The organism is Pseudomonas sp. ZS1P83, from assembly GCF_054897825.1.
Genome location: NZ_CM142706.1, coordinates 56,253 through 170,520, shown reverse-complemented (window position 1 = coordinate 170,520; position 114,268 = coordinate 56,253). Strand labels below are relative to the sequence as shown.

Here is a 114,268-nt window from a genome sequence, read left to right as displayed (position 1 = left end):
ACCCAGGCTCAGGATTACCTGAAATCGGCCACTACCGATCGTTGGGCCACGCTGCTGACTGAAAACGGCATCCCCGCCGAACAGACACCCGGTTATCAAACCATCATCGACATCGCGCCGATTGCCGCCCCCTCCAGCGCCGGCAAAGATCTGGAAGGTGTCTACGACTATTTCAAGGACTACCAGACCACCATGGTCAAGCAACTCAGCCAGAACGCCAGCGGTGCGGCATTGCCGATGGTCGCCTTCGGCGCGCCAGTGCGTAACTGGATCAAGCAGCAATACGGGCCGACCGTGAACGTGCTGGGCCTGGTCAGCATCAGTCCGAGCGACGGGGTGAAAGTGCCAGTACTGGGTTCCAACCACCCAAGCTACATTTGGTACGCCGCCGACCCGGCAAGCTATACCGGCAACGATGCCCAGGCCAAGGCCGACGCGGCTGGCCTTAAAGTCATGGGCCAGGATTTGAGTGCTGCGTGCTGGCAGGCCGCCATGGGCCGCCAGCCGGACAGTAACCCCGACGTTGAACTGAAAAGTTGCACCCAAACCTGGCAAGTGGCCCAGCCAGAAAAAACCTGCGAGCTCTTCTATACCTCGATCCGCAACCTGACGCCCCAACAAGCCGTGGCCAAGTGCGCGACGGCACCGATCAAATCTCAGCTCAAACAGCTGAAAGCCCCGGTACCCGCGACTGCGATCCCCGCCCCGCATCTGTAAAACGATGAACGGCGGGTCTACTGTCAGTTATGACAGTAGACCGGCTGTTTCATTTGCGAGAGGCTTGAGACGCACCCAAGTGTTGCAGAGCTGACAGGATCGTCAGCTGATAGAGGTCGCAGCACCCAGCCGGACAAGGATCGTTATGAAAACCCACGCCCTGCACGGGAGTCTTGCGCAACCACCCGATGGGATTTACCCATTTGCAGAGTTACCCGTTCGCCTGGGATTCCCCTCCAGGGCTGACTTCGAAATTATCGACAACGCCAACGGATCGGCGGCGGCCGTCGTAGCACTTCGGGACTTTCCACGCATCAGCCGAATTTGTCGGGCTTCGGGGCACCTGCTGCCCTATCGCTGTCGGCATACCCGGCAACTGGCCCTTGGCATCCATGTCTACGATCCGCGCTTCTGCGGGCTGCTGCGTCACTCCTGCGACCCTAACGTATTTCTCGACATGAGCGAGCTGTGGTTATGGGCGCTGAAGGACATCAAAAAAGGCGAACAGCTGACGATGGACTATGCCGCCACAGAAGACAAACTCCTGCGTCAGTTTGCCTGCCGGTGTGGATCGTTCGACTGCCGAGGCTGGATCACCGGCTACGATGAACCGCCGAACGCCGACGGCCAGTTGTTTTTGCAGCACTGGCGCCGGCGAACGCTCTGTTGAAGGGCGTTACAACGCCTCGACCGGACGCAAACGGTATTGCGGCGGCAGTTGCTCGAAACCACTGATGGTCGCGTTCAGGCTTTTCCAGCGACCGTCCTTGATGCCATAAATACAGCCGTGAATCGACAGGTTCTGTCCGCGGTGCCAAGCGTTTTGTACGATGCTGGTGTGCCCGACGTTGGCCACTTGCTGGATCACGTTGAGTTCGCAGAGACGATCGACCTGCTCTTCTTCGGTGGGCAACTTGGCGAGTTCTTCGCGTTTTTCATAATAGAGGTCGCGAATCGAGCGCAACCAGCCGTCGATCAGGCCTAGCTGACGGTCCTGCATTGAGGCGCGCACGCCGCCGCAGCCATAGTGGCCGGTAACGAGGATGTGTTTGACCTTGAGGACGTCGACCGCGTACTGAATCACCGACAGGCAGTTGAGGTCGGTGTGCAGCACCACGTTGGCCACGTTGCGGTGGACGAACAGGTCGCCGGGCAGCATGCCGACGATCTCGTTGGCCGGCACGCGGGCGTCGGAACAGCCAATCCACAGGTATTCCGGTGTCTGTTGGCGGGCCAGCTTGGAGAAGAAGTCCGGATCTTCCTGCTTGATCGCTTCGGCCCAGCGTTCGTTGTTATCAATCAGATCTTGTAATTCGTTCATGCTGTGAAGCCTCGATAATGATGCGCTGGTTTGACAGACAACCGTCCATCGGGGTCACGTGCGCGATGTATATTTACCGGTGTTGCGAGTCGTTGGAATTCTCGGCAGCCCCGTAGGTCCACCCTAGTAAGGCCCACAGTATGAGGAATTGCCATGACTGAATCACGACGTCCGTACGATGCGGTGCAACCCGAGCCCATCGATGACAACGAAGACCGCATGGGATCGATGCATGAGCTGGATTTCGACGAGGAAACACCCAGCGGCAAAATCGGCGACGAGCTACCGGAAACGGAGCGCGAGCGGCTGATGCCTCGGGATCGAGTGCGTGAAGCCGGCATGACCGGGGCCTCGACCGAGGACCATGAATCCACCGACGACGACATGAGCCCGGAAAATCTGATTCGTGAAGACGGCGCACGCGATGCTCATGAGGCCGGCGAAGGCGAACAGGCCGATTGGGATTTGAGCATTGTTGATGAAGACGACATTGGCGGTGGTAATGGGCTGGATGAGGCGGAAATGGCGCAGAACGATCCGATAGACGGTAATCGTTGATCTTCGGTCGTTGGTCGTTGGTCGTTGGTGCCTTACAGTACGCCTTCGCGGGCAAGCCTCGCTCCTACAAGGATCATATAAATCCCGTAGGAGCGAGGCTTGCCCGCGAAGCTTTTAAGGCTCAATCCACCAACGTGCAGGCCATGACCACGGCGTCTTCGCGACCACCAACGGCAGGATAGTAATCGCGCCGCCGACCAATTTCGTTAAACCCATAACGCTCATACAACTTAAACGCGCCACTATTGCTGTCTCGCACTTCCAGAAAACACTCCCGTGCCTTGGCGTCATAAGCCCGGGACATTAAATGCTCCAGTAACGTCAAGCCCAGGCCACGGCCCTGGTTTTCCGGTTTGACGGTGATGTTCAGCAGATGCGCCTCATCAAGAATGATCTGCACCACACCGTGACCGACCTGTTGCGAACCTTCGAACATCAACCAGATCTGGTACTTGCCCAGGCCATCGAGAAAAATTCCGCGGGTCCACGGGTGGCTATAGGCCGCGTATTCGATATTCAGTACAGCGTCCATGTCCGCCTCGATCATCGGGCGGAACGATACAGCGTCACTCATTCGATTCTTTCCAGCGCGCCATCAGCCGACGCATGGCTTGCCAGACATCAGCCTTACGCTGTGGCTCTTCCATTAATAATTCCAGACCCGGCAGGGCCCAGACCGAGCCCAGGCCTTCGACCTGGAGTTCACGGTTGAAGGATTCGGCGTTCGCTTCACCCGCGAAACGCACCGCCGGCAGACCAATCAGCCACACGCAGACGCATGGAGCGTCTTCCAGCCGGGCCGAGAGAAAACCTTGCACGAAGTCGCGAGCCGCTTCCGGGCCTTGATCCATGGTGCCACGAGCCAGCAACGGCCAGCGCACCGGCTCACCGACGATTTGCGGGCTGTCCGGCAGACCGGCGGCACGCAGCATGTCCTTGAGCAACAGATAGGCGGGGTCGCGAGTCTGGAACGATTCGCCTGTGGGTAACTCCACCAACAGCAGGCAGCGCCCGGCTCGCAGCAATTGCAGGGCAAAACGCGGCGGCGGCACGACCGGCGCCTTGACCGCAACCGGAACCGCCTCTTCTTCGACCTTGGCGTTCGTGCGCGTGCTGGCCAACGATGGCCGAGGCACTTCGATTTTCACCCGTTCGGCCGGTTTGACCACCGGTTCCACGGGCGCCTCAGCCACAGGAGCCGGCGCCACCGGGGCGACGACCAACGGCTCGGGCACCTCCAGCAGTTCGGGGCGCGAGGGCGCTGCAAAGGGCAATTCGGTGCGCGGCAGCCAGTTGACCACCTGCATGGCGGTCAAATAAGCGCGGCGACGGGACTCGATAAGCAAAGGTCGGCCACTTGTGGATAACTAAAGTGCGGTGATTCTACCGCCCTTCGCTCAAGATCGCCCACGCTTGATCGATAGAAAGCCGACTGTCCGTCCCGAGAGTGAATCGACACGCCTGCGATGCAGTACAATCGCGGCTTTTAATTGCCAACCAGCCGGCCATTCCGATGATCGAACCCAAGCGCGTTTTGCGCGCCCTCGCTGAACACTGGGCACTTCTGGAGCCACTGTGCGAGCACTTCGACCAAGGCACCTTGAGCCTCAACGAACTGCGCACGCAACTGGGCGCCCAGCAACTGGACAGTACGCCGCAGGACATCACCAGCCTGTTGGACGTGTGGATCCGCCTCGACATTTTGGTTCCCGTGGCGAAAAGCCCGAACCGTTTCGAGCTCAACGCGCAGATCCACGACTTCCTCGCTTACCTGCGCCGTGAGCACCGTCTGGGCCTGTGCCTGGAAATCGAAGCCTATTTGCGCCACCTCGAACGTCTGGCCGGTTACATTCAGGACGCCTTCGACATCCGTGACGGCCACGACCTGGCGCGCCAGTTGCGCCTGCTCGACATGCGCGTGCGCGACGTTTTGAAGAAACTTGCCAACGACGAACAGGCCCTGGTGGCCGTCGCCGAGCGGGCGAAGACCAGCGACCGGCAGATCCCGCTGCGTCAGCGTTACGCTGAAGTGCTCGCGACCTGGGACGAATACGTCGAGCCGATGATTCAGTTGGTGAACGCCGACGGCGCCTTCGAACAAGGCGTGCGCAAGGTCGAGAACGTCCTGCTGAAGATGCTCACCGAGCAACAGCGCCTCGGCCATCTGGTCGATGACGACATGCTGCTGCGTACCCACGCGCGCATCCTCGAAATGCAGACCAGCGCTCAACTGACCCTGCGTCACGCTCGCGAGCTGTTGTTGCCGCTGCGTGAAGAAGCCCGTCGGCACAACGCGGTGACCCGTGGCGCCGCGCTGGCCTTGTCGGCCATCCGCCGTAAAGGCATTGATGCCGTGCCGCAAGCCGCCATGCCGATGTTCTCCCGGCCGCAAAGCACCTTTCTCGGTAGCGCCAGCCAGGTCGAAGCCTACGTTTATGCGCTGGCCCGTTTCGAGCCAAAACCGGCGCGCTTCCCCAAGGCCCACAAGACGCAGAAAGGCGAAGCACCGCGCGCGCCACGCACGGTTCGGGAAATGCTCGAACGCTGCGAAGACGCCCTGCCGATGCCGGACCTGATGACCTGGTTGCTGGAGCAGGAGCCGGACGGCGCTACCGACGAATTGCTCTACTGGTTCTCGCGTTTGTCGCGGGAAAAACGCTTCAACCGCGAGCGTCTGGAACGCCGCGATTACCACACTCACGAGCACCAGGTCAGCCTGCGCTCCTTCGCCCTGCTCTCGGCCCGCGACAGCGCCGAGGATTCTGCGAGCACACCCTATGCAAGTACTCCCCATGCAACTTGATCTATCCGAACTGTCCCAGCTGGCGCCGATCTTTCGCGAACTGTTCAAGGGCTACCACGTCAGCCGCCGCGACCCGGAGCTGTACGCGCAACTGTCGAACTTCCAGGACCAGTACCGCACGCTGTTTAAGGCGTTGGGCTTTGAGCTGGTCTGTGACACCCGTGGTTTCTACTACTTCGTGCCGGACCTGGCCGCTGCGGCGGTGAACAAGACTGCTCAGCGTCTGGCGCTGTTCACCTTCATCCTCGTCGAGCACCTGGCTGATCAGGGCCGCGACCCAGTTGCCGTGCTGGATGGTGGCAGCCTCGGCCGCGATGAATTGCCATCGTTGCTGGAGAAATACCGCGACCTGTTCATCCAGGCCGAAGTGCAGACCGTCGAAGAACTCGAAGAAAAAATCATGCGACGCATGACTCAGCTCGGTTTCGCCGGCGAAGAAAACGGCATCTACCGTTTCCTGCCGCCGATGCACCGTTTCCTCGATGTCTGCCTCTCGGTTCAGCAGGACCGTGATCTGGCCGCCAGCCTGCACAGCGTGTTGCCATTGCCGGTGCCCGTGCTGATCGATGACGACAGCGACGAAAAACTGTTACAGACCGACGACCCGCTCGACCTGGCACCGTTTGAAGACGAAAGCGAAGAAGGCGCCATGGCCCGTGCCATTGCCGAAGAACAGGAGACCGACGCATGAGCAAGGAACGCTACGGCATTCGCCGCTTTGCCCTTTTGAACACCGCCGGTTACAGCCTCGGCCTGTTCCCGTTGGAAGAACCGTTGTCGGTTTACGGCGCCAACAACCTCGGTAAATCCGCCTCGATCAACGCCCTGCAGTTCCCGATCCTGGCGCGCATGTCGGACATGAGTTTCGGCAAATACAGCCTGGAACAATCCCGGCGTTTCTACTTCGCCTCGGACACCAGCTACATTCTGGTCGAAGTGTCCCTGCCCCACGGTCCGCACGTGATCGGTGTGGTCGGTCGCGGCCCGGGCGGTGGTTTCGGGCACCAGTTTTTTGCCTACGCCGGCAAGCTGGATTTGGCCCACTACCAGAAAAACGACACCTGCCTGCGTCAGAAAGAATTGTTCACCAACCTTGAGCGCGAAGGCCTGAAAGCCTACGAACTCAAACCTGATGAGCTGCGTCGTTTGTTGGTCGGAGGGCACACGTCGATACCGCTCGACTTGACCCTGATCCCGTTGCGCTCCACCAGCGAGCAGAGCCTGAAGACGTTCCGCGCACTGTTCATCAACCTGCTGCACATGCGCGAAATCACGGCGGCCAAGCTCAAGCAGCTGTTTCTCGATGCGTTCGAACACAGCCTGCGTTCCGGCAGCGTCGACTACATCGCCGCGTGCGAAGAAGCCTTCCGCGATGTCCGTCGCATGGAACAGGACTACAACTCGCTGGTCACTGCTGGCCCATTGGTCGAAGCCCTTGCGGCAGGCGTGACCCAGCGCAACATCCTGCGCGGCAAACTGCACCGTATTTCCCCGCTGCTCGATTCCCTGCTCGGCACCTGGTCGGACTACGCCAGTGCGCGCAAGGAAGAGCTGACGATTCAGGCCGAGCACTACCGCAACGAGCAGGACGCGCTGCAAAACGATCAGCGCGGTGGCACTCAGGAGCTGATGCGTCTGGAGCGGGAAATCACCGGCATCCAGCGCTGGCTCGGTGAGTTGTCGGTGCTCAAGCATCGCTTCGCCCTGGTCACTGACGTCAAAGTCCTGGAGCAGCAACTGCTCGCGGCCAAGGACGCGCACGATGAGCTAGCCGGTGCGTTGGCCCAGTCGCGGCAGTTCAGCGCTGAAGATCTGGAAGAGCGCTTGCGGGATCTGGAAAAACGCCTGAAGTCGGTCAAGCAGCAACTCGATCACGCCGACAACAACAGCTACGCCCGTCTGCGCGAGGAGTTCTCGCAACAGGACGTCGAGCGCCTGATGCGTCTGTTCAACAGTGCGCTGTTCAGTCTGCCGCTGGGCGAGCATGGCATCTCGCTGGACGAGGACGGTCAGTGGGTCAAATCCATGGAACTGATCCTCGACGGCTTCAAAGGTGAACGCTTTGAAGTACCCGGCCTGTCCATCGACCTGTCGCACATCGAGCCGCCGGCGCTGCAAGCCCTGGCAGACCGCGCGGCACTGCGCGATCAGAAAGAGCGTCTGGACAAAGAACTCAAGCAACTGAAAACCCAGCAAGCGGTTGCAGCCGATCGCGCCGCGAGCAAGACCCAGACGGAAGCGCTGTACCAGCAAGTGCTGGATGCGCAGAAAGCTTTGGAAGATTTCCGCCGCGCCCAAACCCTGAGTGCCGAGGAAGGCGACAAGCTGGAACAGCTGGCGCAGATGGAAGCAGCTCAGGACGAGTTGAAGCGTTCCAGCGACGCCTTCACCGAACGCGTCCAGCAACTGTCGGCCAAGCTGCAACTGGTCGGCCGGCAGATTGGCGACATGGAAGCCAAGCAACGCACCCTCGACGACGCCCTGCGCCGCCGTCAGTTGTTGCCAGCAGACCTGCCGTTCGGTACGCCGTTCATGGACCCGATCGACGACTCCATGGACAACCTGCTGCCGCTGCTCAATGACTATCAGGACAGCTGGCAAGGTTTGCAGCGCAGCGATGGTCAGATCGAGGCGCTGTACGCTCAGGTCCGCCTCAAGGGCGTGGCCAAGTTCGACAGCGAAGACGATATGGAGCGTCGCCTGCAACTGCTGATCAACGCGTATGCGCACCGTACCGACGAAGCCCTGACCCTTGGCAAGGCACGTCGTGCGGCCGTTACCGACATCGCTCGGACTCTGCGCAACATCCGCAGCGACTACGACAGCCTCGAGCATCAACTGGCGCTGTTCAACCGCGAAATCAACAAGCGTCAGGTCTCCAACCTGCAGAGCTTCCGCATCGTGCTGGCGCCGAACAAGGAAGCGCTCAAGCACATCGACCAGATCATCCACAGCGCCGGCCAGTACGAAGAAGGCGAAACCCTTTCGGTTTTCGACCTGAGCCAAAGCGCGGATCAGGACAACAAGAACGAAGAAGCCAAGGAATACCTGGCGCGGCTGGTGGCGGCGAACCACAACCAGCTCGGCCTCAAGGACTTGTTCGAACTGGCGTTCGAGATCACCAAGGTCAACGGATCGCCGGTGATTCATACCGACATCGATGGCGCCGCCTCCAACGGCACGACCATGACCATCAAGGCGCTGACCAACATGTACTTGTTGTTGCACTTGATGGATCGCGATCAGGCCGGTCGCGTGCGCCTGCCGTACTACCTCGACGAGGCGGCGGACATCGATGAAAAGAACCAGGCAGCGCTGTTGGAAACCAGCCTGCAACTGGGCTTCGTGCCGATCCTGGCGAGTGTGAAGCCGCAGGTCTGCGCCAGTGTCGCCATCGACCTGGAAGGCGGCAGCGGCCCGAACGGGATCTACATCGACGAGGCGGAATGGAAGTACATCCGTCGTCACGATGAAGTGAAGGCTGCCGTTAATGTTGAAGTGGACGAGCCTGAGCTGGATGCCGTCTGATTTGCGTTAATCAAAGGCAGTAAAAAGGCCGCGATCCAATGGATCGCGGCCTTTTTTATGCCTGCCGTTAGGGCTTAATTGCCGATCGAAATCTTCGGCGCCCAGTTCAGCCATTCGTCTTCAAACTTGTCGAACAGCGGGAACGTTTGCTCAGGTCGCGCCGGACTGCCCATGCGCTCACCGTCCGGCGTGGCGAAAGCGATGCCGCCCTGAATCAGCGTCTCCAGCGACTCGGTTCGCATCGTCGCGCCTTTGAACAAGCCGTAATCAAAGCCGAAACCACTGGAGTTCCAGAAACGCGTGCCGCTGCGCACCAACGGCGCGTACTTCGGCTCGATTAGGATATGCACCAACACTCGATCGGCGGTCTGGCCGAGTTCATAGCCCGTCACTTTGCCCACGGTGATTTCGCGATAGGTGACCGGCACACCGGTTTTCAGCGAACCACGGCGGGCAGCACTCAACACCAGACTCAAACCGGCTTCTTGTTTAGCGGTTTCCGGCGGATTGGCCAGGGCGACGAAGCTCTTCTGCGGGCCGAGGTTTTTCGCGGCCGGTTGCACTTCGATGTATTGACCAGTGACCAGCGTTTCGAGGTTGGACGTCTTGATCAGACCCAGTTCAGGCTTGACTACCCAGAACTGACTGCCAACCCGAGCGATACGCTCCGGCACTTCTGTGATTCGCGCGGTGAGCATCACCGATTGCAGGTCATCACTGAGGTCGACGTCTTCAATCTTGCCAACATCCAGGCCTTTGAATCTCACAGGTGTGCCGTTGCGTAAACCATCGGCGCGATCAACCTTGATCGTGACCACGGTGCCTTTCTGGTTGGCCTCGTCATGGTTGGCGAACAGACGAAAACGCGGAATCCGCTTCTGCAACGGCGCCTTGGCTTCCGGGGTTTCGAAGGCAATACCGCCGGCCATCAAGCTTTGCAGCGACTCACTTTTGACCTGAATCCCCCCCGTCAGTCCACCCGTCAGCGTGATGCCGCTGGCATTCCAGAACCGTGTCGAGGCGTTGACCAGACCTTCGTATTCCTTCTCGATGTGCACACCGATCACTAACTGTTTTTTGGTACGCGAGAACTGATAGCTCTGTACCGAACCGACCTTGACCTGTTTGTAGAGAATCGGACTGCCGACTTCCAGGGAACCCAGGTTCTCTGTGAACAGCACCATGTGCAGCCCTGGAGAACGCAGATCCAGCGGCGGCGCCTTGGGTCGTGCCACGAATTCACGTTGCGGCGCTGCGCCTTTGTCGCCGGGCCGAATGGCGATGTAGTTACCTTTGACCAGGGCTTCGAGGCCGGTGATCCCCGCAAGCGAGATCGACGGTTTGACCACCCAGAACTGAGTACCTTCGACCAGGTAATCTTCGGCTAACGGATCGAGGGTCAATTCCGCGGTAGCGGCAGACAGATCCGGATCGATCTTCAGCGCTTTCAGATTGCCGACCTGGATGCCTTTGTACATCACCGGTGTGCGACCGGCCTGTAAGCCTTCGAAATCACTGAGTTTGACCTTGACCCGAATCCCGGCAGCGGCCGCATCGAAATCTTCGTAGAGACGGAATGGCAGGCTCGGGTCAGTGGGCGGACTGTCCTTGCGGTTCTCCGGCGTGGCGAACGCGATGCCGCCGGCGACGATGCTGGCCAGGGACTCGCTGCGCACTTTCACACCCGACAGGTTGGCGTCGATGCTGATGCCGCTGGCGTTCCAGAAACGCGTGTGTTTGCGCACCAGTTTGGCGTAGGTGGGTTCGATAAAGACTTTGAGTTCGACGGTGCTTTGGTCTTCGGACAGCAGGTAGCTTTTGATCTGGCCGACTCTGATCTGCTTGTAGAATACCGGACTGCCGCGGTTCAACGAGCCGAGACGATCAGCCTTGATGGTCAGGTGCAGACCCGGCTTAGCATCCGACAGCGGCGGCTCTTCAGCCAGGGCTTTGAACTTTCGAGTCGGCTCACCCTCGCCCGGGCTTATCGCGACGTAGTTACCCGAGACCAGCGTCTCCAGGCCAGTGATGCCGGCCAGGGTCACGCTCGGCTTGACCAGCCAGAAACGCGTGCTAGTCCGCAGGTATTGCTCCACGTCCTTGTTCATCTCGACGGTGGCGATCACGCCTTTGGAGCTGCCTTCGTCATCAAGTTTGAGGGTCTTCACCTTACCCACCGACATGCCTTTGTAGACGACTTCGGTCTTATTGGCCTGAATGCCTTCACCACTTTCGAAACGCACCTGAATCTCGATGCCGGTCTCGTTATAGGCACGCCAGCCGAGCCAGCCGCCAATGATCAGGGCGATCAGGGGCAACACCCAAATAGCTGACCAGTTCGAGGCCGGTCGGGTTTTTGCTGTAGGCAAATCAGTCATGGTCGTCGTCCGACTCCGTGTTATCCCAAATCAGTCGGGGATCGAAAGTTACTGCGGCAAGCATCGTCAGAATCACCACACTGACGAAAGCGATGGCGCCAAGATTGGCTTCGACGCTGGCAAGCCGTCCGAAATTCACTACCGCCACCAGGATGGCGATCACAAAGATATCGAGCATCGACCAGCGGCCAATGAACTCAATAAAGCGATACATCCAAATGCGTTGGCGAGCCGACAGTGGCTGGCGGCGCTGCACGGAAAACAGAAGCAGTGCGATGCCCACCAATTTGAACGTTGGTACCAAAATACTGGCGATAAAAACCACAGCGGCGATGGGGATCATGCCGTGCTGAACCAGTTGGATCACACCGGACATGATGGTGCTGGGATCGCCCTGCCCCAGTGAGCTGACGGTCATGATCGGCAGCACGTTGGCCGGGATGTAGAGAACCGCGGCGGTGACCAGCAACGCCCAGGTACGCATCACACTGTTCGGACGACGGGCGTGAACCAGCGCACCGCAACGGGTGCAGACCTGCTCGTCGGTGTCGGCTTCCTGCTTGTTCAATTCGTGGCATTCGGCGCAAATAAGAATGCCTGCATCAATCGCCCGCATGGACATCCTCTCCTGATAAAGCCTGCCAGATCTGATGAGGCGACATCACAACCTCCAACCAGACCTGAACCAACAACAAACCGATAAAGCACGCCAGGCCAAGACCGACGGTAATTGCTGCCATATCTGCCAGTTTGACGATCGCTACCAGTACGCCCATAAGGTAGACCTCGAGCATCCCCCAATCGCGTAAATGGTGATAAATGCGGTAGAGCAACAGACCGTAACTGCGTCCGATATCAAAACGAATACTTAACAGTACTGCCAGTTGGCAGAGCAGTTTGAGCAGCGGGATTCCCATACTGCAGAGAAACACCACGACTGCTACACCCTGCATTCCGGTATCGAACAGGCCAACAACGCCGCTCCAGACAGTGTCATCCGATGACTGCCCGAGTAGATGGAGCTGCATGATGGGTAAAAAGTTCGCCGGGATATACAACAAAAGAGCGGCGAGAACCAAGGCGAGACTGCGCTGTACGACATTATGTCGATGGGCGTAGAGCTCGTAACCGCAGCGAGGACACAGCGCTTTCTCGCCATGGGCGAGCTCGGGCTTGCGCATCAGCAAGTCGCACTCATGACACGCTACCAAGTCGTCCAGCGGTAATTCTGACAGCCCAGGGGCGTCAACCGGATCTGGCATAAAGGCTCTGGCTCCGAAAAAGTTGGACCTATTCTAGTGTCATGGATCGAAAATAACTGTGCAAATTTGTGCTGTAACTGAAAGCCACTTTCCTGCGGACAAAACAAAACCCCTACCTGCATACGCAGATAGGGGTTTCGGAATTTAATCTTGACGATGACCTACTCTCACATGGGGAAACCCCACACTACCATCGGCGATGCATCGTTTCACTGCTGAGTTCGGGATGGGATCAGGTGGTTCCAATGCTCTATGGTCGTCAAGAAATTCGGGAGCCAGGTCGTGGGCCTTTGCAGGTTCACGCTCCAGCAAATGGGTAGGTGATAGATTTGTGTGTTGCCTTGCAAATTTTCGACTAGTGTCGTCTTCACACACCGCAATCTGGTGCTCTTTCGCTTTTCAGCTCAAAGCCTGCAAATTGCTTGGGTGTTATATGGTCAAGCCTCACGGGCAATTAGTATTGGTTAGCTCAACGCCTCACAGCGCTTACACACCCAACCTATCAACGTCGTAGTCTTCGACGGCCCTTCAGGGGACTCAAGGTCCCAGTGAGATCTCATCTTGAGGCTAGTTTCCCGCTTAGATGCTTTCAGCGGTTATCTATTCCGAACATAGCTACCCGGCAATGCCACTGGCGTGACAACCGGAACACCAGAGGTTCGTCCACTCCGGTCCTCTCGTACTAGGAGCAGCCCCTCTCAAATCTCAAACGTCCACGGCAGATAGGGACCGAACTGTCTCACGACGTTCTAAACCCAGCTCGCGTACCACTTTAAATGGCGAACAGCCATACCCTTGGGACCGGCTTCAGCCCCAGGATGTGATGAGCCGACATCGAGGTGCCAAACACCGCCGTCGATATGAACTCTTGGGCGGTATCAGCCTGTTATCCCCGGAGTACCTTTTATCCGTTGAGCGATGGCCCTTCCATACAGAACCACCGGATCACTAAGACCTACTTTCGTACCTGCTCGACGTGTCTGTCTCGCAGTCAAGCGCGCTTTTGCCTTTATACTCTACGACCGATTTCCGACCGGTCTGAGCGCACCTTCGTACTCCTCCGTTACTCTTTAGGAGGAGACCGCCCCAGTCAAACTACCCACCATACACTGTCCTCGATCCGGATAACGGACCTGAGTTAGAACCTCAAAGTTGCCAGGGTGGTATTTCAAGGTTGGCTCCACGCGAACTGGCGTCCACGCTTCAAAGCCTCCCACCTATCCTACACAAGCAAATTCAAAGTCCAGTGCAAAGCTATAGTAAAGGTTCACGGGGTCTTTCCGTCTAGCCGCGGATACACTGCATCTTCACAGCGATTTCAATTTCACTGAGTCTCGGGTGGAGACAGCGCCGCCATCGTTACGCCATTCGTGCAGGTCGGAACTTACCCGACAAGGAATTTCGCTACCTTAGGACCGTTATAGTTACGGCCGCCGTTTACCGGGGCTTCGATCAAGAGCTTCGCGTTAGCTAACCCCATCAATTAACCTTCCGGCACCGGGCAGGCGTCACACCCTATACGTCCACTTTCGTGTTTGCAGAGTGCTGTGTTTTTAATAAACAGTCGCAGCGGCCTGGTATCTTCGACCGGCATGGGCTTACGCAGTAAATGCTTCACCCTCACCGGCGCACCTTCTCCCGAAGTTACGGTGCCATTTTGCCTAGTTCCTTCACCCGAGTTCTCTCAAGCGCCTTGGTATTCTCTACCCAACCACCTGTGTCGGTTTGGGGTACGGTTCCTGGTTACCTGAAGCTTAGAAGCTTTTCTTGGAAGCATGGCATCAACCACTTCGTCACCCAAAGGGTAACTCGTCATCAGCTCTCGGCCTTAGACTCCCGGATTTACCTAAGAGTCCAGCCTACCACCTTAAACTTGGACAACCAACGCCAAGCTGGCCTAGCCTTCTCCGTCCCTCCATCGCAATAACCAGAAGTACAGGAATATTAACCTGTTTTCCATCGACTACGCTTTTCAGCCTCGCCTTAGGGACCGACTAACCCTGCGTCGATTAACGTTGCGCAGGAAACCTTGGTCTTTCGGCGTGGGTGTTTTTCACACCCATTGTCGTTACTCATGTCAGCATTCGCACTTCTGATACCTCCAGCAAGCTTCTCAACTCACCTTCACAGGCTTACAGAACGCTCCTCTACCGCATCACCTAAGTGATACCCGTAGCTTCGGTGTATGGTTTGAGCCCCGTTACATCTTCCGCGCAGGCCGACTCGACTAGTGAGCTATTACGCTTTCTTTAAAGGGTGGCTGCTTCTAAGCCAACCTCCTAGCTGTCTAAGCCTTCCCACATCGTTTCCCACTTAACCATAACTTTGGGACCTTAGCTGACGGTCTGGGTTGTTTCCCTTTTCACGACGGACGTTAGCACCCGCCGTGTGTCTCCCATGCTCGGCACTTGTAGGTATTCGGAGTTTGCATCGGTTTGGTAAGTCGGGATGACCCCCTAGCCGAAACAGTGCTCTACCCCCTACAGTGATACATGAGGCGCTACCTAAATAGCTTTCGAGGAGAACCAGCTATCTCCGAGCTTGATTAGCCTTTCACTCCGATCCACAGGTCATCCGCTAACTTTTCAACGGTAGTCGGTTCGGTCCTCCAGTTAGTGTTACCCAACCTTCAACCTGCCCATGGATAGATCGCCCGGTTTCGGGTCTATTCCCAGCGACTAGACGCCCTATTAAGACTCGCTTTCGCTACGCCTCCCCTATTCGGTTAAGCTCGCCACTGAAAATAAGTCGCTGACCCATTATACAAAAGGTACGCAGTCACCCAACAAAGTGGGCTCCCACTGCTTGTACGCATACGGTTTCAGGATCTATTTCACTCCCCTCTCCGGGGTTCTTTTCGCCTTTCCCTCACGGTACTAGTTCACTATCGGTCAGTCAGTAGTATTTAGCCTTGGAGGATGGTCCCCCCATATTCAGACAAAGTTTCTCGTGCTCCGTCCTACTCGATTTCATGACTAAGAGATTTTCGCGTACAGGGCTATCACCCACTATGGCCGTACTTTCCAGAACGTTCCGCTAATCTCAAAGCCACTTAAGGGCTAGTCCCCGTTCGCTCGCCACTACTAAGGGAATCTCGGTTGATTTCTTTTCCTCAGGGTACTTAGATGTTTCAGTTCCCCTGGTTCGCCTCTTAAGCCTATGTATTCAGCTTAAGATAACCATCTTATGATGGCTGGGTTCCCCCATTCAGACATCTCCGGATCAAAGTCTGTTTGCCGACTCCCCGAAGCTTTTCGCAGGCTACCACGTCTTTCATCGCCTCTGACTGCCAAGGCATCCACCGTATGCGCTTCTTCACTTGACCATATAACCCCAAGCAATCTGGTTATACTGTGAAGACGACATTCGCCGAAAATTCGCAATTTAACTCACAAATTTTACCTTAGCCTGATCCGTTACCAGTGAAAGTAACGTCCAGTCTATCTTTCTATCACATACCCAAATTTTTAAAGAACGATCTAATCAAAGACTAGAAATCAACATTCATCACCGTCTTGGTGGAATGCTCATTTCTAAGCTTTCAACAACAGAAGCAGTTAGTGGTGGAGCCAAACGGGATCGAACCGTTGACCTCCTGCGTGCAAGGCAGGCGCTCTCCCAGCTGAGCTATGGCCCCGTATTTCTACAGGCGTTTCCCACACAAAATTGGTGGGTCTGGGCAGATTCGAACTGCCGACCTCACCCTTATCAGGGGTGCGCTCTAACCAACTGAGCTACAGACCCAATTTCGGGCTGCTTCTTATCGTCTTCTTCAATGAATCAAGCAATTCGTGTGGGAACTTATGGAGCAGCTGATGTCGTCGATTAAGGAGGTGATCCAGCCGCAGGTTCCCCTACGGCTACCTTGTTACGACTTCACCCCAGTCATGAATCACACCGTGGTAACCGTCCTCCCGAAGGTTAGACTAGCTACTTCTGGTGCAACCCACTCCCATGGTGTGACGGGCGGTGTGTACAAGGCCCGGGAACGTATTCACCGCGACATTCTGATTCGCGATTACTAGCGATTCCGACTTCACGCAGTCGAGTTGCAGACTGCGATCCGGACTACGATCGGTTTTCTGGGATTAGCTCCACCTCGCGGCTTGGCAACCCTCTGTACCGACCATTGTAGCACGTGTGTAGCCCAGGCCGTAAGGGCCATGATGACTTGACGTCATCCCCACCTTCCTCCGGTTTGTCACCGGCAGTCTCCTTAGAGTGCCCACCTTAACGTGCTGGTAACTAAGGACAAGGGTTGCGCTCGTTACGGGACTTAACCCAACATCTCACGACACGAGCTGACGACAGCCATGCAGCACCTGTCTCAATGTTCCCGAAGGCACTCCGCTATCTCTAGCAGATTCATTGGATGTCAAGGCCTGGTAAGGTTCTTCGCGTTGCTTCGAATTAAACCACATGCTCCACCGCTTGTGCGGGCCCCCGTCAATTCATTTGAGTTTTAACCTTGCGGCCGTACTCCCCAGGCGGTCAACTTAATGCGTTAGCTGCGCCACTAAGAGCTCAAGGCTCCCAACGGCTAGTTGACATCGTTTACGGCGTGGACTACCAGGGTATCTAATCCTGTTTGCTCCCCACGCTTTCGCACCTCAGTGTCAGTATCAGTCCAGGTGGTCGCCTTCGCCACTGGTGTTCCTTCCTATATCTACGCATTTCACCGCTACACAGGAAATTCCACCACCCTCTACCATACTCTAGCTCGACAGTTTTGAATGCAGTTCCCAGGTTGAGCCCGGGGATTTCACATCCAACTTAACGAACCACCTACGCGCGCTTTACGCCCAGTAATTCCGATTAACGCTTGCACCCTCTGTATTACCGCGGCTGCTGGCACAGAGTTAGCCGGTGCTTATTCTGTCGGTAACGTCAAAACACTTACGTATTAGGTAAATGCCCTTCCTCCCAACTTAAAGTGCTTTACAATCCGAAGACCTTCTTCACACACGCGGCATGGCTGGATCAGGCTTTCGCCCATTGTCCAATATTCCCCACTGCTGCCTCCCGTAGGAGTCTGGACCGTGTCTCAGTTCCAGTGTGACTGATCATCCTCTCAGACCAGTTACGGATCGTCGCCTTGGTGAGCCATTACCTCACCAACTAGCTAATCCGACCTAGGCTCATCTGATAGCGCAAGGCCCGAAGGTCCCCTGCTTTCTCCCGTAGGACGTATGCGGTATTAGCGTCCGTTTCCGAGCGTTATCCCCCACTACCAGGCAGATTCCTAGGCATTACTCACCCGTCCGCCGCTCGCCACCAGGTACAAGTACCCGTGCTGCCGCTCGACTTGCATGTGTTAGGCCTGCCGCCAGCGTTCAATCTGAGCCATGATCAAACTCTTCAGTTCAAACATCTTTGGGTTTTTAAGAAACCCTAAACTTGGCTCAGCAATCGTTGGTTACATCTTTGATTTCTCGCGGAGTAACTTGTGATGCTGATAATCTTGTTGACTATCAGTCTGACTCCACAAGCACCCACACGAATTGCTTGATTCAGTTGTTAAAGAGCGGTTGGTTAAGATCTTTCGTCTCAACCGAGGCGCGCATTCTACAGCAGCCTCTGTTGCTGTCAAGCGGTTATTTTAAGAAGTTTTCAAAGTTTCCTCTGCAACTTCAACCACTTGCGCTTCCGATCTCTCGTTAGCGGGAGGCGAATTCTACAGCGTTACTCGCTGCTGTCAACACCTCTTTTACACCGCTTTCGACCGAGAAGATCGAACCGTTAAAAGAGCCAAACAACCCCACTCTTTCAACTTCTTCCGGGCTTCGATGACCTGAAACAACTCGCTGTCGAAAACTGCGTAACTCTTTGTTTACCAAGGAGTTTTCCGTTTCGACTGCGCCGGAAGTGGGGCGAATTATAGACTTCCAGAATCTGCCGTCAACACCTAATTACGCTTTTCTCGCAGAAGACGCCTTTTTAGCAATTAAACGGGGGATTCGGCGGGTTACAGGCGGTATCCGCAACACTAATAGCAATGCACCTATAGAGACATAAACCGCCCACTCCTTCAGATCGGCGCGAACAATCCACAACATGTGCAGTAAACCAAGCCCGAGAACCACGTAGGAAAGCCGATGCAATTTCTTCCAGCGAGAACCCAACCGCCGCTGACTATAGCGATTTGAGGTCACCGCCAACGCCAATAAACAGAGAAACCCCAGCGTCCCGACAATAATGTACGGCCGCTTACGCAACTCGACACCCAACTGCGACCAATCAAAGCCAAGGATGAATGCCGTATAACCACTCAAATGCAAAATCACATAAGCGAAGCACCACAACCCCAGTTGTCGGCGGACAGCATTCCACCCCGCCCAACCGGTAAGCTTCTGCAGAGGTGTCAGGCTTAAAGTAGTGAGCAGCAGGACAAGCGTCCCCAGCCCCAACCGGTCAACCAGCACCTTGCCCGGGTCAGGCCCAAGCACATCCTCCCAGGCCTGGTACAGCCAAAGCAGTGGCCACACCCCTGTCGCTATAAAGACGCCAATTCGCCAAAACGGAAATCGCATCAATAGTTCTTCCGTAAATCGAGCCCTGCGTATAGAGAGGCGACTTCATCCGAGTAGCCATTGAACATCTGCGTGTCCCGCACATTGGGCTTGAACAGCCCACTCGGCAAACGCCGCTCACGCGCCTGAGTCCAACGAGGATGGTCGACCGCAGGATTTACGTTCGCATAAAAACCATACTCATCCGAGGCAATGCTCTGCCAAGTGGTTTTCGGCTGCTCACTCACCAGACTGATCCGCACGATAGATTTAACGCTCTTGAAACCATACTTCCAAGGCACCACCAAACGCAGAGGCGCTCCGTTCTGATTAGGCAACTCGCGTCCATACATACCCACAGCAAGAATCGCCAACGGATTCATCGCCTCATCCAGACGCAGCCCTTCTACATAAGGCCAGTCGATCAAGGCAAAACCGGAACGCTGCCCGGGCATGCTCTTGGGATCCTCCAAGGTTTCGAAGCGTATGAATTTGGCTTTGGAAGTCGGCTCGACTTCCTTGAGTAACGCCGAGATGGGAAAACCGATCCATGGAATGACCATCGACCAAGCCTCTACACAGCGAAGACGGTAGATGCGTTCCTCCAACTGATAAGGTTTCATGAAGTCTTCCAATGCGTACCGCCCCGGCTTGCCTACCTCCCCGTCCACCACCACGCTCCAAGGCTCGGTTCTCAACGCGCCAGCATTGGCAGCGGGATCACCTTTATCGGTGCCGAACTCATAGAAATTGTTGTAATGGGTCGCGTCCTTGAATGGCGTAATCGATTCATCCTTGACGTTGACCGCGCCCCACTTAGTAGAAGGGAGTTTTTCGGCAAACCAGGAAGGTGCCTTGCCAGGCTCGACATCCGCATAGCGCACAGCATCACCAGCAGAGGCCCAACGCGGCAGGCTGCTCATGGCCAAACCGGCAACGGCGGCGCCAAGAACATTACGACGAGATAGATAGAAGGACTCAGGCGTGACGTCCGACTCATGGCAGTCAGACGCGTTGGAGACTTTGATCAGCATGGCAACTCCGCAGCATTGGAGGACAGATGCACCAATAGACTGCGGAGCATGAGGGAAATTACATCACTCGGCGCTTTTGTGCCGACGAAGACGCAACAGGTACTGCACCGGACCAGAAGCCGCATAGGCAAGGAAAACCAGCAGCAGAATGCGCGGCGGATCACTGAAAACCACGGCAAACACCAACACCACGGCGAGAATCGCCACGAAAGGTACGCGCCCTTTCAAATCCAGCTCTTTGAAGCTGTTGTACTTGATGTTGCTGACCATCAGCATGCCGGCAGCTGCGACCATCAGCGCAACCAGGAAGGACATCTTGGAACCCTGGATGCCGTAATCACTAAATGCCCAGACAATGCCTGCGACCACACCAGCAGCCGCCGGACTGGCCAGGCCGATGAAGTAGCGTTTGTCCGCGGTGCCGACCTGGGTATTGAAGCGCGCCAGGCGCAACGCCGCACCGGCGACATAAATGAAGGCGACCATCCAGCCGACCTTACCCATGTCGCCCAATGCCCAACCGAACGCCAACAATGCTGGCGCAACACCAAACGCAACCATATCCGACAGCGAGTCGTACTCGGCACCGAAGGCGCTCTGGGTATTGGTCATACGAGCAACGCGACCATCAAGGCCGTCGAGCACCATCGCGACAAAAATCGCAATCGCTGCAAAAGCAAAATACTTGCTCGCACCCATTGAATCACCAGCACTCAAGGCGCTCTGGGCGCTCATCGAGTTGATGATGGAGTAAAACCCTGCGAACAGATTCGCAGTGGTGAACAGATTCGGCAGAAGATAGATACCACGATGCCGGACTTTACGACCTTCAGCGTCATGCCCTTCCTCGATGTGTTCATCGATGGGCAGCAGACTTTCAGCGTCAGAAGCCTGGTTTGGCTCTTCGGGACGTTCGCTCATGGACATTACCTTGCAACGGGGTGGAAAGTTTGGACAGGTGTCTGGGACGACGGTTCGGCCGCAAACGATGCAGCTTTATACCAGAACCGGTCACCCAAACGAAAAAACGCGGCCTAGGCCGCGTTTTCCGTACAAGCGCGCGACTTAGTTTTTAGCTTTGTCGACGATCTTGTTGGCTCCGATCCACGGCATCATGGAGCGCAGTTGCTCACCGATGATTTCGATACCGTGAGCGGCGTTGTTACGACGCTTGGCGGTCATCGAAGGATAGCCGGTGGCGCCTTCGCTGATGAACATCTTGGCGTATTCGCCGTCCTGAATACGTTTCAGGGCGTTGCGCATGGCCTGACGGGATTCGGCGTTGATCACTTCCGGACCGGTCACGTATTCGCCATATTCAGCGTTGTTGGAGATCGAGTAGTTCATGTTGGCGATACCGCCTTCGTACATGAGGTCAACGATCAGTTTCAGTTCGTGCAGGCACTCGAAGTAGGCCATTTCTGGCGCGTAGCCAGCTTCAACCAGAGTTTCAAAACCGGCTTTAACCAGTTCAACGGTACCGCCGCACAGAACGGCTTGTTCGCCGAACAGGTCGGTTTCAGTCTCGTCCTTGAAGGTGGTTTCGATGATGCCGGTACGACCGCCACCAACGCCAGCGGCGTAGGACAGTGCAACGTTTTTGGCGTTGCCGGAAGCATCCTGATAGATAGCGATCAGATCAGGGATACCGCCGCCTTTGACGAACTCGGAACGCACGGTGTGGCCCGGAGCTTTCGGCGCGATCATGATCACATCGAGGTCAGCGCGCGGCACAACCTGGTTGTAGTGGATCGCGAAACCGTGCGAGAAGGCCAGGGTGGCGCCTTTCTTGATGTTCGGCTCGATTTCGTTCTGGTACAGAGCGGACTGGAACTCGTCCGGGGTCAGGATCATGACCAGGTCGGCAGCCGCAACAGCGGAAGCAACGTCGGTCACTTTCAGGCCGTGAGCTTCGGCTTTGGCAACAGTCGCCGAACCTTTACGCAGGCCAACGGTAACGTCAACGCCGGAGTCTTTCAGGTTGCACGCTTGAGCGTGGCCTTGGGAGCCGTAACCGATGATGGCAACTTTCTTGCCCTGGATGATCGACAGGTCGCAGTCTTTTTCGTAATAAACTTTCATGAATTTCCCCTATATATCCAGGCCGTTCAGGCCATTCGCTAATTTGGTTTAGATGCTGAGTACTTTGTCGCCGCGGGCAATACCGGTTACGCCGCTGCGGACGGTTTCCAGAATCGAGGCGGTGCCAATGGACTGAATGAAGCTGTCGAGCTTGTCGCTGGTACCGGTCAATTGAACGGTATACACGCTAGCGCTGACATCGACGATCTGCCCACGATAAATATCGGTCGTACGTTTGATCTCGGCGCGCTGGGCGCCGGTGGCCTTGACCTTGACCAGCATCAGTTCGCGCTCGATGTGAGCACTCTCCGACAGGTCGACCAATTTGACCACTTCGATCAGCTTGTTCAGGTTCTTGGTGATCTGCTCGATAACTTCATCATGGCCAACAGTGGTCAGCGTCAGACGCGACAGAGTCGGATCTTCGGTAGGTGCCACGGTCAGGCTTTCGATGTTGTAGTTGCGCTGCGAGAACAGGCCGACTACACGAGACAGAGCGCCCGGTTCGTTTTCCAGAAGCAAGGAAATAATGTGCCGCATGATTAAGTACGCTCCGTCTTGCTCAGCCACATATCGCGCATGGAGCCGTCTTTGATCTGCATCGGATAGACGTGCTCGCTGGTATCAACCGAAACATCGATGATCACCAGACGATCCTTCATGGCGAACGCTTCCTCCATCTTCGACTTCAAATCTTTCGAGTCGGTGATGCGCATGCCGACGTGACCATAGGCCTCCGCCAACTTGACGAAGTCAGGCAACGACTCCATGTAGGAATGCGAGTGACGGCTGCCATAGCTCATGTCTTGCCACTGGCGAACCATACCCAGAACACCGTTGTTCAGGATCACGATTTTCACCGGCAAGCCATATTGCAGACAGGTCGACAGCTCCTGAATGTTCATCTGGATGCTGCCCTCGCCCGTTACGCAGGCGACGTCGGCATCCGGGAAGCTCAACTTGATGCCCATGGCCGCCGGAAAACCGAAGCCCATGGTGCCCAAGCCGCCGGAGTTGATCCAGCGGTTCGGCTTGTTGAACGTGTAGTACTGCGCCGCGAACATTTGGTGCTGGCCCACGTCGGAGGCCACAAAAGCATCGCCCTTGGTCACTTCGCACAGGGTTTCGATCACGGTCTGCGGTTTGATGACGCTGCCGTCGCCCTTGTCGTAAGGGAACAGGCCGCGGTCACCGCGCCACTCATCAACCTGCTTCCACCAACTGGCCACGGACTCCTTGTTCGGGGTCTCGCCAATTTCCTTGAGGATCGCGACCATTTCGGTCAGGACACTTTCCACCGGGCCAACAATAGGAACGTCGGCCTTGATGGTCTTGGAGATCGAAGCCGGGTCGATGTCGATGTGAATGATCTTGGCGTTCGGGCAGAACTTCGCCGGGCCGTTGATCACGCGGTCATCGAAACGTGCACCGACTGCGAGGATCACGTCGGCATGGTGCATCGCCAGGTTGGCGGTGTAGCTGCCATGCATGCCGAGCATGCCGATGAACTGACGGTCGGTGCCAGGGTAGGCACCCAGACCCATCAGGGTATTGGTCACTGGCAGGTTGAGCATTTTCGCCAATTCGGTCAGCGGCGCGGAGCCACCACCGAGAATCACACCACCGCCTGCGTACATCACCGGGCGCTTGGCCGCCAGGAGCATTTCTGCAGCCTTGCGGATTTGCCCGGAGTGACCGCGAACGGCTGGGCTGTAGGAGCGCAGCTTGGCTTTTTTCGGGAAGATGTATTCGAACTTCTCGGCCGGGTTGGTCATGTCTTTCGGGATATCGACCACGACCGGACCAGGACGACCGGATTGCGCCAGGTAGAACGCTTTCTTCATGACTTCCGGGATTTCCGAGGCGTGCTTGATCATGAAGCTGTGCTTCACGATCGGCCGGGAGATACCGATCATATCGGTTTCCTGGAACGCATCGGTACCTACCATGCTGCTAGGCACCTGGCCGGAAATGATCACCATCGGAATGGAGTCCATGTAGGCCGTGGCAATACCGGTGATGGCGTTGGTTGCGCCCGGGCCGGAAGTGACCAGTACCACACCGGCTTTACCGGTGGCACGAGCGTAACCGTCAGCCATATGGGTCGCAGCCTGTTCGTGACGAACCAGGATGTGGGTTACTTCCGGTTCTTTGAACAGGGCATCGTAAACATGAAGTAGAGCACCGCCCGGGTACCCATAGATATATTTGACGCCTTCGTCACGCAAAAAGCGGACGAGCATCTCACCGCCAGATAAAAGCTCCACGTTGTTCACCTCTAAAGCGCCAGAATACCGCCCACATAAAAGAGGACGGGTCTTAATAGGTTTACTTCTCAGCAGAGCATGAGCGACGGTGGTCGCCGACTACGTCAGCACTGACTGAGCAAGTATTGGGATCGTCCCAAGTGTTGCGGGCCTTTCCCACCCAGCGCGAGGTAACGCGTTGCGGGTGTAACAGGTCGGCGCGGATGTGCGCCTCATGATCTGCTGAGCGGGCCTGCTTCTGGCAGTCCCTCTACAGCGGACTTTGGATTCTTCTGTTTCGTCCTCTCCAAGTCAAGTCGTCTATGTGCTTTATTGAACTAAGCACATGAGAAAGCAAGAAAAAACCGCTAAACAGCAACTGTGTTAGCTTCAATTGCGCAACCCATGACAAGGAAAAGGCATGCGAACGATCTTCTTCATGGTCACTCTGCTGATCAGCCCTTTATGCATGGCAGGCCAGATCTACAAATGGGTCGACGCTCAGGGCATTACCCACTTCGACGCCCAGCCGCCCCAAGGCCGGGAAGCCACCACTGTGGTCACGCCCTCCGCGCCTGCCAGCAACCAGGCCCCACCGCCACGCAGCGGTGCCATTGGCGATCAACAGGCCATCGACAAAAAAGTGAAAAAGCAGGTCGCCGAGCAGCAAGCCCAGTTGAAGGTATTCTGCGAACAGGCGCGAACGAACCTGGCTCAACTGCAGAACAATCCGCGAATACGGGAGGATGTCGACGGTGAGATGCGCCGTCTGACCGATCAGCAACGTCAGGAGCGCATCACCGAAGCACAGAAACAGATTGCGGGTAACTGCCAGTAGACACCTGTAGGAGTCAACGGGAGGCGGTAATCAGTAGATCAAACTCTTTGAGCAGCACCTGCAGCTGCCGATCCTTGCCCTGGACATTACGGGCGGCGAAGACCATTTCGGCCATTTCCTGAATTCCCGAAGCGTTTGGCAAGGGCAGATCCTGCTCGAGGATCACCTTCATCCGCGCAAGGAAGATCCATTGCAGCCACTGCTCGAAATCCAGCGTGTCGACCGAGAATGGCTCGACGCTGGAAAGCGCTTCAGCGGATGGCGAGACTTCGTCCCACCAACCCTGAACCCGCAGCTCACGCTCGATCAACAGCAACTGTTCGGCAATTTTCGGAAAGCGTGAATCCATCACAGCGAAACCTTGGCCTTCTGACGGGCCAATGCTGCGCCAGCGGAATCACCCTGTTTCTCACGCGCCTGAGCGATCAATTGCCACAGGCTGGCCTGAAGCGCCGGACGACCATTGGCGAAGGTCAGGCCACGACGAGCAAACTGTTCGGCTTGTGGTGCATCGCCTTGAGCCATGCGCACCTGAGCCAGACGATAAAGCACTTGTGGCTCGCGCGGTGCGACACGCTGGGCGCGCTCAAGACTGGAGGACGCACCGTTGAGATCACCGCTCGCCTGTTGCTGCTGAGCGGTAGTCAGCAAGGCCAGAACCGGGCCGTCCAATTGCTCGTCGGCAGACAAGCCACCGGAGTTCGCCGAAGGAATCCCGCTCGGCGTCGACGGCATGCTGTAGCTGCCCTGATTAACCGGTGCCGACTGGACCGGCGCGGTATCGATCGGCCCAGGGGTAATCGGCCCTGGCGTGATCGGTGAAGAGCTGATCGGTGCGGACGCCACTGCGCCGCCACCTGGCACCATCACGACGACGCCGGTATCACCTTGTGGAATTGCCTGAGTCTGGGCTTGCGCAGGACGTTTGGTCGTCGTCTGACGGAAACCGCCATTTGCCGACACTCGCTCACTGTTGGAGACAGCGCTGCCAGAATCCACAACTGGAATCGAACCGCGTTGTACGGAGGAGCAACCGCTGAGCAAAGCCACGGCGGTAACCGCTGGAATCAACCACTTGTTCACTTGAAACCCTCTTCGCTTAATTCATCCAGCCTTTGACCCAATCCATCACCGTTTCGCCGGAAACAGGGCTTTCGCCACCGCAAGCGGCACCGGGAGGCGGTTCGCTTCCGCGAATATACGGCATCTGCACGGCACCTGGGCAGTTGGCATCAGAGCCTTGTCCAGTGCGTGAATCAACCCAGGCCTGAACAATGTTATCTGGCTGCGGCATGTCCAGCGGCAACGGATCGGCCTTGCGCATGAAACTGGTCCAGACTTGCAATGCACCGGTGGCACCGGTGAAGGGTGTCTTGCCGTTGTCATCGCGACCCAGCCAGACCACTGCCAGCAGGTCCTGACTGAAACCGGCGAACCAGCTGTCCCGCGAATCGTTACTGGTGCCCGTCTTGCCGGCCAGCGTCAGGGTTTTCGGTAACACGTTGTAAACCGAACTGCCGGTGCCTTCACGCATGACCCGCTGCATGGCGCTCTGGATCAGGTAAATAGAGGCCGGATCGAAGCGCTGCTGAATCTGGAACGGATAACGCTTGAGCGGTTCGCCTTCAGCGGTCAATACGCTACGGATCCCGCGCATCGGCGTATTGAACCCACCGTTGGCCAACGTCTGATACATGGTCGCCACTTCGATCGGGGTCAGACCGCCAGCGCCCAGCAACATCGACGGAAACGCCGGGAATTCGCGACTCACACCGAGGCGCGCCAAGGTCTTGAGGACATTCGGTACGCCCACCGCCAACCCGAGACGCGCGGTCGACAGGTTGTAGGAATGCGCCAGGCCCTGATACAGAAATACGGTGCCATGGGATCGGCGATCGTAGTTCTGCGGCTTCCAGACTTGACCGTCCGCGCCTTTGACAGAGAAGGAGTCGTCCGACAGCCAACTGGTCAGGGTGTACTGGCTCGGTTTCTCCAGGGCTGTCAGATAAACCGCCGGCTTGATCAAGGAGCCGATCGGTCGTACAGCATCCAGCGCCCGGTTGAAGCCGGCAAAACCTGCCTGACGACTGCCAATCATGGCCTGGACTTCACCGGTTTCCGGGTTGGTCACGACCATGGCCGCTTCAACCTCATCGGAGCCCTTGCGACCGGCCAATCGTTTGAAGGTATCGTTGACCGACGCTTCGGCTTTCATCTGCAGGATCGGGTCGAAACTGGTAAAGATCCGCAGGCCTTCTTCGGTCAAGTCTTCGTCGCGATAGTCTTCGCGCAGCTGACGTTTAACCAGGTCGAGGAAACCCGGGAACGAGCTGTCGGCGAGCTTGCCGCGAGTCGTCACACCCAGTGGCATTTTCTTCGCAGCAGCGACCTGATCGGCGGTGGCAACACCTTGTTGCTCAAGTACATCGAGCACGAGATTGCGCCGTTCAAGCGCCCGTTCAGGGTTGCGACGAGGGTTGTAATAGGACGGCCCCTTGACCATGCCCACCAGCATCGCGACTTGATGCAGCTTCAGTTCAGACAACGGCTGCCCGAAGAAAAACTGGCTTGCCAAGCCGAATCCGTGCACCGCGCGCTGGCCATCCTGACCGACGAACACTTCATTGAGGTAAGCCTCAAGAATTTCTCGTTTGTCGTAATGCAGCTCAAGCAAAATCGCCATCATGGCTTCGGTGAGTTTACGGGTCAGGCTGCGTTCGCTGGTCAGGTAGAAGTTCTTGACCAACTGTTGTGTCAGCGTACTGCCGCCCTGGGTCATCTTGCCGCCAGAGGTGTTGACATAGATGGCTCGGGCGATCGACTTGGGCGACACGCCCCAGTGGCTGTAGAAATCCCGGTCTTCCACAGCGACCAGGGTTTCCAGCAGATACGGCGGGACCTGATCAATTTTGATCAAAATGCGATCTTCGAGATTTTTCGGGTAAATCCCGCCGATCAGTAGCGGTTCCAACCGCACCACAGAGAGCTTCGAACCGTTGGTCGCCGAAAGTTCGGCCACGTAGTCGCCTGAGAAGCGCACCCGTACGGGTTGCGCTTGTTCCAGGCCTTCATAGAACTGGAAGCCACGGGTATTCAAATCGACGGTATTGCCGCTGACCGCCGCCGCGCCGGGTCCATTGCTCACGCTTTCACGTCGGTAGCCCAAGGCGTCGAGCTCGGTGAGGAAGTCATCCTTGCTCAGCTTCTGGCCGGTAAACAGCTCAAGCGGGCGCGCATACACCTTCGCCGGGATGGTCCAGCGCTTGCCGGAGAACTTCTCCTGGACGATGGCGTCGAGGTAAACCGCGAACCCGGCGAGCACGACCAGGCCGACCAGACTGAGTTTAAGGGCCCAGCCCAGCCAGGGGCGCAGGCCCTTGGAAGGTGGTTTTTTTGGGGTGCGGGGGGATCGAGTACGAGTCATGGCGGCGGATTATACGCACTTTATTCATACTCAACAGGAGCCCTCCGAGGTTTGCGTCAGGCGGACTTGCAGCCATAATGGCGGCCGTGAATTTTCCCCAGACTCTGAAGGATCGCCTGTGAGCCAGTCCCTGATCGCCGCCCTGCAAAACCCGGCCCTCTACCCGCATCCCGTAGACGGGTTCCAGGTCATCGAAACCCATATCTCCTGGGTAATCCTCACCGGCCCTTTTGCCTATAAAGTGAAGAAACCCGTAAATTTCGGCTTCCTGGATTTCACCAGCCTCGATGCTCGCAAGCATTTTTGCGGGGAAGAGCTGCGTCTTAACCAGCGCCTGACCAACGATTTGTACCTCGAAGTGTTGCCAATCACCGGCAGCGCCGAAGCACCACAACTGGGCGGCGAGGGTCCGGTCGTCGATTACGCACTGAAAATGCGTCAATTCCCACAGAGCCAACTGCTCAGCACGCTGCAAGCCAACGGCGAATTGACCACTGCGCACATCGACGAGATGGCCGCACAGGTCGCCCAGTTCCACCTCACCGCACCGAAGGTCCCTGCCGAACACGAAGCCGGCACCCCGGACAGCGTGATGGCGCCGGTACGCCAGAACTTCGAACAGATCCGTCCGTTTCTAAGCGACAAGGCCGATCTGCTGCAACTCGACGCCCTGCAAGCCTGGGCCGAAAGCAGCTTCGAACGCCTCAAGCCACTCTTCGCCCAGCGCAAGGCCGAAGGTTTCATCCGCGAATGCCACGGTGACATCCATCTGGGCAACGCCACCGTGATCGACGGCAAGGTCGTGATCTTCGACTGCATCGAGTTCAACGAACCGTTCCGCTTCACCGACGTTTACGCGGACACCGGTTTCCTGGCGATGGACCTGGAAGACCGTGGTCTGAAAAGTCTGGCGCGTCGTTTTATCAGCCAATACCTGGAACTGACCGGCGATTACCAGGGCCTTGAGCTGCTGAACTTCTATAAAGCCTACCGCGCACTGGTTCGCGCCAAGGTCAGTCTGTTCAGCATGCCGGCCGAGGCCGACCCGGTGCAGCGAGCCACCACCCTGCGCCAGTACCGCAATTACGCCAACCTGGCGGAAAGCTACAGCACCATTCCTTCGCGCTTCATGTCCATCACCCACGGTGTTTCTGCCGTCGGCAAAAGCCACGTGGCCATGCGTCTAGTGGAAGCGTTGGGCGCTATTCGCCTGCGTTCCGATGTAGAGCGCAAACGTCTGTTCGGCGAGCAAACCGTACCCAACGACCCCCAAGCCGGCATCTATAGTGCAGACGCCAGCGCCGCCACTTACACCCGCCTGCATGAAATTGCCGCGGTGATCCTGCGTGCTGGTTTCCCGGTGGTGATCGATGCGACTTACCTCAAGCGCGACCAGCGTGACGGCGCAGCGAAAATAGCCGAAGCCACCGGCGCGCCATTCCTGATCCTCGATTGCAATGCGCCGCAAGCGGTTATCGAGAGCTGGCTGGCCCTGCGCCAGGCAGACAAAAAGGACCCGTCCGACGCCAACCTGACCGTTATCGAAACCCAGCAAGCCACTCGTGAGGCCTTGACGCCAGCAGAGATTCTCTGCAGCAAACGCGTTCAGACCAATGAAAGCGGAACCCTCGACACAGTCGTTGCACAGATTCGCCAGCGCCTGCCGGGTCTGTAAGAAACTATTTCAGCCGTGAAGCCTTCGCCGGCTTCACGGCCGCCAAATAGTGGCACTATACTGGCGTCATAAAACCAACAGGTGATGTGACATGAGCCAGCCGAAACTACTCGACACCCCGCTTTATGCGTTGCTGCACAAAGACGACATCACAGGTTTCAACAACGAGCGTCCCAAAGACGGACCTATCGACATGGTCGGTGGCGATTTCCGAGGTTTGGACCTGCGTGAATTGAACGCCGACGGTGTCGACTTTACCGATGCCTATTTCCGCTCCGCCGACTTGCGCGGCATCGACTTTCGCAACGCCTCCCTGGAAGGCGCGAGCCTCGCTCATGCACAGATCTCCGGCGCCTACTTCCCACCAGAGCTGAGTGCTGACGAAATCCTGATGTCGATGAATTTCGGTACACGCCTGCGATATCGCACCCGTTAAAAGCGACCTTGACTGCCACGTTCGGCGCCCCCGCTTTGCGCTGAACGCTGGGCATATTTTGCCTGGAGACCCGACTCCACCGCCCTCTCTTCCTACCGCATTCGCGGACGTTCACGCCGCCTGAGGACTTCATCTCTTAGAAGCTTTTGCGTCGAAACCGACCAAACAATCACGCTTTTCCTACTGATGGCTACACTCCTCAGAAGCTCGCCCACGCACTGTTCGGCCGTCGCAAGGAGGCTTGATGAATGATGAACTGCAGCACCTGAAGAATCTTGGCAAGACGTCGGCGCAGTGGCTGCACGCCGTGGGCATCCACAGCGCTTCGGATTTGCGTCGCCTGGGGGCGGTGGATGCTTATCGGGCCGTGCGCACGCGCGGATTTCGAGCATCCAAGGTGTTGTTGTATGCAATTGAAGGTGCCCTGATGGATGTGCACTGGAACGACATTCCCGCCGAGCGCAAGGAAGCCTTGAACAAACAGCTGGAGGCTATTTCGTCACGTCACAAGAACTGAACGGGCGCAGCAACCATGTACCTACTTGGGGAACAACCGGCTTACGCCGACGCGTTGATCAATCGACTGCAACATATTCCCGTCCGCCTGCTGGAAGGTTTGACGCCTTGCGGACCGCCCCTGGCGTTTTCAGCCGCCGATGATCTGGCGGCCCTATTACCCGGCGATCAACTGTTTGTGCTGGACAATGGCCTGCTGCATGGATGCATTGACGAGCGGGCACTGTTTTATCTGCACGAGGGAGATCTGATCGGCTTGCGTCAGGGCACGGAACTGCCGCGCTGCCGCTTTCGAAGCGACAGCCCTCTGGCATTGACGCCTTACCTGCGATCCGAGGTTTTTCAGCATATCTATGCTGACCCGGAGCGTTCGGAGCTGTTCCTTCAATACATGGCCGGTCAGTCCGCCCTGCTGTCCGACGCCGTCGCCCGCCTGAAACAACCCGAGTTTCGAAGCACCAATGGCTTTCAGCGCGTGGCCAGTGGCGAAGTGTTGATCCGTCAGGGCGATGAGGCGGATCACGTATTCGTCATCATTGATGGTCATGCCGAAGCCTTCGTCGACGGGCATAAAGTCGGTGATGTACCCAAGGACGAGATTTTCGGCGCCATGGCGGTGTTCACCGGCGAAAAGCGTAACGCCAGCGTGATCACCAGCGAACCCAGCACCATCATGCTGATCCCCAAGGACCAGTTTCTCAGTCTGACCCAAAGCAACCCGAAGATCGCCCACAGCCTGATCGAGAGCATGGCCCGACGTATCGACCTGCTGAACAAGCAGATCACTCAGCTGAGTTCGCTCAACCGCACAGGCTAAAACCCGTCATTCAAATAATTCAGAAATCAGCGATTGACTTGGTAATGAGAATCGCTATGATTACCACAACTGGTCGCGAGACTGGTCGATATTTGAAAAGCCCTTGGTTCGGACTCTCAGATATCTCCTCATCAGGCTAATCACGGTTATTTGACCCGGCGCTTGCCGGGTCTTTTTTTGCCTGGAGAAAAGTCGTTCGATCACTTGCCAAATTGCTTACGCATTTGCACGCAGTAATCCTGGGGCGGAGTGGCAGGCGTGTACCAGACGTAATCAGCCATGGCCGGGGTGACCTCGCTACCCTGCTCCGCCAGCATCAACACCGTAGGCGCCTGGGATTCTCCCAGATCAAGCACATGGATCGGCACGCCGACATCCTTGCGCGCATGGTAAGCGCCGGCAAACAACAGTGAAGGCGTAGGCGCCGCCAGCAGGCGCTCGGCCATCCGTCTGTCACGTTGCTGTTGGACCGCCAGCATCGCTGGCATCTGCGACTCAGGCAGCAGACCACAGTGGGAGTCGCTGATTTGCTCCAGCAACTCGTCCTTGACTGAAGCAGCGTTGGAGCGCGTTCCGCTCAATGTCGGAGGATTGGCGTAAACGGTACGGACTTCAAGCGTATCCAGATTGGCTGCCAGCAGCGGGTATGGCTGGGCCAGCGCGAAACGAACGACCGGCCCGTACACACTCCAGTCCCAGCCAGACTGCCAGGCCAATGCACCGGGCAAATCCGCCGGCGGCAAGGCGTGGCGAACGTCGTCGACGCGCCGCTGTTGATCCGGCGTGAGCATTTCCAGCAACAGACTGCCTTGAGCTCGCCGCTCACCCAGCGACTGCAATAACCACAATTGCAGTTGATGGTGATCGCGATTGTCATGCTGTTCACCCACGATCAGCCGCAAAGGCTTCTCCAACCGCGCAACCAGCTCCTGAGCCGTCAGGGTCTGACCGCTGCGCAAATCCCGAATCTCGCCGACCACCGGCGGCGGAGTCGAAACATGCTGGCAGGCACTCAGCATCAGCAAAGCCAGCATCAAAACCCCACGCATCTGTTCACCCCTATAAAAAGCTCAGCGGGCGATGATCAGCGGATGCCCACGCTCCGGGTGCTGCTGCACCAGCACTTCCAGCCCGAACACTGCCTTGAGTGGTTCCGGGCGCAACACCTGCTCCGGGACATCGAGCGCCACCGGGCGCCCACTTTCGAGCAGTAACAGGCGATCACAATAGCGCGCTGCCAGGTTCAAATCATGCAGGATCACCAGCACCGCCGCGCCGCGATTGGCGAGCTCGCGTACGGCTTGCAACGTGGTGTGCTGATGAAGCGGGTCGAGCATCGACGTCGGCTCATCGAGCAACAACGTTTGCCCTGCTTCGCCCGGCCAAAGCTGCGCCAGAACCCGAGCCAGATGCACCCGCTGACGTTCGCCACCGGACAAAGCCAGATAGCTACGGCCACTCAAATGCTCGGCATCGGCAGCCTGCAATGCGGCGGCGACGATCTCGTCATCGCGAACCCGACCGCTTTGATGGGGCAAGCGGCCCATGCCGACCACTTCTTCGACACGAAAGGCGAAGTCCAGAGTCGACACCTGCGGCAATACCGCCAAACGCTGCGCTCGCGCCGTCCCGGTCCAATCGCTCAACTCGCGCTCGTCGAGCCAAACGCTGCCGAGATCAGCCTTCAATTCACCGCACAAGGCGCCGAGCAAGGTGCTTTTACCGGCACCGTTAGGTCCCAGCACACCGAGGACTTCGCCCGGTTTGAGCTCAAGCGTGATGTCCCTCAGGACAATCTTTCGACCCCGACGGATTTGCAGATTTAGCGTTCGCAACATCAGGCACGTCCTCTGAGCAGCAAATACAGAAAGAACGGCGCACCGATAAATGCCGTGACGATCCCGATCGGCAATTCGGCCGGCGCCAGGGCCAGTCGCGCCACCAGATCGGCAAACAACAACAGACTGGCACCCGCCAAGACTGACGCTGGCAACAACACCCGATGATCGGGACCCGCCAGCAGCCGCACCAGATGCGGCACCACCAGACCGACAAACCCGATCATCCCCGCGGCTGCCACCGCTGCACCCACACCCAGCGCCGTACAGAACACCAGTTCACGCTTGAGCCTTTCGACGTCGATGCCCAAGTGACCGGCCTCCGACTCACCCAGCAACAACGCATTCAAGGCCTTGGCCCGGCGCGGCAGCCACAACGCCACGCCGGCACTGATCAACAGCAACGGCCAGAGCCGCGAATAGCTGGCGCCATTGAGGCTGCCCAGGTTCCAGAACGTCAGGGTGCGCAACGTCGCGTCATCCGCCAGATAGGTGAACAGCCCCACGGCGGAGCCGGCCAGCGCAGTCAACGCAATACCCGCCAGCAACATGGTTGCGACGTTGGTCTGCCCGTTGCGCCGACCCAGTCGATACACCAGCGCCGTCACGCCGAGCCCGCCGAGAAATGCGCACAGCGATAACAGATAAGGCCCGAAGGCTTCAGGCAGACCGCCGAACACAGAACCACCGACGATCGCAATGGCCGCGCCCAGTGCCGCCCCGCTGGAGACGCCGACCAGCCCCGGATCGGCCAGAGGATTACGAAACAACCCCTGCATCGCCACACCGGACAATGCCAACACCCCTCCCACGGCCAAACCCAACAAGGTTCGCGGCAAGCGAATCTGCCCGAGGATCAGCTCGGCCTGCTCCAGTCCGTCGGGCGCGATCGGCACCCCCACCAGCCGCAGGGCTGCACGCAAGGTGTCGAACAACGGCAGGCTCACCGGCCCAAGCGCCAACGACAGCCAGATGGCCAAGACACACAGCAGGATCAGACCAACGAATAAAGCGCGGGGTTTAACCAGGATGGTCATTGGCCGGCCGAACCGGGGTAGAAAGCGTCAGACAGTATTTTCAACGCCTCGGGTAACCGCGGCCCCAAGCCCCCCACCAACAAGGTCGGATCAAGCTCCATGACTCGCCCGTCCTTGGCCGCGCGGGTCGAGGACAGGATCGGGTTCTCCTTGAACAACGCCGCACGGGCCGCATCGCCGGTCAGTGCACGATCGGCAAACACCAGCACCTCGGGATCCAGACTGACCAGGGATTCGACAGAAAAGGGTTTGTAGCCGGTATGCGTGGCCAGATTGTGCCCACCGGCCTGTTGCAGCAACCAATCGGCAGCGGTGTCCTTGCCGGCGATGAGTGGTTTGCCGCCGGCATGGCCAAGCAACAAAAGCACGCCCGGCGATTGTTGTTTCAACTGTGCCCGAGTAACCCGGACCAGTTGCTGATCGAGTTGCTGTTGATACGTCTGAAACAATTGTGAGGCCTGATCTTCAGCCCCGAGCAACAAGCCCAGATGCTGCAAATTGCTCTGCAAGGTCGGCAGATCCGGCTGGGCCGAGAACAGTTCGATCTGCACACCCGCACTGCGAAGCTGCGAAAGCACCGGTGGGGGTCCCATTTCCTCGGTGCCGACCAGAATTTGCGGGCGTAAGCTCAAGATGCCCTCCGCCGACAATTGCCTCTGATACCCGATGCTCGGCAATGCCTTGAGCGATTCAGGATGCTGACTGGTGGTATCGACACCGACCAGTTTCGATTCTCCGCCCAGTGCACTGATCCACTCCGACAAAGCACCACCGGCACTGACCCAACGTTGAGGTAACTCGGCCGTTGCGGCGTGGTGGCTGACGAGGAGTCCGACACAGAGCGCAGCAACGCGGGTACTCAGGCGCATAAACGGCTTCCTTTAAAGGTTTTCTCGGGCATCGAGATGACAGGCCAAGTATCCTCGGCCTCTGGCACCTGAACCCGACAGGCAAGGCGGCCATTTGATAATTGTTTGCATTTGAACGTCAAGCTCGGACATATCCAGTCACGAGCCGCCGGACTTGAGGATAGACATGAAGTTTCTTTGTGCAGGCGCTGAGCTGGCCGATGCCAGTAGCCGCGGCTTCGACATCGACGGCCAGAAGCTCTTTGCCGTGCGCCGTGGCGGTCAGGTTTACGTCTACATCAATCGCTGCCCGCACCGTGGTGTCGGACTGGAATGGAAACCCGACCAGTTTCTCGACCCCAGCAATAGCTTGATCCAGTGCGCAACCCACGGCGCACTGTTTCTGATCGAAGACGGGGAATGCGTCGCCGGCCCTTGTGCCGGGCAGTCCCTGACCACCGTCGCCTGCCGCGAAGACAAGCAAGGGATCTGGATCGGCCTTTAGCCGTTCAGCAACACATCCAAACGCCGATCGACCACCATCTCTTCGTGGGTCAAGTGCACGCCATAGGCCAGCACCTCGACTCCACACGACACCGCCTCACGCAAGGCTGCGGCGTAGGCCGAATCGATTTCTTCTGCAGGACGTACGGCGTCGATGCCGGCGAGATTGACGCAATACAACTGCACCGCACGAATTCCGTCCCGAGCCAAATGCGCCAATTCGCGCAAATGCTTGGCCCCGCGCTGGGTCACTGCATCAGGAAACGCCGCCACCGAAGAACCATCGAAGCCCAGAGTGACGCTTTTAACTTCCACATAAGCCGGCCCGCTCGGGTAATCGAGACGGAAATCGATGCGGCTGCTTTCCTGACCGTAGGCCACTTCACGTTTCAGCTCGGTAAAGCCGTTCAGTTCAGTGATGACTCCTGCCCGCAGCGCTTCTTCGATCAGACCGTTGGCCCGCCCGGTGTTCACGCAAAACAAGCGTCCCTGCGGCGTTATGCCGATTTCCCAAGTGCCGGGCAACTTGCGCTTGGGATCGTTGGAACGGCTGAACCAGACTTGCCCGCCCTCCACCTGGCAATTGAGCATCGAGCCGGTGTTCGGGCAGTGAATGGTCAGCAACTCGCCGCTAACGGTTTCGATATCGGCAAGAAAACGCTTGTAACGACGAATCAAACGGCCTTCTTCGAGGGGAGGATGAAAGCGCATCAGCCTTGCCAGCTCTTCAAGCCGCGAGCAATCCTCTCGACCGCCTCCTGTAGGCGCGGAAGACTTTGGGTGTAGGCAAACCGCACGTGATGCCCGGCCTGATAACGGCCAAAGTCCAGACCGGGGGTAATCGCCACATGCTCGGTTTCGAGGAAATGCCGGCAGAACGCGAAGGCATCGCCGCCGAACTTGCTGATATCAGCGTACAAGTAGAACGCGCCCTCCGGCTCCACGGCGATACCAAAGCCGAGTTCACGCAAGGCCGGCAGCAGGAAGTCCCGGCGTCGACCAAATTCGGCGCGACGCTCTTCTAGAATGGCAATGGTCGCGGGTTCAAAGCACGCCAACGCGGCGTGCTGGGCCATGCTCGGGGCGCTGATGTAGAGGTTCTGGGCGAGTTTCTCCAGCTCACCGACCGCCGCTTCCGGCGCCACCAGCCAACCAAGGCGCCAGCCGGTCATGCCGAAATACTTGGAAAAACTATTGAGGACGAAGGCGCTGTCATCGACTTCCAGAACACTGGCGGCATCGGTGCCGTAAGTCAGGCCATGATAGATCTCGTCCACTACCAGATGACCGTGGCGCTCCTTGATCGCGGCAGACAAGCCCGCCAGCTCATCGCGAGTCAAAATTGTCCCGGTCGGGTTGGCTGGCGAAGCCACCAAGGCGCCGACGCTGTCGTGATCCCAATGGCGGGCCACCAGATCCGGCGTCAGCTGATAGCGCACGTCCGGCCCCACAGGGACAAGCTGCGCTGCGCCTTCGACCAACCGCAGAAAATGCCGGTTGCAGGGATAGCCTGGGTCCGCCAGCAGCCAGTGCTTGCCCGGGTCCACCAACAAAGCGCTGGCCAGCAGCAAAGCGCCAGAACCGCCAGGGGTGATGAGGATTCGCTGCGGGTCGATGCTCAAGCCATAACGCTGCTGATAAAAGCCTGAAATGGCCTCACGCAACTCGGGAATGCCCCGCGCGGCGGTGTAACGGGTCTTCCCCGCCGTCAGGGCGGCCTGGCCGGCCTGGATGATCGGCTCGGCGGTGGTGAAGTCCGGTTCGCCGATTTCCAGGTGGATCACGTCGTGGCCAGCCGCTTGCAGTTCATTGGCCCGCGCCAGCAGCGCCATGACATGGAAAGGTTCGATCGCACGACTGCGGGCACTGTAGGGCTGAGCCATTAGCCTTCCTTCAACGGGAAAAAAATTGATTCTACCCAAGCGCAGGAACGAGCGAGAACCTAAAGCGGTCAGACGCGTTATAACCCTGGCCACAAACGACCCGAGCGTGTGCCCCAGGTTTGACTAAAATCAATATTTGATCAGGTCTCCAGCACCGCCAGACAAGGCTTTGCAATCATTTGCAAGCACAGCGGGCCACTACCTCGACATCCGGGAGTAGCGCGGTCCGATTTGATCTGGTAAGTTCGCCCGCTTGCAGCCGCAGGGCCGGCAGGTGTCGGTGATGGAGCAATCCTGCGCAATGGATTACAAGAGTAGAGGCGGTCCATTTCATGCCCACCCAAGCAAAGCAGCAAAACCAGTCGATCAGCGGCTTCGAACCCTACCAGGCAGTAAAGGGCGAGGAGTACATGGGCAAGCCCATGCGCGCTCACTTCACCAAGATCCTGAATAAGTGGAAACAGGACTTGATGCAGGAAGTCGACCGCACGGTTGATCACATGAAAGACGAAGCGGCCAATTTCCCGGACCCGGCAGACCGTGCCAGCCAGGAAGAAGAATTCAGCCTCGAGCTGCGTGCCCGTGACCGCGAGCGCAAGTTGATCAAGAAAATCGACAAGACGCTGCAATTGATCGAAGACGAAGAATACGGCTGGTGCGAGTCCTGCGGCGTCGAAATTGGCGTCAAGCGACTGGAAGCCCGCCCTACCGCCGACATGTGCGTTGACTGCAAGACCCTGGCGGAAATCAAGGAAAAGCAAGTCGGCAAGTAATCTCGACTTGAACGAAAAACGGAGCGTGCGAACGCTCCGTTTTTGTTTTTGTGGGAGCGAGCCTGCTCGCGAAGGGGCCATCAGCTTCAATATTAATGTTGACTGACACACCGCTTTCGCGAGCAGGCTCGCTCCCACAGGTGACTTGCGCACGCCCGGACAACGTAAATTGCACTTATGACCGCCATCGCTTCCCCCACCTACATCGGGCGCTTCGCCCCCACGCCCAGTGGACATCTGCATTTCGGTTCGCTGGTCGCAGCGCTGGCCTCGTACCTCGACGCGCGCTCGGTGGGGGGCCGCTGGCTGATGCGCATGGAAGATCTCGATCCACCTCGGGAAGAACCTGGTGCTCAAGCGGCGATCCTTAAAGCCCTGGAAAGCTACGGTTTCGAGTGGGATGGCGAAATGGTCCGACAGAGTGACCGGCACGCTGCCTACGCCGAAGTCCTCAACCGCCTGTTCAATCACGGTCTGGCCTACGCGTGCACCTGTTCGCGCAAAACACTTGCGCCCTATCACGGGATTTATCCAGGACTGTGCCGCAATGCCGGCCACGGCACTGAAGATGCCGCGATTCGCCTGCGCGTCCCCGAGTTGGAATACCACTTCATCGATCGGGTGCAAGGCGAATACCGCCAACACCTGGGCAGGGACGTCGGCGATTTCGTGATCCGCCGCCGTGACGGGTTCTACGCCTATCAACTGGCGGTGGTGCTGGACGATGCCTGGCAAGGCATCACCGACATTGTTCGTGGCGCCGACCTGCTCGACTCCACACCGCGCCAGCTCTACCTGCAGGAACTACTCGGCCTGCCGCAACCGCGCTACTTGCATATCCCGCTGATTACCCAGCCCGATGGCAACAAACTCGGCAAGTCCTACCGTTCGCCGCCGTTGACCGAAGATGAGGCGACCCCCTTGTTGCTGCGTGCGTTGCGCGCGCTGGGACAGAACCCCGGTGCCGAGCTGGCTTACGCCACACCACGGGAAGTGCTGAACTGGGGCATTGCGCACTGGGATGCATTATTGATCCCGCGCACACTTAACCTGCCCGAAGCGCAACTTCAGTGATCACACTTGCAGTGGCGCGCCCATCCGTTACCATCGCCGCACGTTTTCGGGCACGCGCATAAAAAAGAGAGGCCGGGATGTACATCTATCGCTTGGTCCTGCTCCTGGTAGTGGGGATTTATCTGTTCTCCCCGGCCATCATGGATTGGTGGATCGACGCCACTGGCGCCTGGTATCGCCCTTATCTGCTCTGGCTGATTCTGATCGTCGTGACCTTCATCCTGCAGAGCCAAAAAGATGCCGATGAGCTTTAGCCTGACCCAGATGATCCTGATCAGCGCCGCGTACCTGGCGGTGCTGTTCGGCGTAGCCTGGGTCAGCGAACGGGGCATGATCCCCCGCGCGATTATTCGCCACCCGCTGACGTACACCCTGTCGCTGGGCGTTTACGCCAGTGCCTGGGCGTTTTACGGCACGGTGGGCCTGGCCTATCAATACGGCTACGGCTTTTTGTCCAGTTACCTCGGGGTGTCCGGTGCGTTCCTGCTGGCGCCGGTGCTTTTGTATCCGATCCTGAAAATCACCCGCACGTATCAGCTGTCGTCGCTGGCCGATCTGTTCGCCTTCCGCTTTCGCAGCACCTGGGCCGGTGCGCTGACCACGATCTTCATGCTGATTGGCGTGCTACCGCTGCTGGCCTTGCAAATTCAAGCGGTCGCCGACTCCATCGGCATTCTCACCCGCGAGCCGGTGCAACATCGCGTGGCGCTGAGCTTCTGCGCACTGATTACGCTGTTCACGATTTTCTTTGGCTCGCGCCACATCGCCACCCGCGAGAAACACGAAGGCCTGGTGTTCGCGATTGCTTTCGAGTCGGTGATCAAACTGATCGCCATTGGCAGCGTCGGCCTGTATGCCCTTTATGGCGTGTTCGACGGCCCGCAACAGCTGGAACTGTGGCTGCTGCAAAACCAGACCGCCCTCGCTGCCCTGCACACACCGTTGCAGGAAGGTCCATGGCGTACGTTGCTGCTGGTGTTCTTCGCCTCGGCGATCGTGATGCCGCACATGTACCACATGACGTTTACCGAAAACCTCAACCCGCGCTCGCTGGTCAGTGCGAGCTGGGGCTTGCCGCTGTTTCTGCTGCTGATGAGCCTGGCAGTACCGCTGATTCTCTGGGCCGGGCTGAAACTGGGCGCCACCACCAACCCGGAATACTTCACGCTGGGCATCGGCATCGCGGCCAACAGCAAGGCCCTTGCGCTATTGGCCTATATCGGCGGATTGTCGGCGGCCAGCGGGCTGATCATCGTCACCACCCTGGCGCTGTCCGGGATGGCCCTGAACCACTTGGTGCTGCCGCTCTATCAGCCGCCGGCCGAAGGCAACATCTATCGCTGGCTAAAGTGGACCCGTCGGGCGCTGATCGTTGCGATCATCATGGCCGGTTACGGTTTCTACCTGCTGCTGGGTGCGGAACAGGATCTGGCGAATCTGGGTATTGTCGCCTTCGTTGCCACCCTGCAATTCCTGCCGGGCGTGCTGTCGGTACTGTACTGGCCGACCGCCAACCGCCGTGGCTTTATCGCCGGTTTGCTCGCGGGGATTCTGGTATGGATGGTGACCATGCTGCTGCCACTGGTGGGCAATCTGCAGGGTTTCTACATTCCGCTGCTGAACATGATCTACGTACTGGACGACACCAGTTGGCACATGGCGGCGATCGCATCGCTGGCGGCTAACGTGCTGATGTTCACCCTGATCTCGCTGTTCACCAACGCCAGCAGCGAAGAGGCCAGCGCGGCGGAAGCCTGCGCCGTGGACAACGTGCGCCGGCCGCAACGCCGCGAACTGCACGCCGCCTCACCCCAGGAGTTCGCCACGCAGCTTGCAAAACCATTGGGTGCCAAGGCGGCACAGAAAGAAGTCGAACAAGCCCTGCGCGACCTCTATCTGCCTTTCGATGAGCGCCGACCTTACGCCTTGCGCCGATTGCGCGACCGTATCGAAGCCAACCTTTCCGGCCTGATGGGGCCGAGCGTGGCTCAGGACATGGTCGAGACATTCTTGCCTTATAAGGCCGGTGGCGAAAACTACGTCACCGAAGACATCCACTTCATCGAAAGTCGCCTCGAGGATTACCACTCGCGCCTGACCGGACTTGCCGCCGAACTCGATGCCCTGCGCCGCTATCACCGCCAGACTTTGCAGGAGTTGCCGATGGGCGTTTGCTCACTGGCCAAGGACCAAGAAATCCTCATGTGGAACAAAGCCATGGAGGAGCTGACCGGGATTGCCGCGCAGCGTGTGGTCGGTTCGCGCCTGAGCACCATCGCCGATCCGTGGAAAGAGCTGCTGCAAGGCTTCATCAATCTGCCGGACGAGCATTTGCACAAACAGCACCTGGCCCTCGACGGCCAGACCCGCTGGTTGAACCTGCACAAAGCGGCGATCGATGAACCGCTCGCACCGGGTAACAGCGGTTTGGTGTTGTTGGTAGAAGACCTGACCGAAACCCAGATGCTCGAAGACAAACTGGTGCACTCCGAGCGTTTGGCGAGTATCGGCCGACTGGCCGCCGGCGTGGCCCATGAAATCGGCAACCCGATCACCGGCATCGCCTGCCTGGCGCAGAACCTGCGCGAAGAGCGCGAAGAAGACAGCGAACTGAAGGAAATCAGCGGGCAGATCCTTGAGCAGACCAAACGCGTGTCGCGTATCGTTCAGTCGCTGATGAGCTTCGCCCACGCTGGCAGTCATCAGCACAGCGACGAGCCCGTCTGTCTGGCGGAAGTGGCCCAGGATGCGATAGGCCTGCTGGCCTTGAACCGACGTAATTTCGAAGTGCAGTTCTACAACCTGTGCGACCCCGATCACTGGGTCGAAGGCGACCCGCAGCGACTCGCACAAGTACTGATCAACCTGCTCTCAAACGCCCGCGATGCCTCGCCTCCCGGCAGTGCGGTACGCGTCAAAAGCGAAGCCGGCGAACACACGGTCGACTTGATCGTGGAAGACGAAGGCAGCGGTATTCCGAAGAACATCATGGATAGATTGTTCGAACCTTTCTTCACCACCAAGGATCCTGGCGAAGGCACCGGTCTGGGCCTTGCACTGGTCTATTCCATCGTTGAAGAGCATTATGGACAAATCACCATCGACAGCCCGGCTGATGTTCAAAGCCAACGCGGCACCCGTATCCGGGTGACCTTGCCGCGTCATGTCGAAGCGACGTCCGCTGTGAACTGAGACCGTCGAGAGTATCGAATCAATGCCGCACATTTTGATCGTCGAAGACGAAACAATTATCCGCTCCGCCTTGCGCCGCCTGCTGGAACGTAACCAGTACCAGGTCAGCGAAGCCGGTTCAGTGCAGGAAGCACAAGAACGCTTCACCATTCCCACGTTCGACCTGATCGTCAGCGACTTGCGCCTGCCTGGCGCGCCTGGCACCGAGTTGATCAAACTCGGCCAAGGCACTCCGGTGCTGATCATGACCAGCTACGCCAGCCTGCGTTCGGCAGTCGACTCGATGAAGATGGGCGCGGTGGATTACATCGCCAAGCCTTTCGATCACGACGAAATGCTCCAGGCCGTCGCGCGAATCCTGCGTGACCGGCAATCAGTGCAAGCCAGCGGTGAACCGGTCGTCGGCAAAGCCGGCAATGGCGCAGCCAAACCGGGTGCCAATAACAGCAACGGCGAAATCGGCATCATCGGCTCCTGCCCACCTATGCAGGATCTGTACAGCAAGATCCGCAAAGTCGCGCCAACCGACTCCAATGTCCTGATCCAGGGCGAATCCGGCACCGGTAAAGAACTGGTCGCGCGCGCCCTGCACAACCTTTCCAAACGCGCCAAGGCGCCGATGATTTCGGTGAACTGCGCGGCCATCCCGGAAAGCCTGATCGAGTCCGAGTTGTTCGGCCACGAAAAAGGCGCGTTCACTGGCGCCAGCGCCGGGCGTGCCGGCCTGGTGGAAGCGGCCGACGGCGGCACCTTGTTCCTCGACGAAATCGGCGAACTGCCACTTGAAGCCCAGGCCCGTCTGCTGCGCGTGCTGCAGGAAGGTGAAATTCGTCGTGTGGGTTCGGTGCAGTCACAGAAAGTCGATGTGCGCCTGATCGCCGCGACTCACCGGGACCTCAAAAGCCTGGCGAAGATCGGACAGTTCCGTGAAGACCTGTATTACCGCCTTCACGTGATTGCCCTGAAACTGCCGGCCCTGCGCGAACGCGGCGCGGACGTCAACGAGATTGCCACCGCATTCCTGGCTCGGCAGAGCGCAAGGGTCAACCGCACCGATCTGAAGTTCGCCCCGGATGCAGAGCAGGCGATTCGTCATTACTCCTGGCCGGGTAACGTGCGAGAGCTGGAAAACGCAGTAGAACGTGCGGTCATCCTGTGCGAGAGCCCGGAAATTTCCGCCGAGCTGCTGGGAATCGACATCGAACTGAGCGATCTGGAAGACGATGACTTCATCGGCCTGGCGCCCCAACAGGGCAACAACACCAGCAACACCAGCCACGAGCCGACCGAGGACCTGTCACTGGAAGACTACTTCCAGCACTTCGTTCTCGAGCATCAGGACCACATGACCGAAACCGAGTTGGCACGCAAACTCGGTGTCAGTCGCAAATGCCTGTGGGAACGCCGTCAGCGCCTGGGCATTCCGCGACGCAAGACCGGGGTGGCCAGCGAGAGCTGAACCTCGCCTGTCTGATGCGCGGGTAACACGTGACATTGTGGAAAAACTGTTACCTCAGATTTTTCACGTAACAGAAGCCGGGGCTTACGGTAACGAAGCCCCGGTTTTTTTTGGCCGCTGAAAATCTCATCAAGCGGCCTAACCCCTTGTTTTGCTAGGCCTCACAAAAGTTGGCACGCACCCTGCTATATGTTTGGTACAAGAACAATAACAAGCAATGCACAAAACAATAAAAATAAGACGAATCGACTCACGCACAATAAAAACAAGACGGCGAGAGGCGCAGCTAACTGATTCTTTTGGAGAGGCGTTGTATTTGGGGCTTGCCCCACGACCAGGCCGAGAACAATAAAAACTGTCACAAGACAGAGCCTGCACTGGTTGGATCGCAAGATCACCGCAACACAGCGACCAAAGCAATCCGTTTGCTCTTGGCTCCCGATTGGGAGGGCCATGAAGGAAAAACTTCATGGCGAGGGCACTCAACAAAAACAAGAAGCCCGAATCAAAAATAAAAATAGAGCACGCAACTACTTTCTTGGGGAGCTTCGGCTCCCCTTGTAGTTTCTGACGTTTAGACACGCCAATCGACATCCCCTTCAAGCGCTTGCGCAGCTTCCTACACCATCCCCCGACTAAATGCTAGAATCCCCGCCCATCATGCGGTCATTCTTCGTTTTGGCCGAACATTCCTTCAAACAGTGCATCCCATGCTGAAGAAGCTGTTCCAGTCATTCCGTTCTACCAAGCGTCATACGCAACACATTCGCAGTACGCCTGAAGTGCTCAACAGCGGCCAACATTCGCTGCAAAAGGCTCAATTCAGTCGCTACGCGGTGAACATCGTCGAACGCCTGCAGAACGCCGGTTACCAGGCATACCTGGTCGGCGGCTGCGTGCGTGACATGCTGCTCGGCATCACGCCAAAAGATTTCGACGTCGCCACCAGTGCCACGCCTGAACAGGTTCGGGCCGAATTCCGCAATGCGCGGATCATCGGTCGACGCTTCAAGCTGGTGCACATCCACTTTGGCCGCGAAATCATTGAAGTGGCGACCTTCCGCGCCAATCACCCGCAAAACGATGAAGAGGAAGACAGCAACCAGTCCTCGCGCAACGAGAGCGGGCGCATCCTGCGCGATAACGTCTACGGCACGCTGGAAGAAGACGCGCAACGCCGCGACTTCACCATCAACGCCTTGTATTACGATCCGGTCAGCGAGCGCATCCTCGACTACGCCAACGGCGTACACGACATCCGCAATCACCTGATCCGCCTGATCGGCGATCCACAGCAACGCTACCAGGAAGACCCGGTACGGATGCTGCGAGCCGTGCGCTTCGCCGCCAAGCTGAATTTCGGCATCGAAAAGCACAGCGCCGCACCAATCCGCGACTTGGCGCCGATGCTGCGCGAGATTCCGTCGGCCCGCCTGTTCGAAGAAGTGCTCAAGCTGTTCCTCTCCGGCCATGCCGCGGACACCTTTGAGATGCTGGTCGACCTGCAGTTGTTCGATCCGCTGTTCCCGGCCAGTGCCGAGGCGCTGGAATACAACCCGACGTACACCCACACGTTGATCAGCGAAGCGCTGATCAACACCGATCTGCGGATCAAACAGAATAAACCGGTGACCCCGGCATTCCTGTTTGCTGCCCTGCTCTGGCCTGCCCTTCCGGCTCGCGTGCTGCGCCTGCAAGAACGTGGCATGCCGCCGATTCCGGCCATGCAGGAAGCCGCTCATGAGCTGATCGCCGAACAGTGCCAACGCATAGCGATTCCGAAACGCTTCACCATGCCGATCCGCGAGATCTGGGACATGCAGGAGCGTCTGCCTCGCCGCAGCGGCAAGCGCGCCGACCTGTTGCTGGACAACCCGCGGTTCCGTGCCGGTTACGACTTCCTGCTGCTGCGCGAAAGCGCTGGTGAGCAGACCGATGGCTTGGGCGAATGGTGGACGGACTATCAGGACGCCAACGACAGCGAACGTCGCGACATGATCCGCGACCTCAGCGGCAAGGATGACGGCACCGGCGCTCCACGCAAACGTCGCCGCAGCGGTGGCGCCAAGCGCAAACGCACCGCAGGCGCACCGAGCACCACGGGCGAGTAATCCATGGAACGCATCTACATCGGCATGGGCAGCAATCTGGCTGACCCCGCCGAACAATTGCGCAGCGCCGTAGAGGCGCTGGCGCAGTTGCCGCAGACCGAACTGATCGGGGTTTCCGCGTTTTATCAGAGCGACTCGCTGCTGCCCGGCCAACCGCGTTACACCAACGCGGTCGCCGCCCTCGACAGCACGCTTGCGCCGCTGGACCTGCTGGACGCGCTGCAAACCATCGAGAACGAACAGGGCCGCGAGCGGGTTGAACGCTGGGGGCCGCGTACGCTGGATCTCGACATCGTGCTGTTCGGTAATCGGCTGATCGACGAACCTCGCCTCAAAGTGCCTCACTACCATATGCAGGAACGAGCTTTCGTTCTCTATCCACTGGCCGAACTGGCGCCTGCGGATTTGCGTTTGGCCGATGGTCGCAGCCTGAGTGATTTGCTCGCCGCCTGCCCGTTCGTCGGGCTGGAGCGCCTTGCGGCGTGTAGGAGCAAGGCTTGCCCGCGATAGGACCGCCTCGGTCTATCAGGTAAACCGCGCTGCCTGCATCGCGAGCAAGCTTTGCTCCTACAGGTGTCCATTCACCCGGTAACACCCCTGGCGTAACAACGCGGTAACACACGCAATTGACTTCCCGAGTTCTCCTCACGACTATAGGCGTCCCGCTGCCGCCAACACGGCGTTGAAGGGCGCAATCCAGGCCTTAAAAGCACGACGACAGACCGTGCGCCTGTATTTAACGAAGAATCACGCGCGTTACTCGCAGTAGTTTCCACAGCGCCTGAATGAGGAACTTTTCATGCCAGCCATCACCCTGACCACTCTGCAAGGTCTCAAGCAAAAAGGTGAAAAAATCACCATGCTGACCTGCTATGACGCGACCTTCGCCCACGCCTGCAATGAGGCGGGTGTCGAAGTGCTGCTGGTGGGCGACTCCCTTGGCATGGTTTTGCAAGGTCACGACAGCACCCTGCCAGTCACCACCGCAGAAATGGCTTACCACGTAGCGGCCGTCAAACGCGGCAACACCGACGCATTGATCCTCGCCGACCTGCCCTTCATGGCCTACGCCACCACCGAACAAGCCATGACCAACAGCGCCCTGTTGATGCAGGCCGGTGCGCACATGGTCAAAGTTGAAGGTGCGCTGTGGCTGGCGGAATCGATCCGCCTGCTGGCCGAACGCGGTATCCCGGTGTGCGCGCACATGGGGCTGACGCCACAATCGGTGAACATTCTGGGCGGTTACAAAGTCCAGGGTCGCAGCGAGAACCAGGCGCGGCAAATGCGTGCCGACGCCATCGCACTGGAGCAGGCCGGTGCATCCATGTTGCTGCTCGAGTGCGTACCGAGCGAACTGGCTCAGGAAATTACCCAGGCTGTGGGCATTCCGGTAATCGGCATCGGCGCCGGCAGTGGCACCGACGGCCAGGTATTGGTTCTGCATGACATGCTCGGCCTGTCAATCACTGGCCGTGTGCCGAAGTTCGTGAAGAATTTCATGGCCGGGCAACAAAACATTCAAGCGGCGATTGGCGCTTACGTCACTGAAGTCAAAGCGGCGACTTTTCCAGGTATCGAACACGGATTCTCTGCATGAACACCGTAAAAACCGTACGCGAATTGCGGGCCGCCGTGGCCCGTGCCCGTAGCGAAGGCAAGCGAATCGGCTTCGTGCCGACCATGGGTAACCTGCACAGCGGTCATGTCGCACTGATTACCAAAGCCACCCAACGGGTGGATTTCGTGGTCGCGAGCATTTTCGTCAACCCGCTGCAGTTCGGCGCCGGCGAAGACCTCGACAAGTACCCGCGCACCCTCGCGGCCGATCAGGAGAAACTGCTCCAAGCCGGTTGCCACTTGCTCTTCACGCCAACCGTTGAAGAAATGTACCCCGACGGCATGGTCGGCCAGACCCGCGTCAGTGTCCCGCAACTCTGCGAAGGCCTCTGCGGCGCCAGCCGTCCCGGCCATTTCGAAGGCGTGGCGACCGTGGTCACCAAGCTGTTCAACATGGTCCAGCCGGACCTGGCAATCTTCGGCCAGAAAGACTTTCAGCAACTGGCGGTGATCCGTGCCCTGGTGCATGACCTGAACATGCCGATCCAGATCATCGGCGAACCGACGGTACGTGCGGCCGATGGCCTGGCGCTGTCGTCGCGCAATGGTTTCCTCAGCGAAGAACAGCGGGCCGTTGCGCCGGCTGTGTATCGCGGTTTGAACCAGATTGCTGACGCGATCAAACAGGGTGAGCGGGATTTCCCGGCCTTGATCGGCGCGCAGATCAAGCAGCTTGAAGCAGCCGGTTTGCGTCCTGACTATCTGGAAATTCGTCATGCCCTGACGTTGCGTCCGGCCACCCCGGAGGATCGGGACCTGGTGATTCTGGCGGCGGCGTTCCTGGGTACTACGCGGTTGATCGATAACCTGCATTTGAACCTCGACGCCCCCGCATAAACCCCACAAATCCCCTGTAGATACTCTGTTCACGGTCAAGCTTTCGCGAGATGTTTTTCGCTAAAAAGCTTGGCCGTATTAAATCTTCTCCAGAACGCATGCTCTACATGGCGCCGGGCAATGAACTGAGCCACACCAGCAATGCCATTCCGGTTCAGGTCGCCTGATCCAGTCTTAGGCCATTCCTCTTCCATTTGTCGGACCGTTCCCTGCTCGATGTATAAAAAAGTACCGGGAACAGGTCAGACAAAGTCAAGACAGATCGCGGCGCGAGGTTTACTGTATTCGCCCTGCGTCATGAAATCGTGTCGACGCAGTTGACCGGACGCCCACCCACCGCGCTCCGGGATTTTTTGTGTTCAAAAGGCCGTTCAAGTAAAAAGGAAACCCGCAGCGATGGCGTATTACCGCACCCCTCACGACGTTACCGCTCTGCCCGCCTGGCAAGCGTTGAATGATCACCGCCAAGCCATGCAAGATTTCAGCATGCGCGAAGCCTTTAATGCTGATCCGCAGCGCTTCACCCAATTCACCCTCAGCAGCTGCGGCCTGTTTCTCGATTATTCGAAAAACCTGATCAACGCCGAGACCCGCGATCTGCTGGTGGGCCTGGCCAACGAAGTCGATCTCCAGGGCGCGATCAAAGCGCTGTTTGAAGGCGAAATCGTCAACGCCTCCGAAGGCCGCCCCGCCTTGCATACCGCGCTACGCCGTCCGGTTGGCGACAAGCTGTCGGTCAATGGCGTCAACGTGATGCCGGAAGTGCACAAGGTCCTGAACCAGATCACTGACCTCGTGGGCCGTATCCACGACGGTCTGTGGCGCGGTTACACCGAGAAACCGATCACTGACGTGGTGAACATTGGCATCGGTGGCTCGTTCCTCGGCCCGGAGCTGGTCTCTGAAGCACTGCTGTCCTACGCCCAGAAGGGCGTGCGCTGCCATTACCTGGCGAACATCGACGGCAGTGAGTTCCACGAACTGACCCTGAAACTGCGTGCCGAAACCACGCTGTTCATCGTTTCGTCGAAATCCTTCAACACCCTCGAAACCCTGAAGAATGCCCAGGCAGCACGCGCCTGGTACCTGGCTCAGGGTGGGTCGGAAGCCGAGCTGTATCGTCACTTCATCGCCGTCTCCAGCAACAATGCAGCGGCTGTGGCATTCGGGATCCGCGAAGAAAACATCTTCCCGATGTGGGACTGGGTTGGCGGCCGTTACTCGTTGTGGTCGGCCATCGGTTTGCCGATTGCCCTGGCCATCGGCATGTCGAACTTCAAGGAACTGCTGTCCGGTGCCTACACCATGGACCAGCACTTCCAGAGCACGCCTTTCGATCAGAACATGCCGGTGCTGCTGGCCTTGCTCGGCATCTGGTATGGCAACTTCTGGGGCGCGCAAAGCCACGCGATCCTGCCGTACGACCATTACCTGCGCAACATCACCAAGCACTTGCAACAGCTGGACATGGAATCCAACGGCAAGAGCGTGCGCCAGGACGGCACTCCGGTGTCCACCGACACGGGTCCCGTAATCTGGGGTGGCGTCGGCTGCAACGGTCAGCATGCGTATCACCAGTTGCTGCATCAGGGCACTCAACTGATCCCGGCCGACTTCATCGTGCCGATCGTCAGCTTCAACCCGGTGTCCGACCACCATCAGTGGCTGTACGCCAACTGCCTGTCCCAAAGCCAGGCGCTGATGCTGGGCAAGACCCTTGCCGAGGCCGAAACCGAGTTGCGCGACAAAGGCATGAGCGAAGAAGACGTGCAGAAACTTGCGCCACACAAGGTGATCCCGGGCAACCGTCCGAGCAATACGTTGGTGGTCGAACGCATCAGCCCGCGTCGTCTCGGCGCATTGGTGGCGATGTACGAACACAAAGTCTTCGTGCAAAGCGTGATCTGGGGCATCAACGCCTTCGACCAGTGGGGCGTGGAGTTGGGCAAAGAGCTGGGCAAAGGCGTCTACAACCGTCTGGTCGGCAGCGAAGAAACTCCGGCTGACGATGCTTCAACCCAAGGCCTGATCAACTACTTCCGCGGTCGTCACCGCGGCTAACGCCATCCCTGTAGGAGCGAACGGTGCGGCGATCCGACTTGCTCGCGAAGAACGATAACTCGGTGTACCTGATACACCGAGCCGCCTTCTTCGCGAGCAAGCTTCGCTCCTACAGGGTTGTGTTTGTTTTCGGGTATTGAACCCGCCTCCCACTCGGCGCATCTTTAGATCTTGTCGCAAAACAAGAATAAGGAACCGTCATGTTCGATATCAGCACGTTCCCCCAAGCCGATGCCGTCCGCCGGGCTGCACAATTAAGTCAAGACGACTACAAGCGCCTGTACCGCCAATCCATCGACCACCCCAGCACCTTCTGGGCGGAACAGGCCACACGCTTTCTCAACTGGAGTACGCCGTGGGATACCGTCCAGCGCTATAACCTGAAGACCGGTGAGGCGAGCTGGTTCGCTGGCGGAACGTTAAATGTCAGTTACAACTGCATTGACCGTCACCTGGAAAAGCGCGGCGATCAAATCGCGATCATCTGGGAAGGCGACGACCCTGCCGAATCCGCACAGATCACCTACAAAAAACTCCATCACAACGTCTGTCGCCTGGCCAACGTGCTCAAAAGCCGTGGCGTGAAGAAAGGTGACCGCGTGTGCATCTACATGCCGATGATCCCTGAAGCCGCCTACGCCATGCTCGCCTGCACGCGCATTGGCGCGGTGCATTCGGTGGTATTCGGTGGTTTCTCTCCGGACTCTGTACGTGACCGGATTCTCGATGCCGACTGCCGCACTGTGATTACCGCCGATGAAGGCGTGCGCGGCGGTAAATTCGTGCCGCTCAAGCAGAAAGTCGACAAGGCGCTGCAAAGTTGTCCGAACGTCAGCACCGTCATCGTGGTCGAGCGTACCCAGGGCGAAGTGGACTGGGTTGACGGCCGGGACATCTGGTATCACCAGGCGCTGCGCGACGTCAGCGACGATTGCCCGCCTGAGCCGATGGACGCCGAAGACCCGCTGTTTATCCTCTACACCTCCGGCAGCACCGGCAAACCCAAAGGCGTGTTGCACACCACCGGTGGCTACCTGCTGCAAGCGGCGATGACCTTCAAGTACGTGCTCGACTACCGCGATGGCGAAGTCTTCTGGTGCACCGCCGATGTCGGCTGGGTCACCGGCCACAGCTACATCGTCTACGGCCCGTTGGCCAACGGCGCGACCACGCTGATTTTCGAAGGCGTGCCGAGCTACCCGAGCAGTTCGCGCTTCTGGCAGGTGATCGACAAGCACCACGTCAACATCTTCTACACCGCCCCGACTGCCTTGCGTTCGCTGATGCGTGAAGGCCCCGAACCGTTGAAGGAAACCTCCCGCGCGAGCCTCAGATTACTCGGCAGCGTCGGTGAGCCGATCAACCCGGAAGCGTGGGATTGGTACTTCAATGCCGTCGGCGAACAGCGTTGTCCAATCGTCGATACCTGGTGGCAGACCGAAACCGGCGGCATCATGCTCAGCCCGCTGGTCAGCGCTCAACGGATCAAACCCGGTTGCGCCACGCAACCGATGTTCGGCGTGCAACCGGTGTTGCTGGATGAAACGGGCAAGGAGATAAAAGGCGCCGGCAGCGGCGTGCTGGCGATCAAATCCAGCTGGCCGGCGCAGATCCGCAGCGTCTACGGCGACCCGCAACGAATGGTCGACACCTACTTCAAGCCCTACCCCGGCTACTACTTCACCGGCGACGGCGCCCGGCGCGACGAGGACGGCGACTACTGGATCACCGGACGCATCGACGACGTAATCAACGTCTCCGGGCACCGCATCGGCACCGCGGAAGTGGAAAGCGCGCTGGTGCTGCACGACAGCATTGCCGAAGCCGCCGTGGTCGGTTACCCCCACGACGTCAAAGGCCAGGGCATCTACGCTTTCGTCACCCCCATGAACGGCACCGAACCCAACGACGAACTGAAGAAAGAATTGCTGGCCCACGTCAGCGAGGAAATCGGCAGCTTCGCCAAACCGGACCTGATCCAGTGGGCGCCGGCCTTGCCGAAAACCCGTTCGGGCAAGATCATGCGGCGCATTTTGCGCAAGATCGCCTGCAACGAACTGGACAGCCTGGGCGATACGTCGACACTGGCCGACCCGAGCGTGGTCCAGGAGTTGGTCGATAAACGCCTGAACCAATAAGCTCATGCTTTAAACTTCCCCGCGCGGCCCATAACGGCCGCGCCTCTTTTTCACCACTGAGTCGCCATGGAATTCATTCGAACCCGCATCGAAACCCAGATCATGAGCCTGACCGGCCTGTCCCTGGGCAAGCTCGACCTGGAAAACCCCAAGGGCGATCCCGGCCTGTTCGGGCCGGATTCGGTGAGCTGGCAAGTTCACGGCGACTTCAGCAGCATGCTGATCGGCGGCATCAGCGCCCTGATGCTGCAAGCCCTGCATCCACTGGCCCTGGCCGGGGTCTGGGACCATTCGAATTTTCGCGAGGACATGATTGGCCGACTGCGCCGCACCGGGCAGTTCATTTCCGGCACCACGTTCGGTTCGCGAAAGGACGCCGACTGGCTGATCGAGAAAGTCCGCACCATCCACCTGCAAGTGACCGGCACTGCACCGGATGGCCGGCCTTACGCCGCCAGCGATCCTGATCTACTGACCTGGGTGCACGTGGCCGAGGTGAGCAACTTCCTCGCTGCCCACCTGCGTTACCGCAATCCGAACCTGTCCTTGGCCGACCAGGACCGTTATTACGCGGAAATCGCGCTGGTCGCCGAACGGCTCGGCGCCCGTGACGTGCCGCGCTCACGGCAAGAAATGGCCGATTACCTTGAACGAATTCGCCCACAACTGCTGTGCGACGAGCGCAGTCGCGAAGTGTTGCGACTGCTGCTGAACGCCCCCTCCCCCAGTCGTTTGGCCAGGCCTTTCGGCGGTTTGATGATGCAGGCCGGGATCGACCTGCTGCCGGACTGGGCCAGTGACATGCTGGGTGTCCAACAGAGCCCGCTGCAACGCAAGCTGATCCGCGCCGGCGTCAACCGCAGCACGCCGATGCTGCGTTGGGCGGTGCGTAACGGCTCGGTGCACCGGGCCAGGCGTCGGATGGGGTTGCTGACCTGAAAAAACTTAAAAGCTTCGCGAGCAAGCCCGCTCCCACATTGGTTCTGTGCTGCACACAAAGTGTGTGATTAACACCGAACAAGTGTGGGAGCGGGCTTGCTCGCGAAGGCAGCACCTCGGTTTGGCGCCAAGCTGTTAAACTCCCGCGCCAAATTCCCTCTTGCAAGGCGCCCAGCATGTCTTCCTTGAATCAGGCGCTGCGCGCCGCCCTCGAACATCGCCAGGACCTGCTGGCCGAGTTGCATCAGCAAGGCACCGATTGCTATCGCCTGTTCCATGGCAGCCAGGAGGGCGCCGGCGGCCTGACGATCGACCGCTACGGCCCGCAATTGCTGGTGCAAAGCTTTCACCAGTCGCTGGAACGTGATGCGTTGCTGCATGTGCACGAAACCATCAATCAGCACCTGGGCCTCGAAACGCTGCTGGTCTACAACGATCGCTCCCGTGGCAACTCGCGCATCGACCGTGAAGACACCGTCTACCGCGCCGACGAGGCCGCCCTGCAAGACCTGATCGGCCACGAATGGGGGCTCAATTACCGGGTTCGCGGTCGCCATGCCGGCCAGGATCCGCTGCTGTTCCTCGACCTGCGCAACACGCGCGGCTGGGTCAAACAGCACAGTAAAAACAAAAGCGTGCTGAATCTGTTCGCCTACACCTGTGGCGTCGGCCTCAGTGCGGCGGCCGGTGGCGCGAGCGAGGTCTGCAACCTCGATTTCGCTGAGGGCAACCTGGCCGTCGGCCGCGAGAACGGTCTGCTCAATCCCCCGTTGCCGACCATGGAATTCATCCAGTCCGACTACTTCCCCGCCATCCGCCAATTGGCCGGCTTGCCCATCAGCCAGCGCCGCGGGCAGAAACTGCCAAGCTATCATCGTCTGGAACAGCGTCAGTACGACTTGGTGCTGCTGGATCCGCCAGCCTGGGCCAAGAGCGCTTTCGGCACCGTCGACTTGCTGCGTGACTATCAGAGCCTGTTGAAGCCGGCACTGCTGACCACCGCCGACAATGGCGTGCTGATCTGCTGCAACAACCTGGCAAAAGTCAGCATGGACGACTGGCGCGAACACGTTTTGCGCTGTGCAGAGAAAGCCGGGCGGCCGGTGCGTGAATGGACCGTAATGAAACCGGGCGGTGATTTCCCGTCGATGGACCAACAACCGCCGCTGAAAACGCTGATTCTGCAGCTCTGAGATTCGTCCGCAAAATCAGATAAATCCTATAAAGCATGATCACTTCGGAACCGGAAACGCGTGTCATACTCCAACGCACTCCGATTCAGACAGATGAAGCCGCACATGCCCAAAGGATTGATTCGCGCTATTGGCGCTCTGTTGACCGCTCTAGCCCTCTACAGCCTGCTGGGGTTTCTGATTGTACCGGGCATCGCGTTGCGGGTGGCCAACCAACAATTGGCCAGCTACGCGACGACGCCCGCCACGATTTCGCGAATCGAACTCAACCCGTTCAGCCTTGAAGTGACCGTGTGGGGCTTGATCATCGGCGATCCGGGCAAGGAGCAGGTCGGCTTCGAGCGGCTGTATGCCAATCTCCAGATCGATAGCCTCTGGACCAAGGCGCTGCACCTGTCCGATATTGAAATAGACAAACCCAAGACCGAAATCCTCTTCGGCAAGGACGGCAAACTCAATCTGCTCGGCCTGTTCAAAATACCCGCCAGCGAGCCGACCCCGGTCGACCCGAACGCCAAACCGTTCCCGCTACGCGTGGAGCGCATCAAACTGGCCGACGGCTATGTGCACTTCCAGGACGCGCGCCCTCGCGAGCCCATCGAGTTCCTCTACGACAAGCTCGATTTCGAGCTGAAGAACCTCAGCACCCTGCCAGAAGATAACGCCGACATGACCCTGGTGGCCGTCGGCCCTTCCGGTGGGCAGATCGACTGGACCGGTAATTTCAGCCTGATCCCGATCGCCTCCGAAGGTAAATTGAAAGTCACCGATGCCAACATGAAAGTCTGGTGGCCTTACGTGCGCGACTCGGTGCCGCTGGATCTGGAAAACGGCACCCTGAACCTGAGCACCGATTACAAGCTGAACCTGTCCAAAGCAACCGAACTGCTGCTGAGCAATGTCGCCGTCAGCATCGCCCCCTTCAACATCAAGGCTCCGGACGGTCGGCCGCTGGCGAAGCTTAAGCGGCTGGACATCAGTGAAACGACCGTAGACCTGGCCAAGCAGCAAGTGGTCATCGGCAAGATCCGCAGCCAAAAACTGGAAACCTGGGCCGCCCTCGAAGCCGACGGGCAACTCGATTGGCAGAAACTGTTCGCCAGCCAACCGTCCAAACCGGCCGCCAAAGCCAACGCCGAACCGGTCAGCACCCCGGCAGCTGCCGACTCACCAAAGCCTGAGCCGGCGCCGCCAAGCAAACCTTGGCAGGTGCTGCTCAAAGACGTGCAACTGCGTGATTACCAAGTGCATCTGGCCGACCGCAAGGCGCAACCCGCCGTGGCGCTGGACGTCGGCCCGCTGAACCTGGACCTGCAGAATTTCGACAGCCTCAATGGCTCGCCTTTTAACCTCAAGCTCGACACCGGTCTGGGCAAGCAAGGCAAAATCACGGCAGACGGCGTCGTCAATCTCGCCCCGGTCAGCGCCAAGTTAAACGTACAGACCAAGGACATCGACCTGCGCGTCGCCCAGTCCTACATCAACCCGTTCATTCGCCTGGAACTGCGCAGCGGCATGCTCGGCAGTGATCTGGCGGTCGATCTGAAAAGCACCGAGCCACTGGCGTTCAGCGTCACAGGCCGCGCCCAGGTCGATCAACTGCATACCCTCGACACCCTCAAAACCCGCGACTTCCTCAAGTGGCAGCAGTTGGTGCTCGAAGGCCTGAATTATCAACACGGCGACAGCCTGTCGATCAACAAGGTCACCCTGTTCCAGCCTTATGCGCGCTTCATGATCAATGATGATCGCACCACTAACGTCGATGACTTGCTGATCCCGCAACCGGCCGACCCAGGCGCCAAAACGGCTGCAGCCAAACCTGCGAGCAAGGAAAAGCCGCTGGGCATCCACATTGGCGGCATTGCCATCAATGACGGCTCGGCCAACTTCGCCGATTTCAGCCTGACCCCGAACTTCGCCACGGCCGTGCAGCAGCTCAACGGGCAGATCGGCACCATCGACAGCCGTCAGGCGAAACCGGCCAGCGTCGACATCAAAGGCAAGGTCGACCGCTATGCGCCAGTGACCATCAAGGGCTCGGTCAATCCGTTCGACCCGATGTCCAGCCTCGACATCGCCACCAGCTTCAAACGGGTGGAACTGACCACGCTGACGCCCTACTCCGGCAAGTTCGCCGGCTACCGCATCCGCAAGGGCCGACTCAATCTCGACCTGCATTACCTGATCACCAAGGGCCAGCTCAAGGCCGAAAACAAAGTGGTGGTCGAGCAGTTGCAACTGGGTGAGAGAGTCGACAGTCCAGACGCCGTGAGCCTGCCGCTGAAACTGGCGATTGCGTTGCTCAAGGACGTCGATGGCAAAATCTCCATCGAGCTGCCGGTGACCGGCGACCTGAACAACCCGCAGTTCAGCATCATGCCGATCGTCTGGCAGACCCTGCGCAATCTGATTGTCAAAGCCGCCGCGGCGCCGTTCAAAATGATTGGCGGGCTGGTCAGTGGTGGTGGTTCGGAGGATTTGGGCACTGTCTCGTTTGCGCCAGGTTCAAGCGACCTGAGCAAGGATGCCGAGGGTTCGTTGGTCAAACTGTCCCAGGCCCTCAAGGAACGTCCGGCCTTGCGCCTGGAAATCGAAGGCACGTCTGCCGCAAGCAGCGATGGCCCACCGATCGCCGAGCAACGTCTGGAACGGGAATACCAGTACAACTACTACAAAATGCTCCAGCGCCGCGGTGACAAAGTGCCGGCGCAGGCTTCGCTACTGCAAGTGCCGGACAACGAGAAAGGTTCGCTGCTGGAAGGGATCTACCGCACGCGCCTGAAGACGCAGCCGCCCGCCGAATGGAAGGACCTGGGCAAAGAAGAACGCACCGCGAAAATGCGTGAGGGCGTGATCAAGTTCTGGAGTTCCAGCGACGTTCTCTTACGCCAGCTGGGTCAGGAACGCGCCAGCAGCATCAAGGACTATCTGGTCGACAAGGGTCAGTTGGCCGATGACCGCGTGTACTTCATCGACGCTAACCTTGGCGAAGCGGAAGGTGACGGCCGGGTGGTTACGCCATTGCATCTGGATGCCGAGTGATGGGCGCGAAATGGCTGACGAGCCTGGTACTGGCAATGGCCGCCAGTCAGACCTCGGCAGCCGATACCCTGCGCTGCGGCAGTCAATTGGTCAGTGTCGGGGACAGGTCCAGTGAAGTGTTGCAGAAATGCGGTGACCCGGTCAGCCGTGATCTGTTGGGCTACAAGCGCAGCGCTAACCGACGGGAAGAGTTTCAAGTCGAGGAATGGACCTACGGACCCAACGGCGGGATGTATCAGTACCTGCGTTTTGAAGGTAATCGTTTGAAGCAGATCACCAGCAAGCGCGGTAACTGAGAATTAACCTTCACCTGCCAGCCGCTACAGAGATTTTTACCCATCCACAATAGAACAGGCCCCGACACGAATGCCGAGGCCTGTAATGGCCACATCCTTATGGCCTTCGCATGAACCCTCCAGAGGCGGCAGGCGTATTGCTCGGCCCGCCTGCCGCGCCATCTCCCAGTCCAGGCGAGAAGTCTTGCCTTACTCGGCTTTCAGGCCGTCAGCGGAGACCGCTTTGACGCCTTTGATTTTCTTGGCGATAGCCACGGCGGTGGTTTTCTGAGCGTCTGTCACCGCAACGGTGGACGACAGGGACACAACGCCTTTGTTGGTTTCGACTTTAATGTCGGTACCAGGAATGCCTTTTTCGGTGACCAGATCTGCTTTGACTTTGGTAGTGATCCAGGTATCGGAAGTGGATTCTTTAGCCTTGGTCATTTCACCCGCCGCCAGTGTCATCGGGGCTTGGGTGGCTTGGCTGGTCTGTGCAAATGCAGCGTTGGCCAAGGTCAGGGTCAGCGCGGTAGCAGTAGCGGCAGCGATAGCGAACTTCTTCATACGAGTAACTCCTGTTTTTCTAGATAGTCTGCTGCGTGTCTTGTCAGCAGGGTTACTGGGTATATTGCGAACGGTGTGCCAACTTTGAGACAGGAAATAAATCCTTATAAATCATCATCTTATGAATATGACCAATTTTCGGAATCATGCAAATTGCATGACCTCGTTGTTATTGACATGCAAGTTGCGGGTTTTAACGCAGGCCTAAAGCCATGAATTGTCGGGATTTTCTTGCCGGCGTGATGACCATCAAATTCCAGACAAAAAAATACCCCACCATTAAGGCGAGGTATGGTGCAGCCAGCGCTAAATCAAACGCCTGGGCAGCCAGTAGTCGAATAGTCCTTGGCGGCAGTGGTTGCGCAAGTCCAACCGGCAGTCGCGCTACGAGAAATGGTAATAGTCTTGCCCAATACAGGCGCCGGGGCATTGATCAGCGTACATACAATGGTTCCGGTACCAGCGGCAACAGTCCCCGTCACCGAAAGGTTGCAGTTCTGAGTAGCAGCAACAGTCGCATTGACGTTGGCAATGGTCGGATCGGCGGACCCTGCGTTAATGACATCTTCATAAGGCACTTTCAGCGCCGAAACTTCGGCAATACCCGCCGTCACTTTGGCCCGAGCCTGATACTTGGAGTACTGCGGCAACGCAAACGTCGCCAGAATCCCGATGATCGCCACCACGATCAACAGCTCGATCAGGGTAAAACCTTTTTGAGTATTCATAGACAAGCTCCATGCATGAGTCGAAATCTCATGATCTGAACTAGCCGCAGCACAGCCCATGCCAAGCCCTTCGCTCCGTGTTGGCGGGGCGTGCGATCGATACAAACCCCTTTCCTACCCCCAGAATCCGCACTATCTGACACTTTTTGTCACCTGAACGTCGCTGGTTAGGTTCCTTCGCTTGACTAGGCTATAAGTCATGAACTGTCTGCGTCCGGTATCCCAATGAATGACATCGCCCTTAGCGGTCTGGCCAAGCAATTGGTCCTGGCCGAGCTGCTCACTGACAAAAGCGCGCAACAGGCGTATCAGCAAGCCCAACGCAATCACCTCCCCCTGGTCAGTTACCTGGTGCAGAACAAGCTGGTGAAAAGCCGCCAGGTCGCCGAGATCGCGTCAGAACACTTCGGCATGACCTTGCTCGACCTCAACTGCCTGGACAAGGAAATCCAACCCAAGGGTCTGGTCAGCGAGAAACTGATCCGCCAGCACCACGCCCTGCCCCTCTGGCGACGCGGCAACAAACTGTTCGTGGGGATTTCCGACCCGACCAATCACCAGGTCATTAACGATATCCAGTTCAGCACCGGGCTCAATACCGAAGCCATTCTGGTCGAAGACGACAAACTCACTGATGCCATCGAAAAATTCTTCGACAGCCCCGGTACCGGCCTGGAAGACATGGCCGATGTCGACCTTGATGGTGTGGACATCGAGTCGATCGATGACAACAAACAGGACGCCATCGCCGGCCAGGATGCCGATGACGCGCCGGTGGTGCGCTTCGTCCACAAAATGTTGCTGGACGCGATCAAAAGCGGCTCTTCAGACCTGCATTTCGAACCCTATGAAAAAACCTACCGCGTGCGGATGCGTACCGACGGTATTTTGCGTGAAGTCGCCAAACCACCGATTCAACTGGCCAATCGCATCGCCGCGCGGCTGAAAGTCATGGCCAGCCTCGACATCTCGGAACGGCGTCGGCCGCAGGACGGGCGGATCAAGATGCGCCTGTCCAAGAGCAAATCCATCGACTTTCGGGTCAACACCCTGCCAACCCTGTGGGGCGAGAAAGTGGTGATCCGGATCCTCGACCCGTCCAGCGCTCAAATGGGCATCGACGCCCTCGGCTATGAGCCCGATCAGAAAGACCTGTACATGGCCGCCCTCAAGCAGCCACAGGGGATGATTCTGGTGACCGGGCCCACTGGTTCGGGCAAGACCGTGTCGCTCTACACCGGCCTGAATATTCTCAACACCGTGGACATCAACATCTCCACCGCCGAAGACCCGGTGGAGATCAACATGGAAGGCATCAACCAGGTCAACGTCAATCCCAAACAAGGAATGGACTTCGCCCAGGCGCTGCGCTCATTTCTGCGACAGGACCCGGACGTGATCATGGTCGGCGAGATCCGCGACCTCGAAACCGCCGAAATCGCCATCAAGGCGGCCCAGACCGGGCACCTGGTGCTGTCGACCCTGCACACCAACAGCGCCGCCGAAACCCTGACACGCCTGCACAACATGGGCATCCAGGGGTTCAACATTGCCACCTCGGTCAGCCTGATCATCGCCCAGCGCCTGGCGCGCAAATTGTGCAGCCATTGCAAGAAACCCATCGAGATTCCCCGTGAGGCGCTACTCAAGGAAGGCTTCCCCGAGGAACGCATCGGCTCATTCACGATCTATGAGCCAGTCGGTTGCGATCACTGCAACAACGGTTACAAAGGCCGAGTCGGGATTTATGAGGTGGTGAAGAACACACCGGACCTGCAACGGCTGATCATGGCCGAAGGCAATTCACTGGAAATCGACATCCAGATGCGTAAGGACGGTTTTAACGACCTGCGTACGTCGGGCCTGCTCAAGGCCATGCAAGGCATCACCAGCCTTGAAGAAATCAACCGGGTCACCAAGGACTGAATATGGCGGTCAAAGCAGCAAAAATCAGCGTCTACGCCTGGGAAGGCACAGACCGCAAAGGCACCAAAATGACCGGTGAGTTGAGCGGTCAGAACCCGGCGTTGATCAAGGCCCAGTTGCGCAAGCAGGGCATCAACCCTGGCAAGGTACGCAAGAAGTCCACCTCGATTTTCAACATGGGCAAGCGCATCAAGTCCCAGGACATTGCCCTGTTCACCCGGCAGATGGCGACCATGATGAAAGCCGGTGTACCGCTGTTGCAGTCCTTCGACATCATCGGTGAAGGCTTTGATAACCCGGCCATGCGCACACTGGTAGACGAGGTAAAACAGGAAGTCGCGGCGGGTAACAGCTTCGCCGCTTCCCTGCGCAAAAAGCCCCAATACTTCGATGAGCTCTACTGCAACCTGGTCGATGCCGGCGAGCAGGCGGGTGCTCTCGATACCCTGTTGGAGAGAGTGGCGACCTATAAGGAAAAGAGCGAAAGCCTCAAGGCCAAGATCAAAAAGGCCATGACCTACCCGCTGGCGGTGGTGTTCGTTGCGGTCATTGTGACCGGGATTTTGCTGGTCAAAGTGGTGCCGCAGTTCGAATCGGTATTCAAAGGGTTTGGCGCCGAATTGCCGGCTTTCACCGTGATGGTCATTGGCTTGTCGGAGTTCATGCAGGCGTGGTGGTGGGCGATGCTCGGCGTGCTGATCGCGGTGATCTTCGGCGTGCGCCACGCCTTTAAAACGTCGCGGGGCTTTCGGGACCGGATGGACACCTGGTTACTGAAACTGCCGTTGATTGGCACACTGATGTACAAGTCTGCCGTGGCCCGTTACGCCCGCACACTGTCGACCACCTTCGCCGCCGGGGTGCCGCTGGTGGAAGCCCTGGATTCGGTGGCCGGCGCGACTGGCAACATCGTATTCAAGCGTGCGGTGCTGCGTATCAAGCAGGACGTATCCACCGGTATGCAGCTGAATTTTTCCATGCGCACCTCCGGCATCTTTCCCAACATGGCGATTCAGATGACAGCCATTGGCGAAGAGTCCGGCGCGCTGGACGACATGCTCGATAAAGTCGCGAGCTTCTACGAGGACGAAGTGGACAACATGGTTGATAACCTCACCAGCCTGATGGAGCCGTTCATCATGGTGGTGCTGGGGGTTATCGTCGGTGGCCTGGTGGTTGCGATGTACCTGCCCATCTTCCAACTCGGCTCAGCGATCTGACATGCCCTTGAACGACATTCTGATCCTCTACCCGTTGGCCTTCGTGATCGCAGCCATGTTGGTCGGCCTGCTGATTGGCAGCTTTCTCAACGTGGTGGTCTGGCGCCTGCCAAAAATGCTTGACCGCGAATGGCGCCAGGAGGCTCGTGACGTGCTGGGCTTGCCAAGCGAGACACCGCTGCCGACCTTCAACCTGATGCTGCCCCATTCCCAGTGCCCTCATTGCGGCCATCGAATCCGCGCCTGGGAAAACATTCCGCTGCTCAGTTACCTGTTTTTACGGGGGCGGTGCTCGAACTGCGCGGCAGCGATCAGCAAACGCTATCTGTTGACCGAACTGGCGTGCGGTCTGCTCTCGGCGCTCATCGCGTGGCATTTCGGTTTCGGCTGGCAGGCCTGCATGGCGCTGGTCCTGAGCTGGGGGTTGCTGACGATGAGCCTGATCGATGCCGAGCACCAACTGCTGCCGGATGTGCTGGTGCTGCCACTGATGTGGCTGGGACTGATCGTCAACAGCTTCGAGCTCTTCGTGCCCCTGCCTGACGCATTATGGGGCGCGGTGGCCGGGTATATGGCGTTGTGGTCGGTGTTCTGGCTGTTCAAGCTGATCACCGGCAAGGACGGCATCGGCCACGGCGATTTCAAGTTATTGGCAATGCTCGGGGCCTGGGGTGGCTGGCAGATTTTGCCCCTGACTATCCTGCTGTCATCGCTCGTGGGGGCGATCATCGGGGTGATTTTACTGCGCCTGCGCAACGCACAAACGTCGACACCGATCCCCTTCGGACCCTTTCTGGCGATTGCAGGCTGGATTGCCTTGCTCTGGGGTGGTCAAATAACCGACTTCTATTGGCAGTTTGTCGGTTTGAAATGAATATCCCTGTGGAAAAACCCTGGATTCTCGGCCTGACCGGCGGCATCGGCAGTGGCAAAAGCGCGGCGGCCCAGCACTTCATCGACCAGGGCGTGCACGTAGTGGACGCTGATCATGCGGCGCGTTGGGTGGTGGAACCGGGGCGCCCGGCGCTGGCAAAGATCGCCGAACACTTCGGCCCCGGCGTCTTGCAAGCCGACGGGCAACTGGATCGCGCTGCGTTGCGCAAACTGATCTTCGAAGTGCCAGAGGAACGCCGCTGGCTCGAAGCGCTGCTGCATCCGCTGATCGCCAAGGAAATCGCCGATCATCTGGCCAAGGCACAATCGCCTTACGCGATTCTGGTTTCGCCGCTGCTGATCGAGTCCGGGCAGTACGCCATGACCCAACGGGTCCTGGTGATCGATGCCCCGGAACAGCTACAGATCGAGCGCACCCTGCAGCGTGACCAGACCAGCGAGCAACAGGTCCAGGCGATCCTCAAGGCCCAGTCCAGCCGACAGGACCGCGTGAGCCACGCCGACGATGTTGTGGTCAACGACCGCGACCTCGCCTGGCTGCACAGCGAGGTCGAACGTCTGCATCACTTTTACCTTACTTTGCGTGGAGGCCAGTCATGAGCCAAACCCCAACCGTCGAATGCCCAACCTGCGGCGCCCCTGTTGAATGGAGCCCCGAGAGCAAATTCCGGCCATTCTGTTCGGACCGTTGCAAGCTGATTGACCTGGGCGCGTGGGCGTCGGAAGAACACAAGATTCCGGTCAGTCCGGATGCCGAAGACGAACTGTTCAGCGAAGACTTTGACCCGCGTCACTGATCTTCAAGGCCGCATAAAACCATAGTCCTGACTGTCATCGAGGTTTTCCGCAAGAAAACGCAACTCATCGGCCAGGTCTTCGGCGCTGCGCACTGCCTTGCTCTGTTGCACCACGGCACTGAGCAAGGCGCGCAGGCTCAACCCCGGATCAAACCCCACTTCCTGCGCCCCATCCAGACTCTGGCGCAACTCCTGCCTTGCCCATTCGTAGACACTCATTTCGATGCTCCTGAAGGTTTCCCCAAGCATGGATTCGTGAGCGATTTTTGCATTTGATGTGGATCAAGATTTGGGATCGTCGTCTTTCCAGGGCGCCGAAAGGTAGCGCGTGCGATTGAACGTCTCCAGCCACTCGGGGCAAAACACCACCAGCGCGCTGACCACCATGCCGTTGATAAATGCTTCCGGGAAAATCAGCAGCCACAGATAACCCACAAAATCTTCCAGCCAAAAGGGCATGGCAAAACGTTCGTTGAACCACAGCAACCACAGCGCCAACACCAGGCACAGCAACGCCGACAGCGCCGCCGAAAAAAAACCGGACACGAAGATATACACAAAGGGATTGCGCGGCTGCGCTCGCTCCACCAGGATCGCGCAGCACTCGGTGACCAGCACCGGCAGCAGAATCAGCAGCGCGCCATTGACCCCCATCGCCGCCAGATCCTGGCGCCCGAGCAGCACCAGTCCGAATTGCGCCACCAGTGCGCCGACGATCGCCAGTGGCCAATCCAACAGCAAGGTCACCGCCGTCATACCGATGAAGTGATAAGACACGCCGGTGTCGAAATCCCGTCGCACCAGCCAGAGCATGAACAGCGCGAACACCGTGCCGAACAGCAGATGCTGGCGGCGGCTGTCGCTGAACAGTTCGACCCACGGTGCTCGCGCAACGGCCCAGATCAGCACCGGAACATAGATCAACCACCCCGCCGTGAGGGTTTCAGGTGACAGTAACTCGGCGCCGATCATGGCTGGGCACACTCCCTTGTCTTGCCGAAAGAGAACGGGCCCTCAGTCTACACCCGCCTTCGCCCGCCATTCGACTTCAGGCCCAATGCCGTGGATCGCTCATCACCGCCTCGTGTTCAGCGAATAGCTTGGGTAATTCGGCCTTGAGAAAGTCCACCCACGTCCGGACCTTGGCATCGAGAAAACGCCGCGACGGGTACAGCGCATACACATTGCGTTCACGGGCGCGCCAGGCCGGCAGCAAACGCAACAAGGTGCCATCGCTCAAGGAGCGCGTCGCGGTGTAGAACGGAATCAGGCTGATCCCCATGCCGGCTTCCGACGCCTTGACCATCGATTCGGCGACATTGCACTGAAAGGTTTTGGCCGGGCTGACGGCCTGCTCGCCCTCTTCGTCCTGGAACACCCATTCATTGCTGTACAACGGGTCGACCATGCGCAGGCACTGATGATCGTTCAGCGCCATCGGTGTGTGCGGCACGCCACGCCGTTGCAGGTAGTCCGGGGAGGCGCAGGGCACGCTGTAAATCTGCCCGATGGCCTGGGCGACCAATTGCGAATCGGCCAGTTCATGGGCAATCGAAATCACCACATCGTGCCCGTCCTCCAGCGGATCGGGATTGCGCTGCGACAGGGTCAACTCAAACACCACGTCGGGGTAAAGCTCGCAGTAGCGGGCGATCAACGGCGTGATCAGCACGCCCAGGCCATTCATGCTGTGAACCCGCAGCCGTCCACTCGGCTTGAGATGAGCGCCGCGGGCCTCAGCCGTTGCCTCCTCCATTTCTTCGAGTATTTGCCGACTGCGCAGCAGGAATCGTTCACCGGCCTCGGTCAGGCTCAATCGACGCGTGGTGCGTTGCAGCAAGCGTGCTTGCACATGCTGCTCCAGATCCGCCACCAACCGCGACACCTGCGCGGTCGACAGGTCCAGCGCATCAGCGGCGGCAGTGAAACTTGCGCAGTCCACCACGCGGACGAACACCCGCAAGTTATTGAGCAGATCCATAGGCCCTCCAGGGGCGGTAACTGTTACGTTTCATGTAAGGCTGCATGAGGCGCTGGCCCCTTTATCGGTCGTGGGCAAAGACTAGAATTCAGGTATCGGAACCACACGGAGCACGGAAAAATGAAAACCCTGATCAGCCTGTTTCTGACCGTTGTCGCCACCTCGGCCATGGCCGCCGGCAACGAGCCAGCCACCACCCGTTACAACCCGGCACAGCCGCTGGACATCGCCGAAGTTGTTTCAGTGACAGACACCGCAACGGCCTGCGACGTTGTGCCAGCCACCATGGTCTACATCGATCATCAAGGCCAGACTCATCGCGTGACGTATCAAGTGATGGGTAACTGCATGAGCAATCTTTGACACAGACGCGACGCACGACTCAAACGATCATCCGTTTCGCCTGCAAGGCCAAGTCATGCAGGCCGGCCAAGCGCGCCATGATGCGCTCGACGACCTCGACCCTGGCCACCGCACCGCTTTGCAGTTCGCCCATCGAATGCAAAGCCACTCCGGCCTTTTCCAGACCCAGACGGGTTGAACCGGACAACTGTTGAAGACCCTGGCGTGCCTGCTCCGCGGACTGTTCCAGCCCCGTAGCGATTTGCCGGATCTGCGCACTGGAGTCCGCTGCCTGACGCGAGAGATTGCGCACCTCATCGGCCACTACCGCAAACCCTCGGCCATGGCTGCCCGCCCTCGCCGCCTCGATAGCCGCGTTCAGCGCCAACAGGTTGGTCTGACGGGAAATGTCCTGGATGCTGCCAACAATCGCTCCGATGCGCATCGACTGACTGCCGAGCTCATCGAACACTTGATCCAGACGCTGCATGTAAAGGCTCAAATCCTCCAGCACACTGGCCGAAGACTGCATGCTCAGCGCACTTGCCTTGACCCGTTCGCCGGCCGTACGTGCCAGTTGATTGGCAAAGCGCATGTCTTCCTCGGTTTGCAGCACGGACTCGGTCAATTGCTCCAGCGTGACTTGCACAATCGCCCCCGGCCACTCGCGTTCGGGCAGTGCTGGCTGCGCCAGCGGTGCCTTGATCGGCGCCTCGATCGGTAAGGCAATCGGTTCGGCAGTCTCCCACGCGGGTGAGGGCACAGGCACCAATGCCTCACGTGGCTGGCATCGATAAAGCACTGCCGCACACAGCAACGCGAGGTTGATCCCACCGGCCAGCACCCACCGTTCGTTATCGCCCCAGCCCAATATCACCGCGCCTGCGCCCGCCATCATCAACAGCAATTTCGCGCCGATTTTGTACGGTGGCTGTTCTTTTCCAATAGTCATAGCAGCGTCCAGGTGTAACTGAGGATCAGGCGATTCTCATCGATATCACTGCGGTAGTTGGAGCGCGCCATCGCGTTGCGCACGCGAAACCCGAGGCCTTTGAGGCTGCCACTCTGCAGCACATAGCCGAGATCGAGATCACGCTCGCGGTCCTTGCCCTCGAACCCTTTGCCGGTATCGACATTGTTGCCGGTGATGTAGCGCACGGTACTGGTCAGCCCCGGCACGCCAAGGGCCGCGAAATCGTAGTCGTAACGCGCTTGCCAGGAGCGCTCATCGGTGTAGGCGAACTCGTAGGTCGGCACTTCGTTGCCCAACGGTGAAATGTTGGCAAACACTCGCGGGAAGGCGCTGTCGCCGAACATGCCCTGATAGCCGACATAAAACGTGTGGCCGCCGCGCTTGGCCGACAGCAACGAGAAGAACGCCTGGTTGTCGATGTTGCCGAGCAATTTTTTACCGTCTTCACGCGAATCGTAATACCCCAGGTTGGCACCCAGGGTCCAATTGCCCAACGGCTGGCTGTGCTTGAGGCCGAGAAAGCGCTGGTTGTAAATATCTTCCAGTTGTCCGAACCAGGCACTGACCGTGCTGCGCTTATCATTGAAGGCGTACTCGGCGCCGGCAAAGTTGAAGCCATCACTGCTGACCTGACGCTGCGGTACATGACCGAGCATGGCTTGCATCTTTTCGTCGCCGGCCTCGTTGCGCAAGCTGGTCGAACTCAAGTGACCGCCCTGCACAGTCAGGCCATTGATCTCGTTCGAGCTGATGCTTGCGCCCTGATAGCTGGGCGGCAGCAGCCGGATATCGCTGAAGGCCAGTACCGGCAGATGGGGTTGCAGCTCACCCACCTTCAGTTCGGTTTTGGAGTAGCGCACCTTCAGCGCGCCCTCCATTCGGCTGTAATCATTCGCCGCACGCCCATCATCCTGCACCGGCAGCAAACCGGTATTGACCCGATCCCGGCTGCTGTCGAGTTTGAGGCCGAGCAGGCCAATGACGTCCACACCAAAACCAACGGAACCTTGGGTGTAACCGGATTTGACGTTGAGAATGAAGCCCTGTGCCCACTCTTCAGCCTTCGACTGTTTGTTAGCGCCGACGATGTCGGAAAAGTCCCGGCTGAAGTAGTAATTGCGCGCTTGCAATGTCGCCGTGGTGTCTTCGATGAAGCCGCCCTCCGCCGCCATCGCACCGGCGGAGAAAGTCGAGACGACAGCCATGGACAACACTGATCCGGTTGCTGGAAGAATCTGTTTCATCGTTTTTTTCTCTTGTTTTTATTGATCGACAGGTTGAAGTGCTTCAGCCGCAGCGGATTCGCTGCGAGGAACAGGACGTCGGGCGTTTAACAACAAGTGGGTGACCATGCCGAAAATCAGCCCCCAAAAGGCCGCAGACAAACCAAGCAACGACATGCCAGATGCGGTGGTCAGGAAGGTCACCAACGCGGCTTCGCGATCACTCGGCACGGCCATTGCGCCGGCCAGCGCCCCGGCAATCGCGGCGAACAGCGCCAGCCCGGCCAGGGCCGCGATCAGTTCTTTGGGGAACGCCGAAAACAGTGAAACCAGGGTGGCACCGAAGATCCCCAGCACCAGGTAACACACCCCGCCCACAACCCCGGCCACATAGCGTTTGCCGGGATCTTCATGGGCTTCGCGCCCGGTACAAATCGCCGCGGTGATTGCTGCCAGATTCAGCCCGTGACAACCGAACGGTGCCAACAGCGCCGTGCCCAACGCACTGCTGGCGATGATCGGGCTTGCCGGCGTGGGGTAACCACTGGCACGCAGCACCGCCATGCCGGGCACAAACTGGCCGGTCAGCGCCACCATCACCAGCGGCAAGGCGATATTCAGGGTCGCGCTCAGGCTAAACGCGGGCGTGATCCATACCGGCGTGGCCAAGCCGATCACCAGCGCTTCGCGGTGCAAATCACCAACGAAAAAGGCGATGGAGCAGCCCACCAGCAGTACCATCAGCACCGCATAACGCGGCATCAGCCGTTTGCAGATCAGGTACGTGGCAAACATCGCCAGCACCAGCAGCGGCTTGCCCTGCAACGAGATGAATAAACCGGTGCCGAAGCTGAACAGAATTCCCGCAAGCATGGCCGCCGCAATCGCCGCGGGCAGTTTGCTGATGATCCGGTCAAAAGCCCCCGATACCCCAACCAGAAAGATAATCAGGCTGCTGACCAGATAAGCACCCACCGCCTCCGGCATGGAGATCCCCGGCAACAGCGCCACCAGCAACGCCGAGCCCGGCGCCGACCACGCGATGATCACCGGGACGCGGTAACGCAGGCTCAACCCGATACCGAGCACAGCGCTGCCGATGGAAATCGCCCAAACCCAGGAAGACAACACCTCCCGCGAGAGGTGCGCGGTCTCGGCGGCCTGAAAGATGATCACCAAAGGGCCTGCGTAGGAAATCACCGTGGCGATAAATCCGGCGACTGCCGCAGACAGGGAAAAGTCCTTGAGTAACGTTTTCATGAAGCCTGGCCGACAGCCCCGTCAGGCGATGCGTGCAAGCTAGGTAACTGTTGTTTGGCACTGCGCCGACTGCTGATGGCAAACACGGTCATGGCGATCGCGGCCACCGCACCGGGCAAGGCAAACGCCATGAAATTCAGTTGCAACGGCAGGCTAATCCCCAGTAACGCACCGCCCAGCAGCGGACCGACAATAGCGCCGTTGCGCCCGATGCCCGACGCCCAACCCAAACCGGTGGAGCGAATGGTCATGGAGTAGAACTGCGCGGCGCAGGCGTACAACAGAATCTGCGAGCCGATGGTGGTGGCGCCGGCAATAGCGATCAGCAGATACAACAGCGGCATCGGACTGTTGAACCCCAGCAATGTGATCGACACGGCAGCCACCGCGAAGAACACCGCCAACACCCGCGGCAGGTTGAGTTTGTCCCCCAGCACACCGCCGCCCACCGCGCCGAAAATGGCACCGAAGTTGAGCACCAGCAGGAACGACAAACTCGAGCCCAGGCTGTAACCGGCATTGGCCATCAGTTTTGGCAGCCAGGAACTCAAGGCGTAGACCATCAGCAGGCAGCAGAAGAACGCCAGCCACAGCATCAGCGTGCGCAGCGCACGACCCTCGCGGAACAGTTGCAACACGGGGGTGCCGGTGCCCTTTACTTCGCTCATGTGCAACTGATCGCTGGCGAGTGCGACGTAAGCCGGATCAATCCGTTCCAGAATGTTGCGCGCCTCTTCATTGCGTCCCTGACGCAGCATGAAACCCACCGACTCGGGCAGGAAGTACATGATCAACGGCAACAACAGCAACGGCAGTACCGCCACGTAAAACACCGATTGCCAACCAAAACTCGGGATCAGCACGATACCGAGCCCCGCCGAGAGCATGCCGCCCACCGAGTAGCCGCTGAACATGATCGCCACCAGCGTGCTGCGGATCTTCTTCGGCGCGTACTCATTCATCAGCGCCACGACGTTGGGCATCACCCCGCCAATGCCGAGCCCGGCAATGAACCGGCAGAGGCCAAACTCGGTGGGGTTACGGGCAAAACCATTGAGCACGGTAAACCCGCTGAAGAGCATCACGCAGATCGTGATGGCTTTTTTGCGGCCGATCTTGTCTGACAGCGGGCCGAAAAACAGCGCACCGAACATCATGCCGAACAGTGCATAACTGCCCAGTGCGCCCGCTTGCAGGGGACTGAGCCCCCACTCTTTCATCAGCATCGGCAGCACCACGCCATAGATCACCAAATCGTAACCGTCGAAGATGATGATCAGGGCACACCAGAACAGCACCATCCAGTGGAAGCGGTTGAATCGTGCATTGTCGATAACCTCATGTACGTCAATCTTGCGCATGGCATCTATCTCTTGTTGTTGTTCTTTTGAGAGCGTCGGTAGCACGGCTCACGTCCGTACAGCCGAGGGTAAAGTCGCCAGACACGGGGCAATATCCGCTTTGCGCAGATCGCTATCCGTTTTGTGCAGTGCTCTGAACCGGGCGCGGGATGAGGAATGTCGCGGGCATGGCGCGCCGCAAATCCGGCAGTTCTGACCCTCTCCGATAAACTGTCTTCTTTGCGATCGCATTTGAACGCTAAGCTTGGGCCTATGGATGACTCAGATTATTTACGCCTGCTGACCATCGCGGCCGAGCAAGCCAACGCGTTCCTGTCCAATGCCCGCAAATGGGAGCGTGAGCGTTGGGTCTGTCAGCGCCTGCTGCAGGGCCTGAACATTCCCTATCGCGCCGACGAATTTGCCCCGGCCGGGGAGCCACCGGACGTGCTGTTTCGTGACGCCAGTTTCGAAGTGTTTTTCGTACTTGATGAAGGCCGACGCCTCAACGACGAATGGCGCGATGAGCTGCAGCGCCGGCGCAGCGCGTTTTCCCTGAGTCAGCTGGTACGCCGCGAGGCTAAGCCCCGGCGCATCCCGGCCAATGAGTTCCTGCTGAGACTGGCGCCGACCTTGCGCAAAAAAGCGCACAACTACAAAGAACGTGGCATGGACCTGGGCGAACTGGACATCATTGCCTTCGCCAGCCTCAAGCGCGAAGTGCTGGACCTCAACAGCCATTTCCCGCCGCCGACCGAATACCTGCGCCAGGGCTGGCGCTCGTTATCGCTGGTCGGTCCGACCTTCGCCCGTGTGCTGTTCGCGCACCCCGAGGCACCGGATTTTCTGCGCAGCAACCTGGGCCGCAGCATTGTTTTCGACGTCGGGATCAGCCTGTGAGTCCATTGCAGGAGCTGATCGTCGAAGTGCCGCAGCAGGGCCGGGTCCGCTGGATCGGCGTGCGCCCGGAGCGCCATGCGCCGATGATCGAACTCGATGCGGTAGAAGCGCGTCTCGAGGCTGGGTTAACCGGCGATCGCGCTCGCCCGGGCGTGCGTAATGCGCGCCAGGTGACGCTGATTCAGTGGGAGCATCTGGCCGTGATCAGTTCACTGATGGGCCGCCCGGCCGATCAACCGGTTTTAGCGCATGATCTGCGGCGCAACCTGGTCGTCAGCGGCATCAATTTGTTCAGTCTCAAAGGCCGACGCTTCAAGATCGGCCAGGCGATTTTCGAAACCACTGGCTGGTGCCAACCCTGCGCCCGCCTCGAGAATAACCTCGGCCCCGGGACCTTTCAGGCCGTTCGCGGACATGGCGGAATCACTGCCCGAGTGTTACAAAGTGGAATCATTCGCCTGGACGATACGGTGAGCGTCGAGCCCATTCCTGCCAGCGGCTATGCTCCGTTCAACGTTCGTTAAATCAGCCTGTAGCTTCTACACATCCAGCAACGTCTACTCCTGACGAGGCCCAATATGACCAGCCGCCTGAACCCCGACGACCAAAAGCATGTCGAAGAGTACCTGCACTTGTCCCAGCACCGAGTCGAGCGCCGGCCTTTCCGGCCGTGGATGCTCCTGGTGGTGGTGTTGGCAGTGACCATTGGTTTAGGCCTGTTGAGCCGACTTATCAGCTACCTGACGCTATGAGCTGCCTCGCGCTCGCTCGGGTAATTGCACCGATTTCTTTTAGCCTTGCGAGATATCCCCATGACTCATCGTATTGTCATCGTTGGCGGCGGCGCCGGCGGTCTGGAGTTGGCTACCCGTCTGGGTAAGACTCTGGGCAAGCGCGGCACGGCCAGTGTGATGCTGGTCGACGCGAACCTGACCCACATCTGGAAACCGCTGTTGCATGAAGTGGCGGCCGGATCGCTGAACTCTTCCGAAGATGAACTCAACTATGTTGCCCAGGCGAAATGGAACCACTTCGAGTTCCAGCTGGGGCGCATGAGCGGGCTTGATCGCGCACAGAAGAAAATCCAGTTGGCGGCCACCTACGACGAAGCCGGCGTGGAGCTGGTTCCAGCCCGTGAGCTGGGTTACGACTCGCTGGTGATCGCGGTCGGCAGCACCACCAACGATTTCGGCACTCAGGGCGCGGCGCAACACTGCCTGTTCCTTGACACCCGCAAACAGGCCGAGCGCTTCCATCAGCAATTGCTCAACCACTACCTGCGCGCGCACGCCGGGCAGACCGACAAGATCGAGCAGATCAGCGTGGCCATCGTGGGTGCCGGTGCTACCGGGGTCGAACTGGCCGCCGAACTGCACAACGCCGCCCATGAACTGGCGGCTTACGGCCTGGACCGGATCAAACCGGAAAACATGCACATTACCTTGATCGAAGCCGGGCCACGGGTGCTGCCAGCGCTGCCGGAACGTATCGGCGGGCCTGTGCATAAAACCCTGGAGAAGCTTGGGGTCAACGTCATGACCAACGCCGCCGTCAGTGAAGTGACGGCCGACAGCCTGATTACCGCCGATGGCAAAGTCATCAACGCCAGCCTGAAAGTCTGGGCGGCCGGGATTCGTGCACCGGGGTTCCTCAAGGACATCGATGGTCTGGAGACCAACCGGATCAATCAGCTGCAAGTGCTGCCGACCCTGCAAACCACCCGCGACGAGAACATCTTCGCCTTCGGTGACTGCGCGGCCTGCCCGCAGCCGGGCACTGATCGCAACGTACCGCCGCGCGCCCAGGCTGCGCATCAGCAAGCTTCGTTGCTGGCCAAATCGCTGAAGCTGCGAATCGAAGGCAAGCCTCTGCCTGCGTACAAATACACCGATTACGGTTCGCTGATCTCGCTGTCGCGTTTTTCGGCTGTGGGTAACTTGATGGGCAACCTCACCGGCAGCGTGATGCTCGAAGGCTGGCTGGCGCGGATGTTTTACGTGTCGCTGTATCGCATGCACCAGATGGCGCTGTATGGCGCGTTCCGCACAGCGATGCTGATGTTGGGCAGCAAGATCGGGCGCGGGACTGAGCCGCGACTCAAACTGCACTAAACATTCGGCGTCTGTCAGGGCCTCTTCGCGGGCAAGTCGGATCGCCGCACCGCACGCTCCCACAGGATTTGTGTCGACCATGAAATCTGGGGCCGACACATAACCTGTGGGAGCGTGCGGTGCGGCGATCCGACTTGCCCGCGATGCAGGCGCCTCGGTCTTTCCTGCGAACACTTGTGTGTCTCACTGTATCTCCCCTCACTGTATCTCCCCTTCGCTTACAAACTCCCCCCTTGCGCGACACAGTAGCGATATACCACGCCCGCTAAATGGCCACACCCGAGCCGGGCGCCCCGCCAGCCAGGGTTATCGCCGCACTTACGTGGCGTCCTTTATCGAACGGTTGGACAAAAAAAATCCCCGTATCTTTCGATACGAGGATTTTTAATATGGTCGGGGTAAGGGGATTCGAACTCCTGACATCCTGCTCCCAAAGCAGGCGCGCTACCGGACTGCGCTATACCCCGGTAAAAAAAAGGCGACCTTTACAAGTCGCCTTCTTCGATCAGTGCTTTTGGCCTCTGATCTTAAGATCTGATCCCAGCGTTAACTGGTTTCAAAAATGGTGGGTCGTGTGGGATTCGAACCTACGACCAATTGGTTAAAAGCCAACTGCTCTACCAACTGAGCTAACGACCCAAAAATGGTCGGGGTAAGGGGATTCGAACTCCTGACATCCTGCTCCCAAAGCAGGCGCGCTACCGGACTGCGCTATACCCCGGCTTGAAATTGGCTCCGTGACCAGGACTCGAACCTGGGACCCAATGATTAACAGTCATTTGCTCTACCGACTGAGCTATCACGGAACTACATATTTCAATTTACAACTGTGCAGCTTGCTTCAACTCTTCGACCCGTTCGCATCGCTGCGTTCGTGTGTCTGAGGCGCGCTATTCTACAATCTTAAGCACCTCTGTCAACCCCCTAAATTGCTTTCAAGTTAATGATTTGCAACTTATTTCAGATTCCTGCTTGGGGAGCAGAAACCCTTCAGGGCGACTTACTGCGGGGCGCACTTTACAAGCCTTTTCCTTTCAGTTCAACAGCCTGGCGAAAAAAAGGCCTCGCAATGCGAGGCCTCGTCAGTTCTGCTACCGCTCTGGATCAGACGAATACGATTTCGTCGTTTTCCACGACACCTTTTGCGGTGTCGCCGGGCATGAAACGGCCCGACAGAATCAGCTGCGCCAGCGGGTTCTCGATCCAGCGCTGGATCGCTCGTTTGAGCGGCCGTGCGCCGTAAACCGGGTCGTAACCCACCGCGATCAGCTTATCCATCGCCTCAGGGCTCAGATCAAGCTTCAGCTCGCGCTCGGTCAGGCGACTGCGCAGGCGACCCAACTGGATCTCGGTAATGCCCGCGATCTGATCCCGAGCCAACGGTTCGAAGATCACCACTTCGTCGACCCGATTGATGAACTCCGGTCGGAAGTGCGTGGAAATCGCATCCATCACCGCCGCACGTTGCGCCTCACGATCACCGACCAGTTCCTGGATTTGTACCGAACCCAGGTTGGAGGTCATGACGATCACGGTATTTTTGAAATCCACCGTGCGGCCATGACTGTCGGTCAGTCGGCCATCTTCCAGCACTTGCAGCAAGATATTGAAGACGTCCGGGTGGGCCTTCTCGACCTCGTCCAGGAGGATGACCGAATAAGGCTTGCGACGCACCGCCTCGGTCAGGTAACCGCCCTCTTCATAGCCTACGTAGCCTGGTGGCGCGCCGATCAGTCGGGCCACGGAATGCTTCTCCATGAACTCGGACATGTCGATCCGCACCATCGCCTCTTCAGTATCAAAGAGGAACTCGGCCAGTGCCTTGCACAACTCGGTTTTACCGACACCGGTCGGGCCGAGGAACATGAACGAACCGCTCGGGCGATTCGGATCGGACAACCCCGCACGAGAACGCCGCACCGCGTTGGAGACCGCGATCACCGCTTCGTCCTGGCCGATCACACGTTGGTGCAACAAGCTTTCCATCTTCATCAGTTTGTCGCGCTCGCCTTCGAGCATTTTCGACACCGGAATGCCGGTCCACTTGGACACCACTTCGGCGATTTCTTCTTCGGTCACCTTGCTGCGCAGTAACTGGTTTTCAGTTTTGCCGTGCTGGTCGACCATTTGCAGGCTGCGCTCCAGGTCCGGGATGATCCCGTACTGCAGCTCGGCCATGCGGTTCAAGTCGCCTTTGCGGCGGGCCGCTTCCAGTTCCTGACGGGACTGTTCGATTTTCTGCTGGATCTGCGCAGAACCCTGAACTTCGGCTTTTTCCGCGTTCCAGATTTCTTCCAGGTCCGAATACTCACGCTCGAGGCGGACGATTTCTTCCTGGAGTTTTTCCAGACGTTTTATGGCCGCTTCGTCGCTTTCTTTCTTCAGCGCCTGGGATTCCACCTTCAACTGAATCAGGCGGCGCTCAAGGCGATCCAAAACTTCCGGTTTGGAGTCGATCTCCATGCGGATGCGGCTGGCCGCTTCGTCGATCAGGTCGATGGCCTTGTCCGGCAGCTGACGGTCAGTAATGTAACGATGGCTGAGTTTCGCCGCGGCAATGATTGCGCCGTCGGTGATTGCCACTTTGTGGTGAACCTCGTAGCGCTCTTTCAGGCCACGCAGGATCGCGATAGTGTCTTCCTCGCTCGGCTCGTCCACCAAGACTTTCTGGAAGCGCCGTTCGAGGGCGGCGTCCTTCTCTATATATTGGCGGTACTCGTTGAGCGTGGTTGCACCGACGCAGTGCAGCTCACCGCGAGCCAACGCCGGTTTGAGCATGTTGCCAGCATCCATCGAGCCTTCGCCCTTACCGGCGCCGACCATGGTGTGCAGTTCGTCGATGAACAGAATGATCTGGCCTTCCTGCTTCGACAGCTCGTTAAGCAGGGATTTGAGGCGCTCTTCGAACTCGCCACGGTACTTGGCACCGGCAATCAACGAACCCATGTCCAGGGACAACAGGCGTTTGCCTTTCAGTCCATCCGGCACTTCACCGTTGATGATGCGCTGGGCCAGGCCTTCAGCGATGGCGGTTTTACCGACGCCAGGTTCACCGATCAACACCGGGTTGTTCTTGGTACGGCGCTGCAGGACCTGAATGGTCCGACGAATTTCGTCGTCACGGCCGATCACGGGATCGAGCTTGCCTTCTTCGGCACGCTTGGTCAGGTCGACGGTGTACTTATCCAGTGCCTGGCGCGACTCTTCGTGGTTGGCGTCATTGACGGCCTCACCACCGCGCAGGTTGTTGATTGCATTTTCCAGGGCTTTCTTGCTGACGCCCTGGCCGAGCAACAATTTGCCGAGCTTGCTGTTCTCGTCCATCGCGGCGAGCAGCACCAGTTCGCTGGAGATAAACTGGTCGCCCTTCTGCTGGGCCAGGCGATCGGCCTGGTTGAGCAGGCGCGCCAAGTCCTGCGACATGTTGACGTCGCCGGTCGGGTTCTGGATTTTGGGTAGCTGGTCGAGCTCTTTGGTCAGCTCTTTACGCAGGCTGTTGACATCGAAGCCCACCTGCATCAGCAGGGGTTTGATCGAACCACCCTGCTGTTCAAGCATGGCCTGCATCAAGTGCGCGGGCTCAATGCCGGGATGGTCAAGGCCGACGGCCAGAGATTGGGCGTCGGATAGAGCTAACTGCAATTTGCTGGTTAAACGGTCTATACGCATGGGTCACCTTCCTTTTGAGCAGGCCGGACCGATGAAACATCCCGAATGAAGAAACCTGCCAGATACCGCTATAGATGCGGTCGATTCTGGAAGATTCAAGCGTCAAGCAGTTGATGTAGATCAGCGAAGTTTAGCGTTCGAGCCATACAAGGGAGGCAAACCGACCGGTACGTGGGCTGCGACGGTAAGAAAAGAAGCGTGGATCGGTCACGGTGCAGAAGCCGCCACCATAGACAGCAGTGACACCACGAGCGGCCAGCCGTAAACGCGCCAGCTCGTAGATGTCAGCCATGAATTTGCCAGCATTCTGACTCGGCACAAAGGCGTTAGCGGCTTCGGGCAATTGCTCGACGAAGGTTTCGCGCACTTCCGGGCCGACTTCAAAGGCTTGCGGACCAATGGCTGGACCGAGCCAGACCAGCACGTCTTCCGGTGGCACGGCCAGCGCGTCGAGCGTCGCTTCCAGCACACCCGCCGCCAACCCTCGCCAACCGGCATGGGCCGCCGCAACGCGAGTGCCAGCACGGTCGCAAAACAACGCCGGCAGGCAATCAGCGGTCATCGCCGCGCAGGCGATACCGAGCGTTGCCGTCCAGCTGGCATCGGCAGTGGCCACCTGGCTTGGGTCTGCGTGGGCCACGACGATGCCGTGAACCTGCTGTAACCAGGCCGGTTGAATAGAGCAATGATCGGTGAGGCGACGGCGGTTTTCGGCAACGGCTTCAGGGCTGTCGTCGACGTGATCGCCGAGGTTGAGGCTGTCGAACGGCGCCAGACTGACGCCGCCCGCTCGGGTGGTAACGCAGGCTTTCACCCTGGTCGGCGCGGGCCAGTCAGGAATCAGCCAGTCACTCATCCGATGAACGCCTCGCGATCTTGCTTGAGCAGCGTCAGCAACCAGACGAAATCGTCCGGAAGTGGCGATTCCCAGCTCATCCGCTTACCGGTCGTCGGGTGATCCAGCTCCAGGAACCGCGCATGCAGTGCCTGACGCGGGAACGCCTTCAGCGATTCGATCATGGTCACACTGGCTGCCGGCGGAATGCGGAAACGACCGCCGTAGGCAGGATCTCCGACCAACGGGAAGTTGATGTGAGCCATGTGCACACGAATCTGGTGCGTACGCCCGGTTTCCAGCTTCACCCGCACGTGAGTGTGGGAGCGGAAACGCTCGAGCACGCGGTAATGACTGACGGCTTGCTTGCCACCTTCCATCACAGCCATGCGCTGGCGTTGCTGACCGTGACGACCAATCGGCGCGTTGATCTTGCCGCCGGCAGTCACCACACCGATCACGATGCATTCGTAGATCCGGCTGACGCTACGGCTCTGCAATTGCGTGACAAGCTGTGTCTGCGCCTGAATGGTCTTGGCCACCACCATCAGACCGGTGGTGTCCTTGTCCAGGCGGTGCACGATACCGGCGCGGGGCACATTGATGATGTCCGGCACGTGGTGCAGCAAGGCATTGAGCAAGGTGCCATCGGCGTGACCGGCGGCAGGATGCACCACCAGACCCGCGGGTTTGTTGATCACCAGGATGTCGTCATCTTCATAGACGATGTCCAGTTCGATGTCTTGAGCGATCCATTCACCCTGAGCTTCCTGCTCGGCAATGAGCTCAAGAATGGCGCCACCATGAACGATGTCTCGCGGGCGGATAACCGCCCCATCCACAGTCAGGCGGCCATCTTTGATCCAGGCGGAAAGGCGCGAGCGCGAGTGCTCAGCGAATAATTGTGCGGCGACTTGATCGAGGCGTTGGCCGCCCAATTCGGACGGCACCTCTGCGCGAAGTTCAATTTTATCGGACATGCTCGGACTAGGCGTCGGCACAGCCTTTGGTTTCGGCTGCGCGCTTGTGGTTAAATACGGCGTCTTTTGCCCCGAGGCTATTCAACGGGGCGCTCATCATAACAGGACGGCCCCGCCCAAGACAGCGGCCGTCATAGGGACGCAAGCCGCCATGCAAGTGAAACACCTGCTGCTGATCGCCATCCTCGCATTGACCGCTGCTTGCTCATCGAAGGAAGTCGTTGACGAAAACCTTAGCGAAGTCGAGCTGTACCAGCAGGCTCAGACCGACTTGGACAACAACAGCTACACCAGCGCCACAGCCAAGCTGAAGGCCCTGGAGTCGCGTTATCCATTCGGTCGCTACGCCGATCAGGCTCAACTCGAGCTCATCTACGCCAACTACAAGAACACCGAGCCTGAAGCTGCCAAGTCCGCCGCCGAGCGCTTCATTCGCCTGCACCCGCAGCACCCGAACGTGGATTACGCGTATTACCTCAAGGGCCTGACTTCTTTCGACCAGGACGTCGGTCTGCTGTCGCGCTTCCTGCCGTTGGACATGACCAAGCGTGACCCGGGTGCCGCTCGCGACTCCTACAACGAGTTCGCCCAGTTGACCAGCCGCTTCCCCAACAGCCGCTACTCGCCGGACGCCAAGCAGCGCATGATCTACCTGCGCAACCTGCTGGCGGCCTACGAGATTCACGTTGCCGACTACTACCTGACCCGTCAGGCCTATGTCGCCGCCGCGAATCGTGGTCGTTACGTAGTGGAAAACTTCCAGGAAACCCCTTCGGTCGGTGACGGCCTGGCGGTGATGACAGAGGCCTACCAGCGTCTGCACCTGGATGATCTGGCCAACACCAGCCTCGAAACCCTGAAACTCAACTACCCGAAACACCCAAGCCTGGTGGACGGTCAGTTCGTGCCATCGGTGGCCGAAGCCGACAACCGTTCGTGGTTGAGCAAGGCGACCCTGGGCCTGATCGAATCCCGTCCACCGCTGCCGCCGGGCGAAACCCGCGCCAACCAGGACGTGCAGAAGCAGTTCCAGGACGCCAAGGACGCGATTCCGAGCGATCTCAAGCCTAAAGACGAAAATGGCGACGTGATCGAAGAAGAACATAAGTCCGAAGCCAACAACAGCGACCGCTCGTGGTTCAGCCACATGACCTTCGGCGTGTTTGACTGACACGTCGGGTGGTACAAAAAGGAGCCTTTCGAGGCTCCTTTTTTATGGGCTCGATTATTACGCTGTGCGCTGGTCATGTCCTTGGCTAAACTGGCTAATCACTCGTCAAATAGCAGCTCATCATGCTTCGTTTACTGTTCTGGATCGCCCTGATTGCCGCTGCAGTATGGTTCTGGCGCAAGTTCAAGGGATCGTCTACAAATCCCAAGTCCCCTGCCGAGCTGGAAGCGGCCCCTATGGTCCGCTGCGCCCATTGCGGCGTACACCTGCCCCGGGACCGCGCGCTGAACCTTCAACAACAGTGGTATTGCAGCCAGGCTCACCTTGAGCAAGGCCCGGGCTCCAGTGATCGCTGAGACGTCCAGTCCCGGCAGCAAACAGGCCCTGCGACTGCTGCGCCTCTATCATCTTTACCGTTTGAGCGTCGGCATCACCCTGGTGCTGTTGATCGCCAGCAACATGGACAACCAGCTGCTGACGTTCGCCAATGACAACCTGCTGCGCAGTGGCAGTTGGTTATACCTGGTGCTGAATATCCTGCTGGTGGTGTTCCTCGAGAACACCCGACGCCCGGCGCAACTGTTCAGCCTGGCGCTGACCGACGTCCTGCTGCTGTGCGGTCTGTTCTACGCCGCTGGCGGTGTGGCCAGCACCATCGGCAACCTGCTGATCGTATCGGTAGCCATCAGCAACACCTTGTTGCGAGGGCGCATCGGCCTGTTGATTGCCGCCGTCGGCGCGCTCGGTATCGTGGGGCTGAGCTTCCTCCTGAGTTTCAGCCATCCCGCTACCCCCAATGATTACTTGCAAGCCGGCACGCTTGGCGCCCTGTGTTTTGCTGCGGCATTGCTGGTGCAAGGGCTGATCCGACGCCTGGAAGTCAGCGAAACCCTGGCCGAACGACGGGCCAGCGAAGTCGTCGGTCTCGAAGCCCTCAACGCACTGATCCTGCAACGCATGCGTACCGGAATCCTGGTACTCGACGACCAGCGGCGGGTTCAATTGGCCAACCACAGCGCCTTGAACCTGTTAGGCAGGGAAAGTCTTGAAGGCCAGCTGATCGACGACTACTCACCCGCCCTGGTCGAACGCCTGCAACTGTGGCTCAACAACCCGACGCTGCGCCCCCAGAGCTTGAAAGTCGCCAGCAGTGGCCTGGAGTTGCAACCGAGCTTCATTGCCCTGGACCAAAGCCCACACCACCAGACCCTGGTCTTTCTCGAAGACCTCGCGCAAATCGCCCAACAGGCCCAACAACTGAAGTTGGCCGCCCTCGGTCACCTGACCGCCGGTATCGCCCATGAAATCCGCAATCCACTGGGCGCCATTAGTCATGCCGCGCAGCTTTTACAAGAATCAGAGGAACTGAACAGCGCGGATCGACGTCTGACACAGATTATTCAAAACCACTCTCAACGAATGAATCGGGTAATCGAAAACGTTCTGCAACTGTCCCGCCGCCAGCAAACCGTGGCGCAACGGCTCGATCTGAAGTCGTGGCTGGAACAGTTCGTCAACGAAACCCGCGAGGGGGCGTCCGAACATCAGCAGATTCATCTGCGCATCGGCTCAGGAGACTTCAAAACCCTGATGGACCCCAATCAGCTGACCCAGATTCTCGACAATCTGTTGCGCAACGCCTGGCGCCATAGCGCCTTGAATCACGACCCGGCGCAGGTCTGGCTCGAGTTGTTTGTCGATCCGGATAGTCAACTGCCGATCCTCGAGGTCTTGGACAATGGCCCCGGCGTGACACCGGAGCATCAAGTGCACTTGTTCGAACCGTTCTTCACGACAAGCACCCAAGGCACCGGCCTAGGGCTTTATCTGTCCCGTGAGCTGTGCGAAAGCAACCAGGCCCGCCTAGACTTCAAACCACACCAAGGCGGCGGCTGCTTTCGCATCACCTTTGCTCACGGACGGAAACAAGGTTGAACATGAGCCCACAGCAAAAAGTCCTGATCGTCGACGACGAACCGGATATCCGCGAACTCCTGGAAATCACCCTGGGACGGATGAAACTCGACACCTTCAGTGCCCGCAACCTCGGCGAAGCCCAGGCCCTGCTGACGCGGGAGACGTTCGACCTGTGCCTGACCGACATGCGCCTGCCGGACGGCACCGGCCTTGAGCTGGTGCAATACATCCAGCAACGCTACCCACAAGTACCGGTGGCAATGATCACCGCGTATGGCAGCTTGGAAACGGCGATCAACGCCCTCAAGGCTGGCGCCTTCGACTTCCTGACAAAACCGGTGGACCTCACCCGCCTTCGGGAGCTGGTCAGTAGCGCGCTGCGTTTGCCTGCGTCAGGCGGCACCGGCACCGCCATCGATCGCCGGCTGCTGGGTGACTCACTGCCCATGCGTGCCCTGCGCAAACACATCGACAAACTGGCCCGCAGCCAGGCGCCGGTGTACATCAGCGGCGAATCCGGCAGCGGTAAGGAATTGGTCGCGCGACTGATCCACGAGCAAGGACCGCGGGCCCGCCAACCGTTTATCCCTATCAACTGCGGAGCGATTCCGTCTGAATTGATGGAGAGCGAATTTTTCGGCCATCGCAAAGGCAGCTTCAGCGGTGCTATCGAAGACAAACCCGGACTGTTCCAGGCCGCCCATGGCGGCACCCTGTTCCTCGACGAAGTGGCTGATTTGCCGCTGGCGATGCAGGTCAAACTGCTACGGGCAATACAGGAAAAAGCCGTTCGCGGTGTCGGCGATCAGCAGGAAACCGTGGTCGATGTACGCATCCTTTGCGCCACCCACAAAGACCTCGACGGCGAAGTCGCCGCCGAACGCTTTCGCCAGGATTTGTACTACCGGTTGAACGTGATTGAACTACGGGTGCCGCCCTTGCGCGAACGCCGTGACGACATCGAATCGCTCGCCAGCCATGTGCTCAAACGCCTGGCCATCAGCACCGGCCAACCCGCCGCAAAACTCCACCCGGATGCCCTCGACGCGCTGAAAAGTTATCGCTTCCCCGGCAACGTGCGGGAACTGGAGAACATGCTCGAACGGGCTCACACCTTGTGCGAAAACAAGCAGATCGAAGCCAGTGACCTGCGACTGGCCGAAGGCAACTGCAACCCGGAAGGTGGTGTGCCGGACCTGACGCAGATCGACAATCTGGAAGACTACCTGGAAAACGTCGAACGCAAACTGATCCTCCAGGCCCTGGAAGAAACTCGCTGGAACCGCACGGCGGCGGCTCAGCGGTTGAGCCTTTCATTCAGGTCGATGCGCTACAGGCTCAAAAAACTTGGATTGGATTGAGGGCCCCATCGCGAGCAAGCTCGCTCCCACAGGGTTTAGTGGTGTGCACATAATCTGAACACACCGCGGATCAACTGTGGGAGCGAGCTTGCTCGCGATGGCGATAGGGCAAGCAATCAATATCTAACGGTTAAATACGCCCAACCGGCGCATACGGTGCCGGATCAATGATCGGCTCACGTCCCAACATCACATCCGCAAACAACTGACACGACGCCGGCGCCAGCACCAAGCCGTTACGGTAATGCCCGCAGTTGAGCCAAAGCCCTTCGAACCCCGGCACCCGACCGATGTAGGGAATGCCTTCCGGCGAGCCCGGTCGCAACCCGGCCCAGTGCCCCACGATTTCGGCATCCGCCAGTGCAGGAATCAACTCCACCGCCGACGCCTTCAGGCTCTCCAGGGCAGATTCGGTCGGCGTCTTGTCGAAGCCTTCATGCTCCAGTGTACTGCCGATCAGAATGTGCCCATCGCGCCGAGGAATCGCGTAACGCCCCTTGGCCAGGATCATGCTAGGCAGGAAATCCGCGGCGCATTTATAGAGAATCATCTGCCCTTTCACCGGCTCGACCGGCAGGTCCAGGCCCAGGATTTTAAGTAAATCACCGCTCCAGGCACCCGCGGTCAAAACCACCTGGTCGCCGTGAATAGCACCCGCGGAGGTCTGCACCCCGACCACCGAAGCGCCTTCACAGATAAAGCCGCTGACTTCGCACTGCTCATGAATCGTCACGTTCGGCAGTGCAAGTAACGCCGCCTTGAGGGACTTCACCAGCCGCGGATTGCGCACATTGGCCACATCGGCCATGTAGATCGCCCGGGAAAAACCCGCGCCCAATACCGGCACCGCGTCATGAGTCGCCGAGATATCCACAGCCCGCAACGGACGGTTTTCCCGCTCGGCCCAGGCCAGCGCCTCGGCCTCATCGTCCAGGTCCAGCCAATACAACCCGGTGGTATGCACTTCAGGATCGACACCGGTGTCTGCAAACAGTCGCTCACCCAGCTGTGGATAAAAATCCTGGGACCAATGCGCCAACGCGGTGACCGCCGGGCTGTAGCGCCACGGGTAGAGCGGCGAAACAATACCGCCGCCAGCCCAGGACGATTCCTGACCAACGCTCGAGCGATCCAGCAGCACAACGCTTTGCACTTCGGACGCGAGATTGAACGCTGTCAGGAGGCCAATCACACCGCCGCCGACAATCACCACTTGCTGTTGCCTGGTCATGTTCTGATCCAACCGTTAAATAGACAGAGGGCACAAAAGGCGCCCGAAAAAGAAACTCAGCGACCCCAGCACTCCTTGGTCGCGGCCGTCGCATTGACCATGCTTCTCACGCCAGTGTTGGTGATGGTGAAATCACCGCATTTGTCAGCTGCCATGGCCTTGCCGGCCTTGCGCACCGCCGTCAGCAGGAAGGTCTGATCGGTCAGGGTCGGGGTGATGGTGTAAAAGTCATTGCCGGCGCTCAGGCCGGTGGCATTGGTGTAGACATTATTCTTCGAATAGTAGCGTTCAAGGATCTGCGCCTGCTCGGAGAGCAGCCCGGCGACTTCAGTGCGTCGGCCCTTTTTCACATACTCGGTGAGGCTTGGGTAGCCAATGGTTATGACGATCCCGATGATCGCAATCACGATCATGATTTCGATCAGGGTAAAACCTCGGTTGGATCTGCGCATGCCTCAACTCTCACTTACTGTATTTGTCGCCACATGATGCGACGGTTGACACCACCGCCGGGCTTTTCCACCAGCGAGTTCACGCCGCCACCGGAGTCGCTCACGATCTTGCGGGACGCATTGTTGACGATCGCGTTGAGCGTCGGAATACCACCGGTGAAAATCACCCCGCTGGAAATCGAATCCTTGATGTCGACCAGCCCGTCGCCATTGGTGTCGAGCACCGCGTAGTTGAGCATCTTACCGCTGAATGCATCCAACTCGACCAGTTTGCCGGTACCGGAACTGGCGCAAGGATCGGTGGTGTCCACGCTGGCCGTGGTAAACACGATCCGTCCGAACACCAGATTGGCCTGATTGATCACCCGCTCACCGGTCAATACGTTGTTGTAAACCAATGGCAGATACCAGCCCTTCTTTGCCGGATAGGTCACCTCATTCTGGCTGGTGGTGATGAATTGTCCGCTGCTGCCCGAGAACACACCGGTCACCGCTTGGGCCTGCAAACTGGACGTTGTGATTTGCCCGGAGCCACCTTCCGCATCCCACACTGCATAGAACGCCTGCAGATCCTTGTTGGTTTTGTCGACGGTTTCGTTGAATTTGCCGGTGCCGAAAAATACCACTTTTCCACCCAGGGAATTGTCCGCAAGCAACGGCTGCGCGGTGATCGGTTGTGTCGCACCACCCGGTGCCGTGAACAACGGCTTGCCGGAAAACGCCACGCCCCAGGTGTCCGTGGTGGTGGCGCTCAAATCAAACTTCCATAGTCGTCCTTTCAAGTCTCCGCCATAAGCAGCTTGCACCACGTTCTGCGAGTTGACCTTGAGTTTCACCGAGGACAGACCGTTGGTGGTCTCCGTGCTGTCAACGACGATTTTCTTGATCAATGATCCATCCCGCAGATCCACCACATACAACGCCGCCACGCCTGAACTGCTGCCATAGCCGTTGGAAATGAACGCCGCCCAACGACCATCCGCCAAGCGTGCCACTTCCGGTCGTGCGTAGGCATAACCCAGATCATTGAAAACGTTCGCCGTATTTGCTGTGGACGGTGCGCTGATCTCCCACAACGCCTTGGTCACGTTACCGGCCGAGGCGTCGAACAACTGCAACGCGTAGAAGGTCCTGCCCCCCGCCCCTGTTCCACCCAATGCCAGGGTCTTCCAGGCGCTGTTGAGTTGCGCATCGAATACCGCGACCTGACCGTCAACCAGAAATTTGTGGCTGACGCCGTTGATGTAATTGGTGTCGGCGATCAAACGCAGCGAAGGCAACACACTGGAAGGCATGTAGGCATAACGCCTGACACCGTTGGCCGAGTTGACGACGTTCACAAAACCGTCGTTGGCGTTCACCACCAGGCTGGCATTCATGTTGGCGGCTTTGGTGGCCAGGTAGGTGCTGTAGGTAGTATCCCCCACCAGATCGGACGCGGTTTGGTCCGTGGGCGCGGCCAGCACGAGTGGCGAATTGACAATGTCGCCGAGCAACACGCTACGCGCTTTCAACCCGGTTTTGTTGGTGCCCTTGCTCCACTCCACCAGATCGCTGCCCGTGATCCCGATGGGCAAGTTCAGGCTGAGGGAAATTTGCTGGGTCGGGGAAAAATTGCCGTAGGCCAGAGTGACAGCGGCGTTGGTCAGGGTGTTCCAGGACTGGTAGGTCGGCGCAGTAGCACCGGGCACGATAGTGGTATCGGTCGTCCATAGCACCGCGGCCATGTTAACCGCGCCCGCCGATGTGAAGCCAAGGGATTTGATGGTGCCCCGCCAGTCCTTGGGGTCGTAGGTGGTCTGGAAATAGGTTGAGTTGCTGGCGAGAGTGGTGCCGCTGGTAACGCCGCTGCCACCTGAGCCGGCCTTGGCGGTGAGGTCGCTCAAGGCTGCAGCCAGTGCACTGATGAGTTCCGCGCTATCGCTCGCCTGGTAGTACCGGCCCTGTCCGTAGGTCGCCGCATCCAACAACATCTGGTTAGCGACGGCAAAACCCACGGTGTAGGTGTTCATGTTCTGCTTGGGAAAATCCACCTCGTTCCAGCTTTTACCCGCGGCATCTGTCCCTGTGGAGCGCATGTCGATGTCGAAGGCGAACTTGGCGATGTCATCCAGGTACAGGGTGTCGCCCTCATCGTCGCCGGAGAGGTTGTCGCCATCGTTATTGCTGATCCCGTCCCAGTTCGGTAACCGACTGCCACCCAGCGGATCGTTGGTCGGAAAGGTTCGGTCGTAGGTCGGCAGACCATCGGTAATCACCACCCCGTAATTTTTCTGGCAACGGTACTGAATCGGACTGGTGTAGGTGGTGGGCGTCGAGTTGTTGTATGGCGCCATGCCACGGAAATAGCGGGTGATTTCGTAATAGGCTTCTGCCAGCGGTGTATTGGCTTCCGCGCTCAGTTCATCGATCGCGTCGATCAGTGCGTTGTAGTTGGTATTGGCCTGAGCCTGGGTCACGGTGCCGCTGACCGCTGACATATCACTGACCGAACGGGCAATGTAACCGCCGTCATTCTTGTGGTTGCCGACCGCCAGATTGAACGTCGACAGGCCGATGCGCAGCGCGCGGTTGCCGGCCACCAACATCTTGGAAACGTTGCGCGCCACGTTTATCCGGTAATCATTGGGGATCGAGCCATCAGTGAAATCCCGATCTGAATTGTTGGCCAGACTTATCAGATAGGACAAGTAATTTGCCGTATACCGCGTGTCCTCGCTCCCCACCGGATCGGGAAGTTTGAGGCAAAGCGAATCCGGACCGGAAGAGCTGTTGTTATAAAAGCCGTACCATCCTTTCGAACATTTTCCTCGAGTCAAACTCGACAAAGCAATATTGGTATCGGTCATATCAAGCTCGCGGCCTTTCGAGCACGAACCATTCGAGAGGCAAATAGTCACTGTGGGGCGTGCGACCGTCGGGTCGAAGCCTGCCGCCCAGATAATGTTGTTCATACTCCCCGAGTCGTCGAGCAACAGCATCACATTGGGTGCGACAGCGGCGGCGCTCAACAGCGGCGAATCCGAGGGCGTGAAGGCGTAAGTCGGCGCGGCCAGATAAAGGCTCAACGCCGCGCCGCAGAACAGCTGAAATAACCAACGGCGCCAGCCTGTGCGGGCCTCAGTACTTCGCATAGATACTCTCCACCACACTGCGCGAGCTGCCTACGATACCCACAGCGGTCACCCGGTACAGCGTTGCCGACGTGTTGCTCGGCACGTTCACGGCCGTCAGGGTGGTGCCAATGTTCTGCACCCCATAAAAGCCGTTGCCGGAGGCGATCCAGGTCACCCCCGAGGTGGAATTGAACCCCGCGGCGGTGAGGACCGACGCTTCGGCCGGCGGCGCGCATTGGCTGGTACCGCTGCAAACCGGCAATGAATAGGTGTCCAGTTGCACCGCGCTTTCGCCAATGCGCAACGCCGCCTCCGCGCCCTGGAACGACTGGTTGCGCAGGATCACGCTGCCGGCCATTTTTTCCTGCAGGGTGGCGTTTTGCATCGATGAAAGGCCGATCAGTGTCAGCAACAGAAGGAACACCAGGCTGACCAACAGCGCCATGCCGCGCTGGGAGTGAGGGGGCTCGAAAGAAATACTCATCGGCCCTCCCCTCATGGCAAGCGGTTGCGCAGAGCGGCAACCACGTTAAAGGTTTGATTGCGTACCCGGTTGTTCGGGTCGGTGAGAGTCAACGTCAGGCGTACGCTGCGGATTCGAGCAGGGTCCGACGGATTGCTGCTGTAGCTGGAAGCGGACGCATCGGTAGCCGAACCAGCAAGACCGAAGCTCACGTCGAAGGCACTGACGTTGTCGACCAGCACCGCTTGGGTAGGCGTGGTGCCGCTTCCCATCGTCAGCTGATTGTTCTTAAGGCTGTAAACCAGTCGCCGAATCGGAAACGCCAACTGTCCCGATGCAGGAACCTGCAAATTTGAATAAGCCGTCGCCGTGTTTCGACAATCGGAGACCACCGTCCAGGTCGGCGTACCGCCACCCGCTCCCACATCGGCGGTCACCAAGGTCAGCTTGAGATTGGCATTGTCCCAACTGATCGGCGTTACCTGGCTGGCATTGAAACTCCCCCCGGCGCTTACGTCAGTGATCGTTCCCAGACAACCAAACATCCCCACCATGCGAATTTCCTGAATCATTTTGCTCAGCACAAATCGAGCATCTTCCTGCATGTTGGCCGACGCGTTTTGGCTGACGTAGGTGTTCTTGGCCGCAATGAAAATCTGCGCCACACCGAGCACCACGACCAGGCTCAACGCCAGGGCGATCAGCATTTCGATCAGGCCGAAACCTCGATTGAGCCGGTTCATGGCGTCGCCACCGGATCGACGGCGGCGCGACTGGTCAGCACAAAGCTGCGACGCGAATCGGCGGTATTGACAGCCCGTGAGTCATCCCAGGTGATGGTGATGGTGTACACCCGCTGATTGAGCATAACGCTGCCAGTAGCCGTGGCGCCGCCGAAATTGACGATGTTGGTCGTGAAGTCGTAGAGGTCCTGATCCCGGGCGACGCTCACGTTGCCCGAGGTCGGTGGCGTGACGGTGTAGTCGGCGCCGGAGTTGGCGCGAATGCGGTCCATCATGTCGTAGGCGATAAAACTGGCCTGGCTGGTCATCCGCGAGCTGTCAGTGTACTTCAGCGCATTGAGCTGAATCGCCGCCGCCCCCAACAGCCCAACACCCAGAATCAACAACGCAACCAAGACTTCGATCAGCGTCATGCCCTCCTGTGCACGCTTGCTCCATCCCCTCATCCGCAACTTCCACCCAATAGAATTCGTCCGTTCAAACATACATTCAGCGTCCTGCTTTGCGCCCCCAGTACATAGCTGATCACTACCGACGTGGACGGTGCCGACAAACCACCCAGATTGTTGAAATCGATGGCGGTCACTCCTGAGGTTAGCGTCAGAGTCGCCCCGCTGCTCATCGCTGGAACAACCCGCAATACTTTGGCCAATTTGCCAGTACCGTCATAGACCGATAGATCCCCGGTCCAGGCACCGTCTTCCGCCGTTGGGCGAACCCGGGTAGTGACACCCCGATCGATCGCCTCGAGCCGGGCGAAATTCAGACCTCGTTGCAGATCGCCGATTTCGGTGTCGGCCTTGGTGATTTGCACCGAACGGGTAAATGCCGGTACGGCCAGAGTGATCAGGACCAGAAATACTGCGAGCGCGACCAGCAACTCGATCAGCGTGAAACCTTTTGTACGATGATCCATCGGTGCCCTCCGTTGCCGTCGGCTATACCTGCTTCTACACGCTAGAACATTCGACCGGCAGATGTTCGGTTGTTTTGCCAATACTCGCGCAGGGATCGCGCGGGCCGCAGCACTCCAGGGAGGGAGATGACATGCATCAGCGAGGTTTCAGCCTGATCGAACTGCTCATGGGACTGACAATTGTCGGAATTGTTCTGCAACTTGTCAGTCCGGCGTCCGCAGCACTGACTGAATCGAACCATCGCGAGCAGGCGGCGCAGTTGCTTATCGGCGGTATACGCAACGCCAGAACCGTTGCCATCACACATAACCAGAGCGTCGTGATCCACGGCATCAACGGCGACTGGAGTCAGGGCTGGCGGATCATTCTGGATATCAGTGGTAAAGGGGCAGAGGACAACAGCAATCCGCTGCTGGTTGAGCGCGCGATTGGCGCTCGGGTACCGATTATCGGCAATTGGCCGGTCAGGCGATACATACGTTTCAACAGTATTGGCGAGCCACAGATGCCCGGACGGGCCTTTCAAGCAGGGACATTGCACATTTGCGCAGCCCGCGAACCGCTCACTCAGCTTCAGGTGGTGCTGGCCGCTACGGGCCGAGTCAGCCTGCGCAGCCATAAGGCTGAGCAGGCGCTATGCCCTGGGGGCAAAGGCGTTAAAGCAGGGAGCGCACGCGCAACTCTTTAGGCATGGAGAAGGTGATGTTCTCCTCGCGACCGGCCAGTTCATCGGCACCGGTAGCGCCCCACGCCTGCAACTGCTGGATCACGCCACGCACCAGAACTTCTGGCGCGGAGGCGCCAGCGGTGATGCCGATTCGCTCGACACCCTCGAACCAGCTCTTTTGCAGGTCTTCGGCACCGTCGATCAGGTAGGCCGGGGTGGCCATGCGCTCGGCCAGCTCACGCAAGCGATTGGAGTTGGAGCTGTTCGGGCTGCCGACCACCAACACCACGTCGCATTCGTCGGCCAGTTGCTTGACCGCGTCCTGACGGTTTTGCGTGGCGTAGCAGATGTCGTCCTTGCGCGGGCCACCGATCGCCGGGAAGCGCGTACGCAGTGCGTCGATGACGCGACTGGTATCGTCCATGGACAGGGTGGTCTGGGTCACGAACGCCAGTTTTTCAGGGTTGTTCACCTGCAACGCGGCGACGTCTTTCTCGTCTTCGACCAGATAGATCGCGCCACCGTTGCTGCCATCGTACTGGCCCATGGTGCCTTCGACTTCCGGATGACCGGCGTGGCCGATCAGGATGCATTCACGGCCGTCGCGGCTGTAGCGCGCCACTTCGATGTGCACCTTGGTCACCAACGGACAGGTAGCGTCGAACACTTTCAGACCACGACCAGCGGCTTCGGTACGCACCGCCTGGGAAACGCCGTGGGCACTGAAGATCACGATGACGTCGTCTGGCACCTGATCCAGTTCTTCGACGAAGATCGCTCCACGAGCACGCAGGTCTTCGACGACGAATTTGTTGTGGACCACTTCGTGGCGCACGTAGATCGGCGGCCCGAAGACCTCCAGTGCACGATTGACGATTTCGATCGCCCGGTCCACACCGGCGCAGAAGCCACGGGGGTTGGCGAGTTTGATTTGCATGCTGTGCCTCGTGTCTTGCGCGCAAGAAGTTAGATCGTTACAACCCTGTAGGAGCGAGGCTTGCCCGCGAAGGCGTAATCACAGTCAATATCAATGTTGACTGATCTACCGCTTTCGCGAGCAAGCTCTGCTCCTACTTTGGACCCTATTCAGTCAGTTACAACGATTTGACGTTGATGATCTCGACGTCAAAGGTCAATGTCTTGCCGGCCAACGGGTGGTTGAAGTCGATGGTCACTTGCTCGTCATCAAATTCCTTCACTACACCGGGCAACTCAGTATTGGCCGCATCGTTAAAGATCACCAGCAAGCCAGGCGACAGTTCCATGTCTTTGAACTGCGAGCGCGGGATGATCTGTACGTTCTGCGGGTTGGGTTGGCCAAAAGCGTTTTCCGGCTGAATCGTCAGCGTACGCTTGTCGCCAGCCTTGAAGCCGAACAGCGCTGCTTCGAAACCTGGCAACAGGTTGCCGTCGCCGACCTTGAAAGTCGCCGGGGCTTTGTCGAAGGTGCTGTCGACGGTGTCGCCGTTCTCCAGGCGCAGTGCAAAGTGCAAGGTGACTTCCGTGTTCTGGCGGATGCGTTGCTCAGCCAATACCTGTTCAGTCATGAACGGCTTCTCCAGTCTTTTTACTTTTGAACATATCCAGCGCAAGCATCACGGCACCGACACTAATTGCACTGTCGGCAAAGTTGAACGCCGGGAAATACCAGCGGTTCTGCCAATGCACCAGAATGAAATCGATCACATGGCCCAGGGCAATGCGGTCATACAGATTGCCCAGCGCGCCACCCAGCACCAGCGCCAGGGCGATGGCCAACCAGGTTTCGTTGCGGCCCAGGCGTTTAAGCCAGACCACCAGCACCGCACTGACCACGACCGCGATCAGTGCAAACAGCCAGCGCTGCCAGCCGGAGCTGTCGGCCAGGAAGCTGAACGCCGCGCCGGTGTTGTAGGCCAGGGTCCAGCTGAACAAATCGGGGATCACCACGATTTGCTGGTACATCTCGAGCTTGCCTTCAAAGTAGAACTTGCTGGCCTGGTCAATGACCAGGACCAGCAGGCTCAACCAAAGCCAGCTCAGCCGTCCGAAACGGCCAGCCGCATTAGGCATAATGACGAACCTCGCCCGCGCCGCTGATGTTGTCGACGCAACGACCGCAGATTTCCGGATGCTCCGGGTTCACGCCAACGTCTTCACGGCAGTGCCAGCAACGTGCGCACTTGGCGAAGGCCGATTTGACGATCTTCAACTTCAGGCCGCTGACTTCGGTGACTACGGCATCGGCCGGGGCCTGTACGAACGGCGCAACGCTGGCGGTCGAAGTGATCAGAACGAAACGCAGTTCGTTGCTCAGCTTGGCCAGGTCGGCGCTCAGCGCCTCTTCGGCGAACAGCGTCACTTCGGCTTGCAGGTTGCCACCGACGGCCTTGGCCGCGCGCTGGATTTCCATTTCCTTGTTGACCGCGACCTTCACCGCCATGATCCGCTCCCAGTAGGCGCGGTCCAGTTCGACGCCTTCCGGCAGCTCGGTCAGGCCTTCGTACCAGGTGTTGAGCATCACGGATTCGTTACGCTCGCCCGGCAGGTATTCCCACAGTTCGTCGGCGGTGAACGCCAGGATCGGCGCGATCCAGCGCACCAGCGCTTCGCTGATGTGGTACAGCGCGGTTTGCGCCGAACGGCGGGCCTTGCTGTTGGCGCCAGTGGTGTACTGACGGTCCTTGATGATGTCCAGGTAGAAACCGCCCAGCTCCTGCACGCAGAAGTTGTGGATCTTGGAGTAGACGTTCCAGAAACGGTACTCACCGTAGTGCTCTTGCAACTCGCGTTGCAGCAGCAGGGTGCGGTCCACGGCCCAACGGTCCAGCGCCAGCATTTCTTCGGCCGGCAGGATGTCGGTGGCCGGGTTGAAGCCGGTCAGGTTCGAGAGCAGGAAGCGCGCGGTGTTACGGATACGCCGGTAGGCGTCCGCACTGCGTTGCAGGATCTGCTCGGAAACCGCCATTTCACCCGAGTAATCGGTGGAAGCGACCCACAGACGCATGATGTCGGCGCCCAGCGTGTCGTTGACCTTTTGTGGCGCGATCACGTTGCCCAAGGACTTGGACATCTTGCGACCGGACTCGTCGACGGTGAAGCCGTGAGTCAGCAGCTCGCGGTACGGCGCGTGATTGTCGATGGCGCAACCGGTCAGCAGCGACGAGTGGAACCAGCCACGGTGTTGGTCCGAACCCTCCAGGTACAAGTCGGCACGCGGGCCGGTCTCGTGGCCCATCGGGTGCGAACCGCGCAGGACATGCCAGTGCGTGGTGCCCGAATCGAACCAGACGTCCAGGGTGTCGCTGATCTTGTCGTACTGCGGCGCTTCGTCACCGAGCAACTCGGCGGCGTCCATTTTGAACCAGGCTTCGATGCCTTCGACTTCGACGCGCTTGGCGACTTCTTCCATCAGCTCGGCGGTACGTGGGTGCAGCTCGCCGCTTTCCTTGTTCAGAAAGAACGGGATCGGCACGCCCCAGTTGCGCTGACGGGAGATGCACCAGTCCGGACGGTTGGCAATCATCGAGTGCAGGCGTGCCTGGCCCCAGGCCGGAACGAACTTGGTCTCTTCGATGGCTTTGATCGCGCGCTTGCGCAGGGTGTCGCCGGTCACTGGTTCTTTGTCCATGCCGATGAACCACTGCGCGGTGGCGCGGTAGATCAGCGGAGTCTTGTGACGCCAGCAGTGCATGTAACTATGTTCGATGGTTTCGGTGTGCAGCAACGCGCCGATTTCCGACAGCTTGTCGACGATGGCCGGATTGGCCTTCCAGATGAACTGGCCGCCGAAGAACTCCAGCGACGTCGCGTAGACGCCGTTGCTCTGTACCGGACTGAGGATGTCGTCGTTGACCATGCCGTATTTCTTGCAGGTCACGAAGTCGTCCACGCCATAGGCCGGTGCGGAGTGAACCACGCCGGTGCCAGCGCCCAGCTCAACGTACTCGGCCAGGTATACCGGCGACAGACGGTCGTAGAACGGGTGACGGAAGTTGATCAGTTCCAGCTCTTTACCGGTGGTGGTCGCGATGACCGAGCCTTCCAGGCTGTAACGGGCCAGGCACGACTCGACCAGTTCTTCAGCCAGCACCAGCAGTTTGTCGCCGACGTCGACCAGGGCATAGTTGAATTCCGGGTGAACGTTCAGCGCCTGGTTAGCCGGAATGGTCCACGGGGTGGTGGTCCAGATCACGATCGAAGCAGGTTTGCCCAGCGACGGCAGACCGAAAGCGGCAGCCAGCTTGGCTTCGTCGGCAATCGGGAAGGCCACGTCGATGGTCGAGGACTTTTTGTTCTCGTACTCGACTTCCGCTTCAGCCAGGGCCGAACCGCAGTCGAAGCACCAGTTCACCGGCTTCAGGCCCTTGAACACAAAACCGCCCTTGACGATTTCAGCCAGAGCGCGGATTTCACCGGCCTCGTTTTTGAAGTCCATGGTCTTGTACGGGTTGGCAAAGTCGCCCAACACGCCCAGACGGATGAATTCGGACTTCTGGCCTTCGATCTGCTCAGTGGCATAGGCACGGCACAGTTCGCGGGTCTTGTCCGCGCCCAGATTCTTGCCGTGGGTCACTTCGACTTTGTGCTCGATCGGCAGACCGTGGCAGTCCCAGCCCGGAACATAAGGCGCATCGAAACCCGACAGGGTTTTCGAGCGGATGATCATGTCCTTGAGAATCTTGTTCAGCGCATGACCGATGTGAATCGTGCCGTTGGCGTACGGAGGACCGTCGTGCAGAACGAACTTCGGACGATCCTTGCCAATTTCGCGCAACTTACCGTACAGGCCAATGCTGTCCCAGCGCTGCAGAATCTGCGGTTCGCGCTGAGGCAGGCCGGCCTTCATTGGGAAGGCGGTGTCCGGAAGGTTTAGCGTGGCTTTATAGTCGGTCATTTAAGGCTCTTCATTAGCGATTGGCGCTAGGTGCGACAGGGCACGGGCGGCGGCAACATCCGCATTGATCGCCGTCTTAAGCGCCTCCAGAGAGGCGAAACGCTGCTCTTCACGCAGCTTGTGGTGGAAAACCACCGTCAAACGCCGGTCATACAGATCGCCGGCAAAATCTAAAAGATGCACTTCGAGGTGGGCTTTGCCATCACCTTGGACCGTTGGCCGCACGCCGATATTGGCGACGCCTGGCCAGGTCTTGCCGTCGATGTCGACGTTGACCAGGTAAACCCCGGTCAGCGGCACGCGACGACGCTTGAGTTGTATGTTGGCCGTAGGCGTACCCAATTGGCGCGCCAGCTTCTGACCATGCAGGACTCGCCCGGCAATCCGGAACGGACGACCAAGCAGCCGTTCAGCAAGCGCAAAATCGGCAGCGGCCAGGGCATTGCGGACCTGAGTGCTGCTGACGCGAATACCGTCCAGTTCCACGGTCTGCGCCGCTTCCACGGTAAAACCCTGAAGGACGCCAGCCTGTTGCAGGAAATCGAAATCCCCTACCCGGTCACAACCGAAACGGAAGTCGTCACCGACCTCCAGATGCTGAACCCCGAGGCCGTCCACCAGAATGGTGTCGACGAATTCGCTGGCGCTGAGCTTGCTCAGGCGCTGGTTGAAGGCCAGACACAGGACCCGGTCGACACCTTCCTCAGCCAGCAGCTGCAGTTTGTCCCGTAGCCGGGCCAGACGGGCCGGTGCCGTGTCAGGGGCGAAGAATTCTCGCGGCTGCGGCTCAAATATCACCACGCAGCTGGGCACGCCCAACTCGAGCGCACGCTCACGGAGCCTCGCCAGGATAGCCTGGTGGCCACGGTGAACACCGTCAAAGTTGCCAATAGTGGCGACACAGCCCCGATGCTGGGGGCGCAGGTTGTGGAGGCCTCGAACCAGCTGCATAACGCGCTTCTTGCTCATAAAGTGGTCGATTATAACCACACCCGGCGGCCGACGACAGGCAACACCGTAACCCAAAGTGATCGAGCCGACAAAACCGTCGATTCGCCCGTGTTTATCAAGGCAAGGACCTCAGCTCAATGTCTTGCGATTGAAGTCGCGCAAACGGAAGCCCATCAACAGCAACATGCCGAAATAAGCGACCACGCCAGCAGCAACCAGTGCGCCCAGACGCAGGAACCGTTCAAGCATATGGCCCTGATCCCACGGCGGCATGAAGTGCATTCCGACCAGTAGCACAACAGACATCACCAACACCGCGATCACTAGTTTGGCAGCGAACTTCGCCCAGCCCGGTTGCGGCTGATACATCTGCTGCTTGCGCAGTTGATAGAACAGCAGGCTGGCGTTAATGCACGCACCGATGCTGATGGCCAGTGCCAGACCGGCGTGGGCCAGCGGGCCGATCAATACCAGGTTGAACAATTGGGTAACGATCAGGGTGAAAATCGCGATTTTTACCGGCGTGCGGATGTTTTGTTGCGCATAAAAGCCCGGCGCCAGCACTTTGATCACGATAATCCCGAGCAAACCCACCGAATAAGCGATCAGCGCCCGTTGAGTCATGGAGGCGTCAAACGCGCCGAACTGGCCGTACTGGAACAGCGAAACGGTCAATGGCTCAGCGAGAATTCCCAGCGCCAGTGAGCACGGCAACACCAGCACGAAACACAGACGCAGGCCCCAATCGAGGATCCGCGAATATTCCTGGCGATCCTTGCTGGCGTAAGTCTTGGCCAGGGTCGGCAGGAGAATCGTACCCAGCGCCACACCCAGAACACCGGAGGGCAACTCCATCAAACGGTCGGCGTAGTACATCCAGGACACGGAACCGGCGACCAGGAACGAGGCAAAAATGGTATTGATGATCAGCGAAATCTGGCTCACGGACACGCCGAGAATCGCCGGAAGCATTTGCTTCATGACCCGCCACACGCCGCTGTCACGCAGGTTCAGTCGTGGCAACACCAGCAGGCCGATCTTCTTCAGGTGCGGCAGCTGATAGAGCAATTGCGCCAGACCGCCCACCAGTACTGCCCAGCCCAGCGCCATGACCGGCGGATCGAAATACGGTGTCAGGAACACCGAAAAGATGATCATGCTGACATTGAGCAGGGTCGGCACGAAGGCCGGCACCGAGAAACGGTTATACGTATTGAGGATCGCCCCGGCCAATGAAGACAGGGAGATCAGCAATATATAAGGAAAGGTCACGCGCAACAGGCTGGCCGTCAGCTCGAATTTTTCCGGCGTATCGGTGAAACCTGGCGCGGTCGCCCAGATGACCCACGGCGCGGCGATCATGCCCAAAGCGGTGACCAACGCCAGCACCAGCGTCAGCAGGCCCGATACGTAGGCAATGAAGGTTCGCGTCGCCTCCTCACCCTTCTGGCTTTTGTATTCAGCAAGAATCGGCACGAACGCCTGGGAAAAGGCTCCCTCGGCGAAGATCCGCCGCAGCAGATTTGGCAGTTTGAAGGCGATAAAGAAGGCGTCGGTCGCCATCCCCGCGCCAAATGTACGTGCGATAAGGGTGTCACGTACGAACCCCAGAATCCGGGAAAGCATCGTGATAGAGCTGACGGCGGCCAACGATTTGAGCAGATTCATTGAAAGAGTTTGTGCCTGTCGATAAACAGCAGGCGAACAAAGCGCCTACTTATGCGATACTCCGCGCCGCAGCAGCACAGAGCCAAAGCTCGCGAGTTTACAGGTCAAGCGCCGGAAATAAATATCCCGCCTCTTTATACCTACCACTTAGCGGAACGTCTCAACCGCCCTTGACAAGACATCAACTCATCGGCATGATTCGCGGCCTATTTTGTTTGCTATTTCCTAAAAAGTCTTTCGAGGAGCTCGACGGTGGCCAACACACCTTCCGCCAAAAAACGTGCAAAACAGGCTGAGAAGCGTCGCAGCCACAACGCCAGCCTGCGTTCCATGGTTCGTACCTACATCAAGAATGTAGTTAAAGCCATTGACGCAAAAGACGCTGAAAAAGCTCAAGCTGCTTACGTTCTGGCCGTGCCAGTTATCGACCGTATGGCCGATAAAGGCATCATCCACAAGAACAAGGCTGCTCGTCATAAGAGCCGCCTGAACGGTCACGTCAAGGCTCTGAACCTTGCTGTTGCCGCATAAGCGATAAGCTTGTTGAAAAACCGACCCCAGGGTCGGTTTTTTATTGCCTGCGATTTGAGTAAACGCAGCACAAAAAAAATGGGAAGGGCCAGGCCCCTCCCCTATTTTGATCTTCCTCAAATTACTGAGCGTGCGCCCACGGCAAAATTGGAATCGCCGTCACCGCATTCTGCGGACTGCCTTCGATCACCCGATCGCTGTAGACCAGGTACACCAGCGTATTGCGCTTCTTGTCGAGGAATCGCACCACCTGCATGGTCTTGAACACCAACGAAGTGCGCTCTTTGAACACCTCCTCGCCATCCTTCAACTCGCCTTTGAAGCTGATCGGCCCGACCTGACGGCAAGCGATAGACGCTTCAGCACGATCTTCAGCCAGCCCCAAACCACCCTTCACGCCGCCAGTCTTGGCTCGCGACAGGTAGCAGGTCACGCCCTCGACCTTTGGATCATCAAACGCTTCAACGACGATACGGTCGTTCGGGCCGACGAACTTGAACACCGTCGACACCTGACCAATCTCCTCGGCCGAGGCCAGCAGCGGCATCGCCAACAGCAGACCCAACAATCCTTTTGCTACGCGCATTCAGGTATTCCTTCAGACCAGAATCAGGTTATCGCGGTGAACCAGTTCAGGCTCCGCCATGTAACCCAACAGACCGACAATCGCCTCAGACGACTGACCGATGATTTTTTGTGCTTCCAGCGCACTGTAGTTGGCCAGGCCTCGGGCGATTTCACGACCGTCCGGCGCCACGCAAACCACCATCTCGCCACGACGGAAGCTACCCTGGACCCGCTTGACACCTACGGGCAGCAAACTTTTGTTGCCCTGGGACAGCGCCGTCACCGCACCAGCATCCAGCACGAGCGTGCCGCGGGTTTGCAGGTGCCCAGCCAGCCATTGCTTGCGCGCCGCCAGCATGCCGCGCTCGGGCGACAGCAAGGTGCCGATGCGCTCGCCCGCCTTGAGGCGATCCAGCACGCGCTCAATACGGCCGCCGACGATGATGGTATGCGCACCGGAACGAGCCGCCAGCCGCGCAGCGCGCAATTTGGTCTGCATGCCGCCACGACCCAGCGCGCCACCTGTACCGCCCGCTACCGCATCCAGTGCCGGATCATCGGCGCGCGCTTCGTAAATCAGATTGGCGTCAGGGTTGTTGCGCGGATCGGCGTCGAACATGCCGTCGCGATCGGTGAGGATCACCAGCAAGTCAGCTTCGACCAGGTTGGCTACCAGCGCCGCCAGGGTGTCGTTGTCACCGAAACGGATTTCGTCAGTGACCACAGTGTCGTTTTCGTTGATCACCGGGATAACTTTCAGCTCAACCAACGCTCGCAAGGTGCTGCGGGCGTTCAGGTAGCGCTTGCGGTCGGACAAGTCGTCGTGAGTCAGGAGAATCTGCGCGGTATGCCGGCCATGCTCGGCAAAGCTCGACTCCCAGGCCTGCACCAGGCCCATCTGACCGATGGCAGCAGCGGCCTGCAACTCGTGCATCGCACTGGGTCGTACGGTCCAGCCCAAGCGACTCATGCCAGCGGCCACCGCCCCGGAGGACACCAGCACCAGCTCGACGCCCGCCTCATGCAAAGCCACCATCTGCTGGACCCAAACACCCATTGCCGCGCGATCCAGGCCCTTGCCGTCCGCTGTCAGCAAAGCGCTGCCGATCTTCACGACCCAACGCTGCGCACCTGTCACCTTGCTCCGCATCATCTTCAACCCTAGCTTGAGGACAGCGCGACCCAGCGCTGCCCGTGACGTTATTCGTGACTACCGATTTCCAGATACTAAAACGCCGCTCTGGTGAGCGGCGTTTAAGTTTATCGCAACGAATCAGTCACGCACGTAAATGATTTCCGGACCGTCTTCGTCATCCACATCTTCTTCATCCCAATCATCGTCGCCGATATCGTGGACCGACTTCACGCCGCTACGACGCAGGGCACGCTGGTCATCCAGCGCCTGCAGCTGAGCACGGGCTTCGTCTTCGATGTGCTGATCGAGCTCGGCCAACTCTTCTTTGTAGACCGGGTCGTTAGCCAGGCGATCGGCACGATCCTCCATGTAACGCATGATGTCGTGGCAAAGACGCTCAGTGCCCAGCTTGGAGATGGCCGAGATCACGTAGACCGGACCGGTCCATTCCAGGCGATCAACGATCTCCTTGACGCGAGCATCGTGCTCTTCTTCAAGGATCTGGTCGCACTTGTTCAGCACCAACCAACGATCACGCTCAGCCAGGGACGGGCTGAACTTGGTCAGCTCGCTGACGATCACTTCAGCGGCATCCGGGGCGCTGGCGTCATCGAGCGGCGCCATGTCCACGAGGTGCAACAGCAGACGCGTACGCGACAAGTGCTTGAGGAAACGAATTCCCAGACCCGCACCATCGGAAGCGCCTTCGATCAGACCCGGAATGTCCGCGACCACAAAGCTTTTCCAGCGATCGACACTGACCACACCCAGGTTCGGCACCAACGTGGTGAACGGGTAGTCGGCGACTTTCGGCTTGGCGGCCGACACCGAACGAATGAAGGTACTTTTGCCAGCATTCGGCAAACCCAGCAGACCGACGTCAGCCAACACCTTCATTTCCAGCTTCAGATCACGCGCCTCACCCGGTTTGCCCGGAGTGGTCTGACGCGGAGCACGGTTGGTACTGGACTTGAATCGGGTGTTACCCAGACCGTGCCAGCCGCCGTGCGCGACCAACAGCTTTTGACCGGCCTTGGTCAAGTCGCCGATTATTTCCTGGGTGGCAGAGTCGATGACCGTGGTGCCCACCGGAACACGCAGCACCAGCTCTTCACCTTTCTTGCCGGTGCAGTCGGTGCTGCCGCCGTTGGAACCGCGCTCGGCATCGAAATGCCGGGTGTAACGGTAGTCCACCAGGGTGTTGAGGTTTTCGTCGGCGATCATGTAGACCGAGCCGCCATCACCACCGTCACCGCCGTTCGGGCCGCCGTTTTCAATGAATTTTTCGCGACGGAAGCTCATGCAACCGTTGCCGCCGTCACCGGCCTTTACTCGAATCGATACTTCATCAACAAACTTCATAACAAAACGCCTCTCGCCATACGGACGAGCCGAAAAAACCTAGACATAAGACTCTTGCAAAAATGAGCGCAGCGACCTCAATCAACGACCGCAAATCCAGCGCTGGAGCCCATCACAAACAGCTTTGCAAGAGACTCACCCCACAAACGAAAAAGCCCCGTCGCAAGACAGGGCTTTTCCAGCAACTGCGTAATTATGCCGCGACGACTTCAGTCTTCGGGACAATGCTTACGTAACGGCGATTGAAAGCGCCTTTTACTTCGAACTTGATCACGCCGTCGATTTTAGCGAACAGAGTGTGATCTTTGCCCATGCCAACGCCGTAGCCAGCGTGGAATTGGGTGCCGCGCTGACGCACGATGATGTTGCCCGGAATGATAACCTGGCCGCCATACATCTTCACGCCAAGGCGTTTGGCTTCTGAGTCGCGACCGTTACGGGTACTACCACCAGCTTTTTTGTGTGCCATGAGTCAATTCTCCTAGTGAGGAATTAGGCTGAAATTAAGCCTGAATACCGGTGATTTTGATCTCGGTGTACCACTGGCGGTGGCCCATACGCTTCATGTGGTGCTTACGACGACGGAACTTGATGATGCGGACTTTATCGTGACGACCTTGGGAGATCACTTCAGCCACAACGGTAGCGCCAGGAACAACTGGAGCGCCGATATTCACGTCGTCGCCATTGGCAACCAACAGAACGCGATCAAAAGTAACGGATTCGCCGGTAGCGATTTCCAGTTTTTCGATCTTCAGGTATTCACCTGGAGCAACTTTGTACTGCTTGCCACCAGTAACGATTACTGCATAAGACATGGTATTTCTCCGATAATCCTGCTCACCCAGCTCTTTATAAGAAGAGGTATTGGCTGGCATGGCTGCATAAGGCTGGAAGGCCTGTTTGCAATTGCGTAAGGCAGGTGCTGCCCAGGAAGTTCAGGGTGCGCGATTGTACGCAAGCTACCGGGGCGATGCAAGAGGCCGTCCATCGTACCTTGACACTCGCCGACGCGGGTCCTAGCATGCCGCGCAACCCTTCTGGAGCAACTGTCGCTGATGCAACCCCAAGCTTTCTACCGCGCGGTGGCGGACGATTTTAGCGCCGTCGACGGCATCATCAAGAAGCAGCTGACTTCCCGAGTGCCGCTGGTATCGAAAATCGGCGACTACATAACCTCGGCTGGCGGTAAACGCCTGCGTCCATTATTAGTCTTGCTGTGTGGCAAGGCCCTGGGCCGCGAAGGCGATGACCTGCGCCTGCTGGCCGCGACCGTCGAGTTCCTGCACACCGCGACCCTGCTGCATGACGACGTGGTCGACATGTCCGGCATGCGCCGTGGCCGCTCGACCGCCAACGCCATGTGGGGTAACGCCCCAAGCGTGCTGGTGGGTGACTTCCTGTATTCGCGGTCCTTCGAAATGATGGTCGAACTGGGCTCCATGCCGGTGATGAAGATCCTTTCGCAAGCCACGCGCATCATCGCCGAAGGCGAAGTGTTGCAGCTGTCCAAGGTCCGTGACGCCAGCACCACTGAAGAAACCTACATGGAAGTCATCCGCGGCAAGACCGCGATGCTCTTCGAAGCGTCGACCCACAGTGCCGCAGCTCTCTGCGAAGCCACAGCGGAACAGGCTGAAGCCCTGCGCACGTTTGGCGACCATTTGGGCGTGGCGTTCCAACTGGTCGACGACCTGCTGGACTACAAAGGTGACGCTGAAACCCTGGGCAAGAACGTCGGTGACGACCTGGCTGAAGGGAAGCCGACCCTGCCGCTGATCTACACCATGCGTGAAGGTACGCCGGAGCAGGCTGCACTGGTTCGCAAGGCGATCCAGAAAGGCGGCATCGAAGACCTGGAAAGCATCCGCGAAGCCGTGGAAGCGTCAGGCTCGCTGGATTACACCGCCCAGCTGGCTCGCGACTACGTGGCCCGTGCGATCAAATGCCTCGACGCGCTGCCAGCCAGCGAGTATCGCGATGCGCTGGTCGAGTTGAGCGAGTTTGCGGTCGCGCGCACGCACTGATAGACCTCAACCTGTGGGGGCCCTCTCCCACAGGTTTGCTCCCTCACCCTCCTCCGCCTAAAAACCCTATACAATGTGCGACTTTTAGCGACCCTGACTCCAAGGAGCTTTAGTGAGCACGTTGCCACCCTGCCCAAAATGCAATTCCGAATACACCTACGAAGACGGCGCCCAGCTGATCTGTCCTGAATGCGCCCACGAGTGGTCCGCCAGCGGCGAAGCCGAAGCAGTGTCCGATGACACCGTGAAAAAGGATTCGGTGGGCAATGTCCTGCAGGACGGCGACACCATCACCGTGATCAAGGACCTCAAGGTCAAAGGCACGTCGCTGGTGGTCAAGGTCGGCACCAAGGTCAAGAACATCCGCCTGTGCGATGGCGATCACGATATCGATTGCAAGATCGACGGCATCGGCCCGATGAAGCTCAAATCCGAGTTCGTCAGAAAAGTCTGAGCCTGTTGTATTCCATCCTGCGCCCTGCGTGGGATGGTGTTTCACCCTCCCCTGCTTTACCCAACAATTCTTCGCAATAACCAAACGCCAGCCGTTTTGACCTTACGCAATCTTTACCCAGAAAAAAACAAACCGCCGATAGGTCCTTGCTATTTATTGAATAGGAATTATTCTCATTGAAACCAATCAATGGAGATGAGACCCATGACTTATTTGATCGATGCCTGGCTGGACCGGCCACACCCTTACCTCAGGATCCTGCATCGGGAAACCGGGGAAGTCTGTGCGGTGCTTGAAGAAGAAGCCTTGAACGAGCTGCAGGATCAGGGTGATCTGGACGTCAACGGCTTGAGTTCCAGCGAGCCGGTGGTGCTCAAGGAACAGGTGCGCAATCTTTTTCTGTTCTGCTATGCCCGGGCATTGCGCCCGACAAGCGAACTGCACCACAAGATCGAGATATGAAAAACGCTGAAAAACCCTGTAGGGGCGGAGCGCCTACAGGGTTACAGCCTTACAGAACGTCGAGCAGTTCGACGTCGAATACCAGTACGCTGTGCGGCGCAATGCTGCCAACACCTTGAGCGCCGTAAGCCAGTTCGCTCGGCACGTACAGACGCCATTTGCTACCGGCGTTCATCAGTTGCAGGGCTTCGGTCCAGCCAGCGATCACGCCGCCAACCGGGAATTCTGCAGGCTGACCACGATCGTAGGAGCTGTCGAACACAGTGCCGTCGATCAGGGTGCCGTGGTAGTGAGTACGCACTTGATCTTCACGGGTTGGCTTGGCGCCTTCACCTTGAGTCAGCACTTCGAATTGCAGGCCGGAAGCCAGGGTGGTGATGCCGTCACGCTTGGCGTTTTCAGCCAGGAATGCCAGGCCTTCGCCAGCAGCTGCTTCAGCTTTGGCTGCTGCTTCGGCTTGCATGATTTCGCGGATAACCTTGAAGCTGGCGGACATTTCTTCCTGACCCACACGGCTTTCCTTGCCGGCGAATGCATCGGTCAGACCCGCCAGGATCGCGTCCAGGCTAACGCCCGGTGGCGGGTTGTCGCGCAGTTGGTCGCCCAGCTGACGGCCTATACCGTAGCTGACGCGGGTTTCGTCGGTAGACAGATTTACTTCGGACATGACACTGCTCCGCTGTGCGGACGGCCCCGGAACTTGCCGTGCGTGCACAGCGCATCCCGGAGCGCCCGGAACCAAAAGGGCCAGCAGACTAGCACAGATGCCATCGCGTTGATGAGAGGCGTCAGCGCTGCCATGTCGTACGGAATGTGATCGGCACCTTCAGGCTTTCCTCCGCATTGGCACCGAGCCCGCACATTTCGTCATGAACCGAGGTATGCACAATGTTGAACGGTACGCAGGGACAGGCGTGGAGCACTTCACGTGCGTGCTCGACCGAGCGCAGATGAAACGTCTGGCCGCGGGCATCGCTCAATGGATACGCCGCGCCATGCATCCGCGCTTCCAACGTGTAGATCCCGCCTTCCATTGAAATCAGGTTCAGCTCATCGACCTTCCCGGCGATGGCATAGGCATTCAACTCTTGCAGGTTCATCAACACACCTCACGCAGTGGCGAGCCAAGATCCTTACAGGCATAGGCCTCGGCGCATCAAAGTACAAGCCACAAACGACACCGCCCGTCTGTTTCGCAACAGACGGGCGGTTTGGTATAGCGATAAAAAGCGATCAGTGCTTGGTCAGCTTATCCAGATAACCCATGGCAAACGCCGAAATCACGAAGGTCATGTGGATGATCACGTACCACTTCAAATGCTCAGGATCGACGTTCTTGGCGTCCATGAAAATCCGCAGCAGGTGAATGGACGAAATCGCCACGATGGAGGCTGCCACTTTCATCTTCAGCGAAGAAGAATCCATGGTACCCAACCAGTTGAGCTTCTCCTTGTCGTCGTCGATATCCAGTTGGGAAACGAAGTTCTCGTAACCGGAAATCATCACCATCACCAGCAAACCGCCCACCAGTGCCATGTCGATCAACGACAGCAGCACCAAAATCAGATCCGACTCGGCCATCGAGAACACGTTAGGGATGACGTGAAATACTTCCTGGAAAAATTTCAGCGCCAGGGCCAGCAGCCCGAGGGACAGGCCGAAGTAGATCGGCGCCAGCAGCCAGCGGGAGGCGTACATTGCATTTTCGATAAAGCGTTCCATTAAATCTCACACGTGGGGTTGAAAATGGCCGCGAGTATACCAGCCACCTGTCTTTACCCAGAAGCAGCCAGAAACCGTCGGGAAATCCGCAACCTGCGCGTGTGTGACAAGGTTTTTCTGCTAGTGTCCAAAGCATTGACAGCTCAGCGACATCGGACAGGAAGACGGGAAATGGATGTGCGATTGCCTCTAACGAGCGCCGGAATTTGCCTGGCTTTGCTGATGAGCGCCTGCTCTCCCAGCGATGAGAAGCGCCAGGTCAGCCTCGAGGAAAAGACTGCGCAGTTCGAGAAGTCTCTGGATGCGATTCAGGACCCGAAACTCAAGGATGCCGTGGCTGAACTCGGCGGCTCACTGTTATTGCTCGAGCGCGCGCAACTCAAGCTCGACAGCAAACCGGTGGAAACAGAATACGGCGAAGACGCCCTCGCCGTGCTCAAGCACTACCCCACGCCACAAGCCTTGGTCGACACGTACATCAACGGTCTGTTCGTGCTGCACAAAGACTCCAGTTCCGACTACCTGACCGATCTGCAACCGGTGTTCCCTTTCAACTTCAACATTCCGGCCGCGTTTCTCTTTCCTCATGGCCTGGAATGGCAATCGGTGACCCTGAGCAACAAACGCGTCATCCCGTTTCAACCGGAATGGTCGGAAACCGATCCCGGTATACAGTTGAGCCCGTCGAGTTCAAACCTGACCAACCCCGACGACCTGACAGTGACCTACCCCTTCATCGATGGCCTGGACGTCGATAACAAGAACCAGCCACAACCGGTGAGCCTGCAAGGCAAGGTAGAAGTGATCGCACCGCGCCGGCTCTACAGCTTCGACCTGACGAAAAAGGACGTTGGCCAGACTCGCACCAACGACAACCTCAGCGTCACCCTGCTGAAACTTGCCAACAACTACGCCGAAGTCGAATTCAACAACAGCGCACCCCTGGCCCCCGAGGTCAGCGAAACACCGTTGAACCCGCTGATCGTTCAGGCAAAGGACAGCACCGGGCAGTTTCTCGCGCGCTCAGGCTCGATCAACGAAACCGCCGCACAAATTGCTTTCTATCAACAGCAACTGGCGAAAATGCAGCAGCAGGAGGCCTGGAGCGAGCGCTTCGAAAAACAGATCGATGACGAGCAGCGCGCGTTTGAGAAGCAACAGAGCCACCGTTATTCCAAGGTGTACTTCAATGGGCCGGTCGAGACCCTCGAGGTCAGCGTACTGGACTTTTCAACCGCCACGGTGACCCACAAGGACCTGGACCTGCCAGTCCGTCGCTTCGACCCACACACCACGGAAAAGACCATCCAGCCACTGACTTTGCCGGTGGTGGTGTACGACGACCAGGCCCCGATCTGGCTCAAGGGCGCAGCGCTTGGCGAGGAACAACTGAAAAAGAACGTCAGCATCAGTCAGTCGGTCGAAGACCCCAGCGCCGCCCGTATCGAGTTCGATCACGCCAAAAGCTTCAATGATGAATTGCTCGGCACATCCTTCAACCCCGGTGAGAGCCCGGTCAGTTTCTTTACCGAGGACGGTAACGGCAAACGCGATGAGCCGATTGAATTGCCGCCGCAGGCTTACCAGATTGATCCCCTGCGCGGCACCATCACCTACGACTTGAACTTGTTTCCGCAAACCCCGGCTTACGCAGTGGGCTCCATGCCGCTGTTCCTCGCCACCGTCGAAAAGAAAGCCATCGACGCCTACCAGTTGCCCAAAGGCCTGGTGCTCAAAGGCAATGCGCTGGTGGTTGATCTGAAGCTGTTTCCCGTCCAGGACTGGCGTTTCTTCGCCAAGGACGACAGCGGCAATTATCTGAAAGAGATTCTTTCGGTCATTCACGATGCGAGCGCAGACGGCCCGGCATTATTGGGCGTGCATTACTTCTACGGGCAGCCTGCCCGACTGGAAACCTATCAACGAACCGACCTCACCACCGTGCAATATGGATTCGAGGTCAAACTCGACACGGCGGATACGTCCCACCTTGCCCAATAGCCTGTCAGTGCTCGGGTCGAAACTCGAAACCTCCAGGATTACGGCAACGGCCACCATTGATTTCCCGCAGCTGAGCTTGCAGGTGCAGGCACCAGATTTGCGGATCATCGGCCAGCTCATAGCCGTGCAGGGTGAGACTTTCAACGATGGTGTCGAGGATCGACTCAGCCACAAAGGGACCATGAAACGGGCCCTGGGCCTTAATGGCAGAAGGTTGTTCGCCGGCCATTCCGGCGGCAAAGAGTAAGGTCCACATGCCCGTATCTCCCGCCAATGGGCGGATGGCACACTCGATACGGGTCACAAGGCCCAGGCATTGACGGGTGAGGCAGAGGTTGCGCGACATGGCGGCGACCCTCGGTAGATCCGGTATTCAGCCCCCACGGGAGGGCTGTCTCGATCCAGTGATTACTGTCGATATCCTTGAGCTGAGAATAGAAGAAAAGTTTGACTTGTACGTCAGGTGAGACCGAAAGGCGCCGAATGGTCATTGTGTGAATATTGACGCCAGACCGACGGCACTGATCGTTCCCACGCAGCGTGGGAACGATCACTGTTTTAGGCGGGTTTGGCTTCCACTAATGCTTCCTGCGCAGCTTCTTTTTCGGCTTCCTTGAGGTCTTCTTCGCTGATCATTTCTGCGATGACCCGCAAGCGATCTACCACCCGCGCGTTAACGCTGCCTTCAGGGAACTGGCCATCGGCGTCTGGCGCACCGGCCGGCTCGCCAACCAACAGGCTCAGCGCCTCATCGGCCTGGCGCACGGCGTAGACGTGGAACTGCCCCGCGCGCACCGCCGCCAGCACTTTTTCGTCGAGCATCAGCGTGGCAACGTTGGCCTGAGGAATGATCGCCCCTTGCTCACCGGTCAACCCGCGCGCTTCGCAGAGTCGGAAGAAGCCTTCGATCTTCTCGTTGACCCCACCCACCGCCTGCACTTCACCGAACTGGTTGATCGAGCCGGTGATCGCAAAGCACTGCTTGAGCGGGGTTTTCGACAAGGCCGAAATCAAGGTGCAAGCCTCGCCCAACGATGCACTGTCGCCATCCACGTAACCGTAGGATTGCTCCAGGGCGATACTCGCGGAAATCGCCAGCGGGAATTCCTGGGCGTAACGGCTGCCCAGATACCCGGTGAGGATCATCACGCCTTTGGAGTGAATAGGCTGGCCGAGGTTGACCTCGCGCTCGATGTCGACGATGCCGCTACCGCCCGGATACACCGTGGCGGAAATCCGCGCCGGCACACCGAACGCCGAGTCGCCGACCTCCAGCACTGTCAGCCCGTTACATTTGCCCACCGCCGCGCCATCCGTGTCGATCAGGATGATCCCCGCCAGCATGTCGTCAAGAATCCGCGCCGAGACGCGCCCGGTACGCGTGGCCTTGGCCTTGAGCGCACGTTCGATGTGCCCGGCGTCAGTCATTTCATCACCGGCCAGTTGGCGAATGAAATCCGCCTCGCTGACCAGTTGGAACAGATCACCGATCCGCGCCGACAAACGCCCCTGGTGCTCAGCCAGGCGAGCACTGTAAGTCGCCAGACGCGCCACCGCATCAGCGGTCAGCGGCGCCATGCCTTCTTCGGAGGTGCGGGTTTTGAGCAACTGGGCGAACTGCTCCAGGCTTTCGTCAACCATCGGGATGTCTTCGTCGAAGTCCACCAGAACGCGGAACATCTCCTGGAAGTCCGGATCAAGGTCCTGCAGCGTGTAATAGAGCTGGCGGGCACCGATGATGACGACTTTGACCTGCAACGGGATATGTTGCGGAGTCAGGGTCACGGTGGCGAAACGGCCCATCTCGCCCAGCGGCGATTCCATTTTCAGCTTGCGCGATTGCAAGGCGCGCTTGAGCGCATCCCATACGAACGGTTCGCTGAGCATTTTCTCTGCTTCGAGGATCAGGAAACCGCCATTGGCGCGGTGCAGCGCACCCGGACGCAACTGGCGATACGTGGTGTAGAGCGCACCCTGATCGGTGGTGTACTCGATGCGGCCGAACAGGTTTTCGTAAGTCGGGTGTGGCTCGAAGACCACTGGCGCACCACCGCTGAACGGATGACCGACCACCAGACTCGGCGCGTATTGCTCTTCCAGCAGCTTGCGGGCGATGGCGTCAGTTTTGCTGTCGTCCACCAATTGCTCGACCACAGTCTTGAGCAGGTACACCTGCATCGCTTGCAGGTAACCGCAAACGCCGGCGTTTTCCGCGTACTTTTCCGACAGCGGTGCGAGCAATGGCTGCAAGGCCAGTGTGATGGTTTCTTCGTTGAGCTGGCGCATTTGATTGCTCGACTCACGCTTCCACTGCGGCAGGCTGGCGAGTTCTTCGTTCAGCCGCTCTTCCAGCCACGCAATGTCGTCGTGAAAACGCTCGCGATCGGCTTCCGGCAACTGGGCAAATTCGGCTTCGTCCACGGCCTTGCCTTCGCTCATCGGGGTGAAGGCGATATTGGTGCTGTCGCGGTACAGCGCAACTTCCTTTTCCAGCGCCAGGCGCTCGATCACATCCAGTGCGCGGTCATAGCGTTGATTGAAGGCGCGGTCGATGGCGCTTTTCTTCTGCTGGTAGGACGGGTGCTCGAACACTGCCGGAAAAGTCGCCAGCAGGTTGTCGATCAAACCGTTGATGTCATCGATAAAGGCACCGGCGGTGCCAGAGGGCAATTCAAGGGTACGAGGTTCGCGAGGATCATCGAAATTGTTGACATAAACCCAGTCCGCCGGGGTCTGCAGGCGTTTGCCTTCGGCTTTCAGGTAGCGTTTGACGAACGAGAACCGGCCAGTGCCGGGCTCACCCATGACGAATACGTTGTAGCCGGGGCGTGGCATCGCCACACCGAACTGCAAGGCTTCGACCGCACGTTCCTGGCCAAGCACACCGCGGAAGGGCTCCAAATCATTGGTGGTAGAGAAGCTGAACTGTTCAGCGGAAAACGGACGGGTCAGCGCTTCAGGCGCTAGACGCAAGCTGGCAGCAACAGGATCAGGCATCGGGCTTCCTTACATCAGGCGGGGCAGATAGCGGCATTCTGGCGCTGCCCATACCTCACTTGCAAGGCGCGCCTCTAGCCAAAGCATAGACAAAGCGGTATCGCTAAGCGGGCCGGGTCTAAATCAATGTTTTCAACGAATGTCATGCAAAAAATAACGGAACCTCAGGAACGTGCCTAAACTCCAAACTGCGCGGCTGGAACAATAACCGGCCCACTGGCGCCAGATCGGGCCAGACCCCTTGTCCATTGGTATGCACATAAAGAGAACAAAGCTATGAAACGGATTCTTCTCGGTACTCTCTTCACCGTTGTATCCCTTAATGCCATGGCTCAGGCGCCAGGCGGCCCGGATTGCGGTTGGGGCAACATGCTGTTCGAAGGTCAGCGTGGCACCCCGGCTCACTTCCTGGCATCCACCACCAACGGCACTTCCGGCAACGCAACTTTCGGTATGACCTCTGGTACCAACGGTTGCTCGACTAACGCGTCGCTGACCTATGGCGGCAAATCCTGGATTGCCATGAATGGCATGATGAACGAGCTGTCCGAGGACATGGCTAAGGGTCAGGGCGAAGCGCTGACCACTTACGCCGTGGTAATGGGCGTGGCGCCGGAAGACCGTGCGCACTTCGCCGCCGTCACTCATGAGCACTTCCAGCAGATCTTCAGCAAGGCTGACGTGACCGCTGACGACGTGCATACCAACACCCTGGCCGTACTGAAGAACGATCCTCGTCTGGCCAAGTACGCTACTCAAG

The 114,268-nt window shown here is 58.5% G+C and carries 104 protein-coding genes, 6 tRNA genes, 3 rRNA genes and 1 pseudogene (2 of these 114 only partly in view); 49 read left to right on the top strand and 65 right to left on the bottom strand.

What is annotated here, in order from left to right:
* Together ACYZT0_RS00850 and ACYZT0_RS00845 are read left to right on the top strand one after the other, a co-directional pair.
* A protein-coding gene (locus tag ACYZT0_RS00850) for a hypothetical protein (protein WP_462044239.1) crosses the window boundary here: on the top strand, nt 1–717 show its 3' portion. The gene continues 456 nt to the left of window position 1, outside the view; the window shows 717 of its 1,173 coding nt (coding positions 457–1,173); the start codon falls outside the window, past its left edge; the stop codon is at nt 715–717.
* Between the two features lie 145 nt (nt 718–862).
* Nucleotides 863–1,387, top strand: a complete 525-nt coding sequence (locus ACYZT0_RS00845) for an SET domain-containing protein-lysine N-methyltransferase (protein WP_462044238.1) — start codon at nt 863–865, stop codon at nt 1,385–1,387.
* A 6-nt stretch (nt 1,388–1,393) separates the two neighbouring features.
* Here ACYZT0_RS00845 and can read toward each other — a convergent pair whose 3' ends face one another.
* Nucleotides 1,394–2,038, bottom strand: a complete 645-nt coding sequence (gene can / locus ACYZT0_RS00840) for a carbonate dehydratase (RefSeq protein WP_449643105.1) — start codon at nt 2,036–2,038, stop codon at nt 1,394–1,396.
* 153 nt (nt 2,039–2,191) lie between these two features.
* Here can and ACYZT0_RS00835 point away from each other — a divergent pair, with 153 nt between their 5' ends.
* A complete protein-coding gene (locus tag ACYZT0_RS00835) occupies nt 2,192–2,596 on the top strand; it encodes a serine kinase/phosphatase (protein ID WP_462044237.1) in 405 nt (134 codons plus the stop codon).
* A 121-nt stretch (nt 2,597–2,717) separates the two neighbouring features.
* On the opposite strand, the gene rimI is transcribed toward ACYZT0_RS00835, so the two are convergent.
* Nucleotides 2,718–3,170 carry a ribosomal protein S18-alanine N-acetyltransferase gene (rimI, locus tag ACYZT0_RS00830; protein WP_462044236.1) on the bottom strand — a complete coding sequence of 151 codons (453 nt, stop codon included), beginning with the start codon at nt 3,168–3,170 and terminating at the stop codon, nt 2,718–2,720.
* The gene (locus tag ACYZT0_RS00825; RefSeq protein ID WP_462046482.1) at nt 3,163–3,903 is read right to left on the bottom strand and encodes an energy transducer TonB; all 741 of its coding nucleotides are present in this window, start codon (nt 3,901–3,903) and stop codon (nt 3,163–3,165) included. The genes rimI and ACYZT0_RS00825 overlap by 8 nt, the downstream gene beginning before the upstream one ends.
* A gap of 206 nt (nt 3,904–4,109) precedes the next feature.
* Between ACYZT0_RS00825 and mksB the strand changes: the two genes are divergently transcribed.
* Genes mksB through mksF form a run of 3 tightly spaced genes read left to right on the top strand, consistent with a single transcriptional unit; the run spans nt 4,110 to nt 8,927 of the window.
* Nucleotides 4,110–5,399, top strand: coding sequence for an Mks condensin complex protein MksB (mksB, locus tag ACYZT0_RS00820; protein ID WP_462044235.1), 1,290 nt, complete (start codon nt 4,110–4,112; stop codon nt 5,397–5,399).
* Nucleotides 5,389–6,090 (top strand): Mks condensin complex protein MksE, encoded by a 702-nt coding sequence (mksE, locus tag ACYZT0_RS00815; protein WP_462044234.1) that lies wholly within the window; start codon nt 5,389–5,391, stop codon nt 6,088–6,090. Before mksB ends, mksE begins: the two co-directional genes overlap by 11 nt.
* Nucleotides 6,087–8,927 (top strand): Mks condensin complex protein MksF, encoded by a 2,841-nt coding sequence (gene mksF / locus ACYZT0_RS00810; RefSeq protein ID WP_462044233.1) that lies wholly within the window; start codon nt 6,087–6,089, stop codon nt 8,925–8,927. Before mksE ends, mksF begins: the two co-directional genes overlap by 4 nt.
* A 74-nt stretch (nt 8,928–9,001) precedes the next feature.
* Here the strand turns inward: mksF and ACYZT0_RS00805 are convergent, their stop codons facing one another.
* The 14 genes from ACYZT0_RS00805 to ACYZT0_RS00740 all read right to left on the bottom strand — a co-directional run bounded on the left by ACYZT0_RS00805 (nt 9,002) and on the right by ACYZT0_RS00740 (nt 24,459).
* Entirely contained in the window at nt 9,002–11,305 is a 2,304-nt protein-coding gene (locus ACYZT0_RS00805) for a PqiB family protein (RefSeq protein ID WP_462044232.1), read from the bottom strand.
* A complete protein-coding gene (locus tag ACYZT0_RS00800) occupies nt 11,298–11,921 on the bottom strand; it encodes a paraquat-inducible protein A (RefSeq protein ID WP_462044231.1) in 624 nt (207 codons plus the stop codon). The genes ACYZT0_RS00805 and ACYZT0_RS00800 overlap by 8 nt, the downstream gene beginning before the upstream one ends.
* A complete protein-coding gene (locus ACYZT0_RS00795; protein WP_462044230.1) occupies nt 11,908–12,567 on the bottom strand; it encodes a paraquat-inducible protein A in 660 nt (219 codons plus the stop codon). Before ACYZT0_RS00795 ends, ACYZT0_RS00800 begins: the two co-directional genes overlap by 14 nt.
* Nucleotides 12,568–12,715: 148 nt before the next feature.
* A 5S ribosomal RNA gene (rrf, locus tag ACYZT0_RS00790) occupies nt 12,716–12,831 on the bottom strand.
* Between the two features lie 169 nt (nt 12,832–13,000).
* Nucleotides 13,001–15,892, bottom strand: a 23S ribosomal RNA gene (locus tag ACYZT0_RS00785).
* Between the two features lie 236 nt (nt 15,893–16,128).
* Nucleotides 16,129–16,204 (bottom strand) — tRNA-Ala (locus tag ACYZT0_RS00780).
* Nucleotides 16,205–16,234: 30 nt separating this feature from the next.
* Nucleotides 16,235–16,311 (bottom strand) — tRNA-Ile (locus ACYZT0_RS00775).
* 82 nt (nt 16,312–16,393) lie between these two features.
* A 16S ribosomal RNA gene (locus ACYZT0_RS00770) occupies nt 16,394–17,932 on the bottom strand.
* The 16S, 23S and 5S rRNA genes sit together here with 2 tRNA genes alongside, the layout of an rRNA operon.
* A 544-nt stretch (nt 17,933–18,476) precedes the next feature.
* The gene (msrQ, locus tag ACYZT0_RS00765) at nt 18,477–19,097 is read right to left on the bottom strand and encodes a protein-methionine-sulfoxide reductase heme-binding subunit MsrQ (RefSeq protein WP_462044229.1); all 621 of its coding nucleotides are present in this window, start codon (nt 19,095–19,097) and stop codon (nt 18,477–18,479) included.
* Entirely contained in the window at nt 19,097–20,110 is a 1,014-nt protein-coding gene (gene msrP, locus ACYZT0_RS00760; RefSeq protein WP_462044228.1) for a protein-methionine-sulfoxide reductase catalytic subunit MsrP, read from the bottom strand. The genes msrQ and msrP overlap by 1 nt, the downstream gene beginning before the upstream one ends.
* Before the next feature lie 63 nt (nt 20,111–20,173).
* Nucleotides 20,174–21,031 (bottom strand): CDP-diacylglycerol--serine O-phosphatidyltransferase, encoded by an 858-nt coding sequence (gene pssA / locus ACYZT0_RS00755; protein ID WP_462044227.1) that lies wholly within the window; start codon nt 21,029–21,031, stop codon nt 20,174–20,176.
* 144 nt (nt 21,032–21,175) lie between these two features.
* Nucleotides 21,176–22,192, bottom strand: a complete 1,017-nt coding sequence (ilvC, locus tag ACYZT0_RS00750) for a ketol-acid reductoisomerase (RefSeq protein ID WP_462044226.1) — start codon at nt 22,190–22,192, stop codon at nt 21,176–21,178.
* A gap of 48 nt (nt 22,193–22,240) precedes the next feature.
* A complete protein-coding gene (gene ilvN, locus ACYZT0_RS00745) occupies nt 22,241–22,732 on the bottom strand; it encodes an acetolactate synthase small subunit (protein WP_003176102.1) in 492 nt (163 codons plus the stop codon).
* Between the two features lie 2 nt (nt 22,733–22,734).
* Nucleotides 22,735–24,459, bottom strand: coding sequence for an acetolactate synthase 3 large subunit (locus ACYZT0_RS00740; RefSeq protein ID WP_462044225.1), 1,725 nt, complete (start codon nt 24,457–24,459; stop codon nt 22,735–22,737).
* 400 nt (nt 24,460–24,859) lie between these two features.
* On the opposite strand from ACYZT0_RS00740, the gene ACYZT0_RS00735 reads away from it, so the two are divergent.
* A complete protein-coding gene (locus tag ACYZT0_RS00735) occupies nt 24,860–25,276 on the top strand; it encodes a DUF4124 domain-containing protein (RefSeq protein WP_462044224.1) in 417 nt (138 codons plus the stop codon).
* A gap of 13 nt (nt 25,277–25,289) precedes the next feature.
* Here the strand turns inward: ACYZT0_RS00735 and ACYZT0_RS00730 are convergent, their stop codons facing one another.
* From ACYZT0_RS00730 to mrcB, 3 genes are read right to left on the bottom strand one after another with little or no spacing between them, the layout of a single operon-like run.
* Nucleotides 25,290–25,625, bottom strand: coding sequence for a YqcC family protein (locus tag ACYZT0_RS00730; RefSeq protein WP_462044223.1), 336 nt, complete (start codon nt 25,623–25,625; stop codon nt 25,290–25,292).
* A complete protein-coding gene (locus tag ACYZT0_RS00725) occupies nt 25,625–26,359 on the bottom strand; it encodes a tetratricopeptide repeat protein (RefSeq protein WP_462044222.1) in 735 nt (244 codons plus the stop codon). Before ACYZT0_RS00725 ends, ACYZT0_RS00730 begins: the two co-directional genes overlap by 1 nt.
* 16 nt (nt 26,360–26,375) lie before the next feature.
* A complete protein-coding gene (mrcB, locus tag ACYZT0_RS00720; protein ID WP_462044221.1) occupies nt 26,376–28,700 on the bottom strand; it encodes a penicillin-binding protein 1B in 2,325 nt (774 codons plus the stop codon).
* Nucleotides 28,701–28,818: 118 nt separating this feature from the next.
* On the opposite strand from mrcB, the gene ACYZT0_RS00715 reads away from it, so the two are divergent.
* From ACYZT0_RS00715 to ACYZT0_RS00700, 4 genes are all read left to right on the top strand, one after another.
* Nucleotides 28,819–30,375, top strand: coding sequence for a bifunctional aminoglycoside phosphotransferase/ATP-binding protein (locus ACYZT0_RS00715; protein ID WP_462044220.1), 1,557 nt, complete (start codon nt 28,819–28,821; stop codon nt 30,373–30,375).
* Nucleotides 30,376–30,466: 91 nt separating this feature from the next.
* On the top strand, nt 30,467–30,811 hold the full coding sequence (locus ACYZT0_RS00710; RefSeq protein ID WP_008015079.1) for a pentapeptide repeat-containing protein: 345 nt from the start codon (nt 30,467–30,469) through the stop codon (nt 30,809–30,811).
* A gap of 244 nt (nt 30,812–31,055) precedes the next feature.
* Nucleotides 31,056–31,328 carry a TfoX/Sxy family protein gene (locus ACYZT0_RS00705; protein ID WP_007971093.1) on the top strand — a complete coding sequence of 91 codons (273 nt, stop codon included), beginning with the start codon at nt 31,056–31,058 and terminating at the stop codon, nt 31,326–31,328.
* Between the two features lie 15 nt (nt 31,329–31,343).
* A complete protein-coding gene (locus ACYZT0_RS00700; RefSeq protein WP_462044219.1) occupies nt 31,344–32,144 on the top strand; it encodes a Crp/Fnr family transcriptional regulator in 801 nt (266 codons plus the stop codon).
* 200 nt (nt 32,145–32,344) lie between these two features.
* Here ACYZT0_RS00700 and ACYZT0_RS00695 read toward each other — a convergent pair whose 3' ends face one another.
* The 4 genes from ACYZT0_RS00695 to ACYZT0_RS00680 are packed head-to-tail and all read right to left on the bottom strand — an operon-like array spanning nt 32,345 to nt 35,888.
* Nucleotides 32,345–33,193, bottom strand: a complete 849-nt coding sequence (locus tag ACYZT0_RS00695; RefSeq protein WP_462044218.1) for a ChaN family lipoprotein — start codon at nt 33,191–33,193, stop codon at nt 32,345–32,347.
* A 21-nt stretch (nt 33,194–33,214) separates the two neighbouring features.
* Nucleotides 33,215–33,982 carry a heme ABC transporter ATP-binding protein gene (locus ACYZT0_RS00690; RefSeq protein ID WP_462044217.1) on the bottom strand — a complete coding sequence of 256 codons (768 nt, stop codon included), beginning with the start codon at nt 33,980–33,982 and terminating at the stop codon, nt 33,215–33,217.
* Complete coding sequence (locus ACYZT0_RS00685) at nt 33,982–35,019, bottom strand: FecCD family ABC transporter permease (protein WP_462044216.1); 1,038 nt, start codon at nt 35,017–35,019, stop codon at nt 33,982–33,984. Before ACYZT0_RS00685 ends, ACYZT0_RS00690 begins: the two co-directional genes overlap by 1 nt.
* Complete coding sequence (locus ACYZT0_RS00680) at nt 35,016–35,888, bottom strand: heme/hemin ABC transporter substrate-binding protein (RefSeq protein ID WP_462044215.1); 873 nt, start codon at nt 35,886–35,888, stop codon at nt 35,016–35,018. Before ACYZT0_RS00680 ends, ACYZT0_RS00685 begins: the two co-directional genes overlap by 4 nt.
* Before the next feature lie 166 nt (nt 35,889–36,054).
* Here ACYZT0_RS00680 and ACYZT0_RS00675 point away from each other — a divergent pair, with 166 nt between their 5' ends.
* Nucleotides 36,055–36,372: a Rieske (2Fe-2S) protein gene (locus tag ACYZT0_RS00675; protein WP_462044214.1), complete on the top strand. Its 318-nt coding sequence runs from the start codon at nt 36,055–36,057 to the stop codon at nt 36,370–36,372.
* Here the strand turns inward: ACYZT0_RS00675 and sfsA are convergent.
* Nucleotides 36,369–37,082: a DNA/RNA nuclease SfsA gene (gene sfsA, locus ACYZT0_RS00670; protein ID WP_462044213.1), complete on the bottom strand. Its 714-nt coding sequence runs from the start codon at nt 37,080–37,082 to the stop codon at nt 36,369–36,371. The genes ACYZT0_RS00675 and sfsA overlap by 4 nt on opposite strands.
* The gene (locus tag ACYZT0_RS00665; protein WP_462044212.1) at nt 37,082–38,254 is read right to left on the bottom strand and encodes a pyridoxal phosphate-dependent aminotransferase; all 1,173 of its coding nucleotides are present in this window, start codon (nt 38,252–38,254) and stop codon (nt 37,082–37,084) included. The genes sfsA and ACYZT0_RS00665 overlap by 1 nt, the downstream gene beginning before the upstream one ends.
* Nucleotides 38,255–38,586: 332 nt before the next feature.
* Between ACYZT0_RS00665 and dksA the strand changes: the two genes are divergently transcribed.
* The 16 genes and pseudogenes from dksA (at nt 38,587) to ACYZT0_RS00585 (ending at nt 58,992) form a co-directional block, all read left to right on the top strand.
* Nucleotides 38,587–39,027 (top strand): RNA polymerase-binding protein DksA, encoded by a 441-nt coding sequence (gene dksA / locus ACYZT0_RS00660; protein WP_045059401.1) that lies wholly within the window; start codon nt 38,587–38,589, stop codon nt 39,025–39,027.
* A gap of 177 nt (nt 39,028–39,204) precedes the next feature.
* Complete coding sequence (gene gluQRS, locus ACYZT0_RS00655) at nt 39,205–40,101, top strand: tRNA glutamyl-Q(34) synthetase GluQRS (protein ID WP_462044211.1); 897 nt, start codon at nt 39,205–39,207, stop codon at nt 40,099–40,101.
* Between the two features lie 77 nt (nt 40,102–40,178).
* Nucleotides 40,179–40,355 carry a hypothetical protein gene (locus tag ACYZT0_RS00650; protein WP_003176118.1) on the top strand — a complete coding sequence of 59 codons (177 nt, stop codon included), beginning with the start codon at nt 40,179–40,181 and terminating at the stop codon, nt 40,353–40,355.
* Nucleotides 40,339–43,293, top strand: coding sequence for a sensor histidine kinase (locus ACYZT0_RS00645; protein WP_462044210.1), 2,955 nt, complete (start codon nt 40,339–40,341; stop codon nt 43,291–43,293). Before ACYZT0_RS00650 ends, ACYZT0_RS00645 begins: the two co-directional genes overlap by 17 nt.
* A 22-nt stretch (nt 43,294–43,315) precedes the next feature.
* A complete protein-coding gene (locus ACYZT0_RS00640; RefSeq protein WP_462044209.1) occupies nt 43,316–44,752 on the top strand; it encodes a sigma-54-dependent transcriptional regulator in 1,437 nt (478 codons plus the stop codon).
* Between the two features lie 710 nt (nt 44,753–45,462).
* Nucleotides 45,463–46,863, top strand: a complete 1,401-nt coding sequence (locus tag ACYZT0_RS00635; protein WP_462044208.1) for a polynucleotide adenylyltransferase PcnB — start codon at nt 45,463–45,465, stop codon at nt 46,861–46,863.
* A gap of 3 nt (nt 46,864–46,866) precedes the next feature.
* Nucleotides 46,867–47,373 carry a 2-amino-4-hydroxy-6-hydroxymethyldihydropteridine diphosphokinase gene (gene folK, locus ACYZT0_RS00630; protein ID WP_462044207.1) on the top strand — a complete coding sequence of 169 codons (507 nt, stop codon included), beginning with the start codon at nt 46,867–46,869 and terminating at the stop codon, nt 47,371–47,373.
* A gap of 289 nt (nt 47,374–47,662) precedes the next feature.
* The gene (gene panB, locus ACYZT0_RS00625; RefSeq protein ID WP_462044206.1) at nt 47,663–48,463 is read left to right on the top strand and encodes a 3-methyl-2-oxobutanoate hydroxymethyltransferase; all 801 of its coding nucleotides are present in this window, start codon (nt 47,663–47,665) and stop codon (nt 48,461–48,463) included.
* Nucleotides 48,460–49,320: a pantoate--beta-alanine ligase gene (gene panC, locus ACYZT0_RS00620; protein WP_462044205.1), complete on the top strand. Its 861-nt coding sequence runs from the start codon at nt 48,460–48,462 to the stop codon at nt 49,318–49,320. The genes panB and panC overlap by 4 nt, the downstream gene beginning before the upstream one ends.
* An 89-nt stretch (nt 49,321–49,409) precedes the next feature.
* Nucleotides 49,410–49,487, top strand: a pseudogene (locus tag ACYZT0_RS00615) (aspartate 1-decarboxylase); the annotation flags it as partial.
* 229 nt (nt 49,488–49,716) lie between these two features.
* Nucleotides 49,717–51,381: a glucose-6-phosphate isomerase gene (pgi, locus tag ACYZT0_RS00610; protein WP_462044204.1), complete on the top strand. Its 1,665-nt coding sequence runs from the start codon at nt 49,717–49,719 to the stop codon at nt 51,379–51,381.
* A gap of 200 nt (nt 51,382–51,581) precedes the next feature.
* Nucleotides 51,582–53,519 (top strand): acetate--CoA ligase, encoded by a 1,938-nt coding sequence (acs, locus tag ACYZT0_RS00605; RefSeq protein WP_462044203.1) that lies wholly within the window; start codon nt 51,582–51,584, stop codon nt 53,517–53,519.
* Between the two features lie 66 nt (nt 53,520–53,585).
* Complete coding sequence (locus ACYZT0_RS00600) at nt 53,586–54,458, top strand: oxygenase MpaB family protein (RefSeq protein ID WP_462044202.1); 873 nt, start codon at nt 53,586–53,588, stop codon at nt 54,456–54,458.
* A gap of 176 nt (nt 54,459–54,634) precedes the next feature.
* Nucleotides 54,635–55,651, top strand: coding sequence for a class I SAM-dependent rRNA methyltransferase (locus tag ACYZT0_RS00595; RefSeq protein ID WP_462044201.1), 1,017 nt, complete (start codon nt 54,635–54,637; stop codon nt 55,649–55,651).
* 93 nt (nt 55,652–55,744) lie between these two features.
* Entirely contained in the window at nt 55,745–58,696 is a 2,952-nt protein-coding gene (locus ACYZT0_RS00590) for a DUF748 domain-containing protein (RefSeq protein WP_462044200.1), read from the top strand.
* The gene (locus ACYZT0_RS00585) at nt 58,696–58,992 is read left to right on the top strand and encodes a DUF2845 domain-containing protein (RefSeq protein WP_462044199.1); all 297 of its coding nucleotides are present in this window, start codon (nt 58,696–58,698) and stop codon (nt 58,990–58,992) included. Before ACYZT0_RS00590 ends, ACYZT0_RS00585 begins: the two co-directional genes overlap by 1 nt.
* A 189-nt stretch (nt 58,993–59,181) precedes the next feature.
* On the opposite strand, the gene ACYZT0_RS00580 is transcribed toward ACYZT0_RS00585, so the two are convergent.
* On the bottom strand, nt 59,182–59,538 hold the full coding sequence (locus tag ACYZT0_RS00580) for a BON domain-containing protein (RefSeq protein WP_462044198.1): 357 nt from the start codon (nt 59,536–59,538) through the stop codon (nt 59,182–59,184).
* A 311-nt stretch (nt 59,539–59,849) separates the two neighbouring features.
* Nucleotides 59,850–60,266, bottom strand: a complete 417-nt coding sequence (locus ACYZT0_RS00575; protein WP_462044197.1) for a pilin — start codon at nt 60,264–60,266, stop codon at nt 59,850–59,852.
* A 225-nt stretch (nt 60,267–60,491) separates the two neighbouring features.
* On the opposite strand from ACYZT0_RS00575, the gene pilB reads away from it, so the two are divergent.
* Genes pilB through yacG form a run of 5 tightly spaced genes read left to right on the top strand, consistent with a single transcriptional unit; the run spans nt 60,492 to nt 65,103 of the window.
* Nucleotides 60,492–62,192: a type IV-A pilus assembly ATPase PilB gene (pilB, locus tag ACYZT0_RS00570; protein ID WP_462044196.1), complete on the top strand. Its 1,701-nt coding sequence runs from the start codon at nt 60,492–60,494 to the stop codon at nt 62,190–62,192.
* A 2-nt stretch (nt 62,193–62,194) separates the two neighbouring features.
* A complete protein-coding gene (locus tag ACYZT0_RS00565) occupies nt 62,195–63,412 on the top strand; it encodes a type II secretion system F family protein (RefSeq protein ID WP_462044195.1) in 1,218 nt (405 codons plus the stop codon).
* A 1-nt stretch (nt 63,413) separates the two neighbouring features.
* Complete coding sequence (locus ACYZT0_RS00560; RefSeq protein ID WP_462044194.1) at nt 63,414–64,286, top strand: prepilin peptidase; 873 nt, start codon at nt 63,414–63,416, stop codon at nt 64,284–64,286.
* Complete coding sequence (coaE, locus tag ACYZT0_RS00555; RefSeq protein ID WP_462044193.1) at nt 64,283–64,906, top strand: dephospho-CoA kinase; 624 nt, start codon at nt 64,283–64,285, stop codon at nt 64,904–64,906. Before ACYZT0_RS00560 ends, coaE begins: the two co-directional genes overlap by 4 nt.
* The gene (gene yacG / locus ACYZT0_RS00550) at nt 64,903–65,103 is read left to right on the top strand and encodes a DNA gyrase inhibitor YacG (RefSeq protein WP_223485972.1); all 201 of its coding nucleotides are present in this window, start codon (nt 64,903–64,905) and stop codon (nt 65,101–65,103) included. The genes coaE and yacG overlap by 4 nt, the downstream gene beginning before the upstream one ends.
* Nucleotides 65,104–65,106: 3 nt before the next feature.
* On the opposite strand, the gene ACYZT0_RS00545 is transcribed toward yacG, so the two are convergent.
* The 3 genes from ACYZT0_RS00545 to ACYZT0_RS00535 all read right to left on the bottom strand — a co-directional run bounded on the left by ACYZT0_RS00545 (nt 65,107) and on the right by ACYZT0_RS00535 (nt 67,084).
* Nucleotides 65,107–65,322, bottom strand: coding sequence for a hypothetical protein (locus tag ACYZT0_RS00545; protein WP_033054332.1), 216 nt, complete (start codon nt 65,320–65,322; stop codon nt 65,107–65,109).
* Nucleotides 65,323–65,385: 63 nt separating this feature from the next.
* On the bottom strand, nt 65,386–66,075 hold the full coding sequence (locus tag ACYZT0_RS00540; RefSeq protein WP_462044192.1) for an energy-coupling factor ABC transporter permease: 690 nt from the start codon (nt 66,073–66,075) through the stop codon (nt 65,386–65,388).
* A 76-nt stretch (nt 66,076–66,151) separates the two neighbouring features.
* A complete protein-coding gene (locus ACYZT0_RS00535; protein WP_462044191.1) occupies nt 66,152–67,084 on the bottom strand; it encodes a LysR family transcriptional regulator in 933 nt (310 codons plus the stop codon).
* A gap of 120 nt (nt 67,085–67,204) precedes the next feature.
* Here ACYZT0_RS00535 and ACYZT0_RS00530 point away from each other — a divergent pair, with 120 nt between their 5' ends.
* Nucleotides 67,205–67,447: a DUF2790 domain-containing protein gene (locus ACYZT0_RS00530; protein WP_462044190.1), complete on the top strand. Its 243-nt coding sequence runs from the start codon at nt 67,205–67,207 to the stop codon at nt 67,445–67,447.
* A gap of 19 nt (nt 67,448–67,466) precedes the next feature.
* Here the strand turns inward: ACYZT0_RS00530 and ACYZT0_RS00525 are convergent, their stop codons facing one another.
* From ACYZT0_RS00525 to ACYZT0_RS00510, 4 genes are all read right to left on the bottom strand, one after another.
* Complete coding sequence (locus ACYZT0_RS00525; protein WP_415760683.1) at nt 67,467–67,916, bottom strand: methyl-accepting chemotaxis protein; 450 nt, start codon at nt 67,914–67,916, stop codon at nt 67,467–67,469.
* Between the two features lie 458 nt (nt 67,917–68,374).
* Nucleotides 68,375–69,643 carry an OprD family porin gene (locus ACYZT0_RS00520; protein ID WP_462044189.1) on the bottom strand — a complete coding sequence of 423 codons (1,269 nt, stop codon included), beginning with the start codon at nt 69,641–69,643 and terminating at the stop codon, nt 68,375–68,377.
* A gap of 18 nt (nt 69,644–69,661) precedes the next feature.
* Entirely contained in the window at nt 69,662–70,882 is a 1,221-nt protein-coding gene (locus tag ACYZT0_RS00515) for a benzoate/H(+) symporter BenE family transporter (protein WP_462044188.1), read from the bottom strand.
* A complete protein-coding gene (locus ACYZT0_RS00510) occupies nt 70,879–72,243 on the bottom strand; it encodes an aromatic acid/H+ symport family MFS transporter (protein WP_462044187.1) in 1,365 nt (454 codons plus the stop codon). Before ACYZT0_RS00510 ends, ACYZT0_RS00515 begins: the two co-directional genes overlap by 4 nt.
* Nucleotides 72,244–72,495: 252 nt before the next feature.
* Here ACYZT0_RS00510 and ACYZT0_RS00505 point away from each other — a divergent pair, with 252 nt between their 5' ends.
* From ACYZT0_RS00505 to ACYZT0_RS00490, 4 genes are read left to right on the top strand one after another with little or no spacing between them, the layout of a single operon-like run.
* A complete protein-coding gene (locus ACYZT0_RS00505) occupies nt 72,496–73,122 on the top strand; it encodes a DUF1780 domain-containing protein (protein ID WP_116581801.1) in 627 nt (208 codons plus the stop codon).
* Entirely contained in the window at nt 73,119–73,646 is a 528-nt protein-coding gene (locus ACYZT0_RS00500; protein WP_462044186.1) for an MOSC domain-containing protein, read from the top strand. Before ACYZT0_RS00505 ends, ACYZT0_RS00500 begins: the two co-directional genes overlap by 4 nt.
* Nucleotides 73,647–73,700: 54 nt before the next feature.
* Nucleotides 73,701–73,874: a DUF3094 domain-containing protein gene (locus tag ACYZT0_RS00495; RefSeq protein WP_032830895.1), complete on the top strand. Its 174-nt coding sequence runs from the start codon at nt 73,701–73,703 to the stop codon at nt 73,872–73,874.
* Between the two features lie 60 nt (nt 73,875–73,934).
* Nucleotides 73,935–75,233 (top strand): NAD(P)/FAD-dependent oxidoreductase, encoded by a 1,299-nt coding sequence (locus ACYZT0_RS00490; protein WP_462044185.1) that lies wholly within the window; start codon nt 73,935–73,937, stop codon nt 75,231–75,233.
* Nucleotides 75,234–75,623: 390 nt separating this feature from the next.
* On the opposite strand, the gene ACYZT0_RS00485 is transcribed toward ACYZT0_RS00490, so the two are convergent.
* The 7 genes from ACYZT0_RS00485 to rluD form a co-directional block, all read right to left on the bottom strand.
* Nucleotides 75,624–75,700: transfer RNA gene (locus ACYZT0_RS00485), tRNA-Pro, on the bottom strand.
* Between the two features lie 96 nt (nt 75,701–75,796).
* Nucleotides 75,797–75,872, bottom strand: a tRNA-Lys gene (locus ACYZT0_RS00480).
* A 5-nt stretch (nt 75,873–75,877) separates the two neighbouring features.
* Nucleotides 75,878–75,954, bottom strand: a tRNA-Pro gene (locus tag ACYZT0_RS00475).
* Nucleotides 75,955–75,963: 9 nt separating this feature from the next.
* Nucleotides 75,964–76,039: transfer RNA gene (locus ACYZT0_RS00470), tRNA-Asn, on the bottom strand.
* A 298-nt stretch (nt 76,040–76,337) separates the two neighbouring features.
* Entirely contained in the window at nt 76,338–78,902 is a 2,565-nt protein-coding gene (gene clpB / locus ACYZT0_RS00465) for an ATP-dependent chaperone ClpB (protein ID WP_095130594.1), read from the bottom strand.
* Nucleotides 78,903–79,032: 130 nt separating this feature from the next.
* The gene (pgeF, locus tag ACYZT0_RS00460; protein WP_462044184.1) at nt 79,033–79,758 is read right to left on the bottom strand and encodes a peptidoglycan editing factor PgeF; all 726 of its coding nucleotides are present in this window, start codon (nt 79,756–79,758) and stop codon (nt 79,033–79,035) included.
* The gene (rluD, locus tag ACYZT0_RS00455) at nt 79,755–80,717 is read right to left on the bottom strand and encodes a 23S rRNA pseudouridine(1911/1915/1917) synthase RluD (RefSeq protein ID WP_462044183.1); all 963 of its coding nucleotides are present in this window, start codon (nt 80,715–80,717) and stop codon (nt 79,755–79,757) included. Before rluD ends, pgeF begins: the two co-directional genes overlap by 4 nt.
* A gap of 151 nt (nt 80,718–80,868) precedes the next feature.
* On the opposite strand from rluD, the gene ACYZT0_RS00450 reads away from it, so the two are divergent.
* The 4 genes from ACYZT0_RS00450 to ACYZT0_RS00435 all read left to right on the top strand — a co-directional run bounded on the left by ACYZT0_RS00450 (nt 80,869) and on the right by ACYZT0_RS00435 (nt 85,166).
* Nucleotides 80,869–81,888: an outer membrane protein assembly factor BamD gene (locus ACYZT0_RS00450; RefSeq protein WP_462044182.1), complete on the top strand. Its 1,020-nt coding sequence runs from the start codon at nt 80,869–80,871 to the stop codon at nt 81,886–81,888.
* A gap of 122 nt (nt 81,889–82,010) precedes the next feature.
* Nucleotides 82,011–82,244 (top strand): PP0621 family protein, encoded by a 234-nt coding sequence (locus ACYZT0_RS00445; protein WP_462044181.1) that lies wholly within the window; start codon nt 82,011–82,013, stop codon nt 82,242–82,244.
* Nucleotides 82,234–83,823: a sensor histidine kinase gene (locus ACYZT0_RS00440; RefSeq protein WP_462044180.1), complete on the top strand. Its 1,590-nt coding sequence runs from the start codon at nt 82,234–82,236 to the stop codon at nt 83,821–83,823. Before ACYZT0_RS00445 ends, ACYZT0_RS00440 begins: the two co-directional genes overlap by 11 nt.
* Nucleotides 83,824–83,825: 2 nt before the next feature.
* On the top strand, nt 83,826–85,166 hold the full coding sequence (locus ACYZT0_RS00435) for a sigma-54-dependent transcriptional regulator (RefSeq protein ID WP_462044179.1): 1,341 nt from the start codon (nt 83,826–83,828) through the stop codon (nt 85,164–85,166).
* Nucleotides 85,167–85,296: 130 nt separating this feature from the next.
* Here the strand turns inward: ACYZT0_RS00435 and thiO are convergent, their stop codons facing one another.
* From thiO to ACYZT0_RS00400, 7 genes are read right to left on the bottom strand one after another with little or no spacing between them, the layout of a single operon-like run.
* Entirely contained in the window at nt 85,297–86,397 is a 1,101-nt protein-coding gene (gene thiO / locus ACYZT0_RS00430) for a glycine oxidase ThiO (protein ID WP_462044178.1), read from the bottom strand.
* A 56-nt stretch (nt 86,398–86,453) separates the two neighbouring features.
* On the bottom strand, nt 86,454–86,849 hold the full coding sequence (locus tag ACYZT0_RS00425) for a type IV pilin protein (RefSeq protein ID WP_462044177.1): 396 nt from the start codon (nt 86,847–86,849) through the stop codon (nt 86,454–86,456).
* A 14-nt stretch (nt 86,850–86,863) separates the two neighbouring features.
* The gene (locus tag ACYZT0_RS00420) at nt 86,864–89,983 is read right to left on the bottom strand and encodes a pilus assembly protein (protein WP_462044176.1); all 3,120 of its coding nucleotides are present in this window, start codon (nt 89,981–89,983) and stop codon (nt 86,864–86,866) included.
* Complete coding sequence (locus ACYZT0_RS00415) at nt 89,970–90,449, bottom strand: pilus assembly PilX family protein (RefSeq protein WP_462044175.1); 480 nt, start codon at nt 90,447–90,449, stop codon at nt 89,970–89,972. Before ACYZT0_RS00415 ends, ACYZT0_RS00420 begins: the two co-directional genes overlap by 14 nt.
* A gap of 11 nt (nt 90,450–90,460) precedes the next feature.
* Nucleotides 90,461–91,171: a PilW family protein gene (locus ACYZT0_RS00410; RefSeq protein WP_462044174.1), complete on the bottom strand. Its 711-nt coding sequence runs from the start codon at nt 91,169–91,171 to the stop codon at nt 90,461–90,463.
* The gene (pilV, locus tag ACYZT0_RS00405; RefSeq protein WP_462044173.1) at nt 91,168–91,617 is read right to left on the bottom strand and encodes a type IV pilus modification protein PilV; all 450 of its coding nucleotides are present in this window, start codon (nt 91,615–91,617) and stop codon (nt 91,168–91,170) included. The genes ACYZT0_RS00410 and pilV overlap by 4 nt, the downstream gene beginning before the upstream one ends.
* On the bottom strand, nt 91,614–92,087 hold the full coding sequence (locus tag ACYZT0_RS00400; protein WP_462044172.1) for a GspH/FimT family pseudopilin: 474 nt from the start codon (nt 92,085–92,087) through the stop codon (nt 91,614–91,616). The genes pilV and ACYZT0_RS00400 overlap by 4 nt, the downstream gene beginning before the upstream one ends.
* Nucleotides 92,088–92,218: 131 nt before the next feature.
* Here ACYZT0_RS00400 and ACYZT0_RS00395 point away from each other — a divergent pair, with 131 nt between their 5' ends.
* Nucleotides 92,219–92,776 carry a GspH/FimT family pseudopilin gene (locus tag ACYZT0_RS00395; protein ID WP_462044171.1) on the top strand — a complete coding sequence of 186 codons (558 nt, stop codon included), beginning with the start codon at nt 92,219–92,221 and terminating at the stop codon, nt 92,774–92,776.
* Here ACYZT0_RS00395 and ispH read toward each other — a convergent pair.
* From ispH to murJ, 6 genes are all read right to left on the bottom strand, one after another.
* Nucleotides 92,745–93,692 (bottom strand): 4-hydroxy-3-methylbut-2-enyl diphosphate reductase, encoded by a 948-nt coding sequence (ispH, locus tag ACYZT0_RS00390; RefSeq protein WP_348124531.1) that lies wholly within the window; start codon nt 93,690–93,692, stop codon nt 92,745–92,747. The two genes, ACYZT0_RS00395 and ispH, sit on opposite strands and share 32 nt — an antisense overlap.
* Nucleotides 93,693–93,849: 157 nt before the next feature.
* Nucleotides 93,850–94,287, bottom strand: a complete 438-nt coding sequence (gene fkpB / locus ACYZT0_RS00385; RefSeq protein ID WP_177333623.1) for an FKBP-type peptidyl-prolyl cis-trans isomerase — start codon at nt 94,285–94,287, stop codon at nt 93,850–93,852.
* A 7-nt stretch (nt 94,288–94,294) separates the two neighbouring features.
* A complete protein-coding gene (gene lspA, locus ACYZT0_RS00380; RefSeq protein WP_462044170.1) occupies nt 94,295–94,807 on the bottom strand; it encodes a signal peptidase II in 513 nt (170 codons plus the stop codon).
* Nucleotides 94,800–97,631: an isoleucine--tRNA ligase gene (ileS, locus tag ACYZT0_RS00375; RefSeq protein WP_462044169.1), complete on the bottom strand. Its 2,832-nt coding sequence runs from the start codon at nt 97,629–97,631 to the stop codon at nt 94,800–94,802. The genes lspA and ileS overlap by 8 nt, the downstream gene beginning before the upstream one ends.
* Entirely contained in the window at nt 97,632–98,582 is a 951-nt protein-coding gene (gene ribF, locus ACYZT0_RS00370) for a bifunctional riboflavin kinase/FAD synthetase (RefSeq protein ID WP_056742826.1), read from the bottom strand.
* A gap of 129 nt (nt 98,583–98,711) precedes the next feature.
* Nucleotides 98,712–100,250, bottom strand: a complete 1,539-nt coding sequence (gene murJ / locus ACYZT0_RS00365; RefSeq protein ID WP_462044168.1) for a murein biosynthesis integral membrane protein MurJ — start codon at nt 100,248–100,250, stop codon at nt 98,712–98,714.
* Nucleotides 100,251–100,502: 252 nt separating this feature from the next.
* Between murJ and rpsT the strand changes: the two genes are divergently transcribed.
* Nucleotides 100,503–100,781, top strand: a complete 279-nt coding sequence (gene rpsT / locus ACYZT0_RS00360) for a 30S ribosomal protein S20 (RefSeq protein WP_008154937.1) — start codon at nt 100,503–100,505, stop codon at nt 100,779–100,781.
* A gap of 121 nt (nt 100,782–100,902) precedes the next feature.
* Here rpsT and ACYZT0_RS00355 read toward each other — a convergent pair whose 3' ends face one another.
* The 5 genes from ACYZT0_RS00355 to rplU all read right to left on the bottom strand — a co-directional run bounded on the left by ACYZT0_RS00355 (nt 100,903) and on the right by rplU (nt 104,663).
* On the bottom strand, nt 100,903–101,367 hold the full coding sequence (locus ACYZT0_RS00355) for a CreA family protein (RefSeq protein WP_462044167.1): 465 nt from the start codon (nt 101,365–101,367) through the stop codon (nt 100,903–100,905).
* A 12-nt stretch (nt 101,368–101,379) separates the two neighbouring features.
* A complete protein-coding gene (gene proB, locus ACYZT0_RS00350) occupies nt 101,380–102,498 on the bottom strand; it encodes a glutamate 5-kinase (RefSeq protein WP_462046657.1) in 1,119 nt (372 codons plus the stop codon).
* Nucleotides 102,499–102,621: 123 nt separating this feature from the next.
* Entirely contained in the window at nt 102,622–103,845 is a 1,224-nt protein-coding gene (gene cgtA / locus ACYZT0_RS00345) for an Obg family GTPase CgtA (RefSeq protein WP_462044166.1), read from the bottom strand.
* Nucleotides 103,846–104,038: 193 nt separating this feature from the next.
* Nucleotides 104,039–104,314, bottom strand: a complete 276-nt coding sequence (gene rpmA, locus ACYZT0_RS00340) for a 50S ribosomal protein L27 (RefSeq protein WP_003215862.1) — start codon at nt 104,312–104,314, stop codon at nt 104,039–104,041.
* A 34-nt stretch (nt 104,315–104,348) separates the two neighbouring features.
* Nucleotides 104,349–104,663: a 50S ribosomal protein L21 gene (rplU, locus tag ACYZT0_RS00335; RefSeq protein ID WP_007901869.1), complete on the bottom strand. Its 315-nt coding sequence runs from the start codon at nt 104,661–104,663 to the stop codon at nt 104,349–104,351.
* Nucleotides 104,664–104,903: 240 nt separating this feature from the next.
* Here rplU and ACYZT0_RS00330 point away from each other — a divergent pair, with 240 nt between their 5' ends.
* The 3 genes from ACYZT0_RS00330 (at nt 104,904) to ACYZT0_RS00320 (ending at nt 106,788) form a co-directional block, all read left to right on the top strand.
* Nucleotides 104,904–105,872, top strand: a complete 969-nt coding sequence (locus ACYZT0_RS00330) for a polyprenyl synthetase family protein (RefSeq protein WP_462044165.1) — start codon at nt 104,904–104,906, stop codon at nt 105,870–105,872.
* Nucleotides 105,873–105,984: 112 nt separating this feature from the next.
* Nucleotides 105,985–106,326 carry a zinc ribbon domain-containing protein YjdM gene (locus tag ACYZT0_RS00325; protein WP_008154270.1) on the top strand — a complete coding sequence of 114 codons (342 nt, stop codon included), beginning with the start codon at nt 105,985–105,987 and terminating at the stop codon, nt 106,324–106,326.
* Between the two features lie 204 nt (nt 106,327–106,530).
* Nucleotides 106,531–106,788: a PA4570 family protein gene (locus tag ACYZT0_RS00320; protein WP_462044164.1), complete on the top strand. Its 258-nt coding sequence runs from the start codon at nt 106,531–106,533 to the stop codon at nt 106,786–106,788.
* 49 nt (nt 106,789–106,837) lie between these two features.
* Here the strand turns inward: ACYZT0_RS00320 and ACYZT0_RS00315 are convergent, their stop codons facing one another.
* The 3 genes from ACYZT0_RS00315 to ACYZT0_RS00305 all read right to left on the bottom strand — a co-directional run bounded on the left by ACYZT0_RS00315 (nt 106,838) and on the right by ACYZT0_RS00305 (nt 108,510).
* Nucleotides 106,838–107,455: an FKBP-type peptidyl-prolyl cis-trans isomerase gene (locus tag ACYZT0_RS00315; RefSeq protein WP_462044163.1), complete on the bottom strand. Its 618-nt coding sequence runs from the start codon at nt 107,453–107,455 to the stop codon at nt 106,838–106,840.
* A gap of 121 nt (nt 107,456–107,576) precedes the next feature.
* On the bottom strand, nt 107,577–107,888 hold the full coding sequence (locus ACYZT0_RS00310; RefSeq protein ID WP_462044162.1) for a DUF6482 family protein: 312 nt from the start codon (nt 107,886–107,888) through the stop codon (nt 107,577–107,579).
* A gap of 133 nt (nt 107,889–108,021) precedes the next feature.
* Nucleotides 108,022–108,510, bottom strand: coding sequence for a TIGR00645 family protein (locus tag ACYZT0_RS00305; RefSeq protein WP_033054284.1), 489 nt, complete (start codon nt 108,508–108,510; stop codon nt 108,022–108,024).
* A gap of 171 nt (nt 108,511–108,681) precedes the next feature.
* Between ACYZT0_RS00305 and ACYZT0_RS00300 the strand changes: the two genes are divergently transcribed.
* Nucleotides 108,682–110,511, top strand: coding sequence for a hypothetical protein (locus ACYZT0_RS00300; protein WP_462044161.1), 1,830 nt, complete (start codon nt 108,682–108,684; stop codon nt 110,509–110,511).
* A 4-nt stretch (nt 110,512–110,515) separates the two neighbouring features.
* Here the strand turns inward: ACYZT0_RS00300 and ACYZT0_RS00295 are convergent, their stop codons facing one another.
* Both ACYZT0_RS00295 and ACYZT0_RS00290 read right to left on the bottom strand, forming a co-directional pair.
* On the bottom strand, nt 110,516–110,857 hold the full coding sequence (locus tag ACYZT0_RS00295; protein ID WP_046048783.1) for a PA4575 family protein: 342 nt from the start codon (nt 110,855–110,857) through the stop codon (nt 110,516–110,518).
* A 212-nt stretch (nt 110,858–111,069) separates the two neighbouring features.
* The gene (locus tag ACYZT0_RS00290) at nt 111,070–113,508 is read right to left on the bottom strand and encodes a Lon protease family protein (RefSeq protein WP_462044160.1); all 2,439 of its coding nucleotides are present in this window, start codon (nt 113,506–113,508) and stop codon (nt 111,070–111,072) included.
* 276 nt (nt 113,509–113,784) lie between these two features.
* Here ACYZT0_RS00290 and ACYZT0_RS00285 point away from each other — a divergent pair, with 276 nt between their 5' ends.
* A protein-coding gene (locus ACYZT0_RS00285) for a DUF3015 domain-containing protein (protein ID WP_462044159.1) crosses the window boundary here: on the top strand, nt 113,785–114,268 show its 5' portion. It continues 5 nt past the right edge of the window; the window shows 484 of its 489 coding nt (coding positions 1–484); the start codon lies at nt 113,785–113,787; its stop codon lies off the right edge, out of view.

Bases quoted from the DNA above. Each gene is read 5' to 3' on its own strand.
- ACYZT0_RS00845 (WP_462044238.1), top strand. From the start codon at position 863: ATGAAAACCCACGCCCTGCACGGGAGTCTTGCGCAACCACCCGATGGG.
- can (WP_449643105.1), bottom strand. From the start codon at position 2,038: ATGAACGAATTACAAGATCTGATTGATAACAACGAACGCTGGGCCGAA.
- ACYZT0_RS00835 (WP_462044237.1), top strand. From the start codon at position 2,192: ATGACTGAATCACGACGTCCGTACGATGCGGTGCAACCCGAGCCCATC.
- rimI (WP_462044236.1), bottom strand. From the start codon at position 3,170: ATGAGTGACGCTGTATCGTTCCGCCCGATGATCGAGGCGGACATGGAC.
- ACYZT0_RS00825 (WP_462046482.1), bottom strand. From the start codon at position 3,903: ATGCAGGTGGTCAACTGGCTGCCGCGCACCGAATTGCCCTTTGCAGCG.
- mksB (WP_462044235.1), top strand. From the start codon at position 4,110: ATGATCGAACCCAAGCGCGTTTTGCGCGCCCTCGCTGAACACTGGGCA.
- mksE (WP_462044234.1), top strand. From the start codon at position 5,389: ATGCAACTTGATCTATCCGAACTGTCCCAGCTGGCGCCGATCTTTCGC.
- mksF (WP_462044233.1), top strand. From the start codon at position 6,087: ATGAGCAAGGAACGCTACGGCATTCGCCGCTTTGCCCTTTTGAACACC.
- ACYZT0_RS00805 (WP_462044232.1), bottom strand. From the start codon at position 11,305: ATGACTGATTTGCCTACAGCAAAAACCCGACCGGCCTCGAACTGGTCA.
- ACYZT0_RS00800 (WP_462044231.1), bottom strand. From the start codon at position 11,921: ATGCGGGCGATTGATGCAGGCATTCTTATTTGCGCCGAATGCCACGAA.
- ACYZT0_RS00795 (WP_462044230.1), bottom strand. From the start codon at position 12,567: ATGCCAGATCCGGTTGACGCCCCTGGGCTGTCAGAATTACCGCTGGAC.
- msrQ (WP_462044229.1), bottom strand. From the start codon at position 19,097: ATGCGATTTCCGTTTTGGCGAATTGGCGTCTTTATAGCGACAGGGGTG.
- msrP (WP_462044228.1), bottom strand. From the start codon at position 20,110: ATGCTGATCAAAGTCTCCAACGCGTCTGACTGCCATGAGTCGGACGTC.
- pssA (WP_462044227.1), bottom strand. From the start codon at position 21,031: ATGAGCGAACGTCCCGAAGAGCCAAACCAGGCTTCTGACGCTGAAAGT.
- ilvC (WP_462044226.1), bottom strand. From the start codon at position 22,192: ATGAAAGTTTATTACGAAAAAGACTGCGACCTGTCGATCATCCAGGGC.
- ilvN (WP_003176102.1), bottom strand. From the start codon at position 22,732: ATGCGGCACATTATTTCCTTGCTTCTGGAAAACGAACCGGGCGCTCTG.
- ACYZT0_RS00735 (WP_462044224.1), top strand. From the start codon at position 24,860: ATGCGAACGATCTTCTTCATGGTCACTCTGCTGATCAGCCCTTTATGC.
- ACYZT0_RS00730 (WP_462044223.1), bottom strand. From the start codon at position 25,625: ATGGATTCACGCTTTCCGAAAATTGCCGAACAGTTGCTGTTGATCGAG.
- mrcB (WP_462044221.1), bottom strand. From the start codon at position 28,700: ATGACTCGTACTCGATCCCCCCGCACCCCAAAAAAACCACCTTCCAAG.
- ACYZT0_RS00710 (WP_008015079.1), top strand. From the start codon at position 30,467: ATGAGCCAGCCGAAACTACTCGACACCCCGCTTTATGCGTTGCTGCAC.
- ACYZT0_RS00705 (WP_007971093.1), top strand. From the start codon at position 31,056: ATGAATGATGAACTGCAGCACCTGAAGAATCTTGGCAAGACGTCGGCG.
- ACYZT0_RS00700 (WP_462044219.1), top strand. From the start codon at position 31,344: ATGTACCTACTTGGGGAACAACCGGCTTACGCCGACGCGTTGATCAAT.
- ACYZT0_RS00695 (WP_462044218.1), bottom strand. From the start codon at position 33,193: ATGCGTGGGGTTTTGATGCTGGCTTTGCTGATGCTGAGTGCCTGCCAG.
- ACYZT0_RS00690 (WP_462044217.1), bottom strand. From the start codon at position 33,982: ATGTTGCGAACGCTAAATCTGCAAATCCGTCGGGGTCGAAAGATTGTC.
- ACYZT0_RS00685 (WP_462044216.1), bottom strand. From the start codon at position 35,019: ATGACCATCCTGGTTAAACCCCGCGCTTTATTCGTTGGTCTGATCCTG.
- ACYZT0_RS00680 (WP_462044215.1), bottom strand. From the start codon at position 35,888: ATGCGCCTGAGTACCCGCGTTGCTGCGCTCTGTGTCGGACTCCTCGTC.
- ACYZT0_RS00675 (WP_462044214.1), top strand. From the start codon at position 36,055: ATGAAGTTTCTTTGTGCAGGCGCTGAGCTGGCCGATGCCAGTAGCCGC.
- sfsA (WP_462044213.1), bottom strand. From the start codon at position 37,082: ATGCGCTTTCATCCTCCCCTCGAAGAAGGCCGTTTGATTCGTCGTTAC.
- ACYZT0_RS00665 (WP_462044212.1), bottom strand. From the start codon at position 38,254: ATGGCTCAGCCCTACAGTGCCCGCAGTCGTGCGATCGAACCTTTCCAT.
- dksA (WP_045059401.1), top strand. From the start codon at position 38,587: ATGCCCACCCAAGCAAAGCAGCAAAACCAGTCGATCAGCGGCTTCGAA.
- gluQRS (WP_462044211.1), top strand. From the start codon at position 39,205: ATGACCGCCATCGCTTCCCCCACCTACATCGGGCGCTTCGCCCCCACG.
- ACYZT0_RS00650 (WP_003176118.1), top strand. From the start codon at position 40,179: ATGTACATCTATCGCTTGGTCCTGCTCCTGGTAGTGGGGATTTATCTG.
- ACYZT0_RS00645 (WP_462044210.1), top strand. From the start codon at position 40,339: ATGCCGATGAGCTTTAGCCTGACCCAGATGATCCTGATCAGCGCCGCG.
- ACYZT0_RS00640 (WP_462044209.1), top strand. From the start codon at position 43,316: ATGCCGCACATTTTGATCGTCGAAGACGAAACAATTATCCGCTCCGCC.
- ACYZT0_RS00635 (WP_462044208.1), top strand. From the start codon at position 45,463: ATGCTGAAGAAGCTGTTCCAGTCATTCCGTTCTACCAAGCGTCATACG.
- folK (WP_462044207.1), top strand. From the start codon at position 46,867: ATGGAACGCATCTACATCGGCATGGGCAGCAATCTGGCTGACCCCGCC.
- panB (WP_462044206.1), top strand. From the start codon at position 47,663: ATGCCAGCCATCACCCTGACCACTCTGCAAGGTCTCAAGCAAAAAGGT.
- panC (WP_462044205.1), top strand. From the start codon at position 48,460: ATGAACACCGTAAAAACCGTACGCGAATTGCGGGCCGCCGTGGCCCGT.
- pgi (WP_462044204.1), top strand. From the start codon at position 49,717: ATGGCGTATTACCGCACCCCTCACGACGTTACCGCTCTGCCCGCCTGG.
- acs (WP_462044203.1), top strand. From the start codon at position 51,582: ATGTTCGATATCAGCACGTTCCCCCAAGCCGATGCCGTCCGCCGGGCT.
- ACYZT0_RS00600 (WP_462044202.1), top strand. From the start codon at position 53,586: ATGGAATTCATTCGAACCCGCATCGAAACCCAGATCATGAGCCTGACC.
- ACYZT0_RS00595 (WP_462044201.1), top strand. From the start codon at position 54,635: ATGTCTTCCTTGAATCAGGCGCTGCGCGCCGCCCTCGAACATCGCCAG.
- ACYZT0_RS00590 (WP_462044200.1), top strand. From the start codon at position 55,745: ATGAAGCCGCACATGCCCAAAGGATTGATTCGCGCTATTGGCGCTCTG.
- ACYZT0_RS00585 (WP_462044199.1), top strand. From the start codon at position 58,696: ATGGGCGCGAAATGGCTGACGAGCCTGGTACTGGCAATGGCCGCCAGT.
- ACYZT0_RS00580 (WP_462044198.1), bottom strand. From the start codon at position 59,538: ATGAAGAAGTTCGCTATCGCTGCCGCTACTGCTACCGCGCTGACCCTG.
- ACYZT0_RS00575 (WP_462044197.1), bottom strand. From the start codon at position 60,266: ATGAATACTCAAAAAGGTTTTACCCTGATCGAGCTGTTGATCGTGGTG.
- pilB (WP_462044196.1), top strand. From the start codon at position 60,492: ATGAATGACATCGCCCTTAGCGGTCTGGCCAAGCAATTGGTCCTGGCC.
- ACYZT0_RS00565 (WP_462044195.1), top strand. From the start codon at position 62,195: ATGGCGGTCAAAGCAGCAAAAATCAGCGTCTACGCCTGGGAAGGCACA.
- ACYZT0_RS00560 (WP_462044194.1), top strand. From the start codon at position 63,414: ATGCCCTTGAACGACATTCTGATCCTCTACCCGTTGGCCTTCGTGATC.
- coaE (WP_462044193.1), top strand. From the start codon at position 64,283: ATGAATATCCCTGTGGAAAAACCCTGGATTCTCGGCCTGACCGGCGGC.
- yacG (WP_223485972.1), top strand. From the start codon at position 64,903: ATGAGCCAAACCCCAACCGTCGAATGCCCAACCTGCGGCGCCCCTGTT.
- ACYZT0_RS00545 (WP_033054332.1), bottom strand. From the start codon at position 65,322: ATGAGTGTCTACGAATGGGCAAGGCAGGAGTTGCGCCAGAGTCTGGAT.
- ACYZT0_RS00540 (WP_462044192.1), bottom strand. From the start codon at position 66,075: ATGATCGGCGCCGAGTTACTGTCACCTGAAACCCTCACGGCGGGGTGG.
- ACYZT0_RS00535 (WP_462044191.1), bottom strand. From the start codon at position 67,084: ATGGATCTGCTCAATAACTTGCGGGTGTTCGTCCGCGTGGTGGACTGC.
- ACYZT0_RS00530 (WP_462044190.1), top strand. From the start codon at position 67,205: ATGAAAACCCTGATCAGCCTGTTTCTGACCGTTGTCGCCACCTCGGCC.
- ACYZT0_RS00525 (WP_415760683.1), bottom strand. From the start codon at position 67,916: ATGCAGCGTCTGGATCAAGTGTTCGATGAGCTCGGCAGTCAGTCGATG.
- ACYZT0_RS00520 (WP_462044189.1), bottom strand. From the start codon at position 69,643: ATGAAACAGATTCTTCCAGCAACCGGATCAGTGTTGTCCATGGCTGTC.
- ACYZT0_RS00515 (WP_462044188.1), bottom strand. From the start codon at position 70,882: ATGAAAACGTTACTCAAGGACTTTTCCCTGTCTGCGGCAGTCGCCGGA.
- ACYZT0_RS00510 (WP_462044187.1), bottom strand. From the start codon at position 72,243: ATGCGCAAGATTGACGTACATGAGGTTATCGACAATGCACGATTCAAC.
- ACYZT0_RS00505 (WP_116581801.1), top strand. From the start codon at position 72,496: ATGGATGACTCAGATTATTTACGCCTGCTGACCATCGCGGCCGAGCAA.
- ACYZT0_RS00495 (WP_032830895.1), top strand. From the start codon at position 73,701: ATGACCAGCCGCCTGAACCCCGACGACCAAAAGCATGTCGAAGAGTAC.
- ACYZT0_RS00490 (WP_462044185.1), top strand. From the start codon at position 73,935: ATGACTCATCGTATTGTCATCGTTGGCGGCGGCGCCGGCGGTCTGGAG.
- clpB (WP_095130594.1), bottom strand. From the start codon at position 78,902: ATGCGTATAGACCGTTTAACCAGCAAATTGCAGTTAGCTCTATCCGAC.
- pgeF (WP_462044184.1), bottom strand. From the start codon at position 79,758: ATGAGTGACTGGCTGATTCCTGACTGGCCCGCGCCGACCAGGGTGAAA.
- rluD (WP_462044183.1), bottom strand. From the start codon at position 80,717: ATGTCCGATAAAATTGAACTTCGCGCAGAGGTGCCGTCCGAATTGGGC.
- ACYZT0_RS00450 (WP_462044182.1), top strand. From the start codon at position 80,869: ATGCAAGTGAAACACCTGCTGCTGATCGCCATCCTCGCATTGACCGCT.
- ACYZT0_RS00445 (WP_462044181.1), top strand. From the start codon at position 82,011: ATGCTTCGTTTACTGTTCTGGATCGCCCTGATTGCCGCTGCAGTATGG.
- ACYZT0_RS00435 (WP_462044179.1), top strand. From the start codon at position 83,826: ATGAGCCCACAGCAAAAAGTCCTGATCGTCGACGACGAACCGGATATC.
- thiO (WP_462044178.1), bottom strand. From the start codon at position 86,397: ATGACCAGGCAACAGCAAGTGGTGATTGTCGGCGGCGGTGTGATTGGC.
- ACYZT0_RS00425 (WP_462044177.1), bottom strand. From the start codon at position 86,849: ATGCGCAGATCCAACCGAGGTTTTACCCTGATCGAAATCATGATCGTG.
- ACYZT0_RS00420 (WP_462044176.1), bottom strand. From the start codon at position 89,983: ATGCGAAGTACTGAGGCCCGCACAGGCTGGCGCCGTTGGTTATTTCAG.
- ACYZT0_RS00415 (WP_462044175.1), bottom strand. From the start codon at position 90,449: ATGAGTATTTCTTTCGAGCCCCCTCACTCCCAGCGCGGCATGGCGCTG.
- ACYZT0_RS00410 (WP_462044174.1), bottom strand. From the start codon at position 91,171: ATGAACCGGCTCAATCGAGGTTTCGGCCTGATCGAAATGCTGATCGCC.
- pilV (WP_462044173.1), bottom strand. From the start codon at position 91,617: ATGAGGGGATGGAGCAAGCGTGCACAGGAGGGCATGACGCTGATCGAA.
- ACYZT0_RS00400 (WP_462044172.1), bottom strand. From the start codon at position 92,087: ATGGATCATCGTACAAAAGGTTTCACGCTGATCGAGTTGCTGGTCGCG.
- ACYZT0_RS00395 (WP_462044171.1), top strand. From the start codon at position 92,219: ATGCATCAGCGAGGTTTCAGCCTGATCGAACTGCTCATGGGACTGACA.
- ispH (WP_348124531.1), bottom strand. From the start codon at position 93,692: ATGCAAATCAAACTCGCCAACCCCCGTGGCTTCTGCGCCGGTGTGGAC.
- lspA (WP_462044170.1), bottom strand. From the start codon at position 94,807: ATGCCTAATGCGGCTGGCCGTTTCGGACGGCTGAGCTGGCTTTGGTTG.
- ileS (WP_462044169.1), bottom strand. From the start codon at position 97,631: ATGACCGACTATAAAGCCACGCTAAACCTTCCGGACACCGCCTTCCCA.
- ribF (WP_056742826.1), bottom strand. From the start codon at position 98,582: ATGCAGCTGGTTCGAGGCCTCCACAACCTGCGCCCCCAGCATCGGGGC.
- murJ (WP_462044168.1), bottom strand. From the start codon at position 100,250: ATGAATCTGCTCAAATCGTTGGCCGCCGTCAGCTCTATCACGATGCTT.
- ACYZT0_RS00355 (WP_462044167.1), bottom strand. From the start codon at position 101,367: ATGCGCGTAGCAAAAGGATTGTTGGGTCTGCTGTTGGCGATGCCGCTG.
- proB (WP_462046657.1), bottom strand. From the start codon at position 102,498: ATGCGGAGCAAGGTGACAGGTGCGCAGCGTTGGGTCGTGAAGATCGGC.
- cgtA (WP_462044166.1), bottom strand. From the start codon at position 103,845: ATGAAGTTTGTTGATGAAGTATCGATTCGAGTAAAGGCCGGTGACGGC.
- rpmA (WP_003215862.1), bottom strand. From the start codon at position 104,314: ATGGCACACAAAAAAGCTGGTGGTAGTACCCGTAACGGTCGCGACTCA.
- rplU (WP_007901869.1), bottom strand. From the start codon at position 104,663: ATGTCTTATGCAGTAATCGTTACTGGTGGCAAGCAGTACAAAGTTGCT.
- ACYZT0_RS00330 (WP_462044165.1), top strand. From the start codon at position 104,904: ATGCAACCCCAAGCTTTCTACCGCGCGGTGGCGGACGATTTTAGCGCC.
- ACYZT0_RS00320 (WP_462044164.1), top strand. From the start codon at position 106,531: ATGACTTATTTGATCGATGCCTGGCTGGACCGGCCACACCCTTACCTC.
- ACYZT0_RS00315 (WP_462044163.1), bottom strand. From the start codon at position 107,455: ATGTCCGAAGTAAATCTGTCTACCGACGAAACCCGCGTCAGCTACGGT.
- ACYZT0_RS00310 (WP_462044162.1), bottom strand. From the start codon at position 107,888: ATGAACCTGCAAGAGTTGAATGCCTATGCCATCGCCGGGAAGGTCGAT.
- ACYZT0_RS00305 (WP_033054284.1), bottom strand. From the start codon at position 108,510: ATGGAACGCTTTATCGAAAATGCAATGTACGCCTCCCGCTGGCTGCTG.
- ACYZT0_RS00300 (WP_462044161.1), top strand. From the start codon at position 108,682: ATGGATGTGCGATTGCCTCTAACGAGCGCCGGAATTTGCCTGGCTTTG.
- ACYZT0_RS00295 (WP_046048783.1), bottom strand. From the start codon at position 110,857: ATGTCGCGCAACCTCTGCCTCACCCGTCAATGCCTGGGCCTTGTGACC.
- ACYZT0_RS00290 (WP_462044160.1), bottom strand. From the start codon at position 113,508: ATGCCTGATCCTGTTGCTGCCAGCTTGCGTCTAGCGCCTGAAGCGCTG.